The sequence below is a fragment of the Sphingomonas sp. PvP055 genome, from assembly GCF_040546365.1.
GTDB classification, from domain to species: Bacteria; Pseudomonadota; Alphaproteobacteria; order Sphingomonadales; family Sphingomonadaceae; genus Sphingomonas; species Sphingomonas echinoides_A.
Genome location: NZ_JBEPNS010000001.1, coordinates 236,218 through 346,067, shown reverse-complemented (window position 1 = coordinate 346,067; position 109,850 = coordinate 236,218). Strand labels below are relative to the sequence as shown.

Annotated in this window: 114 protein-coding genes, 2 tRNA genes and 3 pseudogenes (2 of these 119 only partly in view); 53 read left to right on the top strand and 66 right to left on the bottom strand. The window is 66.2% G+C overall.

Annotation, left to right across the window (positions count from 1 at the left end):
- The 6 genes from ribD to ABIC16_RS01715 form a co-directional block, all read left to right on the top strand.
- On the top strand, positions 1 to 811 hold the 3' portion of the coding sequence (ribD, locus tag ABIC16_RS01740) for a bifunctional diaminohydroxyphosphoribosylaminopyrimidine deaminase/5-amino-6-(5-phosphoribosylamino)uracil reductase RibD (protein ID WP_502958335.1). The gene continues 191 nt to the left of window position 1, outside the view; the window shows 811 of its 1,002 coding nt (coding positions 192-1,002); its start codon lies off the left edge, out of view; the stop codon is at positions 809 to 811.
- A 5-nt stretch (positions 812 to 816) separates the two neighbouring features.
- Positions 817 to 1,434, top strand: a complete 618-nt coding sequence (locus tag ABIC16_RS01735; RefSeq protein ID WP_277969781.1) for a riboflavin synthase — start codon at positions 817 to 819, stop codon at positions 1,432 to 1,434.
- Positions 1,424 to 2,587: a 3,4-dihydroxy-2-butanone-4-phosphate synthase gene (gene ribB / locus ABIC16_RS01730; RefSeq protein WP_354289815.1), complete on the top strand. Its 1,164-nt coding sequence runs from the start codon at positions 1,424 to 1,426 to the stop codon at positions 2,585 to 2,587. The genes ABIC16_RS01735 and ribB overlap by 11 nt, the downstream gene beginning before the upstream one ends.
- Entirely contained in the window at positions 2,587 to 3,006 is a 420-nt protein-coding gene (gene ribH, locus ABIC16_RS01725; RefSeq protein ID WP_277969783.1) for a 6,7-dimethyl-8-ribityllumazine synthase, read from the top strand. The genes ribB and ribH overlap by 1 nt, the downstream gene beginning before the upstream one ends.
- Positions 3,007 to 3,016: 10 nt before the next feature.
- A complete protein-coding gene (locus ABIC16_RS01720) occupies positions 3,017 to 3,553 on the top strand; it encodes a GNAT family N-acetyltransferase (protein ID WP_354289814.1) in 537 nt (178 codons plus the stop codon).
- A 67-nt stretch (positions 3,554 to 3,620) separates the two neighbouring features.
- On the top strand, positions 3,621 to 4,994 hold the full coding sequence (locus ABIC16_RS01715; protein WP_354289813.1) for a cytochrome P450: 1,374 nt from the start codon (positions 3,621 to 3,623) through the stop codon (positions 4,992 to 4,994).
- A 309-nt stretch (positions 4,995 to 5,303) separates the two neighbouring features.
- On the opposite strand, the gene ABIC16_RS01710 is transcribed toward ABIC16_RS01715, so the two are convergent.
- Entirely contained in the window at positions 5,304 to 6,392 is a 1,089-nt protein-coding gene (locus tag ABIC16_RS01710) for an alkene reductase (RefSeq protein WP_354289812.1), read from the bottom strand.
- Between the two features lie 55 nt (positions 6,393 to 6,447).
- Here ABIC16_RS01710 and ABIC16_RS01705 point away from each other — a divergent pair, with 55 nt between their 5' ends.
- The 6 genes from ABIC16_RS01705 (at position 6,448) to ABIC16_RS01680 (ending at position 12,639) form a co-directional block, all read left to right on the top strand.
- Positions 6,448 to 7,371 carry a DMT family transporter gene (locus tag ABIC16_RS01705; RefSeq protein WP_354289811.1) on the top strand — a complete coding sequence of 308 codons (924 nt, stop codon included), beginning with the start codon at positions 6,448 to 6,450 and terminating at the stop codon, positions 7,369 to 7,371.
- 8 nt (positions 7,372 to 7,379) lie between these two features.
- On the top strand, positions 7,380 to 8,081 hold the full coding sequence (locus ABIC16_RS01700) for a COQ9 family protein (protein ID WP_354289810.1): 702 nt from the start codon (positions 7,380 to 7,382) through the stop codon (positions 8,079 to 8,081).
- A 237-nt stretch (positions 8,082 to 8,318) separates the two neighbouring features.
- Complete coding sequence (locus ABIC16_RS01695; protein WP_277969789.1) at positions 8,319 to 8,591, top strand: FeoA family protein; 273 nt, start codon at positions 8,319 to 8,321, stop codon at positions 8,589 to 8,591.
- Positions 8,592 to 8,602: 11 nt separating this feature from the next.
- Positions 8,603 to 10,468 (top strand): ferrous iron transporter B, encoded by a 1,866-nt coding sequence (gene feoB / locus ABIC16_RS01690; RefSeq protein WP_502958275.1) that lies wholly within the window; start codon positions 8,603 to 8,605, stop codon positions 10,466 to 10,468.
- Between the two features lie 30 nt (positions 10,469 to 10,498).
- Positions 10,499 to 11,083, top strand: coding sequence for a single-stranded DNA-binding protein (gene ssb / locus ABIC16_RS01685; RefSeq protein ID WP_354289809.1), 585 nt, complete (start codon positions 10,499 to 10,501; stop codon positions 11,081 to 11,083).
- Between the two features lie 32 nt (positions 11,084 to 11,115).
- Entirely contained in the window at positions 11,116 to 12,639 is a 1,524-nt protein-coding gene (locus tag ABIC16_RS01680) for a sensor histidine kinase (protein WP_354289808.1), read from the top strand.
- Between the two features lie 3 nt (positions 12,640 to 12,642).
- On the opposite strand, the gene ABIC16_RS01675 is transcribed toward ABIC16_RS01680, so the two are convergent.
- Genes ABIC16_RS01675 through metX form a run of 4 tightly spaced genes read right to left on the bottom strand, consistent with a single transcriptional unit; the run spans position 12,643 to position 15,248 of the window.
- Positions 12,643 to 13,041 carry a response regulator gene (locus ABIC16_RS01675; protein ID WP_354289807.1) on the bottom strand — a complete coding sequence of 133 codons (399 nt, stop codon included), beginning with the start codon at positions 13,039 to 13,041 and terminating at the stop codon, positions 12,643 to 12,645.
- A 28-nt stretch (positions 13,042 to 13,069) separates the two neighbouring features.
- Entirely contained in the window at positions 13,070 to 13,702 is a 633-nt protein-coding gene (gene metW / locus ABIC16_RS01670) for a methionine biosynthesis protein MetW (protein ID WP_277969793.1), read from the bottom strand.
- On the bottom strand, positions 13,699 to 14,136 hold the full coding sequence (locus ABIC16_RS01665; protein ID WP_354289806.1) for a GNAT family N-acetyltransferase: 438 nt from the start codon (positions 14,134 to 14,136) through the stop codon (positions 13,699 to 13,701). The genes metW and ABIC16_RS01665 overlap by 4 nt, the downstream gene beginning before the upstream one ends.
- The gene (gene metX / locus ABIC16_RS01660) at positions 14,133 to 15,248 is read right to left on the bottom strand and encodes a homoserine O-acetyltransferase MetX (RefSeq protein WP_354289805.1); all 1,116 of its coding nucleotides are present in this window, start codon (positions 15,246 to 15,248) and stop codon (positions 14,133 to 14,135) included. The genes ABIC16_RS01665 and metX overlap by 4 nt, the downstream gene beginning before the upstream one ends.
- 105 nt (positions 15,249 to 15,353) lie before the next feature.
- Here metX and ABIC16_RS01655 point away from each other — a divergent pair, with 105 nt between their 5' ends.
- Positions 15,354 to 16,262, top strand: a complete 909-nt coding sequence (locus ABIC16_RS01655) for a prephenate/arogenate dehydrogenase family protein (RefSeq protein ID WP_354292234.1) — start codon at positions 15,354 to 15,356, stop codon at positions 16,260 to 16,262.
- Positions 16,263 to 16,461: 199 nt separating this feature from the next.
- Here the strand turns inward: ABIC16_RS01655 and ABIC16_RS01650 are convergent, their stop codons facing one another.
- The 4 genes from ABIC16_RS01650 to ftsE are packed head-to-tail and all read right to left on the bottom strand — an operon-like array spanning position 16,462 to position 19,305.
- Complete coding sequence (locus ABIC16_RS01650) at positions 16,462 to 17,172, bottom strand: lysophospholipid acyltransferase family protein (RefSeq protein ID WP_277969796.1); 711 nt, start codon at positions 17,170 to 17,172, stop codon at positions 16,462 to 16,464.
- Positions 17,169 to 17,708 carry a YdcF family protein gene (locus ABIC16_RS01645; RefSeq protein WP_431358394.1) on the bottom strand — a complete coding sequence of 180 codons (540 nt, stop codon included), beginning with the start codon at positions 17,706 to 17,708 and terminating at the stop codon, positions 17,169 to 17,171. Before ABIC16_RS01645 ends, ABIC16_RS01650 begins: the two co-directional genes overlap by 4 nt.
- Positions 17,708 to 18,601 (bottom strand): cell division protein FtsX, encoded by an 894-nt coding sequence (locus tag ABIC16_RS01640; protein WP_354289804.1) that lies wholly within the window; start codon positions 18,599 to 18,601, stop codon positions 17,708 to 17,710. The genes ABIC16_RS01645 and ABIC16_RS01640 overlap by 1 nt, the downstream gene beginning before the upstream one ends.
- Positions 18,598 to 19,305, bottom strand: coding sequence for a cell division ATP-binding protein FtsE (ftsE, locus tag ABIC16_RS01635; RefSeq protein ID WP_277969799.1), 708 nt, complete (start codon positions 19,303 to 19,305; stop codon positions 18,598 to 18,600). The genes ABIC16_RS01640 and ftsE overlap by 4 nt, the downstream gene beginning before the upstream one ends.
- A 252-nt stretch (positions 19,306 to 19,557) precedes the next feature.
- Here ftsE and ABIC16_RS01630 point away from each other — a divergent pair, with 252 nt between their 5' ends.
- Positions 19,558 to 20,289, top strand: a complete 732-nt coding sequence (locus tag ABIC16_RS01630; RefSeq protein WP_354289803.1) for an MJ0042-type zinc finger domain-containing protein — start codon at positions 19,558 to 19,560, stop codon at positions 20,287 to 20,289.
- Here ABIC16_RS01630 and ABIC16_RS01625 read toward each other — a convergent pair.
- Entirely contained in the window at positions 20,261 to 21,622 is a 1,362-nt protein-coding gene (locus ABIC16_RS01625; RefSeq protein WP_354289802.1) for an MATE family efflux transporter, read from the bottom strand. The two genes, ABIC16_RS01630 and ABIC16_RS01625, sit on opposite strands and share 29 nt — an antisense overlap.
- A gap of 123 nt (positions 21,623 to 21,745) precedes the next feature.
- Here ABIC16_RS01625 and ABIC16_RS01620 point away from each other — a divergent pair.
- From ABIC16_RS01620 to htpG, 3 genes are all read left to right on the top strand, one after another.
- Positions 21,746 to 21,832: transfer RNA gene (locus tag ABIC16_RS01620), tRNA-Leu, on the top strand.
- A 272-nt stretch (positions 21,833 to 22,104) separates the two neighbouring features.
- Entirely contained in the window at positions 22,105 to 23,148 is a 1,044-nt protein-coding gene (locus tag ABIC16_RS01615; protein ID WP_277969802.1) for a hypothetical protein, read from the top strand.
- 155 nt (positions 23,149 to 23,303) lie between these two features.
- On the top strand, positions 23,304 to 25,199 hold the full coding sequence (gene htpG / locus ABIC16_RS01610) for a molecular chaperone HtpG (protein WP_354289801.1): 1,896 nt from the start codon (positions 23,304 to 23,306) through the stop codon (positions 25,197 to 25,199).
- A 29-nt stretch (positions 25,200 to 25,228) separates the two neighbouring features.
- On the opposite strand, the gene ABIC16_RS01605 is transcribed toward htpG, so the two are convergent.
- Together ABIC16_RS01605 and ABIC16_RS01600 are read right to left on the bottom strand one after the other, a co-directional pair.
- Positions 25,229 to 26,062, bottom strand: a complete 834-nt coding sequence (locus ABIC16_RS01605) for an inositol monophosphatase family protein (RefSeq protein WP_354289800.1) — start codon at positions 26,060 to 26,062, stop codon at positions 25,229 to 25,231.
- Complete coding sequence (locus ABIC16_RS01600; RefSeq protein ID WP_354289799.1) at positions 26,059 to 26,769, bottom strand: phosphatase PAP2 family protein; 711 nt, start codon at positions 26,767 to 26,769, stop codon at positions 26,059 to 26,061. The genes ABIC16_RS01605 and ABIC16_RS01600 overlap by 4 nt, the downstream gene beginning before the upstream one ends.
- Positions 26,770 to 26,950: 181 nt before the next feature.
- Here ABIC16_RS01600 and ABIC16_RS01595 point away from each other — a divergent pair, with 181 nt between their 5' ends.
- From ABIC16_RS01595 to ABIC16_RS01575, 5 genes are all read left to right on the top strand, one after another.
- Entirely contained in the window at positions 26,951 to 28,024 is a 1,074-nt protein-coding gene (locus ABIC16_RS01595; protein WP_354289798.1) for a type III polyketide synthase, read from the top strand.
- Positions 28,021 to 28,707, top strand: a complete 687-nt coding sequence (locus ABIC16_RS01590; RefSeq protein ID WP_354289797.1) for a methyltransferase domain-containing protein — start codon at positions 28,021 to 28,023, stop codon at positions 28,705 to 28,707. Before ABIC16_RS01595 ends, ABIC16_RS01590 begins: the two co-directional genes overlap by 4 nt.
- A complete protein-coding gene (locus tag ABIC16_RS01585; RefSeq protein ID WP_354289796.1) occupies positions 28,686 to 29,816 on the top strand; it encodes an NAD(P)/FAD-dependent oxidoreductase in 1,131 nt (376 codons plus the stop codon). The genes ABIC16_RS01590 and ABIC16_RS01585 overlap by 22 nt, the downstream gene beginning before the upstream one ends.
- Positions 29,817 to 29,820: 4 nt before the next feature.
- The gene (gene msrB / locus ABIC16_RS01580) at positions 29,821 to 30,237 is read left to right on the top strand and encodes a peptide-methionine (R)-S-oxide reductase MsrB (RefSeq protein ID WP_277969809.1); all 417 of its coding nucleotides are present in this window, start codon (positions 29,821 to 29,823) and stop codon (positions 30,235 to 30,237) included.
- Positions 30,238 to 30,336: 99 nt separating this feature from the next.
- Positions 30,337 to 32,514: a transglycosylase domain-containing protein gene (locus ABIC16_RS01575; RefSeq protein WP_354289795.1), complete on the top strand. Its 2,178-nt coding sequence runs from the start codon at positions 30,337 to 30,339 to the stop codon at positions 32,512 to 32,514.
- On the opposite strand, the gene ABIC16_RS01570 is transcribed toward ABIC16_RS01575, so the two are convergent.
- From ABIC16_RS01570 to ABIC16_RS01560, 3 genes are read right to left on the bottom strand one after another with little or no spacing between them, the layout of a single operon-like run.
- A complete protein-coding gene (locus tag ABIC16_RS01570) occupies positions 32,478 to 33,164 on the bottom strand; it encodes a M48 family metallopeptidase (RefSeq protein WP_354289794.1) in 687 nt (228 codons plus the stop codon). The two genes, ABIC16_RS01575 and ABIC16_RS01570, sit on opposite strands and share 37 nt — an antisense overlap.
- A complete protein-coding gene (locus tag ABIC16_RS01565; RefSeq protein ID WP_277969812.1) occupies positions 33,161 to 33,601 on the bottom strand; it encodes a YcgN family cysteine cluster protein in 441 nt (146 codons plus the stop codon). The genes ABIC16_RS01570 and ABIC16_RS01565 overlap by 4 nt, the downstream gene beginning before the upstream one ends.
- On the bottom strand, positions 33,589 to 34,197 hold the full coding sequence (locus tag ABIC16_RS01560; protein ID WP_354289793.1) for an SCO family protein: 609 nt from the start codon (positions 34,195 to 34,197) through the stop codon (positions 33,589 to 33,591). Before ABIC16_RS01560 ends, ABIC16_RS01565 begins: the two co-directional genes overlap by 13 nt.
- A 79-nt stretch (positions 34,198 to 34,276) precedes the next feature.
- Here ABIC16_RS01560 and ABIC16_RS01555 point away from each other — a divergent pair, with 79 nt between their 5' ends.
- Complete coding sequence (locus ABIC16_RS01555; protein WP_354289792.1) at positions 34,277 to 34,891, top strand: ankyrin repeat domain-containing protein; 615 nt, start codon at positions 34,277 to 34,279, stop codon at positions 34,889 to 34,891.
- A gap of 27 nt (positions 34,892 to 34,918) precedes the next feature.
- On the opposite strand, the gene ABIC16_RS01550 is transcribed toward ABIC16_RS01555, so the two are convergent.
- From ABIC16_RS01550 to ABIC16_RS01500, 11 genes are all read right to left on the bottom strand, one after another.
- Positions 34,919 to 35,458 carry an MmcB family DNA repair protein gene (locus tag ABIC16_RS01550; protein ID WP_354289791.1) on the bottom strand — a complete coding sequence of 180 codons (540 nt, stop codon included), beginning with the start codon at positions 35,456 to 35,458 and terminating at the stop codon, positions 34,919 to 34,921.
- A gap of 50 nt (positions 35,459 to 35,508) precedes the next feature.
- Positions 35,509 to 36,102 carry a cell wall hydrolase gene (locus ABIC16_RS01545; protein WP_502958274.1) on the bottom strand — a complete coding sequence of 198 codons (594 nt, stop codon included), beginning with the start codon at positions 36,100 to 36,102 and terminating at the stop codon, positions 35,509 to 35,511.
- 191 nt (positions 36,103 to 36,293) lie between these two features.
- Positions 36,294 to 36,635, bottom strand: a complete 342-nt coding sequence (locus ABIC16_RS01540) for a DUF1491 family protein (protein WP_354289789.1) — start codon at positions 36,633 to 36,635, stop codon at positions 36,294 to 36,296.
- Positions 36,632 to 37,096, bottom strand: coding sequence for a PaaI family thioesterase (locus tag ABIC16_RS01535; RefSeq protein ID WP_354289788.1), 465 nt, complete (start codon positions 37,094 to 37,096; stop codon positions 36,632 to 36,634). The genes ABIC16_RS01540 and ABIC16_RS01535 overlap by 4 nt, the downstream gene beginning before the upstream one ends.
- A complete protein-coding gene (locus ABIC16_RS01530; RefSeq protein ID WP_354289787.1) occupies positions 37,086 to 37,553 on the bottom strand; it encodes a PTS sugar transporter subunit IIA in 468 nt (155 codons plus the stop codon). Before ABIC16_RS01530 ends, ABIC16_RS01535 begins: the two co-directional genes overlap by 11 nt.
- Before the next feature lie 84 nt (positions 37,554 to 37,637).
- Entirely contained in the window at positions 37,638 to 38,228 is a 591-nt protein-coding gene (gene hpf, locus ABIC16_RS01525; RefSeq protein WP_277969820.1) for a ribosome hibernation-promoting factor, HPF/YfiA family, read from the bottom strand.
- Between the two features lie 97 nt (positions 38,229 to 38,325).
- Positions 38,326 to 39,015: a DNA polymerase III subunit epsilon gene (gene dnaQ, locus ABIC16_RS01520; protein ID WP_354289786.1), complete on the bottom strand. Its 690-nt coding sequence runs from the start codon at positions 39,013 to 39,015 to the stop codon at positions 38,326 to 38,328.
- A gap of 4 nt (positions 39,016 to 39,019) precedes the next feature.
- Positions 39,020 to 39,619 (bottom strand): dephospho-CoA kinase, encoded by a 600-nt coding sequence (coaE, locus tag ABIC16_RS01515; protein ID WP_354289785.1) that lies wholly within the window; start codon positions 39,617 to 39,619, stop codon positions 39,020 to 39,022.
- Positions 39,616 to 40,428, bottom strand: coding sequence for a shikimate dehydrogenase family protein (locus ABIC16_RS01510; RefSeq protein WP_354289784.1), 813 nt, complete (start codon positions 40,426 to 40,428; stop codon positions 39,616 to 39,618). Before ABIC16_RS01510 ends, coaE begins: the two co-directional genes overlap by 4 nt.
- Positions 40,425 to 40,979, bottom strand: a complete 555-nt coding sequence (locus ABIC16_RS01505) for a Maf family protein (protein WP_502958334.1) — start codon at positions 40,977 to 40,979, stop codon at positions 40,425 to 40,427. Before ABIC16_RS01505 ends, ABIC16_RS01510 begins: the two co-directional genes overlap by 4 nt.
- Positions 40,980 to 41,017: 38 nt before the next feature.
- Positions 41,018 to 41,845 carry a pyruvate, water dikinase regulatory protein gene (locus ABIC16_RS01500; RefSeq protein ID WP_277969841.1) on the bottom strand — a complete coding sequence of 276 codons (828 nt, stop codon included), beginning with the start codon at positions 41,843 to 41,845 and terminating at the stop codon, positions 41,018 to 41,020.
- 337 nt (positions 41,846 to 42,182) lie between these two features.
- On the opposite strand from ABIC16_RS01500, the gene hemE reads away from it, so the two are divergent.
- From hemE to ABIC16_RS01450, 10 genes and pseudogenes are all read left to right on the top strand, one after another.
- Positions 42,183 to 43,214, top strand: coding sequence for a uroporphyrinogen decarboxylase (gene hemE, locus ABIC16_RS01495; RefSeq protein WP_354292233.1), 1,032 nt, complete (start codon positions 42,183 to 42,185; stop codon positions 43,212 to 43,214).
- A complete protein-coding gene (locus tag ABIC16_RS01490; protein WP_354292232.1) occupies positions 43,214 to 43,672 on the top strand; it encodes a CopD family protein in 459 nt (152 codons plus the stop codon). The genes hemE and ABIC16_RS01490 overlap by 1 nt, the downstream gene beginning before the upstream one ends.
- Before the next feature lie 190 nt (positions 43,673 to 43,862).
- On the top strand, positions 43,863 to 45,119 hold the full coding sequence (rho, locus tag ABIC16_RS01485) for a transcription termination factor Rho (protein WP_277969826.1): 1,257 nt from the start codon (positions 43,863 to 43,865) through the stop codon (positions 45,117 to 45,119).
- Positions 45,120 to 45,235: 116 nt separating this feature from the next.
- Positions 45,236 to 45,877, top strand: a complete 642-nt coding sequence (locus tag ABIC16_RS01480; protein ID WP_354289782.1) for a YjbE family putative metal transport protein — start codon at positions 45,236 to 45,238, stop codon at positions 45,875 to 45,877.
- A gap of 97 nt (positions 45,878 to 45,974) precedes the next feature.
- Positions 45,975 to 46,200 (top strand): annotated as a pseudogene (locus ABIC16_RS01475) (DUF6489 family protein).
- Positions 46,200 to 47,489, top strand: a complete 1,290-nt coding sequence (mnmE, locus tag ABIC16_RS01470) for a tRNA uridine-5-carboxymethylaminomethyl(34) synthesis GTPase MnmE (RefSeq protein WP_354289781.1) — start codon at positions 46,200 to 46,202, stop codon at positions 47,487 to 47,489. The pseudogene ABIC16_RS01475 and the gene mnmE overlap by 1 nt, the downstream one beginning before the upstream one ends.
- A 53-nt stretch (positions 47,490 to 47,542) precedes the next feature.
- A complete protein-coding gene (gene mnmG, locus ABIC16_RS01465; protein ID WP_354289780.1) occupies positions 47,543 to 49,387 on the top strand; it encodes a tRNA uridine-5-carboxymethylaminomethyl(34) synthesis enzyme MnmG in 1,845 nt (614 codons plus the stop codon).
- Positions 49,384 to 49,995, top strand: coding sequence for a 16S rRNA (guanine(527)-N(7))-methyltransferase RsmG (gene rsmG, locus ABIC16_RS01460; protein ID WP_354289779.1), 612 nt, complete (start codon positions 49,384 to 49,386; stop codon positions 49,993 to 49,995). Before mnmG ends, rsmG begins: the two co-directional genes overlap by 4 nt.
- Complete coding sequence (locus ABIC16_RS01455) at positions 49,992 to 50,777, top strand: ParA family protein (protein WP_354289778.1); 786 nt, start codon at positions 49,992 to 49,994, stop codon at positions 50,775 to 50,777. The genes rsmG and ABIC16_RS01455 overlap by 4 nt, the downstream gene beginning before the upstream one ends.
- A complete protein-coding gene (locus ABIC16_RS01450) occupies positions 50,774 to 51,676 on the top strand; it encodes a ParB/RepB/Spo0J family partition protein (protein ID WP_277969833.1) in 903 nt (300 codons plus the stop codon). Before ABIC16_RS01455 ends, ABIC16_RS01450 begins: the two co-directional genes overlap by 4 nt.
- A gap of 7 nt (positions 51,677 to 51,683) precedes the next feature.
- On the opposite strand, the gene holA is transcribed toward ABIC16_RS01450, so the two are convergent.
- From holA to ABIC16_RS01430, 5 genes and pseudogenes are all read right to left on the bottom strand, one after another.
- The gene (holA, locus tag ABIC16_RS01445; protein ID WP_354289777.1) at positions 51,684 to 52,700 is read right to left on the bottom strand and encodes a DNA polymerase III subunit delta; all 1,017 of its coding nucleotides are present in this window, start codon (positions 52,698 to 52,700) and stop codon (positions 51,684 to 51,686) included.
- Between the two features lie 21 nt (positions 52,701 to 52,721).
- Entirely contained in the window at positions 52,722 to 53,237 is a 516-nt protein-coding gene (gene lptE, locus ABIC16_RS01440) for an LPS assembly lipoprotein LptE (protein WP_277969835.1), read from the bottom strand.
- Positions 53,234 to 55,516 carry a leucine--tRNA ligase gene (gene leuS / locus ABIC16_RS01435; RefSeq protein WP_502958273.1) on the bottom strand — a complete coding sequence of 761 codons (2,283 nt, stop codon included), beginning with the start codon at positions 55,514 to 55,516 and terminating at the stop codon, positions 53,234 to 53,236. The genes lptE and leuS overlap by 4 nt, the downstream gene beginning before the upstream one ends.
- Before the next feature lie 94 nt (positions 55,517 to 55,610).
- Positions 55,611 to 55,787 (bottom strand): annotated as a pseudogene (locus ABIC16_RS21145) (hypothetical protein); the annotation flags it as partial.
- A gap of 13 nt (positions 55,788 to 55,800) precedes the next feature.
- Positions 55,801 to 56,250: a DUF3576 domain-containing protein gene (locus ABIC16_RS01430; protein WP_277969837.1), complete on the bottom strand. Its 450-nt coding sequence runs from the start codon at positions 56,248 to 56,250 to the stop codon at positions 55,801 to 55,803.
- A gap of 233 nt (positions 56,251 to 56,483) precedes the next feature.
- Here ABIC16_RS01430 and ABIC16_RS01425 point away from each other — a divergent pair, with 233 nt between their 5' ends.
- Positions 56,484 to 57,191 carry a hypothetical protein gene (locus ABIC16_RS01425; RefSeq protein ID WP_277969843.1) on the top strand — a complete coding sequence of 236 codons (708 nt, stop codon included), beginning with the start codon at positions 56,484 to 56,486 and terminating at the stop codon, positions 57,189 to 57,191.
- Between the two features lie 28 nt (positions 57,192 to 57,219).
- On the opposite strand, the gene ABIC16_RS01420 is transcribed toward ABIC16_RS01425, so the two are convergent.
- Positions 57,220 to 57,735: a thiamine phosphate synthase gene (locus ABIC16_RS01420; RefSeq protein ID WP_354289776.1), complete on the bottom strand. Its 516-nt coding sequence runs from the start codon at positions 57,733 to 57,735 to the stop codon at positions 57,220 to 57,222.
- Positions 57,736 to 57,757: 22 nt separating this feature from the next.
- On the opposite strand from ABIC16_RS01420, the gene ABIC16_RS01415 reads away from it, so the two are divergent.
- Positions 57,758 to 58,435, top strand: a complete 678-nt coding sequence (locus ABIC16_RS01415; protein WP_354289775.1) for a YggS family pyridoxal phosphate-dependent enzyme — start codon at positions 57,758 to 57,760, stop codon at positions 58,433 to 58,435.
- A 19-nt stretch (positions 58,436 to 58,454) separates the two neighbouring features.
- Positions 58,455 to 59,117: an HAD family hydrolase gene (locus ABIC16_RS01410; protein ID WP_354289774.1), complete on the top strand. Its 663-nt coding sequence runs from the start codon at positions 58,455 to 58,457 to the stop codon at positions 59,115 to 59,117.
- A gap of 31 nt (positions 59,118 to 59,148) precedes the next feature.
- Here ABIC16_RS01410 and ribA read toward each other — a convergent pair whose 3' ends face one another.
- From ribA to ABIC16_RS01390, 4 genes are all read right to left on the bottom strand, one after another.
- The gene (ribA, locus tag ABIC16_RS01405) at positions 59,149 to 60,180 is read right to left on the bottom strand and encodes a GTP cyclohydrolase II (protein WP_277971505.1); all 1,032 of its coding nucleotides are present in this window, start codon (positions 60,178 to 60,180) and stop codon (positions 59,149 to 59,151) included.
- 38 nt (positions 60,181 to 60,218) lie between these two features.
- Positions 60,219 to 61,010: an exodeoxyribonuclease III gene (locus ABIC16_RS01400; protein WP_354289773.1), complete on the bottom strand. Its 792-nt coding sequence runs from the start codon at positions 61,008 to 61,010 to the stop codon at positions 60,219 to 60,221.
- 235 nt (positions 61,011 to 61,245) lie between these two features.
- Positions 61,246 to 61,857, bottom strand: a complete 612-nt coding sequence (locus ABIC16_RS01395) for a LolA family protein (RefSeq protein WP_354289772.1) — start codon at positions 61,855 to 61,857, stop codon at positions 61,246 to 61,248.
- A 331-nt stretch (positions 61,858 to 62,188) separates the two neighbouring features.
- Entirely contained in the window at positions 62,189 to 64,522 is a 2,334-nt protein-coding gene (locus ABIC16_RS01390; RefSeq protein ID WP_354289771.1) for a DNA translocase FtsK, read from the bottom strand.
- A gap of 116 nt (positions 64,523 to 64,638) precedes the next feature.
- Here ABIC16_RS01390 and ABIC16_RS01385 point away from each other — a divergent pair, with 116 nt between their 5' ends.
- Positions 64,639 to 65,856, top strand: a complete 1,218-nt coding sequence (locus tag ABIC16_RS01385; protein ID WP_354289770.1) for a UbiH/UbiF/VisC/COQ6 family ubiquinone biosynthesis hydroxylase — start codon at positions 64,639 to 64,641, stop codon at positions 65,854 to 65,856.
- 144 nt (positions 65,857 to 66,000) lie between these two features.
- Here the strand turns inward: ABIC16_RS01385 and ABIC16_RS01380 are convergent, their stop codons facing one another.
- Both ABIC16_RS01380 and ABIC16_RS01375 read right to left on the bottom strand, forming a co-directional pair.
- A complete protein-coding gene (locus ABIC16_RS01380) occupies positions 66,001 to 66,627 on the bottom strand; it encodes an LON peptidase substrate-binding domain-containing protein (RefSeq protein ID WP_354289769.1) in 627 nt (208 codons plus the stop codon).
- Entirely contained in the window at positions 66,624 to 67,520 is an 897-nt protein-coding gene (locus ABIC16_RS01375) for a tetratricopeptide repeat protein (protein WP_354289768.1), read from the bottom strand. The genes ABIC16_RS01380 and ABIC16_RS01375 overlap by 4 nt, the downstream gene beginning before the upstream one ends.
- A 179-nt stretch (positions 67,521 to 67,699) precedes the next feature.
- Between ABIC16_RS01375 and ABIC16_RS01370 the strand changes: the two genes are divergently transcribed.
- Positions 67,700 to 67,774, top strand: a tRNA-Gly gene (locus ABIC16_RS01370).
- Between the two features lie 337 nt (positions 67,775 to 68,111).
- Here ABIC16_RS01370 and ABIC16_RS01365 read toward each other — a convergent pair.
- From ABIC16_RS01365 to ABIC16_RS01355, 3 genes are read right to left on the bottom strand one after another with little or no spacing between them, the layout of a single operon-like run.
- Entirely contained in the window at positions 68,112 to 68,321 is a 210-nt protein-coding gene (locus ABIC16_RS01365; protein WP_354289767.1) for a hypothetical protein, read from the bottom strand.
- A complete protein-coding gene (locus ABIC16_RS01360; RefSeq protein WP_354289766.1) occupies positions 68,318 to 68,608 on the bottom strand; it encodes a hypothetical protein in 291 nt (96 codons plus the stop codon). The genes ABIC16_RS01365 and ABIC16_RS01360 overlap by 4 nt, the downstream gene beginning before the upstream one ends.
- Positions 68,601 to 68,867 carry a hypothetical protein gene (locus tag ABIC16_RS01355; RefSeq protein ID WP_354289765.1) on the bottom strand — a complete coding sequence of 89 codons (267 nt, stop codon included), beginning with the start codon at positions 68,865 to 68,867 and terminating at the stop codon, positions 68,601 to 68,603. The genes ABIC16_RS01360 and ABIC16_RS01355 overlap by 8 nt, the downstream gene beginning before the upstream one ends.
- 341 nt (positions 68,868 to 69,208) lie before the next feature.
- Here ABIC16_RS01355 and ABIC16_RS01350 point away from each other — a divergent pair, with 341 nt between their 5' ends.
- Positions 69,209 to 69,448, top strand: coding sequence for a hypothetical protein (locus tag ABIC16_RS01350; protein WP_354289764.1), 240 nt, complete (start codon positions 69,209 to 69,211; stop codon positions 69,446 to 69,448).
- Here ABIC16_RS01350 and ABIC16_RS01345 read toward each other — a convergent pair.
- The 10 genes from ABIC16_RS01345 to ABIC16_RS01300 all read right to left on the bottom strand — a co-directional run bounded on the left by ABIC16_RS01345 (position 69,445) and on the right by ABIC16_RS01300 (position 78,386).
- Positions 69,445 to 69,993: a hypothetical protein gene (locus ABIC16_RS01345; RefSeq protein WP_354289763.1), complete on the bottom strand. Its 549-nt coding sequence runs from the start codon at positions 69,991 to 69,993 to the stop codon at positions 69,445 to 69,447. The two genes, ABIC16_RS01350 and ABIC16_RS01345, sit on opposite strands and share 4 nt — an antisense overlap.
- A 1,000-nt stretch (positions 69,994 to 70,993) precedes the next feature.
- Complete coding sequence (locus ABIC16_RS01340; RefSeq protein WP_354289762.1) at positions 70,994 to 71,299, bottom strand: hypothetical protein; 306 nt, start codon at positions 71,297 to 71,299, stop codon at positions 70,994 to 70,996.
- A 175-nt stretch (positions 71,300 to 71,474) separates the two neighbouring features.
- The gene (locus tag ABIC16_RS01335) at positions 71,475 to 72,578 is read right to left on the bottom strand and encodes a phage major capsid protein (RefSeq protein ID WP_354289761.1); all 1,104 of its coding nucleotides are present in this window, start codon (positions 72,576 to 72,578) and stop codon (positions 71,475 to 71,477) included.
- A 2-nt stretch (positions 72,579 to 72,580) separates the two neighbouring features.
- A complete protein-coding gene (locus ABIC16_RS01330; protein ID WP_354289760.1) occupies positions 72,581 to 73,222 on the bottom strand; it encodes an HK97 family phage prohead protease in 642 nt (213 codons plus the stop codon).
- A gap of 137 nt (positions 73,223 to 73,359) precedes the next feature.
- Entirely contained in the window at positions 73,360 to 73,605 is a 246-nt protein-coding gene (locus ABIC16_RS01325) for a hypothetical protein (protein WP_354289759.1), read from the bottom strand.
- Positions 73,606 to 73,752: 147 nt separating this feature from the next.
- Positions 73,753 to 75,231 carry an AAA family ATPase gene (locus tag ABIC16_RS01320; protein WP_354289758.1) on the bottom strand — a complete coding sequence of 493 codons (1,479 nt, stop codon included), beginning with the start codon at positions 75,229 to 75,231 and terminating at the stop codon, positions 73,753 to 73,755.
- The gene (locus tag ABIC16_RS01315) at positions 75,228 to 76,214 is read right to left on the bottom strand and encodes a CHC2 zinc finger domain-containing protein (RefSeq protein ID WP_354289757.1); all 987 of its coding nucleotides are present in this window, start codon (positions 76,212 to 76,214) and stop codon (positions 75,228 to 75,230) included. The genes ABIC16_RS01320 and ABIC16_RS01315 overlap by 4 nt, the downstream gene beginning before the upstream one ends.
- A gap of 211 nt (positions 76,215 to 76,425) precedes the next feature.
- Positions 76,426 to 76,611: a helix-turn-helix transcriptional regulator gene (locus ABIC16_RS01310; RefSeq protein WP_354289756.1), complete on the bottom strand. Its 186-nt coding sequence runs from the start codon at positions 76,609 to 76,611 to the stop codon at positions 76,426 to 76,428.
- Positions 76,612 to 76,674: 63 nt separating this feature from the next.
- Positions 76,675 to 77,259: a hypothetical protein gene (locus tag ABIC16_RS01305; RefSeq protein ID WP_354289755.1), complete on the bottom strand. Its 585-nt coding sequence runs from the start codon at positions 77,257 to 77,259 to the stop codon at positions 76,675 to 76,677.
- Positions 77,259 to 78,386, bottom strand: coding sequence for a tyrosine-type recombinase/integrase (locus tag ABIC16_RS01300; RefSeq protein WP_354289754.1), 1,128 nt, complete (start codon positions 78,384 to 78,386; stop codon positions 77,259 to 77,261). Before ABIC16_RS01300 ends, ABIC16_RS01305 begins: the two co-directional genes overlap by 1 nt.
- Positions 78,387 to 78,639: 253 nt before the next feature.
- Here ABIC16_RS01300 and ABIC16_RS01295 point away from each other — a divergent pair, with 253 nt between their 5' ends.
- On the top strand, positions 78,640 to 79,356 hold the full coding sequence (locus tag ABIC16_RS01295; RefSeq protein WP_354289753.1) for a DsbA family protein: 717 nt from the start codon (positions 78,640 to 78,642) through the stop codon (positions 79,354 to 79,356).
- A 25-nt stretch (positions 79,357 to 79,381) separates the two neighbouring features.
- Here ABIC16_RS01295 and ABIC16_RS01290 read toward each other — a convergent pair whose 3' ends face one another.
- Positions 79,382 to 80,182 (bottom strand): class I SAM-dependent methyltransferase, encoded by an 801-nt coding sequence (locus ABIC16_RS01290; RefSeq protein ID WP_354289752.1) that lies wholly within the window; start codon positions 80,180 to 80,182, stop codon positions 79,382 to 79,384.
- A 149-nt stretch (positions 80,183 to 80,331) separates the two neighbouring features.
- Between ABIC16_RS01290 and ABIC16_RS01285 the strand changes: the two genes are divergently transcribed.
- From ABIC16_RS01285 to ABIC16_RS01275, 3 genes are read left to right on the top strand one after another with little or no spacing between them, the layout of a single operon-like run.
- Positions 80,332 to 81,411, top strand: coding sequence for an SPL family radical SAM protein (locus tag ABIC16_RS01285; protein WP_354289751.1), 1,080 nt, complete (start codon positions 80,332 to 80,334; stop codon positions 81,409 to 81,411).
- Positions 81,408 to 81,893: a metallophosphoesterase family protein gene (locus ABIC16_RS01280; protein ID WP_354289750.1), complete on the top strand. Its 486-nt coding sequence runs from the start codon at positions 81,408 to 81,410 to the stop codon at positions 81,891 to 81,893. Before ABIC16_RS01285 ends, ABIC16_RS01280 begins: the two co-directional genes overlap by 4 nt.
- Positions 81,894 to 81,941: 48 nt before the next feature.
- Positions 81,942 to 82,739: a DUF72 domain-containing protein gene (locus ABIC16_RS01275; RefSeq protein WP_354289749.1), complete on the top strand. Its 798-nt coding sequence runs from the start codon at positions 81,942 to 81,944 to the stop codon at positions 82,737 to 82,739.
- Positions 82,740 to 82,798: 59 nt separating this feature from the next.
- On the opposite strand, the gene ABIC16_RS01270 is transcribed toward ABIC16_RS01275, so the two are convergent.
- From ABIC16_RS01270 to hemC, 3 genes are read right to left on the bottom strand one after another with little or no spacing between them, the layout of a single operon-like run.
- Complete coding sequence (locus ABIC16_RS01270; RefSeq protein ID WP_354289748.1) at positions 82,799 to 83,902, bottom strand: hypothetical protein; 1,104 nt, start codon at positions 83,900 to 83,902, stop codon at positions 82,799 to 82,801.
- Between the two features lie 33 nt (positions 83,903 to 83,935).
- Entirely contained in the window at positions 83,936 to 84,619 is a 684-nt protein-coding gene (locus ABIC16_RS01265) for a uroporphyrinogen-III synthase (protein ID WP_354289747.1), read from the bottom strand.
- 7 nt (positions 84,620 to 84,626) lie between these two features.
- A complete protein-coding gene (gene hemC / locus ABIC16_RS01260) occupies positions 84,627 to 85,544 on the bottom strand; it encodes a hydroxymethylbilane synthase (RefSeq protein WP_277971224.1) in 918 nt (305 codons plus the stop codon).
- A gap of 105 nt (positions 85,545 to 85,649) precedes the next feature.
- Here hemC and tsaD point away from each other — a divergent pair, with 105 nt between their 5' ends.
- Both tsaD and ABIC16_RS01250 read left to right on the top strand, forming a co-directional pair.
- Entirely contained in the window at positions 85,650 to 86,681 is a 1,032-nt protein-coding gene (tsaD, locus tag ABIC16_RS01255) for a tRNA (adenosine(37)-N6)-threonylcarbamoyltransferase complex transferase subunit TsaD (protein WP_354289746.1), read from the top strand.
- A complete protein-coding gene (locus ABIC16_RS01250; RefSeq protein WP_354289745.1) occupies positions 86,678 to 87,655 on the top strand; it encodes an NAD(P)H-dependent glycerol-3-phosphate dehydrogenase in 978 nt (325 codons plus the stop codon). The genes tsaD and ABIC16_RS01250 overlap by 4 nt, the downstream gene beginning before the upstream one ends.
- 256 nt (positions 87,656 to 87,911) lie before the next feature.
- On the opposite strand, the gene ABIC16_RS01245 is transcribed toward ABIC16_RS01250, so the two are convergent.
- Positions 87,912 to 88,079 (bottom strand): DUF1674 domain-containing protein, encoded by a 168-nt coding sequence (locus ABIC16_RS01245; RefSeq protein WP_242137985.1) that lies wholly within the window; start codon positions 88,077 to 88,079, stop codon positions 87,912 to 87,914.
- 102 nt (positions 88,080 to 88,181) lie between these two features.
- On the opposite strand from ABIC16_RS01245, the gene ABIC16_RS01240 reads away from it, so the two are divergent.
- From ABIC16_RS01240 to purH, 4 genes and pseudogenes are all read left to right on the top strand, one after another.
- Positions 88,182 to 89,456 carry an RsmB/NOP family class I SAM-dependent RNA methyltransferase gene (locus ABIC16_RS01240; protein WP_354289744.1) on the top strand — a complete coding sequence of 425 codons (1,275 nt, stop codon included), beginning with the start codon at positions 88,182 to 88,184 and terminating at the stop codon, positions 89,454 to 89,456.
- A gap of 153 nt (positions 89,457 to 89,609) precedes the next feature.
- A complete protein-coding gene (gene rpe, locus ABIC16_RS01235; RefSeq protein WP_277971227.1) occupies positions 89,610 to 90,272 on the top strand; it encodes a ribulose-phosphate 3-epimerase in 663 nt (220 codons plus the stop codon).
- Positions 90,273 to 92,015: a heparinase II/III family protein gene (locus ABIC16_RS01230; RefSeq protein WP_354289743.1), complete on the top strand. Its 1,743-nt coding sequence runs from the start codon at positions 90,273 to 90,275 to the stop codon at positions 92,013 to 92,015.
- Positions 92,016 to 92,086: 71 nt separating this feature from the next.
- A pseudogene (purH, locus tag ABIC16_RS01225) lies at positions 92,087 to 93,653 on the top strand (bifunctional phosphoribosylaminoimidazolecarboxamide formyltransferase/IMP cyclohydrolase).
- Positions 93,654 to 93,808: 155 nt separating this feature from the next.
- Here the strand turns inward: purH and ABIC16_RS01220 are convergent.
- The 4 genes from ABIC16_RS01220 to murA all read right to left on the bottom strand — a co-directional run bounded on the left by ABIC16_RS01220 (position 93,809) and on the right by murA (position 100,722).
- The gene (locus ABIC16_RS01220) at positions 93,809 to 95,224 is read right to left on the bottom strand and encodes a lipopolysaccharide biosynthesis protein (protein ID WP_277971241.1); all 1,416 of its coding nucleotides are present in this window, start codon (positions 95,222 to 95,224) and stop codon (positions 93,809 to 93,811) included.
- 98 nt (positions 95,225 to 95,322) lie between these two features.
- Positions 95,323 to 98,079 (bottom strand): DNA polymerase I, encoded by a 2,757-nt coding sequence (gene polA / locus ABIC16_RS01215; RefSeq protein ID WP_354289742.1) that lies wholly within the window; start codon positions 98,077 to 98,079, stop codon positions 95,323 to 95,325.
- A 48-nt stretch (positions 98,080 to 98,127) separates the two neighbouring features.
- Entirely contained in the window at positions 98,128 to 99,288 is a 1,161-nt protein-coding gene (locus tag ABIC16_RS01210; RefSeq protein ID WP_354289741.1) for a serine hydrolase, read from the bottom strand.
- A 150-nt stretch (positions 99,289 to 99,438) separates the two neighbouring features.
- Positions 99,439 to 100,722: a UDP-N-acetylglucosamine 1-carboxyvinyltransferase gene (gene murA / locus ABIC16_RS01205; protein WP_277971232.1), complete on the bottom strand. Its 1,284-nt coding sequence runs from the start codon at positions 100,720 to 100,722 to the stop codon at positions 99,439 to 99,441.
- 211 nt (positions 100,723 to 100,933) lie between these two features.
- Here murA and ABIC16_RS01200 point away from each other — a divergent pair, with 211 nt between their 5' ends.
- Positions 100,934 to 101,605, top strand: a complete 672-nt coding sequence (locus ABIC16_RS01200; RefSeq protein ID WP_277971242.1) for a Crp/Fnr family transcriptional regulator — start codon at positions 100,934 to 100,936, stop codon at positions 101,603 to 101,605.
- 16 nt (positions 101,606 to 101,621) lie between these two features.
- Here ABIC16_RS01200 and clpS read toward each other — a convergent pair whose 3' ends face one another.
- The 3 genes from clpS to ABIC16_RS01185 form a co-directional block, all read right to left on the bottom strand.
- Positions 101,622 to 101,960: an ATP-dependent Clp protease adapter ClpS gene (gene clpS / locus ABIC16_RS01195; protein WP_277971243.1), complete on the bottom strand. Its 339-nt coding sequence runs from the start codon at positions 101,958 to 101,960 to the stop codon at positions 101,622 to 101,624.
- 133 nt (positions 101,961 to 102,093) lie between these two features.
- Positions 102,094 to 102,975, bottom strand: coding sequence for a phasin family protein (locus ABIC16_RS01190; protein ID WP_277971233.1), 882 nt, complete (start codon positions 102,973 to 102,975; stop codon positions 102,094 to 102,096).
- 124 nt (positions 102,976 to 103,099) lie between these two features.
- The gene (locus ABIC16_RS01185) at positions 103,100 to 104,848 is read right to left on the bottom strand and encodes a PHA/PHB synthase family protein (protein ID WP_354289740.1); all 1,749 of its coding nucleotides are present in this window, start codon (positions 104,846 to 104,848) and stop codon (positions 103,100 to 103,102) included.
- A gap of 250 nt (positions 104,849 to 105,098) precedes the next feature.
- Between ABIC16_RS01185 and ABIC16_RS01180 the strand changes: the two genes are divergently transcribed.
- From ABIC16_RS01180 to ABIC16_RS01170, 3 genes are read left to right on the top strand one after another with little or no spacing between them, the layout of a single operon-like run.
- A complete protein-coding gene (locus ABIC16_RS01180) occupies positions 105,099 to 106,307 on the top strand; it encodes an LL-diaminopimelate aminotransferase (protein WP_277971235.1) in 1,209 nt (402 codons plus the stop codon).
- A gap of 10 nt (positions 106,308 to 106,317) precedes the next feature.
- A complete protein-coding gene (locus ABIC16_RS01175; protein ID WP_277971236.1) occupies positions 106,318 to 107,091 on the top strand; it encodes a sulfite exporter TauE/SafE family protein in 774 nt (257 codons plus the stop codon).
- On the top strand, positions 107,088 to 107,525 hold the full coding sequence (locus ABIC16_RS01170) for an acyl-CoA thioesterase (protein WP_277971237.1): 438 nt from the start codon (positions 107,088 to 107,090) through the stop codon (positions 107,523 to 107,525). The genes ABIC16_RS01175 and ABIC16_RS01170 overlap by 4 nt, the downstream gene beginning before the upstream one ends.
- 24 nt (positions 107,526 to 107,549) lie before the next feature.
- Here the strand turns inward: ABIC16_RS01170 and ABIC16_RS01165 are convergent, their stop codons facing one another.
- The 3 genes in view from ABIC16_RS01165 to ABIC16_RS01155 are tightly spaced (at most 39 nt apart) and all read right to left on the bottom strand, a layout consistent with a single transcriptional unit that may run on beyond the window.
- Complete coding sequence (locus ABIC16_RS01165; RefSeq protein WP_277971238.1) at positions 107,550 to 108,320, bottom strand: TIGR02186 family protein; 771 nt, start codon at positions 108,318 to 108,320, stop codon at positions 107,550 to 107,552.
- Entirely contained in the window at positions 108,317 to 109,231 is a 915-nt protein-coding gene (locus tag ABIC16_RS01160) for a sulfite exporter TauE/SafE family protein (RefSeq protein ID WP_354289739.1), read from the bottom strand. The genes ABIC16_RS01165 and ABIC16_RS01160 overlap by 4 nt, the downstream gene beginning before the upstream one ends.
- A 39-nt stretch (positions 109,232 to 109,270) precedes the next feature.
- Positions 109,271 to 109,850 carry the 3' portion of a hypothetical protein gene (locus tag ABIC16_RS01155; protein WP_354289738.1) on the bottom strand. Its footprint extends 392 nt past the window's final position, so only the last 580 of its 972 coding nucleotides appear in the window; its start codon lies off the right edge, out of view; its stop codon occupies positions 109,271 to 109,273.

The following is a 109,850-nucleotide window of genomic DNA, read 5'->3' as shown; positions in this document are numbered from 1 at the left end:
GACGCTCGAGCCCTGCGCGCACCTCTCGCCGCGCGGCCCCGCCTGTGCCGATCTGCTGATCCTGTCGAATGTCGCGCGCGTCGTCGTCGCGGTGGGCGACCCCGACGCGCGCACCGACGGGGCGGGGATCGCGCGGTTGCGTGCCGCGGGGATCGTGGTCGACGTCGGGACGGGCGAGTCGGCGGCACGCGCCGCAATGGCGGGTTTCCTGACGCGGCTTGCGCTTGAGCGCCCGTACGTGACGCTCAAGCTGGCGATGTCGCTCGACGGCGCGATGGCGATGGACTCGGGGGCGAGCAAGTGGATCACCGGCCCCGCAGCGCGGGCGCACGCGCATCTCGAGCGATCGCGCCACGAAGCGATCCTCGTCGGGCGCGCGACGATCGATGCGGATGCGCCGACGCTCGACGTGCGGCTCGCCGGGCTCGAAGACCGCGCGCCGCGCCGCCTGATCCTGTCGCGCGTCCCGGCGTTCGCGCATCCCGACGGTGATTCCGGCGCGTGGGAAAATGTGTCGGCCCCCGAGGCGATTGCCGCCATCACCGGAGTCGATCACGTGCTGGTCGAGGGTGGCCCGGCCACCGCCGCCGCCTTCCTCGCCGCGGATCTGGTCGACCGGTTGCTGCTGTACCGCGCGCCGATCCTGATCGGTGGCGGACGGACGATAGCGGACATCGGCGTGTCCGACCTTGCCGACGCGCACGGGCGTTGGCGCTTGACCGACGCGCGCGCCCTTGGCAGCGACCGGCTCGAGGTTTACGAGCGCGTAAGGACGCGCGCTGCCGCGGCACCGCCGGGCGCAAGGGGATAAGGCGAATGTTCACCGGGATCATTACCGACATCGGCACGATCGACCGGGTCGAACAGCGCGGCGACCTGCGCATCGTGGTTTCGACCGGCTACGACATGCAGGGCGTCGATCTGGGCGCGTCGATCGCCTGTTCGGGCGTGTGCCTGACGGTGGTCGATAAGGGCGGCGACGCGCTTGGCGGATGGTTTGCCGCCGACGTCTCGGGCGAAACGCTGTCGCGCACCGCTGCGGGGCAATGGACCGCGGGCGCAAAACTCAATCTGGAACGTGCGCTCAAGCTGGGCGAGGAACTCGGCGGGCATATCGTGACCGGCCATGTCGACGGGATCGGCGAGGTCGTGTCGACCACGACCGAGGGCGGATCGCTCCGCGTCGTCGTTGCGGCAGGACCCGACATCGCGCCGTTCGTCGCGCCCAAGGGGTCGATCACGCTCGACGGCGTGTCGCTCACCGTCAACAGCGTTGAGGACGAGCCCGAGCGCGTGCTGGTCGGGATCAACCTGATCCCGCACACCGCCGCGGTCACCACCCTCGGCAGCCTTCATGCCGGTTCGCCGATCAACATCGAGATCGACGTGCTGGCCCGGTATCTCAAGCGCATGGAGCATTATCGTGGCCGCTAACCCATCGTCCGGTCCCGAAGTCGCGCGGCTGCGCCACGGGTTCCTGTCGTCGCCGGAGGAACTGATCGACGAGGCCAAGAACGGCCGGATGTTCATCCTGGTCGACGACGAGGATCGCGAGAACGAAGGGGATCTGGTGATCCCCGCGCAGATGGCGACGCCGGAGAAGATCAACTTCATGGCCAAGCACGGTCGCGGGCTGATCTGCCTTGCGATGACCAAGAAGCGTGTCGACGAACTCGGCCTCGGGCTGATGAGCCGCCACAATGGCACGCGGCACGAAACCGCCTTCACCACCTCGATCGAGGCGCGCGACGGCGTGACGACGGGCATCTCCGCCGCGGATCGCGCGCGGACCATCTCGGTCGCGATCGATTCGTCCAAGGGCAAGGACGAGATCGTCACGCCGGGGCATGTCTTCCCGCTGGTCGCGCGCGATGGCGGCGTGCTGGTGCGCGCCGGGCATACCGAGGCGGCGGTCGACGTGTCGCGGCTGGCGGGGCTCAATCCCTCGGGCGTGATCTGCGAGATCATGAACGAGGACGGCACGATGAGCCGGCTCGACGACCTCGTCGCCTTCGCACAGCTTCATAATCTCAAGATCGGCACGATCCGCGACCTGATCGCCTATCGCCGTCGCCACGACCACCTCGTCGAGAAGCGCGCCGAAATGGCGTTCGACTCGCGCTGGGGCGGGCAGTGGAAGGCGATGACCTTCCACAACAAGGCGACCGGCGACGAGACGATCGCATTGGTCAAGGGCAAGATCGACCCCGCCAAGCCGACGCTGGTGCGGATGCACACCATGTCGACCTTCGTCGACGTGTTCGGCGAGGAAAACGAGCGGTCGGGCTTACTGTCGCGCTCGATGGAACTGATCGGCGAGGAAGGCGCGGGCGTGATCGTCGTGATCAACCGGCCGATGAAGGATTCGCTCACGCGCTTCATCAAGCTGCGCGGCGAGGGCAAGGGCGCGGGCGCGCCCGAGGTCGAGGAATTGCGCGATTACGGCGTCGGCGCGCAGATCCTTGCCGAGCTCGGGGTCGAGGAAATGATCCTGCTGACCAACACGCATCACGCGCTCGTCGGACTCGAAGGCTATGGCCTGTCGATCGTCGACGAGCGTTCCATCCCCGGTACGGGCGGAGAATAATGGCCAAGATCCTCATCGTCGAAGCACGGTTTTACGACCATCTCAACGACCTGCTGCTCGAAGGCGCGCGCGCCGCGATCGAAGAGGCGGGGCACAGCCACGAGACGATCACCGTTCCCGGCGCGCTCGAGATCCCCGGTGCGGTCGCGCTGGCGGCGGACAGCGACCAGTATGACGGGTTCGTCGCGCTGGGCGTCGTGATCCGCGGCGAGACCTATCATTTCGAGATCGTCGCGGGCGAAAGCGCGCGCGGGTTGATGGCGCTGTCGATGGACGGGCTGGCGATCGGCAACGGCATCCTGACGACCGAGAACGAAGCGCAGGCGCTGACGCGCGCGCGCAAGGACGAAAAGGACAAGGGCGGCGAGGCCGCCAAGGCCGCGCTCGCGATGATCGCGCTTAAAGACCGGTTCGGCTGAGCGGCGCGTGGTGAACGGGCCGATCCTGTTTACCGAACGGCTGATCCTCCGCCCGCTCGCGGCGGAGGATGCGGAAGGCTGGTATGCGTTCAACGCCGATCCGGTGACGATGCGGCATCTGGGCGGCGTGCAGGACCGTGGGACCGCGTGGCGCTCGCTGTGCATCATGGCGGGTGCGTGGCAGATCCGCGGGTTCTCGATGTTCTCGCTGATCGAGCGTGGCACCGGGCGCTGGGTCGGGCGCGTCGGACCGTGGATGCCCGAGGGGTGGCCGGGAACCGAAGTCGGCTGGGGCGTTGCGCGGGAATTCGCGGGCAAGGGTTTCGCGCGCGAGGCGGCGGTGGCGACGATCGACTATGCGTTCGACGTGCTCGGCTGGGACGACGTGATCCACACGATCGCGCCGGATAACGTCGAGTCCGCCGCGCTGGCGGCCCGGCTGGGGTCGGTCAACCGCGGACCGACACGCTTGCCCGCGCCGCTGGCGCATCTGCCGGTGGATGCGTGGGGGCAGACCGCGGCCGAATGGCGCGCGCGGAAGCGCTAAGCGACGCCCTCTTCCCACGACCCCTGCGCTTACTTATACCCGTGTCAATAAGCGGGAGAGCAATACGATGGCGTACGCGCATACGTTCAAGGCCAACCCCCACTGGCTGCCGCGCCAGAAGCAATCCGCGATCCGCGATATTCCCGGCGAGGACGGGCTGCCCTTCGTCGGCAACACCTTCAAGATGCTGCGCGATCCGGGTGCGTTCGGCCGGCGGATGATCGCCACGTACGGCCCGGTGTTCCGCAACAACGCCTTCGGCGGCCCGACCGTGACGCTGGTCGGCCCGGAAGCGAACGAACTCGTGCTGTTCGACCGCGATCGCGTGTTCTCGTCCGAACAGGGGTGGGGGCCGCTGCTCAACCTGCTGTTCCCGCGCGGGTTGATGCTGATGGATTTCGAAAAGCATCGCGCCGACCGCAAGGTGATGGCGGTCGCGTTCAAGCCCGAGCCGATGCGGCATTATGCCGAGACGCTCAACGCCGGGATCGCGCGCGAAGTCGCGACCTGGGGCGACCGGCCGCTGCGTTTCTACGATGCGATCAAGGAACTGACGCTCGATCTCGCCGCCGAGAGTTTCCTCGGCATGCCGCTGGGGGAGGAAGCGAACCGCATCAACCAGGCGTTCGTCGACGAGGTGCAGGCGTCGGTCACGCCGATCCGCATTCCGCTACCCGGCACGCAGATGCGCAAGGGCGTGAAGGCGCGCGCCTATCTGATCGATCTGTTCAAGCGCGAGATTCCGGCGCGGCGGGCGGGGCAGGGACAGGACTTCTTCTCGCAATTCTGCCGCGCGACCGGGGATGACGGGCAACCGCTGTCCGCCGATGCGATCGCGGATCACATGAACTTCCTGATGATGGCGGCGCACGACACGATCACCTCGTCCGCGACCAGCCTCGTCATGCTGCTGGGGCGCAACCCCGAATGGCAGGAGAAACTGCGCGCGGAGATCGCCGAGCTTGGGCTCAACGATGGCGGCGCGCTGCCCTATGGCCAGCTCGACCGGCTGGAATTGACCGACATGGCGTTCAAGGAAGCGCTGCGGATGATTCCGCCGGTGCCGTCCTTGCCGCGGCGGGCGGTCAAGGCGTTCGACTACGGCGGTTATCATATTCCGGCGGGGAGCACGGTCAGCGTCAGCGTGACCTACACGCACATGATGCCCGAGCTGTGGCCCGATCCGCAGCGGTTCGATCCGTTCCGATTTACGCCGGAAGCGGTGCGCGCTCGGCATAAATATGCGTGGGTGCCGTTCGGTGGGGGTGCGCACATGTGCCTGGGGCTGCACTTTGCGACGATGCAGATCCGGATCCTGCTGACGCAATTGCTGAGCCGGTATCGGATCGAGCTGGAACCGGGGGCCGGGGCGGAATGGCAGGCCTGGCCGATCCCGCGCCCGAAGGACGGGTTGCCGCTGCGGTTCGTGCCGCTGGGGTAGAGATTGGGGTTGGGTAGATGCCGTCATCCCACGTCCGTCATTCCCGCGCGGGCGAAAGTTCTGCAAATCGTCCGTCATCCTGAACGCGTTTCAGGATCCAGCCCTCCACTAGTCCGGACTGTGCCTGTTGCACGGTGGATGCTGAAACAAGTTCAGCATGACGGCAGCTTTTGGGGGGCGGGGTGACGCTCAAACGTCCGATTGCCTGTCTGCAGAGGTTTTGCGCGGGCAGGAATCCATCGTTTGGGATGACGGATCCGGGGGAGGGGGCCGCCGCGCCAAGACTGACGCGGCGGCTGTTGGAGGGGCTTACGCGTCAGCGGTTTGCAGGGCCGGATAGTCGATGTAGCCTTCCGGTCCCTGGCTGTACCACGTCTTGGCATCGTCCTTCGCCAGCGGCGCACCGGTGCGCAGGCGCTCCGGCAGATCGGGGTTGCTGATGAAGGTCCGCCCGAACGCGATCGCGTCGGCGACGCCCGAGTCGATCGCTTCCTGTGCCTCGGCGACCGTCGTGTAATCCGAGTTGAGCACCAGCGGGCCCTTGAACACCTTGCGGATTTCGGGCGACTGCTTGGGCACTTCGGTCTTGCCGAAGGTCCCGTTGGGGCCGGGTTCGCGCAGTTCGAGGAAGGCGATGCCGATGGTGTCGAGCACCGTGGCGGCGGCGGTGAACAGGCCGGTCGGGTTGCTGTCGTCAACACCCTGTGAATCGCCATTGGGCGACAGGCGCACCGCGGTACGGTCGGCACCCGCGACGCTTGCGACCCGCTCGGTCACTTCGCGCAGCAGACGGATGCGGTTCTCGATCGATCCGCCATAGGAATCGTCCCGGAAGTTGGCGTTATCGCGCAGGAACTGGTCGATCAGATAGCCATTGGCCGCGTGGATCTGCACCCCGTCGAACCCGGCGGCGAGCGCGTTGCGGGTTGCCAGCTCGTAATCGTCGATCAGGCGCGGAATCTCCGACAGCTCGAGCGGACGCGCGGTCTCGAAGTCCTGCTTGCCCTCGTAGGTGTGCGCCTGGCCCGCGGTCGCGGTTGCCGAGGACGAGACCGGCTGCATGCCGATCACCGAGGAATGGACCTGGCGGCCCATGTGCCACATCTGCACCATGATCCGGCCGCCGGCGGCATGGACGCGCTCGGTGACCGGCTTCCACGCCGCGACCTGCTCGTCGTTCCACAGGCCCGGCGCGAACGGCCAGCCGAGACCTTCGCGGCTGATTCCAGTCGCTTCGGTGATGATGAGACCCGCACTCGCGCGCTGCTCGTAATAGTCCTGCATGATCTCGGTCGGGACGAATGCCTTGGTCGAGCGGCCCCGCGTCAGCGGCGCCATCAGGATACGGTTGGGGGCGTGGATCGCACCGAGCTGGATGGGATCGAACAAGCTGGGCATAAAACACGAAGTCCTTTTGCTGTGACGCAGCACAGATAGGAAGCTACACGGCCGCATGCATCCGCGCTCCTCCGAAAGAAAAACTGTCTCGCCCAAAAACCCGGTCGAGCCGACCCCGCTCGCGATCGCCGCGGTCATCCTGGCGAACGCCGCGCTCGCCTTCGGGCCGTGGTTCGTCCGGCTGGCGGATGTCGGGCCGGTATCCTCGGCATTCTGGCGGATTGCGCTCGCGGCGCCGCTGCTGGCGGGGGCCGCGCTCGCGACCGGGTGGCGCCCCTCGCGGAATACCGGTGCCGGTGGGCTGTCTGGGGTGTTGTGGGCGATGATCGCGGTTGGCGGCGTGTGTTTCGCGGCGGATCTGGCGAGCTGGCACCTTGGCATCCTGCGCACCACGCTCGCCAACGCCACGCTGTTCGGCAATTGCGCGATCCTGATGTTCCCGATCTACGGCTTCCTCGCGGCGCGCAGCTGGCCGACGCGGATCCAGGGGATTGCGCTGCTGCTGGCGACGGTCGGCGCGGCGTTGCTGATGGGGCGGTCGTATCAGCTCGATCCGCGCAACCTGGCGGGCGACATGCTGTGCCTGCTCGCAGGCGTGCTCTACACCGGCTATTTCATCCTGATGGCGCGCGCGCGCGCGACGCTGCCGCCGGTTCCCGCGCTCGCCTTGTCGACGCTCGCCAGCATCCTGCCGTTGCTGCTCTTCGCGCTGCTGCTTGGTGAGACGATGTGGCCGACGCACTGGGGCCCGCTGGTCGGGCTGGCGCTGGTAAGCCAGGTGATCGGGCAGGGGCTGATGATCTTCGCGCTCGGCAAGCTGCCGCCGCTGGTGGTCGGGCTCGCCTTGCTGGTCCAGCCGGTGGTCGGCGCGACGATCGGCTGGACCGTCTATGGCGAGAAACTGGGCTTGCCCGATCTGTTCGGGGCATCGCTCGTCGCGGTCGCGCTGGTGCTGGTAAGCCGTCGCGCACGCGACTAGATAGGGGCATGGCCGATCCGATCCCGCTCCCCGTTCCCGTCACCACCCCCGTCAACCGTCTTGCCGACGCGACGCTCGACGAAATCCGCGCGGCGCTCGCGCCGTCGATTGCGGACAATGCCGGGTTCGACGGCTGGGGTGACGCCGCGCGCGACATGGCGGCGGACCAGGCGGGGGTCGATCGCGACGTCGCGCGGCTGGCGTTTCCTGGAGGCGCGGTCGACATGATCGCAGCGTGGTTCGCGCAGGTCGACGCCGAGATGCTCGCGCGCCTACCGCAGGACCGTCTGATGACGATGAAGGTGCGCGATCGCATTCCCGCGCTGGTCGAGGCACGGCTCGACATCGTCGCGCCCAATCGCGAGGCGCTCCGCCGCGCGCTGGCGATCCTGGCGCTGCCGCAGAATGCGGTGCGCGGGGTCAAGCTCGGCTGGCATGCTGCCGACGTCATCTGGCGCGCGGCGGGCGACACCGCGACCGACTATAACCATTATACCAAGCGGACGCTGTTGTCGGGCGTCTATGCCGCGACGGTCACCGTCTTCCTCGACGACGCCAGCGAGGGCCATGCCGATACGCGCGCGTTCCTCGCGCGGCGGATCTGGGGGATCATGCGGTTCGAGCGGATCAAGAACCGGATGGTCGGCCAGTCCGAATTGCGGCCTAGCCTGTCGCGGTTCGTGGGGCGGTTGCGCTATCCGGCGGTGTGATTTTTGGGGACGCCGTCTGCCGTCGATTATCCTGAACGCGTTTCAGGAGCCAGCCCGCCGCGACTCCGGACCGCCGGTGTTGCACGGTGGATGCTGAAACACGTTCAGCATGACGGCAGCTGTTGGGACGCGTCGTGCCAGCATGCCAAACCATCCCGCATTGCAAATGCGACGGACTGCGAACGGATCGCATTTAGTGCTGGCGCTTCCCGGTCGTTATTGATAATCAGTCGCATCATGGACATGTCGCACCCCGTCAAGCTCCCGCTCAGCCTCGAATCCCTGCCGCATCGGCAAGTCGCGACGGTCGCCGCGATCGACTGGGCGCATCTCTCGACGCCGGAAGCGCGTCGTCTCCGCGAACTCGGTTTCGATGAGGGCGTGGGGATCGAAGTGCTCCACCGCGCCAGCCTCGGCCGCGGCCCGATCGCGTGCCGGATCGGCCGGATGACCGTCGCGCTGCGCCGCGCGGTCGCAGGTGCGATCTTCGTTTCGCCCGTCACGCACTAAGTGACCCTCCAGTGACGACCGCCACGCCGCTCGTGGCGCTGGTCGGCAATCCCAATGCCGGCAAGAGTGCGCTGTTCAACGCGCTGACTGGCGCGCGCCAGAAAGTCGGCAATTATCCCGGCGTCACGGTGGAACGGCATTCGGGGCGACTCGCCCTGCCCGATGGCCGGGTGGTCGATCTGGTCGATCTTCCCGGCGCCTACAGCCTCGATCCCTCCAGCCCCGACGAGCGCGTCACGCGCGACGTCGTCACCGGTACGCAAACCGGCGAGCGGCTGCCCGATGCGCTGGTCGTGGTGGTCGATGCGTCCAACCTCGACAACCATCTCCGCTTTACGCTCCAACTGATCGCGCTTGGTCTGCCCGTGGTGGTCGCGCTCAACATGTTCGATCTGGCCGAGCGTGACGGGCTGACGCTCGATCCCAAGAAGCTGTCGGACGAATTGGGTGTGCCCGTCGTGCCCACCGTTGCGGTGCGGCGGCGCGGGCTCGAGGAATTGAAGACGCTGCTCGGCGGGATCGTCGATGCGGATGCCGCGATCCGGCTGCGCCCGAGCAACCATGCGATCGGCGAGGACATCGTCACGCTGCAACGCCGCGCGCGCAAGATCGCGACCGCGGCGACCGTGGCGGAGGCGCCCGCGCGCCGCTGGGGCCATGCGTTCGATTCGGTCGCGCTTCATCCGGTGTTCGGGCTGGTGCTGCTGTTCGTCATCCTGTTCGCGATGTTCCAGGCGGTGTTCTTCGCGGGCGCCGCGCCGGCGGAGGCGATCGCGGCGGGATTCGACTGGCTTTCCGGACTGGTCAAGGACGTGATGCCCGATTCGGTGCTGCGCTCGCTGATCACCGACGGGATGATCGCGGGCGTCGGCGCGGTGGTGAAGTTCCTGCCGCAGATCCTCATCATGTTCTTCTTCATCCTGGTGCTCGAGGCGAGCGGCTACATGGTCCGCGCCGCCTTCCTGATGGACCGGGTGATGGCGAGCGTCGGCCTGTCGGGGCGTGCGTTCATTCCCCTGCTGTCGAGCTTCGCCTGCGCGGTGCCGGGCATCATGTCGACGCGGACGATCGAGGACGAGAAGGACCGGCTGACCACGATCCTCGTCGCGCCGCTGATGACCTGTTCCGCGCGGCTGCCGGTCTATACGCTGGTGATCGGCGCGCTGATCCCCAACATCAAGGTCCTGCCGTTCGTTGGGTTGCAGGGGCTGGTGATGCTGGGCCTGTACATCATGGGCGTGCTCGGTGCGTTCGTGGTGGCGCTGGTGCTGCGGCGGACGGTGACCAAGGGCGAATCCTCGGGCTTCATGATGGAAATGCCCAAATACCAGATGCCGCGGCTGCGCGATCTGGCGATCGGGCTGTGGAGCCGGGCGGAGGCGTTCCTCAAGCGCGCGGGCACGACGATCGCGTTCACGACGATCGTGCTGTGGGCGTTGCTGAGTTTCCCCAAGCCGCCCGAGGGCAGCCCGGTTTCGCCGGTCAATTATTCGGTCGCGGGCCGCATCGCCAATGCTATCGAACCCGCCTTCCGGCCGATCGGCTTCAACCGCGACATCGTGCTCGCGCTGATCCCGGCGATGGCCGCACGCGAGGTCGCGGTGGCGGCGCTCGGCACGGTCTATGCGATCGATTCGGCAAGCGATCAGGACGAAGCCAAGATGGCGCAGACGCTCCACGCGCGGTGGAGCCTGCCGACCGCGCTCGCGTTTCTGATGTGGTTCGTGTTCGCGCCGCAGTGCATTTCCACGATCGCCGTCACCCGGCGCGAGACCAACGGCTGGAAGTGGCCCGCCTTCATGGTTGGCTATTTGTTCGCGCTCGCGTACATCGCTGCAGGCGCGGTCTACTGGGCCGCAATCGGACTTGGGCTCTAGCGGGCCCCACAGCAGCGGGACTTCAAGATTATGGCGGGCGGCAGCGTCAACAAGGTGATCATCGTCGGCAATCTCGGCCGTGATCCCGAAAGCAAGAGCTTCCAGAACGGCGGCAAGGTCGTCAACCTGCGCATCGCGACGTCGGAAACCTGGAAGGACAAGAACAGCGGCGAGCGCAAGGAACAGACCGAATGGCATTCGGTCGCGATCTTCAACGAAGCGCTCGGCGGGGTTGCCGAACGCTATCTGCGCAAGGGCTCGAAGGTCTATATCGAAGGCGCACTCAAGACCCGCAAGTGGCAGGACGCGCAGGGCCAGGACCGCTATTCGACCGAGATCGTGCTGCAGGGCTTCAACGGCGTGCTGACGATGCTCGACGGCGCGCCCGGTTCGGGCGGTGGTGCCGGCGGTGGCGGCGGCGGCGGCGGTGGTCGTGACGACTTCGGCGGTGGCGACGACTTCGGTGGCGGTTCGGGCGGCGGTGGCGGCTACGGTGGCGGCGGCGGCGGCGGCGGCGGGAACCGTGGCGGCGCGAGCCGTGGTGCACCGGCGAGCGGCGGCGGCGCGGCGCGGGGCGGCTTCGCGGATGATCTCGACGACGACGTTCCGTTCTGAACCGAACCGGTTGCGCTGCGTTGCAGTCCTACATGATTAACGACCTCTCCACGGACGCGCCGATCGGCCACGGTTGGCGCGTCGATGAGGGAATTCGCGCGATCGCGATCGCCGAGCACCGCATCGAAACGCTGCGCGACGATAGCGCGCTCAAGAAGATCACCGACTTCGCGGCGATCCTGTGCGATGCACCGATCGCGCTGGTCAGCATCGTCGAGGCGAGCCGCCAGACGTTCCTGTCGCGCACTGGCCTCGACGCAAGCGAGACCCCGCGCGAAACGTCGTTTTGCGCGCACGCGATGTTCGGGACCGACATCATGATCGTGCCGGACGCGACGCTGGACCCGCGCTTCAGCGACAATCCGCTGGTGACGGGGGATCTGGGGATCCGCTTCTACGCGGGCATGCCGCTCATCAGCGATGGCGGCATTCCGCTCGGATCGCTGTGCATCATCGATCGCACGCCGCGCGCCGACCTGACCGATTTCCAGCGCCAGGGCCTCAAGGTGCTTGCCGCCGACGTGCTCAACCGATTGAGCGACAGCCGGACGAGCGCGATCGCCCGCGCGACGATCGCCGACAGCGAGGGCCGGTTCCGGACGCTGGCGGACAGCATGCCGCAAATGGTGTGGTCGACGCGGCCCGACGGGTTCCACGATTACTACAACGCACGCTGGTACGAATTCACCGGCATGTTCCCGGGATCGACCGATGGCGACGCCTGGAACGACATCTTCCATCCCGAGGATCAGGCGCGGGCGTGGGAGCAATGGCGGCACTCGCTTGCCACCGGGGAGCCGTATCAGATCGAGTATCGACTGCGGCATCGCGACGGTACCTATCGCTGGACGCTGGGCCGTGCGTTGCCGATGGTCGATGCCGAGGGCGCGATCATGCGGTGGATCGGCACGTGCACCGATATCCACGAACAGAAGCTGGCGAGCGAAGAGCGCGAGGTCATCGCGCAGGAGCTCAGCCACCGGATCAAGAACATCTTTGCGGTGATTTCCGGGCTGATCTCGTTCGCCGCGCGTGCGAACCCGGATTTCCGGCCGATTGCGGACGATCTGCGCCAGCGCGTCACCGCGCTTGGCCGCGCGCATGATTTCGTGCGGCCGCACAGCGCGCGCTCACGACCCGAGGCGCGGCAGAACAGCCTGCACGGATTGCTCGACGCGCTGTTCCAACCGTATCAGACCGTCGATACGGCCCGCGTCCGGATTTCCGGGGCCGACGTCGCGATCGATGACCGCTCGGCAACGCCGCTGGCGCTGCTGTTCCACGAACTCGCCACCAACGCGGTCAAATATGGCGCGCTGTCGAAGGACACCGGGCATGTCACGGTCATCAGCGCCGTCGACGGCGACCAGATCGTCCTGACCTGGCGCGAACATGGGGGGCCCGACGTGTCGCGGCCCGAGACCGCCGGTTTCGGCGCGCAGCTGATCGATCTCAGCGCGACGCGGCAATTGGGGGGCACTGTCGTCCACCATTGGGCGGAAGACGGGTTGCAGGTGGTGCTGACCGTCGGACGGGCTGCACTCAGCCGCGGGTGAGGCTCAGGCGAGTAGGACGAAATCGCCGCTCAGCGCTTCCTGGTTGAGGGTTTCGCCGGTGGTTGCCGCCGCTGCCGCGCACAGGATGGCGGATTCGCTGAAGGGCTTGCGGACATAGCCGAGCGCCCCGGTGGAGTGCGAGATCTGGCTTGGGTTGGCGGTGACGAACACCACCTTCAACCCATATTGCTCCGACAGCGTCTGCGCGAGTTCGGGTCCGGTGGCGCCATCGCGCAGGTTGATGTCGACGAGCGCGAAGTTGCAATTCTCCGCAGCATCCAGCGCGCCAAGCTTGTCCGCCGCGATCGCTTTGACTGCATAACCGGCGTCGGTCAGGATCCGTTCGAGGTCCAGCGCGACGAAGATCTCGTCTTCTACGATCAAGGCAGTCGGGATAGACATAACAAGAACACGATCTGGATGATGTAAGTTAATGTTGCGAACCCCGCGGAGAAAGCTTTGGTTCCGCAGATTCGTTAGAACTCAGTAGAAATACAGCATGTTCCGCGCGGAAATTGGCCGCGGCAGAGGTCGTTTGCTTGTCCCCGGAGAGGAACCAGGCACCCTCGACCGCGATATCCCGCGCCTTCACGAACCCGCGGAAATCGTCGATCGTGACATGATGGATGTTGGGCGTGTCGAACCATTGTTCGGGCAACAACCGCGTCACCGGCATCCGCCCGCCCCACAACAGCGACAGGCGCACGCGCCAGTGCGCGAAGTTGGGGAAGGACACGAACGCCCGCCGGCCGATCCGCAACAGATGGTCGAGCACGACATCCGGGCGATGCGCGGTCTGCAAGGTCTGGCTGAGGATCGCATAGTCGAAACTGGCGTCGGGATATTCCTTCAGGTCGATGTCGGCATCGCCCTGGATCACCGACAGACCGCGCGACACCGCCGCCGCGACATTGCCCGCGTCGAGTTCGAGCCCGCGCGCGTCGACCTGCTTGGTGTCGCGCAACGCGGCCATCAGCGCGCCGTCGCCACAGCCGACGTCGAGCACGCGCGCGCCGGGTTCGATCCGGTCGGCGATGATCGCAAGATCGGGGCGGAGCATCACTGCGGCGCCCGCGCGAATGCTGCGGCCTCGGGCGAAAGCCGTTCCATGTAGCGGTCGGCGCGGATCAGCGAATGGAAGCCGAGCGTCTCATACACCCCGTGCGCATCCCTGGTGGCCAGCCCGATCCGGCGCAGCGCGGCGTAATCGGGACGGTCGAGGAACCACGCCACCATCCGGCGCCCGAGGCCCTGGCCGCGTCCGGCCTCATCGACCCACACGTCGGCAAGCCAGGCGAAGGTCGCACCGTCGGTGATCATCCGCGCGAACCCGACCTGTACGTCGCCGCGATACGCGCCAAGCGGATGCGACCCTGCAATTGCGCGCTCGACGAGATCGCGGGCGATGCCGGGCGACCAATAGCTCGATGCGAGCCAGCCGTGGATGCGGTCGATCTGCAACAGGCTGCGATCGTCGGACAGGATGATATCGGTCATGCGCCAGCCCTCAGGAAACCATCGACGACGCGGTTCAACTCGGGCGCCTCCAGCAGGAATGCGTCATGTCCGAACGGGCTCGACAGTTCGACGAAACTCACCGGCGCGCCCGCCGCGTTGAGCGCGTGGACGATCGCGCGCGATTCCGCGGTCGGATACAGCCAGTCGGTATCGAAACTGACGAGGCAGAAGCGCGCCTTGGTCGCGCGGAAGGCGTTGGCGAGGTGGCCGCCATGTTCTTCCGCCAGATCGAAATAATCCATCGCGCGGGTGATGTAGAGATAGGAATTGGCGTCGAACCGGTCGACAAAGCTGATCCCTTGGTGGCGCAGATAGCTTTCGATCTGGAAATCGGCGTCGAACCCGAAGCTTTTCGCGTCGCGCGCCTGCAACCGCCGCCCGAACTTGGCGGTGAGCCCGGCCTCGGACAGATAGGTGATATGCGCCGCCATCCGCGCGACCGCGAGCCCAGCCGAGGGCGGATCGGCCTCTTCGTAATACGCCCCGCCGCGCCATTTCGGGTCGGCCATCACCGCTTGTCGCCCCACTTCGTGGAACGCGATGTTCTGTGCGGTGTGGCGTGCGGTGGAGGCGATGATGACGACCGCACGCACCCGGTCCGGGAAAGTCGCGGGCCAGCTCAGCGTCTGCATCCCGCCCATCGACCCGCCGACGACCGCCGCGAGCGTCTCGATCCCGAGGTGATCGAGCAGCATCGCCTGCGCTCGCACTATGTCGCGGATCGTGATGACGGGGAAGCTCATCCCCCACGGCGCCCCCGTTGCGGGGTTGACCGTCGCGGGGCCCGACGACCCCATGCAGCTTCCCAGCACGTTCGAGCAGATGATGAAATGCCGTGCCGGATCGATCGGCTTGCCCGGGCCGACCATGCGTTCCCACCAGCCCGGCTTGCCCGTCACCGGATGCCGCGAGGCGACGTGCTGGTCGCCGGTCAGCGCATGGCAGATCAGGATCGCGTTCGAGCGATCGGCATTGAGCGTGCCATAGGTCTCATAGGCGATCTCGACCGGCGACAGCAGCGCGCCCCCGTCGAGCCGCAGCGGCCCCGGCAACGTGACGTGGCGGGCAAGCCCAAAGCGCGTGTCGTCCATGGCGGTAGCGGATAAGCGCGGGACGCGCCGGGTACAAGCGATGCTGCGGTTGGACGATGGGGGGGATGCTTGCCTTCGCCGAATCGATCCGCCATGTCGCGTGCCATGTTGCCCTTCGCCCGCGTCACCATCATCGGCATCGGTTTGATCGGATCGTCGATAGCCCGCGCGGTTCGCGCGACCATGCCCACGGTACGGCTGACCGGCTATGACGCCGACCCCGAGGTCCGCGCGATCGCCGACCGGATCGCCTTGTTCGACGACGTCGCGGACAGCAGCGGCGCGGCGGTGATCGACGCGGATCTGGTCATCCTGTGCGTGCCCGTCGGTGCGATGGGGGCTGCCGCCGCCGAGTTCGCGGCCGATCTGCCCGCGGAAGCGATCGTCAGCGATGTCGGGAGCTGCAAGGCGGAGGTCGTCCGCGCGCTGGGGGAGGCGCTCCCCGGCGCCACGGTCGTTCCCGCGCACCCGGTGGCGGGCACCGAGCGCAGCGGGCCCGAGGCGGGGTTTGCGACGCTGTTCCACAAACGCTGGTGCATCATCACCCCGCCCGAGGGGACCGATCCGCTCGCGGTCGAGCGCGTTGCCGAATTCTGGCGGCGGCTTGGCGCGGAGATCGAGATGATGGCGCCGGAGCATCACGACCGCGTGCTCGCGATCACCAGCCATTTGCCGCATCTGATCGCCTATACGATCGTCGGCACCGCATCCGACATGGAGGAAGTCACCCAGTCCGAGGTGATCAAATATTCGGCGGGCGGTTTCCGCGATTTCACGCGGATCGCGGCGTCCGACCCGACGATGTGGCGCGACGTGTTCCTCGCGAACCGCGAGGCGGTGCTCGACATGCTCCAGCGCTTCTCGGAGGATCTGACCGCGCTTCAGCGTGCGATCCGCTGGGGGAAGGGGGACGAGCTGTTCGACCTCTTCACCAAGACCCGCGCGGTGCGTCGTGGAATCATCGAGCAGGGGCAGGACGATCCGGCCCCCGATTTCGGGCGGACGCACGAGTAACGCGCTTCGTTGGTGCTGAAAAACCGTCCGTCATCCTGAACTTGTTTCAGCATCCAGCCCTCCGCGAGTCCGGACGATGCCTGTTGCACGGTGGATGCTGAAACACGTTCAGCATGACGGCAGCTTTTGGGGCGCAGATGACGATCAAACCACCGATTGCCTTTAATGCAAATGTCCCGCCTTAGCGGGGATGACGCAACTAGAGTGAGGTCACCCCAGCTGGCTCCCGCTCCAGCGCATTGATCGCCGCGTGCACGCGCGCTTCCGCTTCCTCGCGGGGCAGCCCCGGCGGGATCGGCGTGCCGAACCGGTACGTCACCGTCCCCGGCACATGCGGCCCCTGGCGCGGCCACACCAGACCGCTGTCGATCGCGATCGGCACGACCGGGATCTTGAGCATCTGATACAGCCCGGCGAACCCTGCCTTGAGCGCAGGCTGTTCGCCCGGGGCGACGCGCGTGCCTTCCGGAAAGATCAGGATCGAGCGCCCCGCCGCCAGCGCCACCCGCGCTTCGCGCAGCATGCGCCGCAACGCGCCCGCCGATGCCTCGCGGTCGACCACGATCACGCCATATTGTTTCGCCGCCCAGCCCCATACCGGAATATCGGCGAGCTCCTGCTTCATCACGATCGCGGGATGCCGCAGCATTCGCCCGAGCTCGAGCGTCTCGTACATCGCCTGATGCTTGGCGGCGTACAGCACCGGGCCGTCATAGAATCGCTCGCCCTCGATCCGCTTGAAGATCCGCAGGAAGGTCCGCGTGGTCAGGCCGTGATATTGCGTCCAGAAATGGGTGTGCGCGATCATCGCGCGCGTGCCGAACAGCGCGGAAAGCACCGAGGTCAGCACGATCGGCACCGATCCGGCGTAGAAGACGATCTTGAACAACAGGTTGCGCATCGCGATCATGTAGCCGCCCCAATCAGCAGCGCCACGCGGCGCAACAGCAATTTGTTATATTCGGCGATCAGCATCGGATAGCGCGGCTTGCTCGGCACGCCGTCGCCAAGCACGGTCGCATCGCCGTTCAGCGCGTTGACCAGTTCCAGCCGCGCGCGCGGCAAGTGCCAGTCCGACGTCACCAGCCGCACCGAGCGATAGCCGTGTTCGCGCACCCAGTCCGCGGTTTCGTCCGCGTTCGAGCGCGTGTCGACCGCCTCGTGCCCAAGATCGATGCAGCAGGTGAACAACTGCGCGCTGACGTCATATTCATGCGCGAGCTCGCCCGGGCGGACTTGCGGGGCGACCCCGCTGATCAGCATGCGCTTGGCGGCATGGTCCTGCAGCAGCGCCAGCCCGCGCGTGATCCGCCCCGACGATCCGGTCAGCACCACGATCGCGTCGGTCGGCGCCCCCACCGTGGGCGCGGGTCCGGGCATCGTCGCGAGGAACAGCGCGAACCCGCCGCCCCACAACAGCGCGAGAAAGGCGATCAGCCGCAGCATCACAACACCCGCCGCAGCGCCGCCAGCACCGCCAGCCGCGCCGCCAGCGTCGCCAGGATCGCAAAGGCGATCGGCAGGCAGCCGAGGATTACCCAGTCGCGCACCCCGAGCTGCAATCCCGTGACCAGATCCGACCCGAGCGCATCGAGCTGCACCCCGACCAGCAGCACCACGCCGATCGCCGCCGCCATCCCGACGAGTCCGCCGAGCAGCGTATCGAGCCCGATCCGCCGCTGGAACAGCCGCGCGACCTGGACGTCGGTCGACCCCAGCATGTGGAGCACCGCGATCGTGTCGCTATGCGTGTCGAGCCCCGCGCGCGCCGCGAGGATCACGACCGCTGCGGTTGCCCCCGCCATCAGCAGCACCAGCCCACCGGCCATCCCGCTCAGCATCCGCATCACCGAGCGCACCGGCCCCAGCCAGCTTTCCTGCCGGTCGACGCGTGCACTCGGCGCCGCCGCGCGCACGACCGCCTGGACGCGCGCCAGCGTCGCGGCGCTCGCTTGCGTCAGGTCGACGTCGATCATCGCGGGGATCGGCAGATCGGGGTCCGCGCCGTCGGTGCCGAGCCATGGCCGAAGCATCTCGGCGAGATGCGCCGGATCGACCGCCACCGCGCGCCGGACCTCGGGAAGCCGTTTCAACGCGGCCAGCGCGGCAGCGGCCTCGCGCGTGCGGACGCTTTCGGCGGGGGCGACGACCTGCACCGTCAGCCGGCCGGCAAGCTGGCGGTCGAGCACCGCGGCCACCCCGAGCGTGGCAAGCCCCAGCGCCGCGGCGAGCACCGTGAGAAACAGCATGATCGCCATCACCCACGCCATCGCGCGCGTGCCGTGGCGGTCGTCGAGCAACCGCCGATCCGCCGCCGATGCGATGATCCCCATGGTCATTGCACGGTATCGGGTGGCGGAAAGCGCAGCGATCCGGTCGGATCGACCAGCCGCCCCTTGTCGAGCCGCATCATGTGCGCGTGCGGGATTCGCTTGAGCGTGTGGAAATCGTGCGTCGCGACGACCACCGTCGTGCCCAGCCGGTTGAGCGAATCGAACAGATGGAGCAGCCGTTCCGCCATGTCGGGGTCGACGTTGCCGGTCGGTTCGTCCGCGACGAGGATCTCGGGCCGCCCGATCACCGCGCGCGCAATCGCGACGCGCTGCTGCTCGCCGCCCGACAGCGTCGGGGGTCGCGCATCGGTCTTGTCCGACAGCCCGACCCAGGCGAGCATCTCGCGCACCGGGTCCGCGACCTCGCGTTCGGGCACCCCCGACACGCGCAGCGGGAGCGCGATATTGTCGAACGCGGAGAGATGCGGGACGAGCCGGAAATCCTGGAACACCACGCCGATCCGCCGCCGGAAGCCGGGCAGGCGCGCGCGCGGCAGCGTCACCGCATCCTCGCCGAACAGCCGGATGCTGCCGCGGGTCGGGCGTTGCGACAGGTACAGCAACCGCAGCAGCGACGTCTTTCCCGCACCCGACGCACCGGTCAGGAAGTAGAACGCGCCGCGCGACAGCGAAAAGCTGAGGTCGCACAGCGTTTCCTGCCCCGTGTCGTAGCGAAGCCCCACATTCTCGAATTGAACGATATTCGCCATGCGGCGTGCGCTACTCGCTACTTGTTCATGCCCCGCATCCTGCATCGCACGATCTTCGCCGCCGCGACAAGCACGCAGGTGCCGCGCCGGCGGGGTTCCGCGCCGGCGCGCGCGGGGCTCTTGCCACCGGGGCGGTCGGCGGCGTAGATTCCGTTATCCTTGTGGACGCCGCGGCGCGCGTATCGTGCGATATGCCGCCCCCCGTCCGCGCTCGTTGCCTGCCCCGCACCCCTTGCTGTCTGAATTGCCCCGATGATCCTCGAATGTACCGAGTGCGACACCCGCTATGTGATCCCCGATAGCGCGGTCGGGCCGGAAGGGCGCTACGTGCGCTGCGCCAATTGCAAGCACAGCTGGTTCCAGGAACCCGTTCCCGCGCTCGAGCTCGATCAACCGGTGGAAGACGAGGCGCCGGAAGACTCGACAGCGGCTGCCCCCCGGGAAAGCGACGCCGCGCCGGAAATCGCCGCCCCTGTCTCCCCGGCCGTCCCGACACCGGTCGAGCCGACCCGCAGCTACACCGACTATGACGCGTTCGCGCATCAGCCGCCGTTCCGCGCGCGCCGCAACCCCGCGCGGCGCTGGACGATCGCAGCAGTCGTCGCGGGCGTGGCGATGCTCGGCGCGACCGCCGCGATCATCACCAGCGGCGCGCCCCGCACCGCTGCGGCGCTGTTCCACACATCGACCGAAACCCCACTGCGGTTGATCAATAAGCCGATCGACCGGCATGATTACAACGGCAACGAGGTGTTCGCGGTCAGCGGGACGGTGCTCAACCCGACCGACACGCGCCAGCGCGTCCCCGACATCCGCGCCGACTTGCTCGATTCGCAGCGTCGGGTCGTCTTCAGCTGGGTAATCCGCCCCGAGGCCACGTCGCTGCCGCCCAAGGGTCGCGTCGAGTTCAACAGCGCCAAGCTCGACGTGCCGGTCAATGCGAAGTTCCTGTCGCTCAGCTTCTCGGGCGAATCCGCGCGCTGACCCAGACGAACCGCGCGCCGTGCAAGACCGTCGCCGCAACCATCCCCAGCCCCGAGGCATAGACCAGCCCGAGCGGTCCCGCGCCGTGCGTCACCAACAGCCAGCCGAGGCCACCGGTAACGACGAAGAACGCGATGATGCTGTTCACCCCCGCGACGATCTGATCGCCCAATGAGCGGAGCGCATAGACGAACACCAGTTGTACCCCGTCGAACAGGATGAACGGCACCCACACCGGCAGCATCGCGAGCGCCGCCGCATGGACCCCCGGTGCCGCTGGAAACGCCTCCACCACCGGCACGCGCAGCAGCAGCGTCACCACCGCCAGCGCGCCCGTGATCGCCGCCGCCAGCCCCGCCGCGATCAGCGTGCGCGGGCGCACTTGGGCGGGGGCGTCTTCCCCCACCGCATTGCCGACGCGAACCCCCGCTGCGGACGCCAGCCCGACCGCCGCGCCGAACGTGACGTTGTGGAGCGAAAACACGATCTGGAAGGCGTGCGCGGTCACCGGCCCGAGATCGGTCGACAAGGCGATCAGGATCGAGAAGCCGAGCAGTTCGAGCCCCGACGCAAGCGCCGGGATCGCGCCGAACCGCCCCAGCCGTAGCGCCCCCGGCACCGCCGCGCGCCACGCGGCGAGCGTCACGTCCCGCACCCCGCGGGCGCGCGCATCGCGCGTCGTCCACGCCACGCCGAGCATTCCCGCCGCCCCCAGCAGCGACGCGATCGTCGTCGCCAGCGCCGCGCCGACCGCCCCCATCGCCGGCGCGCCAAAATGCCCGTCCGCCAGTATCCACGCCAGCAGCGCGTTGATCGGCAGCGTGGCGAGATTGACCACGGTGACGCGACGCGGGCGCGAGACGCCTTCCAGGAAGAAGCTCGCCGCGATGCTGATCATCTGCGCGGGATAGGCCAGCGCCATCATCCGGACGACCGCCGCCGCCGGATCGACCAGCGCGGGCGCGACTCCGATGCCGCCCAGCAATGGTGCGGCGAACAGCCCGAACCCGAGCGCCCCCACCAACCCGAGGATCGCGGCCAGCACCAGCCCTTCGCGCAGCGTCGCACCCGTGGCGGGCAGATCCCGCGCGCCATCCGCGCGCGACGTGAAGACGAGCGTTCCCGACAGCCACGCCAGCCCTGCGACGATCGTGACGAAGGTCAGCGCGCGACTCGCCCCGAAGGCGGCGACCTGGTCGGTCCCGGTCAGCCCGACCACCACCACGTCGGTCACGTTGAGGATCGTCCAGTTGAGGCTGGTGAGCATCACCGGCCACGCCAGCGCAAGGATTCGGTGCGTTTCCGCCAGGGTAGCCGGTCGCCCGTATGTCATGGCGTGCTGCTACGGGAAGCGCATAAAAAACGATAGCCTTGGCGGTCAGCCATTGCGTCGCCCGAATAGTCTTGCTAGGGGCGCTCGCCTACCAGCTGCCGGGCTTGCCCGGTGATGTTACGTGCGGCCGTGGCGGAACTGGTAGACGCGCAACGTTGAGGTCGTTGTGGGCGAAAGCCCGTGGAAGTTCGAGTCTTCTCGGCCGCACCATTTTTTCCCGCTGATATCGGATCTACTCCCTGCGGGAGTCCAACATGCTGCTGCGGCAGAGGCGACGATTGCGTCCAGATGGGCGCTAATAAATCCGCATATCCTGCTGTAAATCTTTCATCTGTTCGACAGTTCTTCAAGTCATTCCCTTTGGAATGGCGCAAACCATGCTGTGATCCCAACACGTGTTCGGTCAACCTTTCCCTACTCGGCAAATATAAACGTCCGGGGTCGACATCAATCCGTATGTCGAGGTCGCAGGGGAGGAACAGATGGCTCAATATACAGGCGTTCTGGTACGGCAGAATCTGCAGGACCAAGGTGCGATGCCACGGACCGGAGGCTGGACCGCATCGCCGGACGTGTTCAGCGTCGGCACCCAACCCACAACGAATCCGCAAGCGACCTACGGTTCGACGACGAGCTACGCCACCGACCCGACCCAGCCGGTGGTGCAGAACGCGCCCAATTACATTTACCTTCGCGGCAAGAACCTCGGCACGGCTGCTACCACCGGCGAGGCGCAGCTCTTCTACGCCCCGCAATCGCTGTTCCTGTATCCAGTGCAGTGGATGAACAACCAGATCACGACGTCCACCGGCGCGAATGTCAGCACCATCGCATCGATGGCGCCCAATGCGATCGGCGTCACGACCGATGCGTTCCGTTGGACGCCGCCCACCACCTCGGAACATTATTGCCTCGTCGGGTTCATCTCGACCGCCGACTTCCCGTTCTCGAGCCAGCAGCCGCCAGCAGCGGTTTCGTCGATGGATCAGCTTGCCGCCTGGATCGGCAGCACCGGGGGCGCGGGCTGGCACAATGTCCAATGGGCGACCAACTCCGCGACGTTCACCAACACCACGCCCTATCCCGCATCGAGCACCGCGGCGACCGTCCAGTTGGCGTTGACGTGCACCGGCCTGCCGGTGGGGTCGCAAGTGTCCTTCTCGTCGGCGACACCGCTACCGGACGGCACCTATCTGAATCTGCCGCTGACGACGGTGCCGACCACCGGACAGATCGGCTTCTTCATCGTCGCGAACGTTCCGGCCAACTGGAGCACGACGATCAGTTACAGCTATTATGCCAATGGTGGCACGGGGCTTTCCACCTTCAACCTCGCGATGAGCGCGTCGATCATCCAAGCGTCCGAGAACGATGTCTTCGCGAAATACACCCGACCATCGACGGAGGTTTTCCCCAACCACCAGCAATTTGACCACGCGACGGGCAAAGAGATCCACCCCTCGAACATAGTGGTCAATTATCTGATTCCTGTCGGCAGTGACGTGACCATGCTCGCCAGCAGCTGATCGAAACCAGTCCCGAGAGCAACGAGAGCGGCAACCGGCGCGGTTGTCGCTCTCCGCGTTCGAACACGCCGTCAGCATCACCAGCCCTTGACCCCGTCGCCGCCGCCACCCAACTCCGGCGCAACCATTCACCGCATAGGGGCTGCGACCAAACCATGACGACCACCACCGCTCCGGACACCGCCACGCCGCAGACGCACGCCTTCGAGGCCGATGTCGCCAAGCTGCTCCACATGATGGTGCACTCGGTCTATTCGGATAAGAACGTGTTCCTGCGCGAACTCATCTCCAACGCGGCGGATGCGTGCGAGAAGCTGCGCTACGAAGGGATCGCCGATCCCACGCTGCTCGGCGACGACCCCCGCCCGCAGATCACCGTGACGCTCGATCCCGACGCGCAGCGGCTGACGATCGAGGACAATGGCATCGGCATGACCGCCGCCGAGATGACCGATGCGCTCGGCACGATCGCGCGGTCGGGCACCAAGAGCTTCATGGACAAGCTCGCGGGCGCGCAAGGCGCTGAGGATACGCAGCTGATCGGCCAGTTCGGCGTCGGCTTCTATTCGGCGTTCATGGTCGCGAAGAGCGTCGACGTGGTGTCGCGCCGCGCCGGCAGCGACGAAGCGTCGCTGTGGTCGTCGGACGGTCTCGGCAGCTACACGATCGCACCGGTCGATCTCGCCGAAGCACCGGCGCGGGGGACGCGCGTCGTGCTCCACCTGCTCGACGATGCGAAGGACTATGCCGACCGCTTCACCGTCGAACGGACGATCAAGGCACAGTCGGGGCATGTCCCGGTGCCGATTGCGCTGCGCGAAAAGCCCGATGCCGAGCCGGTCGAGATCGCTGATGGCGCGGCGCTGTGGACCAAGCCCAAGTCCGCGATCAGCGAAGCGGATTATACCGATTTCTACCGCAGCGTGTCGGGCCAGTTCGATGATCCCGCACTGACGCTGCATTACCGTGCGGAAGGGCGCCACGAATATTCGGTGCTCGCGTTCGTGCCGTCGTCCAAGCCGTTCGACCTGTTCGATCCCGATCGCGCCGGGCGGATCAAGCTCTACGTCAATCGCGTCTTCATCACCGACGAGGCGGAACTGCTCCCGCGCTACCTGCGGTTCGTGCGCGGGCTGGTCGATTCCTCGGACGTGCCGCTCAACATGTCGCGCGAGATGATCCAGCAGAGCCCGGTGCTCGGCGCGATCAAGAAGGGCGTGACCGCGCGGGTCCTGTCCGAGCTCGAAAAGCGCGCGACGGCGGACAAGGACGCGTATCTCAAGATCTGGGAGACGTTCGGCCCGGTGCTCAAGGAAGGGCTGTACGAAGATTTCGAGCGCCGTGCGGCGCTGCTCGACCTGTCGCGCTTTCATACGACGACGTCCGACGGCGGATGGCGCTCGCTCGAGGAGTATAGCGCGGGGCTGAAGGAGAATCAGACCGCGATCTATTACGTCACCGGGACCGATCTCGACCGGATCGCGACCGCGCCGCAGCTCGAGGGGTTCCGCGCGCGCGGGGTCGAGGTGTTGCTGCTGTCCGACCCGATCGACAATTTCTGGGTGACCGCTGGCGTCGATTACCAGGGCAAACCGTTCCGCTCGGTGACGCAGGGGTCCGCCGACCTCGCGCTGATCCCGTTGCTGGAGGGCAATACCCCACCCGCCACTGAGGCGAGCGGCGAAGTGTCGGATTTCCTCGCGTTCGTGAAGACGACACTGGCGGACGACGTCTCGGATGTGCGGGCATCGGACCGGTTGACCGAAAGCGCTGTCTGCCTGGTCGCGACAGAGAGCGGGATGGACCGTCAGCTCGAACGGATGCTCGCAAGTGCGGGGCAGGCGCCACCCAAGGCCAAGCCAGTGCTTGAGGTCAACCCGCAGCACGACCTGATCGTCAAACTCGCCGAGCTGGGCGAGGGGGATGCGTTGCGCGCGGATGCCGCGCACCTGCTGTTCGACGAAGCGCAGATCGCGGACGGCGAGCAACCGGTCGACCCGCGTGCGTTCGCGGCACGGCTGGCGCGGGTCCTCACGCGCGCACTCGGGTGATCGGCTGAACCCGCCGCCCCCCGCTCGTCTCAGGCGAGCGGCGGGGGTGCGTTCGGGTTGAGCCCGCTCGGTTCGGCAAACAGGGTGGCGTGGGCAAGGTCCCACGTCGCTGCGTCGCACGCGAGCAGCAGTCCGGTCTTGCCGTCGTTTAGCCGGTAGGCCGATCCGTCCCAGCGCCGCACGCACCCGCCCGCTTCCTCTAGCAGCAACGATCCGGCGGCATGATCCCACGGCAGCGTGCGCAGGAAGAAGCCGACCTGGTTCCCGCCGAGACACAGCGTCGCATATTGTTCGGCGGCACAGCGCGGGACCGGGACCAGATCGAAGGCGGTCGCGGCATGGGCTTCGACCGTCTCGCGCAGGGGTGCGGGGAAGAACTTGGTTGCTAGTGCGGCGATCGGCTTCGTATTCTCCGGGTTCCTGATCGTGACCGGAACGCCGTCGATCAAGGTCCCGCCGCCCCGCCGCGCATGACACATCCGGCCGCGCACCGGATCATAGATCCACGCCGCCTCGACTCGCCCATGTTCCGCCAGTGCGACCATCACGCCGAACGGACTGCGACCCGCCGCGAAATGCTCGGTCCCGTCGATCGGGTCGATGATCCACACCCGCGCACCGCCGACCGCGTCGAGCACCGACGCGTCCGCCGCCGCGGCTTCCTCGCCGATCACCGCGGCGGTAGCATCGATGCGACGAAGACCTTCCGACAGCGCCTGCTCGGCTTCGCGGTCGGCGATCGTCACCAGATCCCCCGGCGCCTTCTCGACGATCTGGTCCGCGCCGAGATTGCGGAACCGCGGCAGGATGATCCGCTCCGCCACATCCCGGATCAGCGTGGCGACGGGGTCGGCTTCGGTCATCGTTCGGCTCCTGGCGCTTCGAGCGCGTGACGGGCCTGTAGCCACCATGCCGCCGTCGCCGCAAGGAACGCCCAGCCCGCACCGACGATCCAGCCCGCCAGCACGTCGGTCGGCCAATGCACCCCGAGATACAGGCGCGACAGCCCGATCAACAGCGTCAGCAGCATCGCCGCCGCCAGAATGTACACGCGCAACGCGCGGGTCTCGACACTGCGCGCGACCAGCGCGGCAAGCGTGAGATAGACGATCGCCGAATCCGCGGCATGCCCGCTCGGGAAACTGGCGTGCGAGAAGGTCGCCCAATGCGCGACCACGTTCGGGCGCGGTCGATCGACCAGCGCCTTCAGCAACTCGACCGACAAAGTGCCGAGCACCGATGCGCCGACCAGAAACCCCGCCATCGCAACCTTGCGGACGATCAGCAATCCGCCGACGACCAGGATCACGACAAGTGTCAGCGTCGTCATGTCCCCAAGCGCGGTAAAATCCTGCATTGCGAGACGAACCGCATGCGTCACCGGCCCAGGCCGCTCTGCCGCCGCGCGGATGCCGCGCAGGATCGCCGAATCATACGCATCGGTATCGCCCGCGCCGACTTCCGACGCGATGTGCAGGACGAACAGCAGCAACGCGGCGACCACGCCAAATGCGGCCAGCAAGGCGCGATCTGGGCGGGTGCGGAGCGTTTGCAGGATACGGATCGTCATTGGCTGGTCACGCGCTCCTGCGGTGCCGCACGGAAACGCGCGGCGTCAGGCTGCGAAAACGAGGAAGACCGGGTAAGGCTCCGTCATTCCGCGAAGCTCCGGGCTTCCCGGATCCAAAGCCGCAGGATAACGTATCTGCACGGCGAGCGGATTTCTCCGGTCGTCCGTCTGAAAGCGTGCATTGCCCATCAACGCCCATATCACCGCGATCGGCGCCGCCGTTCCGGATCACGACATCCATGCGGCTTTCATCGCCTGGGCCCGCGCGCGCTTGCCCGATCCGCGCAGCGCGCGCGTGTTCGATCGCATGGCATCGCGCGCCGCGATCCAGCATCGCTGGTCGATCCTGCCAGTCGGCGCGGATGGCGGGTCGCCGGTCGACGTCGGGGGCTTTTACGCCCGCGACATCCTTCCGGGGACCGCAGAGCGGATGAAACTCTACGCCGAAGCCGCGCCGGCGCTGGCGTTGACGGCGATCGCCGCGCTTGGCGAGAAGGTCGCGCTGGACGGGGTCACGCATCTGGTCGTCGCGAGCTGCACCGGGTTCGTGGCCCCGGGGATCGACCAGATCATCGCCGCGCGGCTGGGGCTCGCGCCGAGCGTCGAACGGCTGCTGGTCGGGTTCATGGGCTGTTACGCCGCCGTCGCGGCGTTGCGCAGCGCACGCCATATCGTCCGGTCGGAACCCGACGCACGCGTGCTGGTCGTGTGCGTCGAACTGTCGACGCTGCACTTGCAGGATAGCCCGGCGCTCGAACCCTTGCTCGCGATGCTCCAGTTCGGGGACGGGGCGGCGGCGGCGCTGGTCTCTGCGGAACCCGCCGGTTTCGCGCTGGGAGCGCCCTTCGCCACCACACTCCCCGATTCCGCCGAACTGATCCGCTGGGACATCACCGACCAAGGGTTTGCGATGCATCTGTCGGGCGAAGTTCCCGGCCGGATCGCCGCCGGACTTGCCGATCCGGTGTTCGCTGCGGCGGCGACCGGGGGGCAGGACCCGCAGGGGATCGACGGCTGGGCGGTCCATGCCGGCGGACGATCGATCCTTGATGCGGTGGAGACCGCGCTTTCGTTGCGGCACGATGCGCTGGCCACGTCGCGCGGCGTGTTGGCGGACGTCGGCAACATGTCCTCGGCAACGCTGATGTTCGTCCTCGCCCGGTTGCTCGACGGGCCGAAGATCGACAATGGCGTCGCGCTCGCGTTCGGCCCGGGGCTTGCCGCGGAGGGCTTCGCCTTCCGGAGCGCGGAATGACCCTGAAACAGCGCGCCATCGCCGAAGAGTTGATGGACGCGGACGATCTGTCCGCCGAGATCTATGCGGCGGTGGTCGGGGATCTGGCGAAGGTCAACGTCGTCACCATGGCGCCGCGACCGACGCTCGATTTCCTGCGCCGCGCGACCACGGGAATGACTCGGTTCCGGCTGCTCGACGTCGGGTTCGGCGATGGCGACATGCTCCGCCGCATCGCGCACTGGGCCAAGCAACGCGGGCTGGAAGCGGATCTCGTCGGGGTCGACCTCAACCCGCGCAGCGCACTTGCGGCCACCGCGCATACCCCCGCCGACCTGCCGATCCGCTATGTCACTGGGGATTACGCCGATCACGCCGGGGAAGGATGGGACTTCGTCGTCAGCAGCCTCGTCGCGCATCACATGACGCACGACCAGCTCGTCGCCTTCCTCCGCTTCATGGACCGCGAAAGCGCGCGCGGTTGGCTGGTCAACGACCTGCATCGTCACCCAGTCGCACACCTGGGGTTTCCGATCCTCGCGGCGCTTGCGCGGTGGCATCCGATCGTGCGGCATGACGGCACGCTCTCGGTCGCGCGCTCCTATCGGCCCGACGAATGGCCCCCCATCCTGGCGGAAGCAGGCGTGTCCGCACGCGTCTACCGCGCTTTCCCGTACCGGTTATGCGTCGAACACCTGCGCTGATCGTCGGCGGCGGCCCCGCAGGCGCAAGCGCCGCGATTCTGCTTGCCCGTGCCCGTACGCCACATCTGCTGATCGAACGCAGCCGCGAAACCGGCGACGCGATCTGCGGCGGCTTCCTCAGCTGGCGAACGCTCGAGTCGCTGGGGCGGCTTGGGATCGCCCCGGACGCACTCGGCCCGGCGCGAATCCTGCGCACACGCGTGTTCGCCGGGAACCGCACTGCCGAGGCGCCGTTGCCCCGCCCCGCCCACGGCGTATCGCGCCGGATGCTCGATGCCGTGCTGCTCCGCCAGGCCGTTGCGATGGGGGCAGCGGTCGAGCGCGGGGTCACGGTGCGCACCGTGGAGGGCACCACCGCGACGCTCGACGACGGTGCCGAGCTCGTCGGGGACGCGCTGTTCCTCGCCAACGGCAAGCACGACGTGCGGGGGTCCGCGCGCCCCAGCGAAGCGCGCGGGGCGGATCCGGTACTCGGGCTGCGCGTCCGGCTCGCGTCCGCACCCGGTCTCACGCGCCTGATCGGCGATGCGATCGAATTGCACCTGTTCGATCGCGGCTATGTCGGCATCGTGTTGCAGGAAGACGGCAGCGCCAATGTCTGCATGGCGGTGCATCGCTCCAAGATGCTCGCCGCCGGATCCCCCGCCGCGCTGCTCGACGTGCTGGCGCGCGATCACCCCCCGCTTGGCGAACGGCTTGCGTTCCGCTCAGGGCACGAACCGATCGATGCGATCGCCAACGTTCCCTATGGCTGGCGCGCGCAGCGGACGGAGGGCGGCGTATTCCGGCTTGGCGATCAAGCGGGCGTGATCCCGTCGCTTGCGGGCGAGGGAATGGGAATCGCGATCGCCAGTGGCATCCGTGCGGGCCGTTCCTATATCGAGGGCGGTGCAGCGGCGGCACCGCGCTTCCAGCGCGATTTCGCGGCGGCGACTGCCCGGCCGATCCGGCTGGCGGGACTGGTGCGCGACGTGGCGGAACGGCCGCGACTAGGCGCGGCCCTGCTTCCGCTGGTCGGCCACGTACCGGGACTGATCGATATCATCGCACGTGCCACCAGGATCGGCCATTCGACCCTTGACCACGCAGCGTCTCAGCAGGAAAACTAAGTCCATGGAGCACATCACCCTGTCCGAAACCGAGTGGCGCAAGAAGCTCGGCCCCGAAGCGTATCACGTGCTGCGCGAAGCCGGGACCGAGCGGGCGTTTTCCGGACGGTACAATAACAACAAGGCGGACGGAATCTATCGCTGCGGCGGCTGCGCGCTGCCGCTGTTCGATTCGGCGGACAAATATGATTCCGGCTCGGGCTGGCCGAGCTTCACCCAACCGATCGATCCCGAGAACGTCACCAACCACACCGACGTCAGCCACGGCATGACCCGCACCGAAGCGCGGTGCGCACGCTGCGACGGGCATCTCGGCCACGTCTTCCCCGATGGCCCGCCGCCGACCGGGCTGCGCTATTGCATGAATTCGCTTAGCCTCGACTTCCGCGCCCGCGGAAACGGCGACGAGGCGCGTGTCTGAGGGATGGGCCTGATCGACGGACCGAGGGCTCCCGTGGCATCGATTGCCACGGCATGGCTTGTCGGATGGTTCGGCAAGCCTTAACGCTCTCCTCCGCGCATGGCCCGCTCTTCCACTTCTTCCCCCCGTTCTGCGCGCGCGCCCTTGTGGCGCCGGCGGATGGTGCTCGCGTTGCAGATCCTGGCGGGACTGGTGGTGCTCGCGTTCGCGGCACTTGCGGTCACCGTCTATGTCTCCGAAAGCCAGCTCCCGAGCTATGAAGAGCTGAAATCGTCGCCCAACGGCCAGATGATCCGCGTCCACGCCGCGGACGGCACCGTGATCGTCTCGCTCGGGCCGAGTTATGGCGACTGGCTGTCGTACGACAAGATCCCGGTGGTGATGCGCGAAGCGATGGTTTCGGTCGAGGATCGCCGGTTCCGCTCGCACTTCGGCGTCGATCCGATCGGTCTTGCCCGCTCGATCCGTTTCGCGTTCAACAACCGCGGGAACGGGCGTCGCCTGCAGGGCGCCTCGACGATCACGCAGCAGGTCGCGCGCACGATTTTCCTGTCGAACAAGTATACCTACGGGCGCAAGGCGCGTGAGGCGCTGCTCGCGCTCGCGCTCGAGCGCAAGTTCAGCAAGGACCAGATCCTCGAACTCTACCTCAACAAGGTCTATTTCGGCGGCGGCGCGTACGGCATCGATGCCGCGTCGCGGCGCTTCTTCGGTCACGGCGCGGAAACGCTGAGCCTGTCCGAAGCCGCGATCATCGCGGGCCTGGTCAAGGCGCCGTCCGCTTATTCCCCCACCGCCGATGCCGAGGCTGCGGTCGGCCGCGCCGGGGTCGTCATCGGTCTGATGCGCGAAACCGGCGCGATCACCGCCGAACAAGCGGCCGAGGCCAACCCCAAGGACGTCAAGCTCGCGCCCGAACCGCGGCAGAACAGCGTCCGCTACTTTACCGACTGGGCCTTGCCGCAGCTCGAAGTGCTGATCGACGAGACGCAGCGTCCGCTCGAAGTGTGGACCACGCTCGATCTCGGGATGCAACGCGCCGCCGACGCCGCGATCCGCGCCAACGCACCGCCGGGGGCGCAAGGCGCGCTTGTGGCGATCGACCGTGACGGCGCGGTCCGCGCGATGGTCGGCGGGACCGATTACGTATCCTCGATCTACAATCGCGCGACCCAGGCGCAGCGCCAGCCGGGGTCCGCGTTCAAGCTGTTCGTCTATCTCGCCGCGCTCGAAGCAGGGCATAAGCCGGAGGATTCGATCGTCGACGAGCCGATCACGATCGACGGGTGGAGCCCGCGCAACGACTCACGCCGCAACTCGGGTGCGGTCTCGCTGCGCACCGCGTTTGCCTATTCGCTCAACACGATCGCCGCCAAGCTAGGGCAGGAGGTCGGCTTCTCGACCGTCGCCGACATGGCGCGGCGGTTCGGGATCACGACCAAGGTCAACACGCATCCCTCGATGGTGCTCGGCACGTCGGACGTGCGACTGATCGACATGACGCGCGCCTTCGCCAGCGTCGGCAACAAGGGCGTCGCGGTGACGCCGTACGGGATCACCAAGGTGACCACGTCCGGCGAGACGATCTACGCCCAGTCGATCGACACCAGCCACGTCCTGGTTGCCCCTTATGTCGCCGCGCAGATGACCGACTTGCTGCAGACCACGGTCAACACCGGCACCGGCCGCGCTGCGCAGATCGGGCGCCCGGTCGCGGGCAAGACCGGGACGACGACGTCGAGCAAGGACGGCTGGTTCCTCGGCTTCTCGAGCGGGCTGACGACGGGGGTGTGGATGGGCCGCGACGACGCCAAGCCGATTGCCGGCTTGCACGGCGGCACCGCTCCGGCGCGCGCGTTTGCCGCGTTCATGAAGGTCGCGGTCGCCAACCGTCCGGTCGAGCAGTTCGACACCAAGGTGACGCTGCCCGAATATCAGCTAGAGCCCGACCAGGAATCGTATTTCGGGGAAGCCGACAACGGCCTGTTCGTCGATGAAAACGGCACCCCGCTCGAACCCGGCGTCGCCCCGGCGCCGGTCGAGGGGCAGCAGGTCGACCAGGACGGTAACCCCATCGTGCGACAGCCGCGCCCCGCCGAACGCCCGGATCAGACACCGCCGCAGGGAACGGACGGCACGGAACGCCCTGCGGATGGCGAGAAACTCGATCAGGCGTGGCTCGATCATGTCCTGGGTCGCGATACCCCGCGCGCACCGTCGGCGCGGCCCCCGCGCGAGCGTCAGGCGCCCGTCGCGGACCCTCGCCCGACCCAGTGAAGCGCCGCGCCGTGAGCGCGCAGCCAAGCGTGCGACCGCGCCGGATCGCTTTCGTCCAGTAACGCGACCACGCGGTGGAACTGCGGTCCGTGGTTCATGTGCAACCGATGCGCGACTTCATGTGCGACGGTCGAGCGGCGGACGAATGTCGGCATCAGGATCAGCCGCCAGCTGTAGCGGATCGTCCCGCTCGACGCACAACTCCCCCAGCGCGACTTGGGATCGCCGACCGCGACCTTGAGGACCGTCACGCCCGCGCGCGCCGCGAATTCGGCGGTCTCCTCGCTCAGGACGCGCAACGCCTCGCGCTGCAACCAGAGCGCGATCCGCCGCGACAGACCATCGCGCGGACCACCACAGCGCAACAGATCCCCGTCTCGCACAATCCGACGCGATGTGGCTTCGTCCCACACGATCGTCAGCATGCCGTCTTCGAACGGAAAGGCCATTCCCGGCTCGAACGGTACCGCACGGGGCAGGCGCGCGCGTTGCTCCGCGATCCAGTCCGCCTTGTCCGCCGCCCAGGCGAGCGCAGGCTTGAGCGCGGCACGCGGGGGCAAGACCAGCCGGACTCGCCCGGTCGCGCTATCGACCGAAAGCCGCGCGCGCCGCGCACGCGCGTTGCGGACGACCTCGAGCGGTTCGCTCACAACTCGCGGTCGACCAGATGATATTCGAGATCGCCCGCATCATCCTCGGACACGGTCCAGCCGCGCACCGATTGCCCCGCGCGATGCACCGCCTCGCGGTCGCCGCAGACGAGGTAGTGCCACTCGTGCAGTGGTTCGTCCGCGGCGCGCAGACGATAGGCGCAGGTCGACGGCAGCCAGTCGATCGTGCGGACGTTGTCGCGGCTCAGCCGCACGCATTCGCTGACATAGGCGTGACGGTGCTTGTAGTTCGAACACAGCGCGGTCGCACGGTCGAGCAGCCGGCACGACACGTTGGTCGGCAGCAGCTCGCCCGTCTCCTCATCCTCGAGCTTGTGGACGCAGCATTTGCCGCACCCGTCGCACAACGCTTCCCACTGCCCGCGGTCGAGCGTGTCGATCGGCTCTTCCCAAAATTTGCTGCTCACTTGACCCACCGTTCGAGTTCGTCCGAGACCGCTTGCGGCGTCTGATCCTGCGGGAGCAGCGCCACCGGTTTGCCCGCCGGATCCATCAGAAACGCAAAACGCCCGTGCGCGACGAGATATCCGCCATCGGCATTGGGCTTCTCCGCTTCGACCGCGACACCATACGCCTTGGTCAGCGCTGCGATCGCGGCGGGGCTCCCGGTCAGCCCGACCATCCGTGGGTGAAACGCGGTGACGAACGCCTTGAGCACCGGTGGCGTGTCCCGCGCCGGGTCGACCGTCACGAAGACGGGGACGACCTTCGCGGCGCGCGTCGCGTCTGTCTTCTCGAACAGCCGCAACCCCGCGCCGATCGTCTGCATGTCGGTCGGGCAGACGTCGGGACAGAAGGTATAACCGAAATACATGATGCGATACCGCCCGGCAAAATCACGGTCGGTGCGCGGCTTGCCGTCCTGGTCGGTCAGCGCGAACGGCGCGCCGATCCGCGCGCCTTCCAGCGGCGCGTGGGTTGTCGCGGCAGGGCCGGTCGAAACGGGGCTGCTACAGGCTATGGGAAGCGCGACAAGCACGAGGGCGGACAGCGCGCGGACGATCTGGTTCATGGCGTGTTCCGTCATGATCTGTTAGGTCGCGGCACGCAAGCATTGCACCGGTTTCGCCTTCTGTCAGGACATTTCTCCGATGACTTTCCGCTTCCTCGTCAGCACGCTGACGCTTTCCATCGCTCCCATCGCGATCCTGTCGGCGCCGGCCGTCGCGCAATTGGGCCAATCGGAAGGCTATAAGTTCCTGCAGGCGATCAAGGACGGGAAGGGCGACGAGGTCACCAAGTTCCTCGACAAGCCCGGCGCGACGGTGATCAACGCGCGCGACGTGACCAATGGCGACGGCGCACTCCACATCGTCGTGCGTCGGCAGGACTCGACCTATCTCAACTATCTGCTCGCGCGCGGGGCCGACCCCAACCTGAAGAACGATCGCGGCGAAACGCCGTTGCTGATCGCCGCCGGGCTGGGGTCGACCGACATGATCGAAACGCTCGCCAAGCGCGGCGCGAACGTCAATCAGGGGAATGCGAGCGGCGAGACCGCGCTGATCCGCGCGGTGCAGCGCCGCGATGCGACGATGGTGCGCAGCTTGCTCGACCTGGGTGCGGACCCCGACCAGAAGGACCTGCTGCAGGGTTCGTCCGCGCGCGACTATGCGCATCAGGACAAGCGCACGCCCGCGATCGCCGCGTTGATCGACGCCGCCCCGAAGAAGGTCCGCAAGGTCGTTTCCGGCCCCAAGCTCTAACCTAGGGAGCGGGCGCCTCCGCGACCGTCACGTGCGGAACGCGAGGCCGTCCGCTTCGGGGTCGGTCAGCGCGATCATCCGCCGCGCGGCACGCCGGGCGAAGGCGAGCGTCACCCGCTTTCGGGTCGCGGCGGACAAGGGATCGGTATGCGCCTCGCGCTGGATCGCCGCATCGTAGCGATCCGCGATGATGATTCCGGTCCGTTCGGGCAGGAACCCTTCGCGATCGAGCGGGCTGGCATCGAACCCGGCGGGGACGGCCCAATAATATCGGTCGCAGCACCCGAGATACTCGGTCCACTTGCTGTCGCCGAGCAGATCGGCGCGCGACACCTTGATCTCGACGATGACGATCTGCCCGCGCGCGTCGATCGCCATCAGGTCCGCGCGGCGATTGCCGTCGAGCGGCACCTCGGACAGCGCCACCAGATCGTGGCGGAGCAGCATCCGGATCGTGCCCCGCGCGACATCGGCGGCGCAGAGCGGCGATCCCGGCGTGTCCACGCAGGATTGCGGCGGGGTTTGCTGCGAAGTTTGCTCCGGGGCGTGCGGCACGTCGATCAACATGCCGCAACCGTAGAACATTTCACGAACGCGTCAAACCCGACGCGATCCGTTCAGCGATAAAAGATGTGATTGCCGATGGCGGCGACTTGCTGGCGATGCCAGCCCGGGGTGGCCTGGCGCGCATGGAAATACATCGCGCTCGATGCGGGGCTGTCCCAGCTGTCGGCAAGCGCGACGCGCGCGACCGCAACGGCGGTGCGATACTGGCGGTTCGACGGGATCGACGGAACATGACCGCCGCGAACGAACGAGAACTGGCCACGCTGGGTGACGACCGAGCAGACCGACTTGGGGAAGTTACCCGACTTGGTGCGGTTGAGAATGACCTCAGCGACCGCCAGCTGACCGCTGAGCGGCTCGCCCTTGGCTTCGAAATAGATCGCGCCGGCCATGCACTGCAGTTCGTCGCCCATGTCGTCGGGGACCGATTGTGCGGCAACCGCCGCGTCGAGCGTACCGTAAGCGACCGTGTCGCCATCCTGAAGGGTATCGGCCTGTGCCGTATCGGGTTCGGTAATTTCCGCGTCCTGTACGACGCCAGCTTCGGGAACCGTTGCAACGACCGGGGCGTTAATGGCCCGATCGAGTTGCTGAGCGAAGCCCGGCGTGCCCGCGCCGATGATGGCGGCAGCGGTAAGGATCATCGTCGCGCAGGTGGCGACGCGGTTTGCAAACGACATTCAAACTACAAAAATGCGGTTGGTGCACGAAGACAGAGCGACCTTTCGATCGTCTTCTCCGGACAGCCCCCCGACTGCGTAACTCTACCGGATCGCACCCGGTGAAGCACAACGCTCAATCGATGAACCGCCTATTCAGGTCCGCACCGGCCCGGTCAACCTGCCAGGATCGTTTCTGCGGCGAATCGTTCCGGCGACGCGATGTCCAGTTCGATCACCCACAAATCCGGATCGCGATCGCGCCGGCGCCGCCAATAGGACTCCCGCGCGACTCGATCGGACGTGTCCGACGGACCGGCAGGAATCAGCGCCGGAGTCCCGGTCGGCCCGAGCGCGCGTTCCAGGACCTGCGTATTTCCGAAATAGTCATTTAGAATCAATAGGATGGACCCGGACGACGGTTCGCCGCGTGCGCGCACCATGCCCATGCCGCCAGCATCGTTGACGCGTTTGAGCAGCGCCGACACGATCAACCCGGTCGGCAACCCGTTGCTCATGCGACCCGGTAGCCGGGGAGGGTAGCGAGCGGCATTTGCGAGCGCATGAACGTGCCCGTGCCCCGGGCGGCCTCGTCGCCCTCCGCATCGACCAGTCGCGCCTCTGCGACGAACACCCGGCGGTGCCCCGAAACCCAGCGTCCTTCCGCCACCACCGGTCCGGCGCGCAGCGGTTTGGTCAGCAACAGGTTGAACGCGGTCGTCAGCAGGAAGCGATCCGTCACCAGGCTGTTGGCCGCATAGAAGGCGGCGTCGTCGAGCATCTTGAAATAGCTCGTCCCGTGCGCCGCACCCCCGGCGTGGAACACATCGGGGTGGATCGTGAAGCGAATGCGCGCCACGCCCGCGGACGGAATCTCCAGCACGGAGTCGAACAGGCGATTGATCGGCGCTGCGGCGTACAATTGCTCAAGCGCGCGGAAATGCGCCGCTTCGCCCGACAGTGCCGGATCAGGCTGCATCGCGCGCTTCACCCGCCATCAGCAAGGCGACGAGGGCGTCGCGCGACCCTGCGCCACGCAACTTGTCGACAAAATTCGCATCGCGCAACATGCGCGATACCCGCGCGAGCGCCTTGAGATGCTCGGCACCCGCATCGGTCGGCGACAACAGCATGACCACGATATCGACGGGAAGATCGTCCACCGCCGCGAAGTCGATCGGGTTGGTCAGCCGCGCAAACACCGCGACGACGCGGGGCAAGCCCGAGATCCGGCCATGCGGCGTCGCAACGCCCCGACCGAACCCGGTCGACCCGAGTTTCTCGCGGGCGCCGAGCGCTTCCGCCGCCGCCGCTGCATCGACTCCGTAAAGTTTCGCGGCAACCGCGGCGAGGTGCTGGAACAGCATTTTGCGCGTGCCCGCGGATTCGCGTTCGAGCACCGCGTCGGCGCTCAGAAGGTCGTGCAAGTCGGTCATCGCAATCCTTGAGCCCGCGTCAAGCACGGGTGCTTGCGCGGGCCCATAGCGCCGATCACGGATCGGCGAAAGCGGAGCGAAACATTACGACACGCGCTGCGGCTCCACCCAACCGATCGTCCCGTCGCCACGGCGGTACACCATGTTGTACGTGCCCGACCCCGAATTGCGGAACAACAGCGCCGTGGTGTTGCGCAAATCGAGCATCATCACCGCATCGGAGACCGACGCGTCGGGAATGTCGACGCGCGTTTCGGCGATGATCAGCGGGTAATCCTCGGCTTCCTCCTCCGTCACATGTTCCTGGAACAGCGTGTAGCCCGCGTCGCTGGCGGCGATATCGGCGGCTTCGGTCGCGGCGCTGGTGGCAGCGGCGCTGCGATCCTTCAGGCGGCGCATGTAGCGGCGGAGCTGCTTCTCGATCTTCGTGGCGGCCTGATCGAATGCGGCATGCGCATCGGCCGCGTCGCCGCTGGCCTTGAGGATCAACCCCTGCATGACGTGACAGACGATGTCGCAGGTAAAGCGGTTGTCGTGCGGCCCCTTGCCCAGGGTGACCTGCGCCGAAATCGTGCGCGCGAAATATTTCGTCGCTATGCCCTGGAGTCGCTCGTCGACATGGGTCCTGAGCGCGTCGCCCGTTTCGACCTGGTGGCCGGAAACCCGAATATCCATGAGCACTTCTCCATACTGTTTCGCCAGACCCCGCTTTTCGGGTGTTCCGGCTGGTAGATGACGTCTGTCGGACGCCTCGACCCCCCAATAGGTTGAATCAGTTCGCGGTCTCGCCTCCCCATAGAGGATTGACCACAGACTTCATAAACGCTGCGTGCCGAACACGATCCGCCTCCGGCACCGAAAAACTGCGGGCAGGGCGAACCTTGGACGGAATCGCGTGAGTCACCGCCTGCGCACTCGCGACCGGCTCGCTGATCAAACCGAGCCCGATCTGCCGCCCGCCGGTCAGCTCGACATAGACTTGCGCGAGCAATTGCGCGTCGAGCAAGGCGCCGTGCAGCGTGCGATGGCTGCGGTCGATGCCATAGCGACTGCACAAGGCGTCGAGGTTGTGCTTCGCCCCGGGATGCCGCGTCCGCGCCATCGCGACCGTGTCGATCATCCGATCCATCGCAATCGTCGCGCGACTGCACCGCGTCAGCTCGCCATTGAGGAAGCTGAAATCGAAGCTGGCATTGTGCGCGACCAACGGACTGTCGCCGAGGAAGTCCAGCAACGCCTCGGCGCCGTGGTGGAACAGCGGCTTGTCCGCCAGGAAGGCGTCGCTCAGCCCGTGGACGCGTTGCGCCTCTGGCGGCATCGCGCGTTCGGGGTGGAAATAGGCGTGGAAGGTACGGCCGGTCTCGACCTTGTTGATCATCTCGACGCATCCGATTTCGACCATGCGGTCGCCATCCGCAAAACTGAACCCCGTGGTCTCGGTGTCGAAAATGATCTCTCTCATAGACTCAGGATAGTGGGGTTTTGCGGGCCGTGAGGCAAGCGATGATCCGGCGCACCGCGTCACGCGTCGTATCCAGCGAACCCCCTGTCGGAACGACATAATCCGCCCGCGCGGTCTTTTCGGGATCGGGGAGTTGACGGGCGAGGATGGCTTCCAGCTTGTCCGGAGTCATCCCGGCGCGCGCGAGAACGCGCGCGCGCTGCACCGAGTCGGGTGCGGAGGCGACGACGACCACGTCGACTCGCGACTCGCCCCCGGTTTCGAACAGCAGCGGAATGTCGAACACGACCAGCGGGGCGGTGGCGTGCGCCGCAAGGAACGCCGCGCGCTCCGCCTGCACCGCAGGGTGGACGATCGCCTCCAGCTGTACCATCGCCGCGGCATCGCCAAGCACCATCGGGCCGAGTTTTGCGCGATCCACCCCACCCGCGCCGGTCGCGCCGGGAAAGGCGGCTTCGATCGCGGAAATCACCGTGGCGTCGGACGCCTGCAATCGGTGGACCGCGGCGTCGGCATCGAACACGGGCACGCCTTCGTCCGCGAACATCGCCGCGACGGTCGATTTGCCCATCCCGATCGAGCCCGTCAGGCCGATCGTGATCATGCCGTCAGCAACGCCCGCAGGCGGGTGTCGTGGTCTTCGTCGCGCGGCGGCGCCACGCCGAAGAACAGCTCGAATGCCAGCGCGGCCTGGCCGATCAGCATTTCGAGTCCATCGATCGTGTCGAGATCGCGCGCCCGCGCCGCGGCCAGCAGCGGCGTCTCGAGCGGCGCATAGACGATGTCGTACACCAGCGCATCCTGCGGCAGCGGATCCAGGTCGATCGTCAGCGGTGCCTGCCCCGTCATCCCCAGTGCGCTCGCGTTGACGACCAGCGCGGCGGGCGGCAGTTGCGCGGTGAGCGGCAGCGCCTGCCCCTTCAACCCGAACGACGACAGCAACGCCGCCGCCTTCAGCACGTTGCGGTTGAGCATCGTGACCGGCCCAACCCCGAGCTTCGCCAGCGCGAACAGCACCGCGCGCGCGGCTCCCCCGGCGCCGATGACCACCACGGGTGCCCCGGTCAGGTCGAGCCCGTCGAGCGGCGCGTAAAAACCCGCCGCATCGGTGTTGGTGCACAGGAACGCGCCGTCCTCGCTCCGGAACACCGTGTTCGCGGCGCCGATTGAGGAACGCACGTCGCCCGGATCGGCAATATGGTCGAACACCGCTTGCTTGTGCGGCAGCGTGACGTTGCAGCCGCGCCAGTCGGGGTCGGCGGTCCGCTCGGCAAAATAGGCGGCCAACCCCTCGGGCGCGACATGATGCGCGCGATAAGCGCCCTCCAGCTTGAGCGCATCGCGCCAGAAGCCGTGGATGATCGGCGATTTCGAATGGGCGATCGGGTCGCCGATGACTTCTGCGTAGATCATGACGGCATCACTCCGCGAATGCGTAGATAATCGAGCACCTGCAACAACGGCAGGCCGAGGACGGTGAACTGGCTCCCCTCGATCCGGGTGAACAGTTGCGCGCCGGGTCCCTCGATCCGGTAACATCCGACACACCCAGCAATTTCGGGCCATTCCTGGTCGAGATACGTCTCGATGAACGCCTCCGACAGCGGCCGCACGTACATCTTCGCCCGATCGACCACGCGCCAGACCGGTCGACCGGCCTCCGCGATCACCGCGGCGCTGACGAGATCGTGCCGTTTGCCCGAAAGCCGCGTCAGATGCGCGCGCGCATTCTCGCGCGACACGGGCTTGTCGAGCATCGACCCGTCGTCGAGCACGACGACGGAATCGCACCCCAGCACCAGCGCCTGCGGTTCCCGCGACGACACCTTTATCGCCTTCAACTCGGCCAGCGCATCCGCCATGTCGCGCGGCGCAAGGCCTTCCGCGAGAAGCGTGGTCTTGACCGACTCTTCGTCGACGCTCGCCGAAACCGCGGTGAACGGGATCGCCGCTGCGGCGAGCATGGCGCGCCGCGACGCGCTTTGCGAGGCAAGGATCAGCTTCACAGGTCACTCCGGGGGATAAGGCCGCGTTCGCCGACCAGAGCGATGATCGCGGCGGCAGTTTCCTCGATCGAGCGGCGGGTCACGTCGATCACCGGCCAGCCGTTGTCCGCGAACATGCGCCGCGCATAGGCGACTTCGCGCGTCACCGCTTCCTGATCGACATAGGCGGTTTCGGTCTTCTGGTTGAGCGACAGCAAGCGGTTGCGGCGGACCTGGATCAGCCGATCCGCACTCGTCGTCAGCCCGACGACGATCGGATGCTTGAGCGTATACAGGCTTGGCGGCGGGGGGCTTTCGACCACGATCGGGATGTTGGCGGTCTTGAACCCGCGGTTCGCGAGATAGATCGACGTCGGGGTCTTGGACGAACGCGAAACGCCCGCCAGCACGATGTCCGCTTCCTCCCAATCCTCGGCGAGGATGCCGTCGTCATGCGCGATCGTGAACTGGATCGCGTCGACGCGCGCGAAATAAGCGGCATCGAGGACGTGCTGCCGCCCCGGACGCGCCTTAGCCGCCTGTCCCAACAACCCCGACAGCGCCCCCGTCACGCCATCCAGCGGCGCAACCGCGGGCAATCCGAGCGCGCGACAGCGGGTTTCGAGCGTCTTGCGGGTCGCACTGTTCACCAGGGTGAACAGCACGAGACCCGGATTCTGCGAAATCTCCTGCAGGATCCGCTCGAGATGCGCCTCGGTCCGCACCATCGGCCAGAAGTGCCGGATCGTCTCGACGTCGTCATATTGCGCGAGCGCCGCCTTGGCGATGTTCTCGAGCGTCTCGCCGGTCGAATCCGACAGCAAGTGGAGATGGAGCCGCATCAGCCGCGTCCCTTGGAAAGGCCTGTGGATAACATGGGGATAACCGCTAGCGTAACTTCCAGGCCGCGCAAACCCGCTGCGAACGGTGGAAAACGCCGGAGTTTTCCACAATCGCGTGCACAACCGCCGGATTTATCCACAGCCTGTGAATCATGGGGATGGAATCGCCGATCGTCTCGCTGAATCGGTCTCGCGATTCAGCCCGGCCTGTTGGCATTTCCGGGACAAATGCCTAAGCCCCGACTCTCACCGACCAACAACTCTTATTACCTCCTAAGAATCTAGACTCTTATTGAAGAGGGGATCCGCGATCCTTCCCGAACCGACTCTCGCCGGACCCCTGTCCGAGGCGCCGTTCAAGCCGTTGCTCGCGACCCTCAAGGGTCAGCGCCAGGCCATCCCGCCGATCTGGCTGATGCGGCAGGCCGGGCGATATTTGCCCGAATACAGAGCTTTACGCGCAGAAAAGGGCGGGTTCCTCGCGCTGGTCAACGACAGCGCGGCGGCGGCGGAAGTCACGATCCAGCCGATCCGCCGCTTCGGATTCGATGGCGCGATCCTGTTTTCGGACATCCTGATGGTCCCCGCCGCGCTCGGTCAGGGACTCAGTTTCGGGGTCGGCGAAGGCCCCGCGCTGACTCCGCCGCTGGTCGACCACGCTCTCTCATCGCTCGAACAGGCCCCAGAACGGCTGGAGCCGGTCTATGAGACGGTCCGGCAGGTCGCGGCGATGCTGGGTAGCGAAACGACCTTCCTGGGCTTCGCAGGGAGCCCCTGGACCGTGTCGACCTATATGGTCGCGGGGAAGGGCAGCCGTGACCAGAGCGAGACCCGCCGGTTCGCCTACGCCGACCCCAAGGCATTCGGCGAAATCATCGACGCGATCGTCGCTTCGACCGTCGACTATCTGTCGAAACAGATCGTCGCAGGCGTCGAGGCAGTCCAGTTGTTCGACAGCTGGTCGGGGAGCCTCAGCCCCGCGCAATTCGAACGCTGGGTGATCGCGCCAAACGCCGCGATCGTCTCCGCCCTCCATGCGCGGCACCCAGGCGTACCGGTGATTGGCTTTCCGAAGGGGGCCGGTGAGAAATTGCCGATCTATGCGCGCGAAACCGGGGTCGATGCGGTCGGCGTCGACGAGACGATCAATCCGGAATGGGCCGCGGCCAATCTGCCCGAGGGCATGCCGGTGCAAGGCAATCTCGATCCGCTCGCGCTGATCGCCGGCGGACGCGATCTCGAACGCGCGGCAACCCGCATTCTCGAAGCGTTCGCGGGTCGCCCGCACGTCTTCAACCTTGGGCACGGCATCCTGCAGGACACGCCGATCGCGCATGTCGAGCAGCTGCTCGCTTTCGTACGGACCGCATGATGGCTGGAATGCTCGGCAACGCCTACCTCTGGGTCAAGGCGGCGCATCTGATCTTCGTCATCTTCTGGATGGCGGGGCTGTTCATGCTCCCGCGCTATCTCGTCTATCATCAGGAAGCGCTGGCGGGCGCGGGGGGCGATGCCGACTTGTGGGTCGAACGCGAGAACAAGATTCGCACCATCATCCTCACGCCTGCGATGATCGTCGTCTGGGTGCTCGGATTGCTGCTCGCGGCGAATGCGGGGCTGTTTTCGGGAGGGGCAGGGCTCGGCTGGCTGCATCTCAAGCTGGTGCTGGTGGTGATCCTCACCGGATATCATGGCTGGGCCGTCGGTTACGCGCGCAAGCTCAGGGCGGGCAAGCCGACGCTGACCGGGCGCCGGCTGCGGATGATCAACGAAGTGCCGGCGGTGCTGGTGACCTTCATCGTGATCCTGGCGATCGTCCAGCCGTTCTGACGCGACCGCCGCTCAACGTAGCGCCCCAACGTCGCGCCTTGACGCCTTCCCGGGACGGTCGTATCTGGCGGCGGTATTGTAGTGCGACGGCTTCGCGCCGTTCGGCTACTGTATCCTTCCTCAAGCATCGTCGCGTACCTTTCGCCGACTGAAGCTCCTCCCTCGCATCTTCATGCTCCGGACGCCCGAAATGCATCTCAAAGACCTCAAGAACAAAAAGCCGGCCGAGCTGGTCGCGATGGCCGAGGAACTCGGCATCGAGAGCGCGTCGACGCTGCGCAAGCAGGACCTGATGTTCGCGATCCTCAAGGTCCAGGCCGAGCAGGGCGAGCAGATCATGGGCCTCGGCACGATCGAGGTGTTGCCCGACGGCTTCGGCTTCCTGCGCAGCCCCGAGGCGAACTATCTTGCGGGTCCCGACGACATCTACATTTCGCCCAACCAGGTCCGCAAGTTCGGCCTGCGCACCGGCGACACGGTCGAAGGCGAGATTCGCGGGCCGAAGGATGGCGAACGCTATTTCGCGCTGGTGCGCCTCACCGCGGTCAATTTCGACGATCCCGATGCGGTCCGTCACCGCGTCAATTTCGACAATCTCACGCCGCTCTATCCCGAGCAGAAGCTCACGCTCGATCCGTCCGACCCGACCGTCAAGGACAAGTCGGCGCGCGTGATCGACATCATCTCGCCGCAGGGCAAGGGCCAGCGCACGCTGATCGTCGCGCCCCCGCGCGTCGGCAAGACGGTGATGTTGCAGAACATCGCCAAGGCGATCACCGACAACCACCCCGAGGTGTTCCTGATCGTCCTGCTGATCGACGAGCGCCCCGAGGAAGTCACCGACATGCAGCGCTCGGTCAAGGGCGAGGTGGTCAGCTCGACCTTCGACGAACCCGCGACGCGCCACGTCCAGGTCGCCGAAATGGTGATCGAAAAGGCCAAGCGCCTGGTCGAGCACAAGAAGGACGTCGTGATCCTGCTCGACTCGATCACGCGTCTCGGGCGTGCCTACAACACCGTCGTGCCGTCGTCGGGCAAGGTGCTGACCGGCGGTGTCGACGCCAACGCGCTTCAGCGCCCGAAGCGCTTCTTCGGTGCCGCGCGCAACATCGAGGAAGGAGGTTCGCTCTCGATCATCGCGACCGCGCTGATCGATACCGGCAGCCGCATGGACGAAGTGATCTTCGAGGAATTCAAGGGTACGGGTAACTCCGAAATCGTGCTCGACCGCAAGGTCGCGGACAAGCGCATCTTCCCGGCGCTCGACGTCGGCAAGTCGGGCACGCGCAAGGAGGAGTTGCTGGTCGACCAGAGCAAGCTCTCCAAGATGTGGGTGCTGCGCCGCATCCTCATGCAGATGGGCACGATCGACTCGATGGAGTTCCTGCTCGACAAGATGAAGAATTCGAAGACCAACGAAGACTTCTTCGAAAGCATGAACCAGTAATCATCCAGCTTGGCCGCAGGACATCGTCCTGCGGCCAAGCGCGTTTTCCCGCGGCTCGACTGTACCGGGACACGGCGCTCGCCTTGCCCGCGTGGATCGCCGCGCAAGGGTAACCCATGTTCGATATCGCCGACGTTTTCACCGCCGCGGGGCTCGCGACGCTTGGTCAGGTGATTCTGATCGACCTGATCTTCTCGGGCGATAACGCGATGGTGTTGGGGACGCTTGCCGCGGGCCTGCCGCCCAAGCAGCGCAAGCAGGTGCTCGGGCTCGGCATCGTCATGGCGCTGGTGTGCCTGATCGGTTTCGCGCTGATCGCCACGCAGTTGCTCCATGTCGTCGGGCTGTTGCTGGTCGGCGGCCTGATGCTGCTGTGGGTCGCGTACAAGCTGTTCGGCGAGATCCGCGCGCATGGGGCGGACGAAGACGCCGACGCGGTCGGGCACGTCCCCAAGCCCCCCAAGAGCTTCGCGCAGGCGGCGATCCAGGTCGCGGTCACCAATCTGTCGCTCAGCCTCGACAACGTCCTGGCGGTCGCCGGGGCGGCGCGGGCGCACCCCTCGGTCCTGTTCTTCGGGCTCGCCTTGTCGGTCACGCTGATGGCGGTCGCGGCGAACTTCATCGCGCGGATCATCGAGAAGCATGCGTGGATCGCCTATATCGGGCTGATCGTGATCCTGTTCGTCGCGGGCCGAATGATCTTCGATGGCGTGGTCGATCCCGAAGTCGGCGTCCTGACATTGCTCGGACACCGCTGAGCGCCGGACAGACGTTGCGATCTTCCCCGGTTCGCGCGCATACAGAGCGGATGATGCAGCGCGGGGGCCCTTCGCCCGCTGGAGCGGAGAAGCCACGATGAAGATCAACGTCGAAGTCGATTGCACGCCAGAGGAGGCGCGGCGGTTCATGGGGCTGCCCGACATGGCGCCGGTGCACGAGATAATATCTCGCGATGCTGACCAGCGGCATGGACGGATCGGTCGCGCCCGAAATGCTCGAAACCGTGATGCGCAGCTGGATGCCGATGGGCGACGCCGGGATGGCGATGTGGCGCCAGATGTTCGAGACCGCGAAGAAATAGTGGCGCAAGAGGCGACGATCTATGCGGTGTCGAGCGGTGCGCCGCCCGCGGCGATCGCGATCATCCGGGTCAGCGGGGCAGGCGCGCGGGATGTCGCGATCGCGCTTGCCGGATCCGTGCCGGCGCCGCGCCGCGCCACGGTGCGCGCGCTGCATCACCCGCAAACCGGGGCGCTGCTCGACCGTGCGCTAGCATTGTACTTCCCGGGACCGACCACCGCGACCGGCGAGGATCTGGTCGAGTTCCATCTCCACGGCGGTCGCGCGGTGGTCGCGGCGGTCGAAGCCGCCATCGCCGCAGTGCCGGGGACGCGCCATGCCGACGCCGGGGAATTCACCCGACGCGCGCTGGCGAACGGTCGGATCGATCTGACCGAAGCCGAAGGCCTCGGCGACTTGCTGGCCGCCCAGACCGAAACCCAGCGTCGCGCGGCGCTCCGGGTAGCCGAAGGCGGGCTTCGCGCGGAGATCGATCGCTGGACCGACAGCCTCGTCGCGATCGCCGCCGAAATCGAAGCGGCGCTCGACTTTTCGGACGAGGACGACGTGAGCGACGTTCCGGTCGGGCGACTGACCGCGAAGATCGCTACAGTCGCGCAGGCGATCGACCAGCTGGTGTCGGCACCCCCGGTGGAACGGCTGCACGATGGCGTACGGGTCGTCATCGCGGGGCCGCCGAATAGCGGAAAGTCCACGCTGCTCAATGCGTTGACCGGACGGGACGTTGCGATCGTATCCCCCATATCGGGTACCACGCGGGACCGGATCGAGGCGTTGGTCGTCCGAAAAGGGGTTGCCTACAACCTTACCGATACTGCCGGTCTGACCGACACTCCCGGAGACGAAATCGAAGAGATCGGGATCGCGCGCGCACGAGCCGCGATGGCGGGGGCGGACATCGTCGTGTGGCTCGATGATGCGGCGCCACAGCAAGACGGCTATCTCCTGATCCATGCACGCGCTGACGTCGCCGGGCGCGAGAGTGCACCCGCGGGACGTCTGGCAATCGCTGCGCGCTCCGGCTCGGGCCTCGACGCTGTATGGGACGAAATCGACCGCCGCGCCGCAGCGCTCCTTCCCCAGGAAGATGCGATTGCGATCAACACCCGGCAGCGCGCGCTCCTCGTCGCCTGCGCATGCCACTTGGGTGCGGTGCAGCAATCCGAGGATCTTCTCGTCATCGCGGAGGAGGTGCGCGGGGCGCTACGCACTTTGGATCAGGTATCGGGACGCAGCGGGATCGAGCATGTCCTCGACTCGATCTTCGCGCGCTTCTGCATCGGGAAGTGATGTTCCACGTGGAACGTTTTGACAGCAAGCGCGCGGCGACCTAGCGAGACGGCATGATACAGTTCGATGTTATCGTCGTTGGAGGCGGTCACGCAGGAACCGAGGCGGCCGCCGCTTCGGCACGGCGCGGCGCGCGCTCGGCGTTGATCAGTTTCGACGCCACCAAGATTGGCGCAATGTCATGCAACCCGGCGATCGGCGGCTTGGGGAAGGGCCATCTCGTTCGCGAAGTCGATGCGTTCGACGGCCTGATCGCGCGCGCGACCGACCAAGCCGGAATCCATTACCGCATGCTCAATCGCAGCAAGGGCGCTGCGGTCCAGGGACCACGCGTCCAGGCCGATCGAAAGCGCTACGCCGCGGCGATCCAGCACATGCTGGCGGACGAACCGTGCCTCGAAATCGTCGTCGGGGAAGTCGTTTCGCTCATCGTTGAACCGGATCATACCGTCGGCGGGGTCATGCTCGCCAATGGGGAAGCGCTGCGCTCGCATGCTGTCGTCCTGGCAACCGGGACGTTCCTCGGCGCGCGAATGTTCTGCGGCGAGGACCGCAGCGCGGGCGGACGGATCGGCGAAGCCGCGGCGTCGGCGCTCGCGACCCAGTTGTACGCCGCGCACCTCCCGATGGCGCGCCTCAAGACCGGAACGCCGCCACGGCTTGATGGTCGGACGATCGATTGGGCCGCCTTGGCGCAGCAACCAAGCGACGAAGATCCGTGGACGATGTCGCCCGAGACGACGCACCGCCACCTCCCACAAGTGCATTGCGCCATCACGCGCACGACGCCCGCGACGCATGACGTCATTCGCTCCGGGCTGGATCGTTCGCCACTGTTCGGAGGCGACATCGCGGGGCAGGGTCCGCGCTATTGTCCGTCGATCGAAGACAAGATCCACCGCTTCGGCGACCGCGACGGGCATCAGATCTTTCTCGAACCCGAAGGCCTCGACGATCACACGATCTACCCCAATGGCATTTCCACGTCGCTGCCGGTCGATATCCAGACGGCGATGATCGCGACGATCCCAGGCCTTGAGCAGGCCCGGATCCTCACCCCCGGCTATGCGGTGGAATATGATCATATCGATCCCCGCGCACTCGAGCCGACGCTCGAAGTCCGCGCGATGCCGGGACTGTTCTGTTGCGGGCAGATCAATGGCACGACCGGTTACGAGGAAGCGGCGGGTCAGGGCCTGCTCGCGGGGATCAACGCTGCGGCAAAAGCGCAGCGCAGCGAGGCCTTGGTGCTCGATCGTGCGTCGAGTTATCTCGGCGTGATGATCGACGATCTCGTGCTGCAAGGGATTACCGAACCGTATCGGATGCTCACCGCACGCGCCGAGTTCAGGCTGCGGCTCCGCGCCGACAATGCGGAAACGCGCTTGTCGTCGATTGCAGAGCGGTTGGGGTGCCTGAGCGAGGGGCGGCGGGCCCGGCTCACGGAACGCCGCGCGCAACGCGCGCATGCTGCCGCGATGCTCGACCGCACCGTATCGAGCGCGGTCCTCCGCGAGCGCGGGGCACCTATCGAACCCGATCCACACGTACGGAGCGGCGCGGAATGGTTGCGCGTAGCGGGTGTCTCGCTCGCGATGGTAGCGCCCGACCTCGCGGCAACGGTGCCCGAGGCGGTGACGTCCGAAGCGGTCGAGGATGCTCGGTACGCGCCCTATGTTGCGCGGCAGGAGCAAGAGGTCATCGCCCTTCGCGCGAACGATACGATCTTCCTGCCGCCCGATTTGGCGTTCGCGGCGATTGCCGGTCTTTCGACCGAGATGATCGAGCGACTGACCATGGCGCGTCCCGCAACGCTCGGCGGGGCAGGGCGCATTCGCGGGATCACGCCTGCCGCGTTGACCGCGATCCTGCTGCATGTGCGAAGGAGGGCCGCATGACCGAAGATGACGCCAAGGCCTGGATCGCGGAACGCCACGGCGCGCCGGCGGTGGATAGGCTGGCGATCCTGGTCGATCACATCGTTGTCGAAACGGTGCGGCAGAATCTGATCGCGCCCTCGACGGTCGAGCACATCTGGGACCGGCACATCGTCGATTCCGCGCAGCTGCTCGCCCATGCGCCAGAGATCGGACATTGGCTCGACGTCGGCAGCGGCGCGGGCTTTCCCGGGATCGTGCTGGCGGTGCTCGGCGCGCACGAAATCACGCTGGTGGAACCCCGGCGTCGGCGCGCGACCTTCCTGTCTGATCTCGTGCAGGCGCTCGACTTGGGGTCGCGCGCGCATGTGCAGTGCGCCCGCGTCGAGACCGTCTCCGTGCCAGCAGACATCATCACCGCGCGCGCCGTGGCGTCGCTCGACAACCTTTTCACTTGGTGCGCGCCGTCTGCCACGCAAAACACTCGCTGGATCTTACCCAAGGGCAAGTCAGCCTTGGAAGAGGTGGCCAGCGCGCAGAAGACATGGCATGGTATGTTTCACGTGGAACATAGCATCACCGACCCAGCGTCGATGATCGTACTCGCATCAGGGGTGACACGTCGATGAACGTCATTGCGGTCGCGAATCAAAAAGGCGGGGTCGGTAAGACCACGACGGCGATCAATCTCGGGACGGCGCTGGCCGCGACCGGACTCCGCGTCTTGCTGCTCGATCTCGATCCGCAGGGGAATGCCTCGACCGGGCTCGGGATCAGCCGGGCCGACCGGCTCCATTCGACCTACGATATCCTGCTCGGCGAGATCACTATCCAGGCAGCGGCGGTGCCGACCTGCGTTCCGCTGCTCGACATCGTCCCTGCGACGGTCGACCTCTCGGGCGCCGAGATCGAACTCGTTGAATATGAGGAACGCACGCACCGGCTGTCGCGGGCGCTGGCTCGGTCGGACCATCGCTGGGACGTCGTCCTGATCGATTGCCCGCCGTCGCTAGGCCTGCTGACGCTCAACGCGCTGGTCGCGAGCAATTCGCTGCTCGTGCCGCTGCAATGCGAGTTCTTCGCGCTCGAGGGGCTCAGCCAGTTGCTCAACACGGTCGAGCGCATCCGTGAGCGCTTCAACCCGGGCCTCTCGATCATGGGGGTCGCCCTGACCATGTACGACCGCCGCAACCGCCTGACCGAACAGGTCGCGAGTGACGTGCGCGCGGTGCTGGGAAAGGTCGTGTTCGAGACCGTGATCCCGCGCAACGTCCGCCTGTCCGAAGCGCCCAGCCATGGGCTTCCGGCCTTGATCTACGACCATCGCTGTCTCGGTTCGGAAGCGTATATCGCGCTTGCCCGCGAGATGATCGATCGCCTTCCGACCCACCAGCCAGCCAGAGCAGCATGACCGACGCACCGACCCCGCTCGCCCGCCCCAAACCGCGCTCCGGCCTTGGGCGCGGCCTCAATGCGCTGATGGGAGACCTTGCGCGCGAGGAGCCGGTTGGCGGGCCACAGCAGGGCACGTCGCCCGGCATCCGGTCGCTCCCCGTCGGATCGTTGACCCCGCATCCCGGCCAGCCGCGTCGCCATTTCGAAGAAAGCGCGCTGGAAGAACTGGCGCAGTCGATCGCACAACGCGGGCTGATCCAGCCGATCGTCGTTCGTCCGCATGGAACGGGCTATCAGATCGTCGCGGGCGAACGCCGCTGGCGCGCCGCGCAGCGCGCGCGGCTGCATGAAGTCCCGGTGATCGTCCGCGATTTCGACGATACCGAGACGCTCGAAGTCGCGCTGGTCGAGAACATCCAGCGGCAGGACCTCAACGCGATCGAAGAAGCCGAGGCGTATCAGCGTCTGATCGAGGACTTCGGGCACACCCAGGAAGCGCTCGGCAAGCTCGTCCACAAGTCGCGCAGCCATATCGCCAACCTGCTGCGATTGCTCGAATTGCCACGGCAGGTGCAGGAGCGCGTGCTGCACGGCGCGCTGACCATGGGGCATGCCCGCGCGTTGATCGGCGCGCCCGACGTCGAGGCGCTGGCGGACAAGGTCGTCGATCGTGGCCTATCAGTGCGCGATACCGAGAAGCTGGTGCGCGCGACCAAGCCCGTCCAGCGGAGCCCAAGCGATGGCGGGGCAGGGCGCGACCCCGATCTCGCGGCGTTGGAGCACCAGCTGGGCGATCTGCTCGGGCTCGGCGTCCGCGTCAGCTACGGGGCGAAGGGCGGGACGTTGACGCTGAGCTATTCCACGCTCGATCAGCTCGACATGGTCTGCCAGCGGCTGACCGGCGACCGCATCTAAGCGCGCGCTAGCCGTTCTGGCGCGCGGCGATCCGCGCGACCGCGACGATCGCGTGATCCGCCAGCACGCTGCCCGCGTTGTTGGGCGCCATCGTCGCGCGTTCTGCGCGGCGCACGCGGTCGATCGCGGCGCTGAGCGCGGGTGCGGACCAGATCCGCAGCGCGCGCGTGGTCGAGGCGCGGTCGCGGAAGAACACGCGCTCCATCACCGAATTGGCGTTCGCGCCCGCATCGATCTCGGCGCGCAGCTCGGCGATCGCCATCAGGCGGCGCACCAATTGCCGCAGCAGTGGTATCGGCGAGCTCCCCGCCACCGCCAGCCGCGCGAGTTCGTCCGCCAGCCGGTCGGGCCCACCGTCGATCGCGGCTTCGATCGCGCGCGAGATTTCGGAATCGCCGAGATCCGCGCCGATCGCATCGAGCGTCGCATCGTCGAGTTCGCGCGGACGTTCGGGCGCGGCATCGAGATACAGCGCGATCTTCTCGAGCTCGCGGCTCATCACCGCGCGGTCGCCGCCCGCCGCCGCGGCGATCCGCGTCGCGGTCGATCCGGTCGTGCGCAGGCCCTGTTCGCGCGCGATGCTGGTGGCGAGCTTGTCCGCTTCGCCCGCATCGGGGACGTAGAATGCACAGACCATCGCGCGCGGGTCGGCAGTGGCGAGCTTGACCAATCCCGACGACGCCTTGGCGCCGGGCGAAATGACGACGACGGGATTGCCGCTGCGTTCAGCCGCCAGCAGTGCGGTGCACGCCGCGACGCTCTCCTCGCCCGCGCCGGCGACGCGGATATGCCGCGCGGTCCCGAACAGCGACAGCGACGCCGCTTCGTCGGGGAGCAGGCCGGGGTTGGCCTTGAGCTGGCTCGGTTCGAGGTCGACGCGTTCGGCATCGGACCCGAGCGCACGCGCGAGGCGGTTCGCCACGTCGCGCGCCCCCGCTTCGTCCGGGCCATAGAGGACGTAGAGCCGGATATCGGGGCTGACCGCGTCGACCGCGCGGACGATCTGGTTGAGATTGGCTTTCATGTTCCGTGCGGCTGCACCGCGTCAGCGCGCCGCACGGTCTTCCGATCGGCTGACATAGGTGGCGACGCGCGTGATGATCTGGTCCGCGACGATTTGCGAGAGCCGTTCGAGCGCGGTGTTTTCCGCGGCGATCGTGCCATATTCCGAGCGGACCGAGTCGATCCCCGCATCCGAGCGCGCAGCGGCGTCGAGCAGCACTGCGCCGTTGCTGAGATCGACCAGCTGGTAGCGCGCGCGCAAGGTCCGCCGTTCACGCGAAATACTGTCGTCGCGTCGGATCCCGAGGCCGATGATCCGGTCGTCGAGCTTCACTTCGAGCCGGTAGCGCGCCGCGCCGCCTGGCGTGGTGTGGAGCCGGTCGCGCAGCGCGTTCGCGGTCAGCCACCCGGCCTTGCCCTCGATCGGCGCGACATCGACTTGCGCGAGCGTCGTCGCGACCGTGCCCGAGCTCCCGCCCGAATAGAGCGGATGCAGACCACAGCCCGCCAGCGTGACCGCAGCGCCCGCACAGGCGATGAGGGTGCGCAGGCGGGTCATGCGACGATGTTCACGAGGCGATCCGGCACGACGATGACCTTTCGCGGGGCTTTGCCCTCGAGCGCGCGGACGATCTTGTCCGAGGCGAGCGCGGCGGCTTCCACGTCTTCGCGCGGCATGCCCTTTGCTACAACCAGCGTATCGCGGAGCTTGCCGTTGATCTGGATCGCGATCGTGACTTCGTCCTCGACCAGCAGCGCGGCGTTGACCTCGGGCCACGGCGCGTCGGCGATCAGGCCTTCGTTCCCGGCAGCAGCCCAGGCTTCCTCGGCGATATGCGGCGCCATCGGCGCGACGAGCCGCATCAGCGTCGCGATCGCGGTGTCGCGCGACGCGGAGGGCGCGGCGCGTTCGATCGCATTGACCAGCTCGAACAGCTTGGCGACCGCCTTGTTGAAAGCGAGTGCTTCGATGTCGACCGCGATGCCCGCGATCGTCTGGTGGAGCTTGCGGTCGAGCGGGGCGTCGACCGTGCTGGCCTCGCCGCTCTTGTCGCCGTCGAACAACCGCCACACGCGCTGGATGAAGCGCCACGAGCCCTCGATCCCGCTTTCGCTCCACGGCAAGTCGCGCTCGGGCGGGGAGTCGGACAGCATGAACCAGCGTGTCGCGTCCGCACCATATTGGTCGACGATGCCGGTCGGGTCGACGGTGTTCTTCTTCGACTTCGACATCTTCTCGATGCGGCCGACCGTGACCGCCTCGCCGGTCGCGCGCTCGACATAGCCGTCGCCGCGCTTGTCGATGTCGTCGAGCGACAGCCACAAGGGCTTGGTGATCGTGTCGGTGCCGTCGGTGCCAACCTCAGTCACTTGGCGGCTGTAGGTCTCGTGCGTGACCATCCCCTGCGTGAACAGACCGGCGAACGGCTCCGCCACGTCGAGCATCCCGATATGCCGCAACGCGCGCGTCCAGAAGCGCGCGTAGAGCAAGTGGAGGATCGCATGTTCCACGCCGCCGATATATTGCGCGACCGGCAGCCATTGCTCGGCGACTGCGCGGTCGAACGGCTTGTCCTTGGGCTGGCTGGCGAAGCGAATGAAATACCAGGAGGAATCGACGAACGTGTCGAGCGTGTCGGTCTCGCGCCGCGCCGCAGCGCCGCAGGACGGGCAGGGGACGTTCTTCCACGTCGGATGCCGGTCGAGCGGGTTGCCGGGGATGTCGAAGCTGACGTCCTCGGGCAGCACGACCGGGAGCTGGTCCGCGGGGACCGGCACCGCGCCGCACGCGTCGCAATGGATGATCGGGATCGGCGTGCCCCAATAGCGCTGGCGGCTGACACCCCAGTCGCGCAGGCGGAACACGGTCGATCCGGTGCCCCAGCCGCCATCCTCGGCACGCGTGATGACCGCGCGCTTGGCGTCCTCGATGTCCATGCCGTCGAGAAAGTGCGAATTCACCAGCGTGCCGGGGCCGGTGTAAGCGGTGTTCCCGGTAAACAGCGGATCGGTGACGTCGCCGTCGGACACGACGCGACGGACGGGCAGATCGTACTTGCGCGCGAAATCGAGATCGCGCTGGTCGTGCGCTGGAACGCCGAACACCGCGCCGGTGCCATATTCCATCAGCACGAAGTTCGCGATGTAGACTGGGAGCTGCAGGTCGGGATCGAACGGATGCTGCGCGGTCAGCCCGGTGTCGAACCCGAGCTTTTCCTGCGTGTCCATTTCCGCCGCAGTGGTGCCACCGCGCTTGCACAGCGCGATGAACTCGGCCGCTTCAGGGCTACGCTCGGCGAGCGCCTGCGCGATCGGGTGATCCGCCGCGACCGCGACGAAGCTCGACCCGAACATCGTGTCGGGGCGGGTGGTGAACACCTCAACCGACCCGCCATCAGAAAGTTGGAAGCGGAACTGCAACCCGCGGCTGCGCCCGATCCAATTCTCCTGCATCAGCTTGACCTTGTCTGGCCAATGCTCGAGCGCGCCCAGCCCTTCGAGCAGCTCGTCCGCAAAATCGGTGATCTTCAAGAACCACTGCGACAGCTTGCGCCGCTCGACCAAAGCGCCCGAGCGCCAGCCGCGCCCGTCGATCACCTGTTCGTTGGCGAGTACGGTCATGTCGACCGGATCCCAATTGACCGAGCTTTCCTTGCGATAGACGAGGCCGTGGCGGAACAGCTCGAGGAACAACGCCTGCTCGTGCCCGTAATACTCCGGCTCGCACGTTGCCAGTTCGCGCGTCCAGTCGAGCGCAAAGCCAAGCCGCTTCAACTGCGCCTTCATCGTGGCGATATTGTCGCGCGTCCAGCCGCCCGGATGGACGCCCTTTTCCATCGCCGCATTCTCGGCGGGCATGCCGAACGCGTCCCAGCCCATCGCGGTGGAGGACTTCCATCCCCTGCATCCGGCGGAACCGCGCGAGCACGTCGCCCATCGTATAGTTGCGGACGTGCCCCATGTGAATCTTCCCCGACGGATAGGGGAACATTTCAAGAACATAGGATCGCGGCTTGGGACTGTCGTCACGCGCGGCGAAGGTGCGGCGGTCGTCCCACACCTTCTGCCAGGCCGCGTCCGCTTTCAGCGCATTGAAGCGTGACGCCATCGGTTGGGTATTCCTATTGGGTTACGGCAGCGCGGCGCAGATCGCGGGCGCGCGTGAGGATGATGTCTTCGAGCTTCTGGACGGTCGACGCCTGCACCGGCGCCGCGACCCACTGGCCGCCCTGGTTGACCTGGCGGAGCGAGGCGACGCGCAGGCCGTCGGCGCGCAGATCCTGGTCGAGGATCGTCACCGTCACCTTGACGCGCTCGGTCGGCGCGGCGGGGTTGATGTACCAGTCGGTGACGATCACGCCGCCGTTGGAATCGGTCTGCAGCAACGGCATGAAGCTCAGCGTATCGAGGCTCGCGCGCCACAGATAGGCGTTGACGCCGATCGTCGTGACCTTCGATGCCGCGAGGTCCGCGTTCTGCGGACGCCCCCCCTTGTGACCGCACGCCCCGAGCGCGAGCGGAGCGATGAGCGCGAGCGAAAGCAGAATCGCAGTGCGGGGGCGGCGGATCATCGGCTGTTCCTGAACAAATCGGAGTGTCGGGGGTTCGGGCGATATCTATAGAATGTCCGGCGTTTGTCGCAAGCAGGACCTCGGCCGTTCCATAGTGTGTCCTTGACGACACTGTCGCTAGAAAATGAGTCGGAATGGTGGCGTTACCGGATTGAATCGTGGTAGCCGCCTCGCAACATGATAGTGCCGTACAGGTACACATGAAGGGGTCTGAAGTGTCGCTTGGTCGTTGGATGTCAGGGATTGCTGTGGGGGCGTTCGTCGCTCTCGGCATCTCCGTGGCTCCGGCACTTGGCGCCAGCGACTCGCCCGCACCGCGGATCAACCCGCGCCACAGCGTGCAACTGGTGCGCGGTCTCGGATCGTTCACGCCCGCCTCGGCGGACCCTCGGCTTGCGGCAATGTTCGCGCGCGGCGGACTCGACACCAGCGGCTTCCGCTTCACGCCCTCCGACACGCGTCGCGAAGGCAATCGCGCGGTGACCGTCGCGGTCCAGGCGCGCTCCGCGCGCGGCGTGATCGCGCGCACCGACCGCGCCTCGCCGATTCCGGCGTCGACGGTCGCGCTGACGCCGATCGCCTATAACCTCGGTGTCGCGGTCGGCTGGAAGCGGCTCGCGGTCTCGGGGGATGTCGCCAAGGTCGATCTCGCCGGCATGCCGGGCAGCCGCGAAGCCGCTGATATCGGCGTGAGCTATACCGGCAAGCGGTTCTCGGGTCGCGTCAACGCGATGGCGGATCGCCCGCTGGCGAATGGTCCGAAGCTGATCGAGGTTCCGGAAGCCTATTCGCTCGACGTGGCTGGGTCCTATTCGCTGACGCGTCGCCTCGATGTGACCGCGGGCGTCCGCTACAAGACCGAGCGCGATCGCCTGATGCAGCAGTCCGACGACCGCCGCGACAGCCAGGCCGTCTATATCGGGACCGCGTTCCGCTTCTGACGTTCGGGCGAGCGCTGACTCGCCTCGCCTAGCGCCGCTTCGGTGTCAGCGCATCGATCGCCGCCCACCCCAAGAACCCCATCGCCCGCAACCGCCGAAACCGCGCGCGCGTCATTCCCCCCAAGGCAATCGCGGGCAGACCCACCGCACGCGCGATCATCGCCGCGCGCAACGGGCCCAGGGAAGGCGCACCCGGGTGCGTCCGGGTCGGATAGACCGGCGAGACGAACACCAGCGCCGCCCCCGCCCGGCGCGCGGCAATCCCTTCGCGCACCGAATGCGCCCGCCCGATCCGCACCGGCGCATCGCGCGGCGTGGCCTCATCGACCAGCACGAGCCCGCGCCGCCGCGCCACACGCGCGATGCGGGCTTTCAGATCGGCGCGCGCGAGCGCCGGCAGGTCATGATGCCGCAGCACGATCCCGCTACCCCGCGGCAGCCGCGCCAGCGCCGGCCACAGCCCCGTGCCCATCCGCGCATCGGTCATCAGCCAAAGTGCGGGAAGCGGGCGATCGCTGGATCGGACGGGGTGACGAACGGCCATCACACCGCCTATAGCGCGCCCCATGTCGACCGCCCATCCCGCCACCCCCGCCGCCCGTCTTGCCGGCATCACCGCCAGCATCGCGCATTCTGCCGAACTGGCGGGTCGCAAGCCCGAATCCGTAACGCTGATCGCCGTGTCCAAGACGAAGAGCGCGGCGGAGATCACGCCGCTGCTCGACGCCGGACAGCGTGCGTTCGGGGAAAACCGCGTGCAGGAAGCGCAGGAGAAATGGCCTGCCTTGCGCGAAGCCTATCCCGACGTTCAGCTCCACCTCGTCGGCCAGTTGCAATCGAACAAGGCGGAAGATGCGGTCGCGCTGTTCGACGCGGTTCATTCGGTCGACCGCGTGTCGCTGGTGACCGCGCTGGGCAAGGCGATCGACAAGCTCGGGCGGCGCCCGGCGTGCTTCCTCCAGGTCAATATCGGCGACGAAGCGCAGAAGGGCGGCTGCGCCATCGCCGCGCTGCCCGATCTGATCGCTGCCGCGCGCGCGGCGGATCTGCCCGTCGCCGGGTTGATGGCGGTTCCCCCCGCCGACACCGAGGCGGCACCCTATTTCGCGTTGCTGGCCAAGCTGGCGCGCGACCACGGGCTCGACGCGCTCAGCATGGGCATGTCGAGCGATTATGAAACCGCGGTGATGCTCGGCGCGACGCATGTCCGCGTCGGCACTGCCCTGTTCGGAGAACGAACATGAAATTGCTCGGAGAACGCGCATGAAGGTCGATGGCCTGATTTTCGATTTTGACGGCGTGCTGATCGAAAGCGAGTCGGTCGGCAACAGCCATATCGCGGCGTATCTCACCGCGATCGGCCACCCGACGACCGCGGAGGACAGCTATGCCAATTTCATGGGGCTGTCGGGCCCGCAGTTCATCAGCGCACTCGAACAATGGATCGAACGACCGTTGCCCGAGGACTTCCACGCGCATCGCGCGATCGAGGACGACAGGGCGATGCGCGAGGGCGTCGGCGCGGTCGAAGGCGCGGTGCGCTTTATCGAGAGCCTGCCTGCCGATCTGCCCAAGGCGATCGCCTCGTCGAGCTCGACGGAATGGATCCAGCGCCATCTCGAGCATATCGGGCTGGAGGGTGCGTTCGGCGACCACATCTATTCGGGCAAGGAGCATGTCGCCAACGGCAAGCCCGCGCCCGACCTGTATCTGTACGCGGCGCAGGCGATCGGCGTGGATATAGCGCGCTGCGCGATCCTCGAGGATTCCCCCGTTGGCGCGACCGGGGCAGTTGCTTCGGGCGCGCACGTCATCGGGTTCGTCGGCGGGTCGCATTGCGGGCCCGACCATGCCGAGCGGCTGCGGTCGATCGGGGTGCGGGACATCGCGGAGGATTTCGACGCGGTACGGCGCTTGCTCGGGTAAGCGACCGCCCTCAACCCCCGCCGGCAACCCGCTAGAACTGGTGCCCCGTCCGATCGCGCTTGGTCGCGAGATAGCGTTCGTTGTGCGGGTTCGCGGGCAGGATGTGCGGCACGCGCTCCGACACCGCGATCCCCGCGGCCTCGAGCTGCGCGACCTTCTGCGGGTTGTTGGTCAGCAACCGCACGCGCGGCTGCCCGAGCAGCGCGAGCATCCGCGCCGCCACCGCGAAATTGCGCGAATCCACCGCAAAGCCGAGCCGCGTGTTCGCATCCACCGTGTCGAACCCCTGGTCCTGCAGCGCATAGGCGCGCAGCTTGTTGATCAACCCGATCCCGCGCCCTTCCTGCCGCAGGTACAGCACGATGCCCCAACCGCTCTGGCGGATCGCGCGGATCGCCCCGTCGAGCTGCGGCCCGCAATCGCATTTCAGGCTGCCGAGCACGTCGCCGGTGAAGCATTCGCTGTGAAGCCGCACCAGCGGCGTGCTGCCGTCGGGCGTGCCGATCAGCAACGCGATATGCTCGCCGGGCATTTCCGGGGTCCGGAACGCAACGATCTCGGCATCCTCGGCGTCCACCACGGGGAGGTGCGCGCGAGTCGCGATCGCCAGCCGCGCGGCATCCTCATGCGCGACGATGTCGCCGGGCGTGAGGACGAGCGCCGCCTGTTGGTCGGGCAGCGCGAAATAGGCCGGAAGCACCCCGCCCAGCCGCGCCAGCGTCAACGCGGTGGTCGCGGCCTCCTGCGCGAGGACCGGGAGCGCGCGGAACGGCCCCTTGAACGGCGTCGCGAGATCGAACTGCGGATCGGACAGCGCAGTCGCCGCCGCGAAATCGACCCACGGCGCGCGCTCGATCAGCACGGGCGCATCGGGTTCGGCGGCCTCGCGCTGGTTGGCGAGCTTGAGCGTCGCGGCGCGCCCCGCCGACAGCAGCACCGGCGCGACCCCCGCGGGGTCGAACGCCGCCAGCCGCACCGGATCGGCGGTCTCGATCGGCAACAGCGCAAGCGTCCCATCCGCGCCTGCGATCGCGATCGGCCAGCCGCGCCGCAGCGCGTCCATCGCAAGCGCGGTCTTGTGCGCGTCCCCCGCAGTGGTGATCACAAGGCAAATTCTGTCATGATGGGCACATGGTCGGAGGGTTTCAGCCAGCTACGGCATTCTTCGTACACATGGTGCCGAATCGCGGTCGCCGCAACATCCGCAGTCGCCCACATATGGTCGAGCCGCCGCCCGCGATCGTTGACGGTCCAGTCGGCCGAGCGATAGCTCCACCAGGTATGGAGCCGCGCGGGGGCGGGGTAAAAATGCCGCCCGAGATCGACCCAGCTGTTCGACGCCTTCAACCGGTCGAGCGTATCGACTTCGATCGGGGTATGGCTGACCACGCCCAAAAGCTGCTTGTGCCCCCACACGTCCGACGGGAGCGGTGCGATGTTGAGATCGCCGACCAGCAGCGTGGGGCCGGTGAGTCCCGTCGACCAGTCGATCATCCGGTCGAGAAAATCGAGCTTTTGCCCGAACTTGGGGTTCTCTTCACGGTCGGGTACGTCGCCGCCTGCGGGCACGTAGACATTCTCGATCCGCATCCCGTTCTCGAGCCGGACCCCGACATGGCGCGCTTCGCGATTGGCCTGCCAGTCGAACCGGTCGTCCTCCGCCAGCGGCACGCGCGACAGGATCGCGACGCCGTGGTGCATCCGCTGGCCGTGGAGCACGATATGCTTGTACCCGAGCGCGCGGAACGCCGCGACGGGGAAGTCGCCGTCGATCACCTTGGTCTCTTGCAGGCACAGGATATCGGGCTGAGCCTCGCGCAGGAATCGTTCGACGATTTCGATGCGGAAACGCACGGAATTGATATTCCACGAAACGATCTTGAGGGCGCTCATCCGGAGTGTGTAGCTGCGCTACGGCGGCTACGCCAGTCGGCGTACGGTGCGGGCGTCTTCCGGGGGATTTCAAAAGGAAAGGCCCCCGCTCCGGGGGCATGGAGCGAGGGCCGACCTAGCGTTCGTCACGCAGGCGGGAAGTGGTGCGTTCGGGCAACAGGGGGAAAAATCCCGATCCACCCCACATCCGCAAGGACGCTTTTAGGCTTCCAAACCTGTCGCCAATATGAATGGCTCACTTTTTTCCGGTGGCGCGGACCGGATCGTTCCACTTGAACGCATTGTCCGCGATCGGACCGTTGAACTTCTGGTTCGACAGTTTGACCGTCGTCCGGTTGTTCTGCGAATCGAGCGTGACCCAGCCTTGCAGCATCAGCCCGTTGGGCGCGGCGGGACTGCGCTTGAAGACCAGGTTGATCCGGCCATATTCGGGGTGCTTGGGGTCCGCCGCATCGACCGAGACGAGCTCGGGATTGCCTGCGGGCACGACGGTCGCAATCTTGCTCATGTCGCGCGACGGATCGAGCAGGATGCCGAGCGGGGATCCGCCGATCGGCCAGCGCTGCTTCTGCCCGACCGAGTAATCGAGGAACCACAGCGACTTGCCATCCGCGACGATCAGGATCGGCACGCCCTTTTCATATTGGAAGCGGATCTTGCCGGGCTGCTTGAGCGTCAGCGTACCCGTCAGCACCTTCCCCGACCGATCGGTCTGCGCGAAATCGGCGGTCATCGATTTGACCGCCTGGAGGTGCTTCTGCACCAGCGTCAGGTCCGCAGACGGTGCCGCGACCGCAATGGCGGGGGCGGCGAGGAAGGGCACGAGAAGGGCATAACGAAGGGACACGAAAGATTCTCCTGACACGGGGGCTGGGGGGCTCCCGTCTGATAAAGAGGCGCTTCCCCGATGAAGACCGGGGCCGTGCAGAACTGGCTACCGTAACGCGCGCAGCACCCGCTTCTATCCGCGCGCGCCTGAACCCGAGCCTTGGCCGGGGAAGCGCGCCCATCAAATGTAGTAAACGCTTTAAGCCAGCGAGCGCTTTAATGCGCCGTGAACCAGACCGTTTCGCGTGTTCCTGCGAAAGCAGGAACCCAGAGTCGCGCAGAACTACAGCGGTTGGCGCGCGGGGCTCTGGACTCCTGCTTTCGCAGGAGAACACGGGACGCTGCACCCCTCAGACCGGATGCCCCTCGCGGTCGCGCAACACTTCGCGCCGCCCAACATGGTCGGGCCGACTCACCACGCCGTCCTTCTCCATCCGCTCGATCAACCGTGCCGCGTTGTTATACCCCACGCGCAACTGCCGCTGGACCCACGAGGTCGACGCCTTCTGGCTCTCGCACACAAGCTGCACCGCGGCGCGATATTGCTGGTCTTCCTTGCTGTCCTCGCCGGTCGGCGCACCGTCGAGCGCGAAGCTCTCCTCGGGCTCCTCGGTGACCGACTGGATGTAATCGGGCTGTCCCTGCGCACGCCAGTGATCCGCGACCGCGCGGACTTCGTCATCCGACACGAACGGGCCGTGGACTCGGACGATCCCCTTGCCGCCGGGCATGTAGAGCATGTCGCCCTTGCCGAGCAGCTGTTCCGCGCCCTGTTCGCCGAGGATGGTGCGCGAATCGATCTTGGAGGTGACGTGGAAGCTGATTCGCGTCGGCAGGTTCGCCTTGATCACGCCGGTGATGACGTCGACCGACGGACGCTGCGTCGCCATGATCAGATGAATCCCCGCCGCGCGCGCCTTCTGTGCCAATCGCTGGATCAGGAATTCGACTTCCTTGCCCGCGGTCATCATCAGATCGGCCAACTCGTCGACGATCACGACGATCTGCGGCAGTACCTGATAATCGAGTGTCTCTTCCTCGTAGATCGGCTGGCCGGTCTCGGAATAGCCGCACTGCACCTTGCGCCCTAGCGGCTGGCCCTTGGCCTTGGCGGTCTTCACCTTCTCGTTGAAGCTGGCGAGGCTGCGCACCCCCATCGACGACATCTGCCGATAGCGATCCTCCATCTGCTCGACCGCCCATTTGAGCGCGCGGACCGCCTTTGCGGGATCGGTCACGACCGGAGAGAGCAGATGCGGAATGTCGTCGTACATGCTCAATTCGAGCATCTTGGGATCGATCATGATCATTTTGCACTGGTCGGGTTTCAACCGGTACAGCAGCGACAGGATCATGCAGTTGAGCCCGACCGACTTGCCCGAGCCGGTCGTCCCCGCGACGAGCAGATGCGGCATTGGGGCCAGATCCGCGATGACCGGGTCGCCCGCGATGTTCTTGCCGAGCACCAGCGGCAGCGACGCGGACTGATCCTCGAACGTCTGCGACCCGATCAGTTCGTGCAAGCCGACCATCTCGCGCCGGACGTTCGGCAGTTCGATCCCGATCACGGTCCGCCCCGGAATCGTCGCGACACGCGCCGACACCGCGGACATGTTGCGCGCGATATCGTCGGCGAGCTGGATCACCCGGCTCGCCTTGATCCCGCTCGCGGGCTCGAGCTCGTACATCGTGACGACCGGGCCGGGCCGCACGTTGATGATCGAGCCCTTGACGTGGAAATCGTCGAGCACCGTCTCGAGCAGCCGCGCATTGCGTTCGAGCGCGGCCTTGTCGATCTGCCCCCCGGGGGCAGGCGGGGTCGGGATCAGCAGGTCGAGCGGCGGAAGCTGCGTGTTGTCGCCGAGATCGAGCGAGGTTTGTTGGGTTCGCGGGCGGGGGGGCGATTGCGCAACCTGCCGGTCCGAGATGATCGGGCCGGGGCGCGGGTCGGGCGCAGCGACGGCGCGCGGAATCGACACTTTTCGGGCTGGTTTGGCGTCTTCGTCGACGTCATTCGCTGCAAAATCGTCGTCAAACGGCGTGGTATCTGCACGATTCCGACGCGATTCGCGCAGCCGATTGGCGATCTGCGGCATGCGCAGCGTCCGTTCGGCCATGTCGATCGTGAAACTATACCCCCAAAGCACCAGCGCGGCAATCCCGAACGCCGCCGCGATTCCGCGCGTCGTCCACAGGATCGCGACCGGATCGCCGAGCAGCCCGATCGCCAGCCGCAGCAGGTTGGAGAGCGCCAGCCCGAACACCCCGCCATAACCCGCGGGCAACCACGCCACCGCCGCGCCCGACACCAGCGCGAAGGTCGTGCCCGCGAGCAACGTCCCGCCCGTCGACGCGAGCAGCATCCGCCGCCAGCGCCCGACCCGCACGTCGCGCCACAACCGCAGCGCGATCAGCAGAAAAGTCGGCAATATCAGCACGACAGCAGGTCCGAACAGCCAGAACGCGGCATCCGCAACCAGCGCACCGGGGCGCCCGAGCCAGTTGTGCGCCGGCCCCGCCGAGGCGGTGTTGAGCGATGGATCGCTCGCATGATAGCTCGCGACGACGATCACCATCAGCACGACGATCGTCAGCAGCGTGAACGCCCCAAGCAGCGCGCCGCTGCGCACGGCGCCTGCCTTGACCGTCTCACGCCAGAGCGGTGGCTGCGCTTGGCTCGCCATGATGCAATGTCTTCCCGATGTTCGCTGTCTGTGCCCTCGGAATCATCGCGTGCCCGCGCGGTCGCGTCAAGTTTTCCGCGATTGGCAGCGTCGTAGGAGAGGCTTACAGACGGGCCATGGATACAGCAGACGTCATCATTCTCGGCGGTGGACTCGTCGGCAGCGCGCTCGCAGTGGCGCTCGACGCGCACAATATGTCGGCGATCGTCATCGACATCGCGGACCCGGAAGTCATTCTAGCGGCTGGGTTTGACGGTCGTGCGTCGGCGATCGCGGGGGCGCCGTGGCGGATGCTCGGCGCGATCGGCGTGGCGGAAAAGCTCGCGGCAATCGCCTGCCCGATCAAGGGGATCCGGGTGAGCGACGGGCTCGAACCCGGCGCGCTCGATTTCGAACCCGATTCGGACGAGGACGCGCTTGGCCACATGGTTGAGAACCGACGCCTGCGTGCCGCGCTGTTCGAGGCGGCTTCGGCGGCGAAGAACGTCGACGTGCGGATGAAGACCCGCGCGGTCTCGGTCGATCGTGCGCCGTCGGGCGTCACCGTGACGCTCGATTCGGGCGCGGTGATCCGCGCGCCGCTGCTGATTGCGGCGGAAGGGCGCAATTCGCCGACGCGCGAGGCGGCGGGGCTCAACGTCGCGCGCTGGACCTATGACAATGCCGCGATCGTCACGTCGCTCCATCACGAACATTCCCATGAAAACATCGCGTTCGAGATTTTCTATCCCGACGGCCCGTTTGCGATCCTGCCGCTCAACGACGACGAGCAGGGCCATCGCTCGTGCATCGTCTGGTCGGTCACGCGCGACCAGGCGCCGGGGATGATGAAGCTGTCCGACCGCGGTTGGCTCGCCGAGGCGGACAAGCGAATTGGCGGATTCCTGGGGAAACTCGGGCCTTTGGGCGCGCGGTCGAGCTATCCGCTCGGCTTCCACCATGCCGCGAAGATCGTGTCGGACCGGCTCGCTTTGGTCGGCGATGCGGCGCACGGGATTCATCCGATCGCGGGGCAGGGCGTCAACGTCGGCTTCCGCGACGTCGCGACGCTGGTCGAGGTGCTGGTGGAGGGCAAGCGGACCGGGCTCGACCTGGGCGATCCCGCGCTGCTCGCGCGCTACGACCGGTGGCGGAGCCTCGACACGTTCATGGTCGCGGCGGCGACCGACGGGCTGACGCGGCTGTTCGGCATCAAGGGCAAGACCGCCAATGCGGTGCGGCGATTCGGGCTGTCGGCGGTGCAGAAGATGCCGCCGCTCAAGCGCCGTTTCATCGCGGAAGCGCGCGGCGAGAGTGGGGATGTGCCTAAGTTGTTGCAGGGGATGATGGTTTAACGGGGGCGATATCTGACCCCATTGACCTGCCTTACCCTCTGCTCGCGCTGAGCAACGTCGAGAGGCCGGCGTTGCGCGTGGGGCTTGGACCGCGCTCAGCCCGAACGGTGGTGAGAGGCAGCAGCTACAAGCGGTGACGACGCCTTATTGCAGCGTCACCGAATCCTCGCCGTCATGCCGCCCGAAGAACTGCATCAACTGGATGATCAGTTCGGCGCGCTCCTCGATCCGCTCCGCCTCGAGCAGCGCTTGCTTCGCCGCGACGTCAAATGGCGCGATTTGCGCGATTCCGTTGACCAAAGCCTCGTCATCGAGGCGCGTCACCGCGTCCCAATCGACCGCATAGCCCTGCGAATCGGCAAACGCGCGCGATTCGCTCTCCAAAGCCGCACGCCGCGACAGCGACAGCACCTCAGGCGACTCGGGTGAGGCGATCAGCTCGGCTTCGACCTGACGGAAGGCGGTGGTGACATCGAGTTCGCGGACGATGCGGAACAGCGACAGCCCTTCGAGGATCAGATTGTACCGCCCGTCCTCGCTCGCCTCCACCTCGGCGATCTTCCCCACGCAGCCGATGTCGAACAACAACGGTTTGTCGGGCCGCGCAGGCACGTTGGGGCGCGGTTGCACCATCCCGATCCGCCGGTCGCGCGCCATCGCGTCCGAGATCATCGCACGATAGCGCGGCTCGAAGATATGCAGCGGCAAGTGCATCCCCGGGAACAGCAACGCCCCCGGCAGCGGGAAGATCGAGAGGCGGGTGATCGTCATCCGAACAGGATCGCAGAGAGCTTGCGGCGCTGTGCCGACACCCACGGGTCCTCGAGCCCGACGACCTCGAACAGCTTGAGCAACTGCGTGCGGGCGGCTCCTTCGTTCCAGGCGCGATCCTCGGCGATCATCGCGAGCAGCGTGCCCGCAGCCGCATCGCGGTCGCCTGCGGCCATCTGGCCGTTGGCGAGCGCGAATCGCTTGTCGAAATCCCCCGGATTGGCGGCAACCTCGGCGGCGAGCCCGGCGAGATCATCGACGGGCGTCGCATCCTGCGCCAGCGCCAACGCGGCGCGGGCGCGTTCGATCTCGGGATGCTTGGCAGTATCTTCAGGCATCGCCGTAAGGTGCTCCTGCGCCGCTTCGAGCTCACCTGCGGCCACCAGCGCGCGAACGAATCCCCCATTCACTCCGGGGTGATCCGGCGCGATCTCGGCAATCTGGCGGAAGATCCCGGCGGCACGATCGGAATCGCCCTCGGCCAGCGCTTCCTCGCCCATCGCGATCAGCGGCTCGATTTCCGCCGTGGCATCTGCCGCCTCGGCCTCGATCGGCAATTGCTTGAGCAACTGGTCGAGCATCGTCTTCAACGCCGATTCGGTCCGCGCGGGCGTCAGGTCGGCGACGAGCTGCCCCTGGAACATCGCATAGACGGTCGGGATCGACTTGATCTGGAATTGCGCGGCAATGAACTGGTTCTTGTCGGTATCGACCTTGGCCAGCACCACGCCCTTGTCGGCATAAGCCGCGCTTACCTTTTCCAGTACTGGAGTCAGCGCCTTGCACGGCCCGCACCATTCCGCCCAGAAGTCGATGATCACCAATTTGGTCATCGACGGTTCGACCACGTCGCGACGGAAAGCCTCCACCGCGTCGCGTTCGGCTGCGCTCATTCCCAGGGTCGCCAAGAGATGCTCCAATTCGTTTCGGTCGTTGCGTCTTATGTGGGGGCGGGGGCCGACAAGCCAACCCTTTTCATCAAAGTGCGAAAAGAGGCTTGCCGACCCCCCGACCCGGTGTTAGAGGCCGCCCCCTACCCGCCGGGCTCCACAGTCCGGCACATGGCGCCAGAGCGGGCGTAGCTCAGGGGTAGAGCACAACCTTGCCAAGGTTGGGGTCGAGGGTTCGAATCCCTTCGCCCGCTCCACGTTTCCAATGACTTAGCATGACATTTCCCTTCGGGGCCGCTTCGTCAGGTAGCGCATAGGTAACACTCCTCTATTGTCCTGATAGTTTGGGTTGGATCGCTGCCGCGATGACTCAGCGCGGCCGGTTACGCTCGCGAATCACCGCTCGCACTTGGTCTCGCCGCTGATCGTCATGCTCTAAGTCCCGCCATATGCTCCGAGCAGCCTCAGCGTGCTCCAGACAGTCCATCCGCCACCCGACATGGACGCGATCCCCTTGGACGGCATACCAGCCCCCTGCCGCCTCGAAACGATCCAGCCAGTCGGCGGGGTCGAACGCGTTTGTCCCCCCGCCAGTCACGAGGCGTCCTCACTTGGAGCCAACAGAGGATTAATGATCGCGTCCATTTTACCGCACAGATCGACCAAGGTTTCGCCAAGCCCCAACAGTGCGTCGGACATGTTGGCGGAATTGTCCGTGTCACATGCAAGGATCTTTGCTGTCGAGCCCATCTGGTCGAAACGCCGGCATAGCGCTTCAAGCGCTTCCCTCATGGCGGGCGTCACAGTGCGTCCTCCCATTCGTAGTCGTCACGCTCGTAATCCTCATCTGCGATCGGACAGCCCGGACCGTAGCCGCCGTGACATTCGAACGAGTCCTCGCTGCGCGCGTCGCCGTCCAGCTCGTCTCCGTTCGCCTCCAGGTCGGGGTCGCCGCCAAGGTCATCCATCAAAGCGATCAGGCCTTCGATCGTTTCGCCTATCTCGCGTGCGGCTCGCCTGCGCCCAAGGGCGGCGGGAAGTTCAAAAAGTGGCATCGCCGTGCCAGCGTTGATTATGCGTAGCTCAAGCATGCCGCGCTTCCTTATGGATCGGCATCAAGTCGGAGTGGATCGCTTGTAGTCGGTCATCGATTAGGTCGTACTGGTGAAGCGCCGCGTGGAGCAGGTTTTCCCCATGCGGGCCACCGGCAGATACCAGATCGACCGCGACCCAGATCAGCGATTTGAGGGTGTCCAGCTCGCCAGCGAGTTGATCGATCCGAGACAGATCGAATTCGGCAAAATTGGGTGCGCGCATCGGCGCGCCCGTGATAGGGGCGTCTGCATCCATGATCGTTCCTCAGAAACGGTTGCGGTTAGAGCCGGCGCAAGGTGTAGGAGCCTTGCGTCGGCTCGATGTTTCTGGCACACACAAACTATGACGTCAACAGTTAATGGCACACAAAAACGTAAACCCGGCCGCCCGGCTACCGGTGAGAGCCCGCGAGTCCCTGTTCGCATACCGCCCGACCTGCTTGGCGCGGTTGATTACTTCGCAGGCCATGCAGATTGCAGCCGCTCAGATATTCTTCGCGAGGCATTGCGGGATTGGGCTAACAAATATGACGATATTTTCCCGCCCGATTGGGAACGGCCGATCGGCGGATTTGGCGCGTAAATAGGGGACTGGAAGTGATGTTCGTTGTCGATCAACAATATGAAATCACCACGGGATATGGCGAGGATCTGGATACTCAAGTATTTACCGTTGTGGCGGTAGATCTGCCGCTAATTCAAGCAAATGGCCCCTTGGGGCACGAATATACTTTCAATACGCACAGTCCAAACTTTGTTAGCGCGAAACGCCCTTCCCCTGGATACCAGCCGAAGCCTTCAATTTATAAGCCAGTTCGAGCGCCTTCAGATGGTTAATCGGCGGTGGTGCGCCCTCGACCCTTTATAAGTGTTCCGATGGCGCCAATTACGCTGGCTCCCAGCAACGCTATCGCTATAACGTCTTTACCAAGTATGCCACAAATTATAGCGCCAATGATCATAATGACTAAGGCTGCGAAACCGAGTCGTCGGCCTTCCTTCATATCAGCAATGTCGGCTTGCAGCGCAGTAGTCTGCAGCATCTGGGTGTGGGCTAAATTGCCTTCTACCAGAGAAAGAAGCCTGTTTCCGGAACCTGGAACAGTTTCGTCATATTCTTTAAAATGGCGTGGGTGAGGGAGTGGCCCAGAAAACCGCTCCTCTTTAACCAACGATACCATTTGAGCAACGACTTGTGAACGTTGCGGTCCAGAGACGATCGCCCCAACTCGTTTTGCGACTTCGTCCGCAAATGGATCAGATTTCGAATCCGATATTTTACTCGGCAGATTCTGTTTTTCTGGTGCTTTTGCCAATTTGCTTCGCCCCCGTTTCAGAAACGGCACGTAAAGCATCGCCGACAGCTTTCCAAGCGCCAGCAATGCTAGCGTCTATTTCCTCGGCCCTAGGGTACGAAACGGGACGATTTAACAACGCTAACGCGCCGAGCCCGTCGCGAACGCCGGCTCTGAACGCACGTGAGCGCACGTTCAACCGAACGCCGGCGATACGTGGCTTACTGATGCTGCTATGTGCGTTCATGAGAACCTCCTAGGGTATTCTAGCGTTGTACAGTCGCGATATGAACGAACCGTGTCGCTAGAATTTCCCCATCGCATGGGGGAGTACGTGATATAGACGATCGGAGAGTACCTCGCAAGGCGGCGACGTTACCGAGCAAGCCGCCGTCCTGCCTCTGCAGCCCTCCCGTACTTGCGTTCGCATCACGATTATCCACATGACGCGCCCGTGGAGATACGGGCAATATTTGCGCGCGGCATGCGCGCGCATTGCGTTTAATCGCTTGCCAAAATGGGACCGTAGGCCTTTAAAGGTGACGACCCGCCGCTTGGTGTGGTCAAACCTAGTTCCTAGCTAGGATAAGACCTGCAGTGAGCGCAAACGCGCTCCCAGCGACCAAACCGAAAGCGGAGGTAGTCTCTCACGGACACCGCTTTCGGCCAAGAGCATGCAACTCGCATTGCCATTCTCCTGGGGTCCGAGGTGTGAGCCTCGGGCTCCGGGACGCCTCTTGCGCCCCGCGCCGTTCAGAACGCACAGAGGCAATTGGAGAATGACGGCGGGCCGTCCTGCTCTTTTTGATCGAGAAATATCAAAGAGTCGAGTCGTTGTTGTTCCGCGCGCGACGAACCATGAACATTTCGTAAACTGTGGCGGATAAACATCGCTGAGACATGCACATGTCTTTATATGTTTGCACTTTGCCGGAGCTGTAAGCCGCCGCTCTAACTCAACCACAAGTGCGTATTATCTGCCCGTAACGTGTCTTTGCGCACGCAACCGTCCGATCGCGTGCGCCACTGCCCCCGTACTCTCGCAATCTACGCGTAGCCTCGGTGCAGGCGGTAGTTAGCCCCTAGTTTAGCGCCGGTCCTTCGACATGCGATCATACAGTTTGAACGTAGCTTGCGTCAGATTCATCGAAGGGGCGTTCGCGCAGGCGAGCTTAACTTCTGCTAAGATCCCGGCGCGGTCAGTTGACAATCCGATCTGCCCGCCACGTTCCCAATTGCGACCAGACCAGAAGCCTAAAACCCATTCGGCTGACGCTCGTTCGTTGACGGGCTCCCAGGCGGTGGCGCAGCTCACCGACCCCATGCCAAAGCCCAACACACCGGGTCCAGACTGGGCCGCGAGTGCAATCCCCAGAATTCCAAGTAACAGCATATGGTCATCCTACCTTCTCTGACTGGCCCCGCAAGCGATACGACAGCGCTACAAACGCCAACTATGCTACGAGTGCTAAGAAAACAGGCGAAGAGATTTGAGGATGCTGCCCGCGCTCGCCGCGGGCAGCATCCCCTAGCCGCGTCAGGGGGGAGCAATGACGCGGCTATCTCGGTCAGGCGATGTTGCCGAAATCGCCGTAGGTCAGGGCTGCCGGGTTCTTCACGGCCTGCGCGAGGCGTTCCTCCGCAAGAACCGCAACGAGGTTGCGGGTGAAGAAATCCGCGTGTTCGGTCGAGACTTCGACGCGCGGGGTCCAGCGGTCATAGATCGTCGCGGCGCGCTGGAAATTGCCGACAAGGAACTTGTCGACTTGCATGGCCTGGGTCGGCACGACGGGAAGCCCGAACAGCACCGCCGGGACGTTTGCTCCGGGGTCGCCTAGCAAATACTTGCCCTGCGTATCCTTCAGCAGCCGCATCCGCATCCAGTCGCTTGGGTGCAGAACGATGCCGTCGGCGGGTTCCTCCGCAAGCGAGTTTTGCAGGATGCCGAGCGCGATCTGGTCGAGCATGTTGCCCGCCGTCAGGCCGGAAGGGGCCGCGTAAGGCGTTGCCGCCGTCACCATGCCCGTCAGGTTCTCGCCCGTGCCCGAGCCGTACAGAAGCTGCTCCTCCTCCTTAAGCGCGAGCCCGTAGAGCAATTCCGTGTCGATCAGCCCCTTCAGCTGCGGCGCGTCATCGAGGATCTGGCGCGATGCCGGAACCCAATGCGCGATGACGCGCGGCACGACGGTCTGCATGGTCCAGCCGTAGGCGCTTTCCGGCTTCAGGTTGCCTTCCGCCACCGTCGCCGCCGCGTTGGTGCGAAGGGTCTGCTGCGGATATTCCACACTGCCGGTCGAGATGCCGATGACGGGGAGCAAGTCGCGCACGCGCATGCGACGCTGCGGGGTCGAATTGATCTGGTCGCGGAATGCCTGCCCGCCAGTCGGCCCGCCCGAGGTTCCGGCAGTCGTGATCGTCGACTTGATATCCATGCGGAAGCGCGAGGGGCGCGATCGTTCGTCGTTGAAGGACTTAAGCCCCTCGGCGTTCACGAACTGCTCGCCCCACGATTCCGGCGCGTTGTCGCCATCGCTGCCGCGTCGGGCCATCTTCTGCTCGAGCTCCATGGTGATGCCCTGCGCGGTCTTGGCCTCGGTCAGTGCCTCGTGGACGTCCTTGTTCAGCTTGGAAAACTGCTTCTCAATCGCGTCGGTGAAATCTTTGGTCATCATGTTCATCGTGCTGCTCCAATGGCCGCAATGCGTGCGGCGGATGCGTTGAAAAGGGCCGCGGCCTGCGCCTCGGCTTCGTCGTCGTCGTTGGTGTTGATGGCCTTCCAAGCGGCAGATGCCGCCGCCTTGGCCTTGCGTCCGGACATGCCGCTTTCCTGCAACAATGCCTCGATATCCCGCGCGCCGCCGATCGACTTGATCGACGTGACGCGGGTTTTCTCGTTCATCGGGAACGTCACCAGACTACCCTCGTGCAGCTCGGCTTCTTCGATGGTGCGCACCCCGGTTGAAGGGTCCAGGTTGCCACGGCCCTTCGCCCAGCCGATCGACAGGCCGGTAAGCGCCCCATCCTTGGCCAGCGCATAGGCTTCCTGCGCGTCGCGGCTGGCAAGGGTGAGCGAGCCTTTGACGTGCAGCCCTTCGGCACGCTCCTGCCAATCACGCCACACGCCAACGGGGCGCTTCATGTCGTGATGCAGAAGCATAGGGAGCGGGGTCGTGCGAGCCGCAAGCGACTTGGTGAACGCACCATAGATCAGGCGGTCGCCGCCGCTGTCGACGTTGCCGAAACCCGCCAGCAAGCCCTCGATCTGGCCGCTGTCGTTCAGGGATTTAATCTCAAAGGGGGATTCTGCGTACTGCATTTTGGGGGCGCACCTTAGCTGTCGTGGGAACTCGTCCCGTTCAGCCAATCGCGCCCATCGCAGGCGGGAAGATTGGATGTTTCGCGCCCATCGCAGGCGGTCAACGGAACGTTGCTTAGACTATGATCAGGGGAAAGTCAATCGGGGTTGGCCTTCGCAAGATGCATGGTCTGCGCCGACAAGCGCGCGAAATGGACCGAGACTTGATCGGGGCCCGCCTTCGCCATCAGCAGGTTGGCCAACGCGGTCGACGTGCCCGTGAGCACGATCCGCCAGTCGATCCCCTCCGTCATCAGGCGGTCCATGGTTTCGAGGATCTCGGCCTGGACTAAGCCGGACTGTTCCCATTGGTTCGGGGTCGGATTGGGGTAGCTATCAGCCATTTTTAGGTTCCTTCCAGGGTGAAAAGCGGCCTCCGGGCGTGTGCGCGATCAGTCGCGAGCCTTCGGAGAGTAAAAACTGTGTTAGCGATAACGTTGGCCATCGGAGCGGTGTACGCTGGCGACCCCCACGACTTTCCGAATCCCCCCCTAGATCGGGGCGTCATCGGACGATTCTCCGGGCGCGAGAATGAGACTGCGCGTTGAATGGGGGCGTCCGGCAGGGAGCGGGGAGACCGCTTCGGATTTCACCAGCGCGGGGTTGGTGTGCGACACCTGAGCCTTCACCCCAGCAGCACCTGCTACACCGTCACCCCTAAAGGGGGACGGGTGTAGCGTAGCACTTGCTTGCTCGGCTGCTACACCTCGCAGCGCTACACCCATTGCAGGTGTAGCAGACGCGTCATCGGCGGCTTTCCCAACCACCATGAACTTCTTCATCTGGCGGTTATGATCTTTGCGTTCCTCGACCCGCAGAGCGCCATTTGCCTCCCATGTGGCGATCATCTTCATGATGCGGGCTCGGTCGCCCTTGTCCTGAGGATTGAGGCCGAGCACGTCGGCTACCGCATTCCCGACCCAATCCGTTGCGGAGTGGTGGGCCTTGAACTCACCAGCAGCTACGGCTTGCTGCACCCGGCGCAGGTGGTCAGTGGTTATGCCCTCGAACACATCGGGTGGCGTCCAGCGCGTGACGACGCCAACGCTGTCGCCTTCGTCGCCGAACGGGTCATCTAGGCCAGTGGAGTTGTCGACGTTCTGCGAGGCGAGCCGGAACCACTGCGCCTCTTCGGCGGGTGCCCGGTTCGCCTTATCATCCTGTACCGTGAACAACCGTCGGCGTTCTGCGTCCTCAACGATAGCGAAGCGTTGCGCCTCCTCCTTATCCATGCGGTTCAGGACGAGTGTCACGCGAGCGGCCGATACAAGAGCACTCGCGCCGCGGGACGCCTCTGCAGTCACCTTATCGACACCGAGCTTCTTCGTATGGTGCACGAGCACGATCGAGCAACCCGCCCGCTTGGCGATGCGGCTCCAGGTCTTCACGACTTTGTCGACTGCGCCGTTGTCGTTTTCGGAAACACCGTGCGAGCTGACGAACGGGTCGACGACAAGCACGTCGATCTCGCGGCGTTGAAGCTCTGCGACCAGAGCCTCGACAACTGGCTCGATAACGAAGCCATCCTGATCGTCCCGGGCGATGCACAACCCGTTGCCCTCGGGCCCGCTGTCAAGAAACAGACGGTCACTGCAGGCATCTTGCGCAACGCCATGGTACATCGCAGCGGCTACAAGCTGCATCTCGAGCTCATCTAGATCGTCCTCGAGGTTCCAGTACCAAACGCGCTTGGTGCCGGCCCATACGGTCTTGCCCAGCAGATCCTGCCTAGCGCTTGCCAATGAGAGCAGCATCGAAGCGACGAACGAAGATTTACCCACACCGCCTGGCGCAACGATGGCGGTCACCGTGTTGCGCAGCAACCAACGCCCCCAGATCCAAGGGCGACGGGGCAGGGTGCGGTGATCCGGCCAACGGAACGGGGACGCCTCAATCTGCACATGACCAGACACTGGCGGGACGAACGGACGAGCGTCGTCGTACCGGGCTTTCATCGCGGCGGCGTTCATAGTTGCGCCCCCATCAACTCAGCGTTGAAGTCTTTAAAGCCTTGAGCAGGGTACATGATGCGCGTCTTGAGCCCTGCCACGTCGAACGCGGATGCTGCCTTCGCCGCCGCCGCCCGGCCACCAGCGTCCCCGTCGGCGCCAATGACGATCGCGCGAACTTTCTCCGGAAACACCATCTGGGGCAGCATCGAAGTGCCGGCAGCAACCCACACCGAACGCCCCAGACCCTGCGCCAGTGTCAGCCCATCCTCGAGCCCCTCGCAAACGAGGATACTCGCTGACGGCGGTCCGAGCTGGATCGAGCCGCCTATGACGTTGCCAAGGCTGTATTTCACCTTCGGCTTGCGGTCGGAATCGGTCGCCTTCGTCGCTGCCTTGCGCCCGTCCTCGGTCAGGTAGGTACGCTGAAGCGCAACGAGACTACCGGCCGAGTCCGTGACGACCGCCACAAGTGTCGGCAAGAGTCCCGGTCCGTTCGCCGCCAGCACGCCATTGCCCTCGATCTTGGGTGGAGCCAGACGTGCGAACCGCAGGGTGTGCGGCAGATCGATCATAATCCCGCGCGACCTCAGATAGATTGCGGCCGGCGTCCCCTCAATCGGTACAGATTCCTTGACGATGCGCTGCGCAATGAGCCGCATGTCGGTCCTAGGCTGAGCAGGTGCGCGCTGTTGCTCCAACTCACGCAGAGCCCCACCGTCCAGCATCTCGATCGCCGCCGGGAGCTTCACGCCGTACGCGCGAACGACAAAGTCGAGCACGTCGCCCTGCGCTCCGCAGCCGAAACACTGAAAGCGCCGATCGTCGGCGTAGATGGTGAAGCTCGGCGACTTGTCGGGATGAAACGGGCAACAGCCCTTCCATTCGCGTCCGGCACGATGGAGCTTTACCCCAGCCGTCGACGCCACGCCCGACACCGGGAAGCGGTCACGAATACTGCTAACCAGACGCGCCCATTCGGCGCTGTCGATGCGGCCGCTCATGACAAAGACCTGTTCGATCCGGCAGCCGAGCGGCCGGTTGCACGGGTCAGGTTCGCCATACGGCGTTCGGTCTCTGTTTCAATGATGGCCGCCAACGGAGCGATTGCATCTCCGAAAGGACTGAAGTAAAAAGGGGTCACCCGATTGCTCCTACGCTTCAGGTTAGCGCCGCCTCCTTGCACGGGGCGGCGCTTTTCATTTCCGCCGGGCACTAAGCCGCAACCTTCTCTGCCATCCACGCCAGAACACAGTCCGCAGGCCATGCTTTGCGGCGCTCGCTGATGCTGATTGGCTTGGGAAAGTCGCCGGTCTTGACCTTGCGGTCGATTGTCGCGCGAGACAGGCTCGTCATTCCGGCTACGTCGGACGCCGTGAGGAACTTCTCTTTGGTCATCATGTCGCCTCGTTGATTGAGTGGGCGACATGGACAATACGCACGTTTCCGATCGACGCTACAAGGCTAACCGGAGGCTATCGTCTCCGTATCAACCGATTGCCTCCGCGCAGCTTGGCTGAGTGCTTCGCGAACGGTTCGAGACAGATCGGCCGAAGGCTCGCCCAGATCGTGCAACACGATATCCGCCAGTAAGCAGAGGTTGCCCTGGGGGCGGGCGTCAACGACAAGACCGGCGTTCTCGAGCTGCCAAGCTAAGCTACTGATTAGCTGTTGCCGGGGACCAGCGCGATCGCGCGCATCGTTCCCAATTTCCGCGTTGTGACTCCGCATCGCTGCAGCCTTTAGCCGATCTAAGATCCCAGGCATGGCCTGAAAAAGCGCTACGTCGTTGCTTTGATAGCAGTCCCAAAATAGGTGATCGCTTGCCTCCTCGGACAGTGTTTGCAACTCCAGCCGGAGCCCCACGGCAAGTTTAACGATCTTGTCCATTTTCTTACGAATATCGCGAGGCGTTTCGGCTTTGTGCTGCTCGTTGATCTGGAAGACAGAGGCGGCCGAATTGACCGCGTCTCTATCCAGCGTTGGCCAGCGGCGGGCTATTTCCTCCATCGATCTGGCGTCGAGACCTCGGATGACACCACCCGGCATTAGCTCAGCCCTCCATTTATCTCGGTCGCCCATAGCTGTAGCGCCTCACGCTTCTCCGGGGCGTAGCTGTGGAGCGCATATACCCTCGCCGTGACGCCTTGGGGCGCATGGTTGAGAATGCGTCCTACTACCGTCTCGGTCACGCCTAGCCGGACCATATGCGTAGCGACGCTGCGCCGGATGTCGTGGAAACGCCAAGGCGCAATAGGATCGCCCCTCGCTGCAACGAACTCGTCGAGCCGTATCTTCGTCTTGCTGAAACCGCTGATCGGGGTGCGGCCGTTACTGGTCCACACGTATTCGCCCAAACATGGTGCGAGCTTGAGCACGTCAACAGCCGCGGGGGATAACGGAACCATATGCGCACGCTCGGACTTCGTGGCGTCGGCGGGCAGGATCCACGTCCCAGCCTCAAGGTCCACTTGGTCCCAGCGCATTGCGGCCACTTCCGTGCGTCGTTGGCCTGTTAAGAACAGCAACGTTACGAAACCACCGAACGGGTACCCCAGCAGGCCGGCAGCGGCATAAGTCCGCCGCACTTCGTCCATGTTTAAGACGCGATCGCGCGGCGTATCGTTGCCCGGGTTTCCGATTGCCTCGGCTGGTGATGCATCAATCCAGTCGCGCGACATCGCATAACGGAACAACGTTCGAACGATTGCTAGAGCTCGCCCAGGCGCAACCGTGCCTTCGATACTGTCGACCAGTTCGCGCACATCTGACCGTTTAATCCGGTCCAACGGTAGCGCTTTCCACCGCGGCAAGACATGAATCTCAAGCCGGCGTTTCTGCAGCCGCCACGATCGATTATTAGGTTCGGCTACGTTCTTAAGCCATTGGTCGGCCAACTCCCCGAAGGTTCGCTGCGTGCGGGGTGCCCCGATGGTAGCAATTTCGATCAGTAGCTTCTTAGCTTCGTCGCGGGCTTTCGAGAGGGAAAGGACGGGATAGGTGCCGATCGTCTTGTTGATCGGTTTCCCCCCGGCGCGGGTCCGGACAATCCACGCCTTGCGGCCGCCTGCGCCGATGCGCAGCCGTAAGCCCGTTACAAGATCGTCAGCGTGTTCCTCCTGACCAACGGCTGGAGGCTTGAGTGCGGCCACGCGTGAATCCGTTAGCCTTGGCATGTTACCTAGCTCCGTGTTAGGTAACATTCTAGGTAACGAAACGTGCGCAATCGTGCAAACGTATGTTCGCTGTGGGCGGTTATTACGGAGTGCTGGAGGCCTCGTGGGCGCTATGAGGCAGCATCTTACAACCTTGCCAAGGTTGGGGTCGAGGGTTCGAATCCCTTCGCCCGCTCCAGTCACTTTCCGAACAGTTATATATACCGGCGAAAGCCGACCCAGCCGAGAGGCGGGGTGCTGTTGCGACGGTTTGTTGCAGGATGGGGTACGCGATGCACTCTTCGCCACCACGCACATTTCATACCGCCCGGCGACCGTCGGCATGACGCCGCGCTTCACCCGTCGTCAGGCGTGGCAGCTCGGCGCGGTCCTGCTCGGCGGATTCATGGTCGGGCGCGGGGCGCATTGGTTCGCGCCGGTCGGGCGCGATATCGGTCGCTCCGATACCGTCGCCGCAATCCTCGACGGGACCGAATCGCCCGAATCGGGGCCGAACGACGCCACGCTCTCCCTTGCCGTCTTCAGTGACTATCGGTGCCCCGCCTGTCGCACCGCTTTTCCCGCGCTCGAAGCGGCGCTCCGCGGGGATGGCAAGGTGCGCGTGATCTACAAGGACTGGCCGATCTTCGGCGCGGCCTCCAAGCGCGCAGCGCAGGTCGCGCTCGCAAGCGCCGCGCAAGGGATCTACCCGGCGGTCCACCGCGCGTTGATGATGGACGACCGCAGGATCGACGACGTCATGCTGCAGGACGTTGTCACCGGTGCAGGCGGCGACTGGATGCGGGTAACCCGCGATCTTGCGCGAGACGGTACCGCGATGATGGATCGGTTGCGCGAGAATGGTCGCGAGGCACTGTCGATCGGGTTGACGGGGACGCCGGGATATCTCGCCGGCCCCATCCTGCAGCTGGGTGCGCTCGATTCGGCCGGTTTCGCCCGGCTGTTTGCCCGTGCCCGCGCGGAACCATGACGATTCCGCGCAGGAACGATGCACTTTACCGCTTGGGCTTGATGAACCGGATCGTCATGCGGTCGCTTTCCCCGATCGCGGCATATTTTGCGCGGTCGACATCCTTCAGCGCATAGGAAGGCGGAAGCGTCCAGACGCCACCGGGATAATCCGCGGTGTCCTTGGGATTGGCGTTGATCTCGGACATACCGGCGACCTCGAACCCCGCCTTGCGCGCGAAGGCGACGACGCTCGACACCTTCATATAGCCGCTCTTTTCCTCAGCTGCGGCGTCGCGCGCCTCGGGCAGGCGATGCTCGACGATGCCGAGCGTCCCGCCGGGCTTGAGCATCCGGAACATCTCGGCAAACGCCGCCTGCGTGCGGTCGACGCCCGAGAACCGCAGATTGTGGACGTTGCGGAAGGTCAGCACGACGTCTGCGCTACCTGCAGGGACGGCAGGCTCACCAGCCGCCGCGGGGAAGGCCGCGAGCTTAACCTTGCCGTAGACCGCCGGTTTGGCGGCCTGCAGTGCCTTGACCGCGTTCAAGCCCTTGGCCCAGCCGCTTGCCGCATAATAGGTTCCGCGCGTGGCGAGATAGGGCGCAAGGATTTCGGTATACCAACCGTTGCCGGGGACCAGTTCGACCACGGTATCGGTCGGCTTCACCCCGAAGAAAGCAAGCGTTTCGGCGGGGTGGCGGTAACGGTCGCGCGCAACGTTGGCGGGGGTGCGCGCGGCACCGGCGACCGCTTTCGCTAGCGATGGGTCCGGTCGGGGTGTCTGGCCGATCGCCACGCCGCTCACGGCAAGAGCGGCGGTCGCGGCACCAAGAATTGCAAACATCGGACGCACGGCAGATCTCCCTCAAACCGTCGCTACCGACCGGTTAGGCATGTTGTGCAGGGCGATCCTGCCGGACGCAAGCGTCGGCGTGATCAACGATTTGACGTCGGGTCGCGTGAACGGAGCGGCGTGCGCTGCGTTCCTGCCGCATGACCGCCGCGCTCCCTGTCGATCCCAACACCGTCCGCTGGCGCCCGCGGCGTATCCTCATCACGCGATCGGCGCGCAAGTGGGACCATGGCATCGCGATCGCGCAGCGGGCCGCCGAGCAAGGCGTGCCGGTGATCGAATTGCCCAACGATCGGGTGGTTTGGGCGCAGCCCGACGATCCGCGCGCCGCCTATGCCGAGGCGAAGGCAACGCTTGCGGTCGTCGTCGCGCCGCCGTCGAAGCTCAAGCTCGAACCGATCGCACCGAGTGCGGACTGGCGCGTCGACCTGGCGGCGGGGTGTCCGGCGCATTGCAGCTATTGTTATCTCGCGGGCTCGCTCAAGGGGCCGCCGATCACGCGTGCCTATGCCAATCTCGACGAGATCCTTGGCGTGCTGCCCAGCTACATGGACAAAGGCACGATCACCTCGCGCTCGGCGACGCGCGTGCATGAGGGCACCACGTTCGAGGCGTCCTGCTATACCGATCCGCTGGGGATCGAGCCGATCACCGGGTCGCTGTCGCGGATGATCGAATGGTTCGGCCGGTCGGATGCCGACACGCAGTTGCGTTTCACCTCCAAGTTCGCCGACGTCGCGCCGCTGCTCGCGCTCGAGCACAACGGACGGACGCGCATGCGCGCGTCGATCAATCCCAAGCGCTACGCCCGGTTCGAGGGGGGCACCGCGCCGGTCGCGCGGCGGCTGGCGGCGCTGCGGCAGATGGCGGACGCTGGCTATCCCGTCGGCCTGACCATCGCGCCGATCATCGCGGCGGACGGTTGGGAGGAGGCTTACGGCACGCTGGTCGACGATGCGGCCGCGCTGCTCGGCGACGTGCCCGACCTGACGATCGAACTGATCACGCACCGCTTCACGACCGGGTCAAAGGCGGTGCTCGACAGCTGGTATCCCGGCTCCGCGCTCGACATGACCGACGCCGGGCGGATGACCAAGCGCACCAAGTTCGGCACCGAGAAACAGGTATACGACACCGCGACGATGCAACGCCTGCGCGGCTGGTTCACCGAGACGATCGCGCGGACATTGCCGCTTGCGCGCGTGTTGTACTGGACATGAGCGTCTTCTTCACCGCCGACACGCATTTCGGCGACCACCGCACGATCAACATCCAGCGCCGCCCGTTCGCGAATGTCGCGACGATGGATGCGGCGTTGATCGCCGGGTGGAACGCGGTGGTGGGCGCAGACGACGAGGTATGGCACCTCGGCGACGTCGCGCGGCGTCCGGATGCGGTGGCCGATCTGCTCGCGCGGCTCAACGGGCGCAAGCATCTGCTCCGCGGCAACAACGATCCCGATGCGACGCTTGCCGCCGCCGGTTGGGAAAGCGTCGGCGATTATACGGAGATCACGGTCGAGGAGCGCAATCTCGTGCTGTGTCACTACCCTTTCCGGTCGTGGAACGGGCAGCATCGTGGCGCCATCAACCTGCACGGCCATAGCCACGGTCGGCTCAAGCCGATGCTGCGGCAATTTGACGTCGGGGTCGATCCCAACGGGTTCGCGCCGCTGCGGCTTGCGCAATTGCTCGGCGGGTGAGGGCGGAGACGGTTCCTAACCCTTGCCGGGTCGGTTAGCGTGGCCAGCATGAAACACGGCGACATCCGAATCGGCATTGGCGGCTGGACCTACGAACCGTGGCGCGGGACGTTCTTCCCCGAGAAATGGCCGCAGAAGCGCGAACTCGAGTATACCGCGTCGAAACTCACCGCGATCGAGGTCAACGGCACCTATTATTCGTCGCAGAAACCCGCGACCTTCGCGTCCTGGGCGAAGGCGGTGCCCGACGGGTTCGTTTTTGCACTCAAGGCGTCGCGCTATTGCACCAACCGTAAGGTGCTGGCGGAGGCGGGCGAATCGATCGCCAAATTCACCGGGCAGGGGATCGTCGAACTCGGCGACCGGCTCGGGCCGATCCTGTGGCAATTCATGGCGACCAAGAAGTTCGACGCGGACGATTTCGGCGCGTTCCTCAAGCTCCTGCCGTCGAGTCAGGACGGCGTCGCGCTGCGCCATGCGGTGCAGGTGCGGCACGAGAGCTTCCTCGTCCCCGAATTCGTCGCCTTGGCGCGCGCGGCGGGAGTGGCGATCGTTTACGCGGACTCGACCGAGTACCCCGCGATCGCCGACGTCAGCGGGGATCTCGTCTATGTCCGGCTCGAGGCTGCGGTCGAGGACGAATCGGCGGGCTATGCCCCGGCCGCGCTCGATCGTTGGGCCGCGGCGGCGTGCGACTGGTCGGCGGGCGCTGCACCCGACGGATTGCCGTACGTCGCCGATCCTGCGCCAGTCATCCCACGCGAGACGTTCGTTTTCTTCATCAACGGCGCCAAAGTCCGTGCACCGCACGGCGCGATGGCGCTGATCGACCGGGTGCGGGGGTGACGGGACCGATCACAGCGTAGCGGGCAAGCCGAAGCAATCGGACGAAAACGAAACCGGCCCTAGATCGCGCCGTTCGCTTCCGCCGTCGCCGGACTCCCTGACATCAGGTCGGTCTCTTCGGGCGCAACGTCCGGCAATGCGGCGGAGGGGGCGGCGGAAGAGATCGGCGCGGTCGGCTCAAGGGCGACGCCCGGGCTCAGGATCGCCGCGCTTTCGATCGTGTTGAGCGCATGGCGCGCGGTGATGTAGCGCCGCGCCGCCTCGGTCCAGCGGGTCGCCTGGCTGGCGCCCGGCGTTCGCGACACTTCGGCCAACGCCGCCTCGACCTGCCCGGCTTCGAGCAACCGCTGCGCCCGTGCGACCCGGTCGACCGGAAGCGGCGACGGCGCGCTCGCCTTGCGCAGCACGACGAGGTTGCGCAGTTCGCGCCCCAGGCTCTGCAACCACCCGCTGCTCGCAACGCCCGTGACGAGTTCAGGGGCGACGCCGTCGAGCCCGGCCCGCAGGTCTTCGAGCGTCACCGGGTTGCGCGAGGCCTGGACGATCGTCGCGACCGCGGCGGTTTGCGTCTTGCCGAACCGGACACGCAATTGTCGTTCGAGGAACCCGAGGTTCAGCCCACGGTCGAGCGCGCGGCGCGCGGCAAACGCGACCAGCAGGCCTTCGCTGCGCGTCGCATAGGCGGCGGCTTGCTGCGCGTCGCGGTCGATCGTCGCCTCGCGCGCTTCCAGTGCGTCGAGCTTGCTGGATAGCTCCGCCTCGCGTCCGCTCAGCGCGGCCACGTCGATCGCCGAACCGGGCGCGCCGACCTTGCCGGGAAGGATCACGACAGGAGGTTGCCCGTTCGAAACCGGCAGCGTCATCGTGGCAACCTGTTTGCCGTCAGCGGTGGTACCGGTTCCCCGGCCAAGACGGGTGATCAACAGGGCCGCCACGCCGACGCCGATCAGGAACGCGATCAGCCCGAGTGCGACCCCCATCCGCCAGCCCAGCCCCCGGCGGACCGGGCTGGTGGCGGGGGGCGGCGTGAAGGGCGGAACGGTGCGGTGTGGCGGCGCTTCCGAACGCTCGGGCGGTGTGGGATCGGCGGCGTGATACCTGTCCTGCCCGTGGGCCTGGGCCGCGATGTCGGTCTCGGGGACGGCGGGCGTTTTTTCGTCCATAGCGTGGTCTTATCATCGCCCGGACGCGAACGGTCAACGGCTCGTCGTTGCAAGCGCTCGCACCGCAGTGAACAGCGCTGTGTCATCCGGGGTTGCCGCCACGGCGATCGCAGCCCAACCGGACCCCGCGGCGGTGGCGATCGCGGGGCTGAACGCAGCCAGCGCGATCCGGTCGCGCGAAAGGGCGGCGGACTCGACCAGCGCACCGATCCGTTTCGCCGCGCGCGCCGAATGCAGCAGTACGACCCGGTCCTGGAGCATTCCGAGCGCTGCCGGATCGACCGCGCACGGCACGCTTTGATAAACCGGAATCACCCTGGCGATGATACCGCCGACCTGCAGCGTACGATCGTGCCCGGTCAGGTGGAGCGCGCGCCGGACGCCGTTCCGTTCGGCGAGCGCGACGATGTCCGCGGCATTGCCGGTGCCCGATGCCAGGACGGTAAATCCGGCATCTTGCGCGGCGGTGGCGGTATGCGCGCCGACCGCCAGCACCGGCAAAACCTGCAACGCGACGAGCGCAGGGCCGCCGAACCGGAGCGCGTTGGCGCTGGTCAGGATCAGCGCATCGTGTGCTGCCGGATCGGGCGGTGTCCAATCGAGCGGTTCGACCGCAAAGATCGGCAGCGACACCGCGTCGAACCCCGCCGCCTGCGCACGCGCCAGCGTTGCCGCATTGCCCGGCTCCGGACGCAGCACGACCAATTCCCGCGTCATTCCAGCGTCATCCCGCGAACAGCGCGCGGACCGGCGGGGGGGCGCGATCGAGCAGATCTTCGGCCAGTCGCGCGGCGAGGGTCGGATCGTCGATCGCACCCCTGACGGTTCCCGCGACGTGCGCGCTGCCATCCTCCGCGAACAACTCGCCGCGGAGCGTCACCGCCGTCCCGTCGAGCGTCGCGAGTGCTGCGACCGGGGAGTGGCAATCCGCCTGCAACACCGCCAGCAAGCCGCGTTCGAGCAGGACGCAGGCGTGGGTCGGCGCGTGGTCGATCGCGCCGAGCAGCGTGCGGACGCGCTCATCGGCGGTCCGCGCTTCGATCCCGACCGCACCCTGCGCCGGGGCGGGGAGCATCACGTCGATCGGGATGCAGCTGCCGACTTCGATTCGCCCGAGCCGTTCGAGCCCTGCCGCCGCCAGCAACGTCGCGTCGACTTCCCCGGCGGTTACCTTGGCGAGCCGCGTATCGACGTTCCCGCGCAGCAGGATCGTGACGAGATCGGGGCGCAGGCGCTTCACCTGCGCGACGCGGCGCGGCGAGCTCGTGCCGACCACCGCGCCGTCGCGCAATGCCGCAACGCTGTCCGCGCCGATGATCCGGTCGCGCACGTCGGCGCGCGGCAGCATCGCGGCGATCGTGATCGTATCGGGGCGGCCGGTTTCGACGTCCTTCATCGAATGGACCGCGAAGTCGATTTCACCGGCGAGCAGCGCCCGGTCGAGTTCCTTGGTCCACAGCGCCTTGCCGCCGATCTCGGCAAGCGCGACATCCTGGCGGCGATCGCCGGTCGTGCGGATCGTGACGATCTCGACCGCCGCCCGGTCCCAGCCATGCGCCGCGCACAAGGCTTCGCGCACCATATTGGCCTGGACGAGCGCGAGCGGTGAGCCGCGGGTTCCCAGCTTTAGCGGTTGTGTCACGGATCACCCCTTCCGCGCTTGTCATGACGAATCGACCGATCTTCGACAAGTGGGGGGCGTCGACAAGGAGGGGACAAGTCGTGGGCGAGACGGTAGGGATGGCGCATGGCACTCATTCTCGGTCTCGAATCCAGTTGCGATGAAACCGCCGCGGCGCTCGTCAAGTCGGATCGTCAGGTTCTCGCGCACCGCCTGGCAGGGCAGGAGGCGGCGCACCGCCCGTTCGGCGGCGTCGTTCCAGAAATCGCGGCGCGCGCGCACGTCGAAGTGCTGGCACCGCTGATCGAGGCGGCGCTGGCGGATGCAGGAGTCACGCTTGCCGAGGTCGATGCGATCGCCGCGACCGCCGGGCCGGGGCTGATCGGCGGCGTGATGGTCGGACTGGTGACGGGCAAGGCGCTGGCGCACGCCGCGGGCAAGCCGCTGATCGCGGTCAACCATCTCGAGGGGCATGCGCTCAGCCCGCGGCTGTCCGATCCCGATCTCGATTTCCCCTATCTGCTGCTGCTCGTCTCGGGCGGGCATTGCCAGTTGCTGCTGGTCGAGGGGGTCAACCGTTACCGCCGCCTTGCGACGACGATCGACGATGCCGCGGGCGAAGCGTTCGACAAGAGCGCCAAGGTGCTCGGGCTCGGTTTCCCGGGAGGTCCCGCGGTCGAGGCGGCGGCGCGGCTGGGGCGCCCGATGGTCCCGCTGCCGCGTCCGCTCAAAGGGTCGCCCGAGCCGCATTTCTCGTTCGCCGGACTGAAAAGCGCGGTCGTTCGTGCCCATGCGGCGGGAACGTGGTCGGTCGAGGACATCGCCGCGTCGTTCCAGCAGGCGGTGGTGGATTGCCTGCTCGATCGCACCGTCCGCGCGCTGGGCCGGGCGCATGGCGCGACGGCGCTGGTCGTCGCGGGCGGGGTCGCCGCCAATGGGGCGGTGCGGACGGCGCTTGCAGATCTGGCGGCGGCGAACGGGCTGCGCTTCGTCGCGCCGCCGCTATGGCTGTGCACGGACAATGCCGCGATGATCGGCTGGGCGGGCGCGGAACGCTTCGCCGCCGGGTTGACCGATCCGCTCGATGTCGCCGCGCGGCCGCGCTGGCCGCTCGATCCGGGCGCGGAAGCGGTGCGTGGTGCGGGAGTGAAGGCATGAAGATCGGAGTCATCGGCGGCGGCGCGTGGGGCACTGCGCTCGCACAGGTCGCGGCGCGCGGGGGCGAGCGCGTCTTGCTGTGGGCGCGCGAGGCGGATGTCGTCGCGGGGATCAACGCGACTAACCAGAACGACCGCTTCCTGCCCGGGATCCCGCTGCCCGAGACGATCGAGGCGACCGGGTCGCTCGGCGCGCTGTCCGCATGCGATGCGTTGCTGGTCGTCGTGCCGGCGCAGCATGTCCGCGCGGTGCTCGCCGAAACCGCGGTTGGCGCAACCCCGCTGGTGCTGTGCGCCAAGGGGATCGAGGCGGGAACGCAAATGCTGGTCGGCGAGGTCGCGCGACAGATCCATCCCGAGGCGCCGATCGCGGTGCTGTCCGGCCCGACCTTCGCGCATGAAGTGGCCGCGGGCCAGCCGACCGCGGTGACGCTGGCGTGTGCGGACGAGGCGCTGGGTGCCGCGCTCGCGGATCGGCTCGCGGGTCCGGCGCTGCGGCCTTATGCGACGACCGATGTGACCGGCGCGGAAATCGGCGGCGCGGTCAAGAACGTGCTGGCGATCGCGTGTGGCGTGGTCGAGGGCGCCGGGCTTGGCCAGAACGCGCGCGCCGCGCTGATCGCGCGGGGTTTCGCCGAGATGGTCCGGTTCGGGCTGGCGCGCGGCGCGCAGGCGGAAACCCTGAGTGGCCTATCGGGCCTCGGGGATCTGGTGCTGACTTGCTCATCGACCAGCTCGCGCAACTTCTCGCTCGGGGTCGGGCTGGGGCAGGGGAAGCGTGCAGAAGACCTGCTGTCGGACCGCGTGACGGTCGCGGAAGGCGCGGCGACCGCGCCGGTGCTGCGCGTCGCGGCGGCGGCGATCGGGGTCGAGATGCCCGTGGTCGAGGCCGTCTGCACGTTGCTCGGCGGCGCGGACGTTGGGTCGGTAATCGAAGCGTTGCTGGCACGGCCGTTGCGCCGCGAGGTGCGGTAAAGAACGACGTCGCCGGGGTGGCTCAACCACTCCGTTCGTCCTGAGTAGCTGCTGAGCGAAGTCGAAGCGGCGTATCGAAGGACAGGTTATCGAGCGTAACAGTGCTTCGATACGAGCCCTCGATACGCCCCAAGACGGGCTACTCGGTCTCTACTCAGCACGAACGGCTAAAAGAAACGGCGTCTTACTCAAGAATGCGTCGCAGGATCTGCGCTCGACGGACATGGGTTCGAGCCCGGGTGCCCAGTGGGGTCGCTCAGAAATCGATCGCGATGCCCTTCAACTCCCAGTCGCCGTAGCGCGTGGGATCGAGCCCGAGATGGTCGCGCGCGTCGCGCGGCTCGGGTTTGGGATCGGGCGCGGGCACCGGCGTATTCTTGCTGAGATAGGCTGGTGGCTTCACATGCGGCGGACGAGCGGCCATGAGGGACTTCCTTGCAGACGCATGAGATAAGGCGTCCCCCGTCAGTTGGCGGTCCTTTGCGAAGAGTTCAAGCCCGTGACCCTCCCCCCGCCTCGTCGTTACATGCCCCGCCCCGAACCCGTCGAAGCGCCAGGCGTCCCAGCCCGCCGCGCTGCGCTCCGGATGCTCGACGCGGTGCTCCGCCAAGGATTGCCGCTCGAAGCCGCGATCGGCCGTGCGACCGCGGGGATCGACCGCGCCGATGACCGCGCGCTGGCGCATGCGATCGCGGCGGAAGTGTTGCGGCGCTTGCCCGATCTCGACGCGCTGATCGACTCGGCGACCAAGACGCGCTTGCCCGACGATTCCAAGGCGCGGTTCGCGCTGCGCATCGCGCTCGTTCAGGCGCTGTCGCTCGGTACGCCGTCGCATGCCGCGATCGCGACCGTGCTGCCGCTGGTCGATGGGGGGCCGCGCAAGCTCGTCCACGGCGTGTTCGGGACATTGTCGCGGAACGGTGACCAGCTCCCCGAACTCCCGACGCTGCCCGATCCGGTCGCGCTGCGCTGGCACGCGGCGTGGGGCGACGACGGCATCCACGCGGCGGAAGAGGCGATGGCGGCCCCCCCGCCGCTTGACCTGACGCTGGCCGATTGGGACGAGACCGCGCGGTTCGTCGAGGAGCTGGGCGGCGTCTCGCTGCTGCCTGGCCATATCCGGATCGATTCGGCGCATGTGCCCGAACTGCCCGGGTTCGAAGAAGGCCGCTGGTGGGTGCAGGACATCGCCGCCTCGCTCCCCGCACGGTTGCTCGGCAAGGGCGCGGGCAGCGCGCTCGACCTGTGCGCGGCGCCCGGGGGCAAGACGATGCAGCTCGCGAGTGCCGGCTGGCGCGTGACCTCGGTCGATGCGTCCGAAAGTCGTCTAGCGCGACTTCACGACAATCTCGCGCGGACCGGGCTGTCGGCGGAGATCGTCCAGGCCGACGTGCTCGAATGGGCGCCACCCGCCCCGGTCGATGCGGTGCTGCTCGATGCGCCGTGCAGCGCGACCGGGATTTTCCGCCGCCACCCCGACGTGCTCCACCGCGTGCGCCCGTCGCAGATTACTGATCTTGCCGCGCTCCAGACCAGCCTGCTGACGCGCGCCGCGGAATGGGTACGGCCGGGCGGAACGCTCGTCTTCGCGACCTGCTCGCTCGAACCCGCCGAGGGTGAGAAGCAGCGCGAACGCTTCGCCGCGGCGCGGCCCGACTTCGCGCTGGTGCCGATCGGCGCGGACGAACTCCCCGCAGGGATCCTGCCCGATGCCCAAGGGTGTGTCCGTACCTTGCCGGGAATGGTCACGCCGGGCGGCAACGACGGCTTCTTCATCGCGCGCTGGCGACGGCAGGGCTGATTTTTCGGGGGGGGGCGAGCTGTTTGTGTGCTCCCCCAATGCTGCGATTCCCTCGCCCGACCGCAAACCAACAACTACATACAGTATGTAAGACCCGCAGGTTCCATCGCGCGCTTGTCCCCTGCCTAGGGCGTGCTACAGGCTCGACGTACCATGTCCCAGCGCCCCGTCCGCATCGCCCCCTCCATCCTCTCGGCTGATTTCGCCAAGCTCGGCGAGGAGATCCGCGCGATCGACGCCGCCGGCGCGGACTGGATCCATGTCGATGTGATGGACGGCCATTTCGTCCCCAATATCTCGATCGGGCCGGGGGTGGTGAAGGCGATCCGCCCGCACACCACCAAGCCGCTCGACGTCCACCTGATGATCGCGCCGGTTGACCCGTATCTCGAGGCGTTCGCCGAGGCGGGTGCGGACACGATCAGCATCCATGTCGAGGCGGGGCCGCACACGCATCGCAGCCTCCAGCACATCCGCAGCCTCGGCAAGCGCGCGGGCGTCGTACTGACCCCGCAGACTCCCGCCAAGGCGCTCGATTATCTGCTCGATACGGTCGACCTCGTGCTGATCATGAGCGTCAATCCTGGCTTCGGCGGTCAGGCGTTCATCGAAAGTTCGCTCCGCAAGATCGAGAGCGTCCGCAAGATGATCGACAAGGGCGGCTATGCCATCGACCTCGAAGTCGACGGCGGGATCGACCTCGTTACCGCGCCGCGGGCGATCGCGGCGGGTGCGGACGCGCTTGTCGCGGGCACCGCGACTTTCCGCGGCGGGCCGGACGCCTATGCCGCCAATATCGCGGGTCTCCGCGGCTGAATGCGCGGACATCCGGTTCCAGAAGACCAAACGCAGCGCGACGGGATCGACGAGGGCAAGCGCCTGCTCCGCGTCGGTGGCGACAAGGGCCTGTCGCTTGCCGAACGGCTGTCCGAGCACTTCCACCGATTGACGTGGCGCACGCCGATCCACGGGATGCGGCTCAAGGGACGGCACCCGCTCAAGCTGATCGCGGTGCCGGACGATCCGTTCCTCGGCGACGTCGCGCGCGGCCATGCATTGCTCGACGGGGTGCTGGCATTTCGGGGTGAAACCCGCGATCTCGAGACGATCGATCTGAGCAAGCCCGACTGGTCGAAGGCGTTCGCGGAGTATCTGCACGGTTTCGCCTGGCTGCGCGACTTGTCGACGGTCGCGACGCGCGCGCAGGCGACTCCGGTCGCCGAATTTCTCATGCGGCTGTGGCTCGACGCCCATGCCGATACGGTCAGTGAACCGGCGTGGCGCGCGGACCTGTGGGGACGCCGCATCCTGTTCTGGACCGCGCACGCCCCGCTGATCCTGTCCTCCGCCGATCTCGTCTATCGCAGTCGCGTGCTCAACACGCTGGCGCGCGGCGCCCGGCATATCGACCGTGCGGCGGAAAAAGCGCCGCAGGGCGCGCCGCGCGTTGCGGCGCTATGCGGCATGGTCGCGGCGACGTTGCTGATTCCGGGCGGAGATCCGCGTCGGTCGGTGGTAGAAGCGGCATTGCTGCGCGGGCTGCTCGCGTCGATCTACGAGGATGGCGGCAACGTCGCCCGCTCCCCCGCCGCGCAAGTCGATCTGGTGATGCTGCTGACCAGCCTGCGCGAGGTCTACGATGCGCGACGGCTCGATCCGCCCGCCTTCCTCCCGGAGACGCTGGGCAAGCTCGTCGCCGCGCTTCTCGGCATCTGCCACACGGATCGCGATCTCGGGAGCTGGCAGGGCGGCGGACCCTACGGCGCGGAGGCGCTGGCGCAGGTGATCGCGGCGAGCGGCGTCCGTACTCGTCCGCTGCGGCAAGCGCGCGATTGGGGGTATCAACGGCTCGCAGCCGGGTCCGCGGTCATGCTGCTGGACGGCGCCCCCCCGCCGGTGGCGCGCCTGGTAGAGGGCGGTTGCGCCTCGACGCTCGCGATCGAAGTGTCCGACGGGCCCGACCGCATCATCGTCAATTGCGGTGGTGCGCGCAGCGGGATCGCGCAGCTTCCGGTCGATCTGAGCGAGGGGCTGCGGACCACCGCGGCGCATTCGACGCTCGTGCTGGGCGACAGCAATTCGACCGCGATCCACGCCGATGGCACGCTCGGCCGTGGCGTCGCCGAAGTCGAACTGGTCCGCCAGGAGAGCGAAATGTCGAGCCGGATCGAAGCAAGCCACGACGGCTATGTCCGCCGGTTCGGCCTGCTCCATCGGCGCCAATTGGTGATGACCAACGACGGCCGCGAAATTCGCGGTGAGGACGTGCTGTTGCCCGCGCCAAAACAGCGCAAGATCCAGCCGTCCGTCTTCGCGATCCGCTTCCATCTCGGGTTCGGGGTGCAGGTGTCGCCAACCGCGGACGGGATGGCGGCGTTGCTGCGGTTGCCGGGCGGGGGCATGTGGCAGTTCCGCTGCCGCGGCGGGATGCTCACGGTCGAGGACAGTCTGTGGATCGATGCCGAGGGGCGCCCGCACGCGACCTTCCAGCTCGTCGTTTCTGGCGAAGCGCCTGCCGGCGGTGCGAATGTCGGCTGGGTTCTCAAGCGCGCGCATTGAATTTCGCGGGCTGAGCGGGCAGGGGGTGCGCGACATTCCTCCCGCCTTCCTTCCCCCGGAGCCAAGCCGCCATGACCACCATCCCGATCCGCCGCGCGCTGCTGTCGGTGTCCGACAAGACCGGCATCGTCGATCTCGCCAAGGGGCTGGCCGGACATGGCGTTGAGCTCGTCTCGACCGGCGGCACCGCCAAGGCGCTGCGCGACGCTGGGCTCGAGGTGCGTGATATTTCGGACCTGACCGGCTTCCCCGAAATGATGGACGGTCGCGTCAAGACGCTCCACCCGGTGGTCCACGGCGGGCTGCTCGCGGTGCGCGACGATGCGGCGCATGTCGCGTCGATGGAGGAGCACGGGATCGGCGCGATCGATCTGGTCGTCGTCAACCTCTATCCGTTCGAGGCGACCGTCGCAAAGGGCGCGGAACGGGACGAAATCATCGAGAATATCGACATAGGCGGTCCCTCGATGGTGCGTTCCGCGGCAAAGAACCACGCTTTCGTCGCGATTGTGACCGATCCGGCGGACTATGCGCTGGTCGCGGGCGGCAGCACGACGCTGGCAGATCGCCGCAAGTTCGCCGCCAAGGCCTATGCCGCGACCGCCGCCTATGACGGCATGATCGCGACGTGGTTCGGCCAGGTCGACCAGGGCGAAGCCTTCCCCGAGACGCTCGCGATCACGCTCCAGCGCGGGCAATCGCTGCGCTATGGCGAGAATCCGCACCAGTCGGCGGCTTTCTACACCGCAGGCGGTAGCGCGCCGCGCGGAATCGGTCAGGCCCGGCAGGTGCAGGGTAAAGAGCTCAGCTACAACAACCTCAACGACGCGGATGCCGCGCTCGACCTGATCAGCGAGTACCGTGACGCCGCGCCGACCTGCGTGATCGTCAAGCACGCCAACCCATGCGGCGTCGCGACTGGCGAGACGCTCGAAGCGGCCTATGGCGCTGCTTTTGCTTGCGATACGGTGTCGGCGTTCGGCGGGATCATCGCGCTCAACCGCCGGCTCGACGGTGCGACCGCGCGCGCGATCGCGGGGATCATTCACCGAAGTCGTGGTTGCTCCTGACGCGGATGAGGAAGCGCTCGCAATCTTCGCCGCGAAGAAGAACCTGCGCCTGCTGCTGACCGGCGAGCTCCCCGATCCGGCGCGGGCGGGTCTGCTCGCCAAGGCGATCACCGGCGGCTGGCTCGTCCAAAGCCGCGACGGCGAATCCAGTCCCGAGATGAAGGTCGTCACCAAGCGCGCACCGACCGAGCAGGAACTCGCCGACTGCCGCTTCGCCTGGACCGTCGCCAAGCACGTCAAGTCGAACGCGATCGTCTACGCCAAGGGCGGCAGCACCGCGGGCATCGGCGCGGGGCAGATGAATCGCCTTGAATCCGCGCGTATCGCGGCGTGGAAGGCAAAGGACGCCGCCGACAAGGCGGGCTGGAGCGAGCCGCGCACGATCGGCTCGGCGGTCGCGTCGGACGCGTTCTTCCCGTTCGCTGACGGGCTGATGGCGGCGGTCGAGGCGGGCGCGACTGCTGTGATCCAGCCGGGCGGCTCGATCCGCGACGACGAGGTGATCGCGGCGGCGGATGCGGCGGGCCTCGCGATGGTGTTCACCGGGGTGCGTCACTTCCGGCATTGATCGGGCGGAGTTCCGCTTCCGAACCCACCGTCTTCCCCGCGTAGGCGGGGATCCATACTGGCTGGCTGTGCCCGTTACCGAACTACGGCGCTAATGGATTCCCGCCTTCGCGGGAATGACGGAAGGGGGCAACTCAGGCCAACCCTGTCCGCAGCTTACCCTGCTACTGCCGGCTTCCGACGAATTAGCGCGCGGTCCTCCTCTCGGAACGCCCAGCGGTACAGCACGTAGAGATAGATCGCCGCCATCACCGGCTCGCCGATCGCGAGCTCGGCCCATTCGTAGCGTTTGGGGAGCGCGGTGAACAAACCCCCGGCCACGCAGGTCGCGAGCACCGCCCACACCATCGCCCAGCGCCAGCCCGCGACAGGCGCCTTGAGCAACCGCGACAGATAGGTCGACTTGATGACCGAGGTGATCGACACCGAAACGAACAGTGCGACCGCTGGCCCCGCCGCCTGATACGCGACTGGCCAGCCGACAGTCTTCATCGCGAAGATCAGCCCGTAGCTCAACCCTACCTGGAACAGCAGCATGCCGATTGAAATCGCCATGTTCTGCAACCGCGCGATATACACCAATGCGGATTCGCATACCGCGCCGGTCGAGGCGGCGGCTTCCGCGAACAGCAGGAAAGACAGCGCTGCCGTTCCCGCGACGAATTGCGGGCCGACCGTCCCCATTACTGCTTCGCCCGGGATCGAGCCCATCAGCGCAAGCCCCGTCTGCGCGGCGAGGATCCAGAAGCCGACCTGCCGGACCTGTGCCGCGACGGCATTCGTGTCGCCGCGCGCAAGGCTGGTGGTAATGACGGGACCGAGGATCGGATCGAAGCTCGTCTTGAGCTTGCCCGGGATCGACGCGACCTGTTGCGCCATCCAGTAGATTCCAACGATGCGGGGTTCGAACATCAGGAACAGGATCGAGCGGTCGACGTTGCGCGTCCCCCATTCGAGTGCATCCGCGCCGGCAAGCGGCGCGTTGCGGCGAATCAAAGCGATCGTTCGGCCGGGATGCAGCCGCCATCCAACGGGCGCGCCATAGCTCCGCCAGAACGGCACCAGCGATGCGACCAGCGCGGCGATCATCGACAGCATGTAGGCGATCACCAGCCCGTCATGCGGCGCGATGGGATAGAGCACCCCCGCCGCGATCGAGATCGTCCATGGCTCGATCACCGCGCGCGCGGTGACCGTCGCCTTGACGTTGCGGCGATAGGCAAGCGCCGCGAGCGTGATGTCGGACCAGGCGGTGAAGACGATGATGCACGGCAGCAGCCGTTCGAGCCCGGTCGGCGCGCTATTGTGATACATTAAATCGGGAAGCAGCAGCAGGATCCCGCTCGCGGTGAACGAGGCGAGCGCGGCGACGACGAGACAATCCCACACGATATCGACATGCGGGCGATCTGTATCGCTGATCGCGAGTGCCAGCCCGCGCTTGAGCCCGAAGGTCGCAAGCAGCGCCGCCACCTCGACGAACAGCACTGCGCGCGCGAAGGTGCCGAGCGTATCCGGCCCGTACAGCCGACCTGCGATGAACAGGAACGGGATTCGCGCGACGAGCCGCATCAGGAAGCCGAGGATGTTAGTCCGGCCACCCTTGGCAAGCGCATTGATCTCGTCGTCCGTGCCCCCACGGTCGGTCGGGACGCCCCCCGTTACTGGCGTCAATGCGCGGCCCCCCAGCTCAGGCCAGTGCCGATCTCGATGCCGAGCGGCACGTTGAGCTGGACGACGGGTTCGGCGGCAGTCGCCATTACGCGCTCGATTACCGGCTTGGCCGCGGCGACGTCACCTTCGGGGAGTTCGAACACGAGTTCGTCATGCACCTGCAACAGCATCCGCACGTTGGTCAGGCCCGCCTCGAGCAACGCCGGGCCCATCCGCACCATCGCGCGCTTGATGATGTCGGCGGACGTACCCTGGATTGGTGCGTTGATCGCGGCGCGCTCGGCGCCCTGGCGTTCGTGCTGGATCTTGGAGGCAATGCGCGGGAAGTGCGTCTTCCGCCCGAACAGCGTGGTGGTGTAGCCGTTCGCACGGACCGTCTCGGTGGTTTGCGCGATGTAATTGCGAATGCCGGGGAAGCGATCGAAATAGCGATCGATCATCGCCTGCGCTTCGTCCGCGGTCACATCCAGCCGTCCGGCGAGACCCCAACGGCTGATCCCGTAAAGGATCGCGAAGTTGATCGTCTTGGCGCGTCCGCGCGTGTCGCGGTTGACCTCGCCGAACAGCTCCTGCGCGGTCAGGCTGTGGATGTCGGCACCGCTGGCGAACGCGTCGCGCAGCTGTGGGACGTCCGCCATATGCGCAGCCAGACGCAGTTCGATCTGCGAGTAATCCGCTGCTAGCAGGACGTTGCCGGGCTCCGCCACGAACGCGTCGCGGATCTGGCGGCCGATTTCGGTGCGGATCGGGATGTTCTGCAAATTCGGGTCGGTCGACGACAGCCGCCCGGTCTGTGCGCCAGTCAGCGAGTAAGACGTGTGGACACGCCCTGTCGCGGGGTTGATCTGCGCCTGGAGCGCGTCGGTATAGGTCGACTTGAGCTTGGACAGCTGCCGCCATTCGAGCACCTTGGTCGCAATGTCCTTGCCCGGCGAGTCCTTGTCCGCGGCGATCCGCTCGAGCTCGTTGACGTCGGTCGAGTAAACCCCGGACTTGCCCTTGCGCCCGCCCTTGATCCCCATCCGCTCGAACAGCACGTCGCCCAATTGCTTGGGGCTGCCGATCGTGAAGGCACCACCCGCGAGCGCGTGGATGTCGACTTCGAGCGCGCCGATCTGCGTCGAGAATTCGCCCGACAGTTGCGCGAGCCGTTCGCGATCGACCTTGATTCCGTAGCGCTCCATCTGCGCGATCACCGGCGCGAGCGGGCGATCGACCATCTCGTACACCCGCGTCGCCCCTTCGGCGGCCAGGCGCGGCTTGAATCGCCGCCACAGCCGTAGCGTCACGTCGGCATCCTCAGCGGCGTAGCGCGTGGCGGCAACCAGATCGATTTCGTTGAAGGTCCGCTGCGACTTGCCGACGCCGACCACGTCCTTGAACGCGATGCAGCTGTGCGACAGATGCGTCGCGGCGAGCTCGTCCATGCTGTGTCCGTGGAGCCCCGCGTCGAGATCGAAGCTCATCAGGATCGTGTCGTCGAACGGCGCGACGCCGACGCCCAAACGCCCGAGCACGATCATGTCGTATTTGAGGTTATGCCCGATCTTGAGGACCGACGGGTCCTCGAACAACGGCTTCAACTTCGCCAGCGCGACTTCGACCGTCAGCTGTTCCGGCTTTTCCGCGAACAGCCCGCTCCCGCCATGCGCGAGCGGAACGTAGCAGGCGAGGTTGGGATGCAACGCCATGCTGATTCCGACGAGGTCGGCGCGAGTTGCATCGATCCCGGTGGTCTCGGTATCGATCGCGATCCAGCCCTGATGTCGCGCAAGCGTGATCCAGCGATCGAGCGCAGCCTCGTCCACGACGGTCTCGTATGAGTCGACCTCGCACGGCGGATCCTGCTCGGTCGGGACGGACTTCGGCGTCGGCACCGGTGCATCCGCGACCGCCGACAGCTTGGTCAGCAGCGAGCGGAAGCCGTGATGCTCCAGGAACGCACGGAGCGGCGCATCGGGAATGCCCTTGAGTTCGAGATCCTCGAGCGGCTCGGGCAAGGCGACGTCGCACTTGAGCGTCACCAGCTCCTTCGACAGCCGCGCCATGTCAGCATGTTCGATCAGATTATCGCGCAGCTTGCCCTTCTTCATCCCCTCGGCCGAGGCGAGGACGGACTCAAGATCGCCATGTTCGAGGATCAGCTTGGCCGCGGTCTTGGGACCGACGCCGGGGACGCCCGGCACGTTGTCGACGCTATCGCCCATCAGCGCGAGCACGTCGCCGAGTTGCGCGGGGGTGATGCCGTGGAATTTCTCCGCGACATGCTCCTTGCCGAGCCGTCGGTTGTTCATCGTGTCGTACATGTCGAGCCCGGGCTCGATCAGCTGCATCAGATCCTTGTCCGAAGACACGATCGTGACTTCCCACCCCTGCGCGAGCGCGGCGCGCGAATAGCAGGCGATGATGTCGTCCGCCTCCAGCCCCTCGGTCTCGATGCACGGCAGCGAGAAGGCACGCGTCGCATCGCGGATCATCGGGAACTGCGGCACCAGATCCTCGGGCGGCGGCGGGCGGTGCGCCTTATACTGGTCGTACAGGTCGTTGCGGAAAGTCTTGGACGACTTGTCGAGGATGACCGCCATATGCGTCGGGCCGTCCGCGGCATGCACCTCGTCCGCGAGCTTCCACAGCATCGTGGTATAGCCATAGACCGCGCCGACCGGCTCGCCATGCTTGTTGGTGAGCGGGGGGAGGCGGTGATAGGCGCGGAAAATGTATCCCGAGCCATCGACAAGATAGAGATGCGGCATTTTGCCGCGATAGCAGCGCCTGTGCCCTAGCAGAAGCCCGCTTTGCGCTCAGCCGTGTGAGCGGGCACCGTTCGTACGGCGAGTGGTCGCGGACGCGGTGCTGGCATGGGTGGCAACGACGCTGGACACCACCGCCTGCATCAACGCCTGCCGTGCCGGGATCGGCCGGAGCGTATCGCCGATCATCACCGCGATTGCGTAAGTCCGCCCATCCGGCGCGATCAACAGGCCGACGTCGTTATAGCCCGCGGTCCGACCGGCAAAATCCTGTCCCGTCCCGGTCTTGTGCCCGAAGCTCCACCCGGTCGGCACCGCACCGCGCAGCCGCATCTTGCCGGTATGCGAGGATTGCATCGTCCCGATCAGATAGGATGTCGATTCCGCCGACAACAGTCCACCGCGCTTGAGCCGGGCGAGGGCACCCGCGATCGCGGCGGGGGCGGCGCCATCGGGCGGACTGGCGACATAGCGGTTGAAGGCGGCAAGCCGCTCTGCGCGAGGCAACGCGTTACGTGCGCGATTGAACCCGTCGTTGAAGGCATAGGACGGTTGCCAGGTCAGCCCAGCGGTGCCCGCCTGGAGCATCCGCTCGCCCGGCCCGAAGCCGATCGCGCCCAGCCCCTTGCGCGTGATGAAGTTCCGCACTGCGCTGGGTCCGCCGACAAGGCGCAGCAACCGATCGTTTGCCGTATTGTCGCTCATCGTCAGCGCGCGCTGGAGCAGTTCGCCGACGGTCGTGCGATAGCCGGTACCGCTTCGGATCAACCCCGCGATCGGCTGGTGGAACAGCGTGATGTCGTCGCGCGTCAGCGTGATCGGGTCGTCCAGCCGCAGCTTGCCCGCATCGCGCGCGGACAGAACGGTCATCGCGACCCACAATTTGCTGACGCTTTGCTGCGGCAAACGCTGGCTGCCGCCTGCATCGATCATCCAGCCGTCGTCGACGCTGCGCACCGCTACGCCGACCTTGCCGTTGAAGTTGCGCACGAGCTGCGAGACGGTGGCGGCAAGTATCGGCGGGACGGGCAGCACGCGCTGTCCCGTCGAGGGCCCCGAGCGCGGTGGGATCGCAACGATCAGCGGGGATTGCGCGCCCGTGCTGCTCGCGGCCTGGACATGCGCGTCATAACCGCACGCGCACAAGGCGGCGGTCAGCGCGAGCAGGGCTACGGGTTTGGAGAAAGAGCGAGGAAGAATGTACGAACCCACCGAATATTATCCCCACCCCTGCTTACGCTCTGGATCGTTGCGATAAGGCCTTATCATGTCCCAGGAATGGCTGCGGCGGTTCGGTGCGACAAGGTGCCTTGCCGGCGCGACGAGGCGGGGCAGCTCCCTCGCCGTGCCACGCCAGCGTGGTCAGCCGTCGCCGACGCGCTCGATGTCCGCGCCGACCGCGCTCAGTTTCTCCTCGAGCCGTTCATAGCCGCGATCGAGATGATAGACGCGGCTGACCTGGGTCTCACCCTGCGCGACCAGCCCGGCGATGATCAGGCTCATCGACGCGCGCAGATCGGTTGCCATCACCGGGGCGCCGACCAGCCGGTCAACGCCGCGCACGACCGCGGTGCGGCCCGATACATGAATGTCCGCCCCCATCCGCGCGAGCTCGGGCACGTGCATGTACCGGTTCTCGAAGATCGTTTCGGTTAGCGTGCTTTCGCCGGGGGCCATGCACAGCATCGCCATCAACTGCGCCTGCATGTCGGTGGCGAAGCCGGGGAAGGGCGCGGTCGACAGCGTAACCGGACGCAGCGGGCCGTTCGCTTCGACGAACAAATTCTCGCCGCGCTCCTCGATCGTCACGCCCGCTTGGCGCAGCGCCTCGATCGTGGCGAGCATGTCGCTCGCCTTGACGCCGACGAGTTCGAGCGACCCGCCCGTGATCGCCGCGGCACAGGCATAGCTGCCCGCCTCGATCCGGTCGGGCATCACGCGGTAGGTCGCGCCATGGAGCCGGTCGACGCCCTCGATCTCAAGCGTTTCGGTGCCGATCCCGGAAATCTTCGCGCCCATCGCGACCAGCAGGTTGCACAGATCGACGATTTCGGGCTCGCGCGCCGCATTCTCGATCCGGCTGCCGCCGCGTGCCAGCGATGCCGCCATCACGACGTTCTCGGTCGCGCCGACCGAAACGACCGGGAAACGGTAGGTGCCGCCCGACAGCCGCCCGCCCGGTGCGATCGCCTTGACGTACCCCGCCGCCATTTCGAGCTGCGCGCCGATCGCTTCCAGCGCCTTCAGATGCAAGTCGATCGGGCGATTGCCGATCGCGCAGCCTCCGGGCAGCGACACCGTCGCCTCGCCCGCGCGCCCCAGCAACGGGCCGAGCACCAGGATCGACGCGCGCATCTTGCGGACGATGTCATAGGGGGCCTCGGTCGCAGTCAGCTTGCCCGCGCGGATCGTCATCACGCGGCCGAAATCTTCCGGGCGTGCGCCTTCGATCCGGGTCGAGCAACCGAGCTGGTTGAGCAGATGCCCGAAACTGTCGACGTCGGCGAGCCGCGGCAGGTTGCGGAGCGTCACCGGTTCCTCGGTCAGCAACGCGCACGGCATCAGCGTGAGCGCGGCGTTTTTCGCACCGGAAATGGGAAGACGGCCTGAGAGGCGGTTGCCGCCCCGAATGAGAATACGGTCCATCGATCTCGTTTATCGTCTTGCCCCGCTTGCGCAAGCCGATGCGACGGGAATCGCCTTTCGCACGTCTCGTTCGAACGATTGATCGACTTTAAGGCAAAGTTTTCGGCAGACTGCTCTGTGCACAAGCAGAACAAGGGGTGATCACTGCGTGCCACAAAGTTGTTTCGCCGATCGTCTCGGCGACATCGCGGACCTGACGCCGTCGGAACGAATGGCGCTGGACCGGCTCGAAGAGCGCGAGCGTCTGCTCCGCCGCAACATGACGTTGCAGCGGGAAAACGACCGCGCGACCGAAATGTACGTTTTGCGCAAGGGAACGATGATGAGTTCCGTGCTGCTTGATGACGGCAGCCGGCAAATCCTCCGCTTCCATTTCGCCGGCGACCTGCTTGCGGTCACCAACATGATCTATGGCGACGCGACAGAGACGATCACTGCGTTGAGCGACTGCGTCGTAGCGCCGTTCGACCGATCCGTGCTGAGCGCGTTGATGCTGGCGCAGCCCCGGATCGCGGCGTTGATTCTCATCTACAACCAGATCGAGCGCGCGGCGTTGACCGACCGGTTGGCTGCGATCGGGCGGACGTCGGCGAAGGCGCGGGTCGCGGCGACACTGGTGGAAATCCGCAACCGGATGAAGATGCTCGACCGATCGATCACGAGCAGCTTCGTGCTGGGGCTGACGCAGGAAGAGATCGGCGATGCCACCGGGCTAACCGCAGTGCACGTCAATCGAATGCTGCGGCAGCTCGAGGAGGAAAAACTGATCGTGCGGGAAGCGGGTCGCGTTCGGTTCCTCGACGAACCGAAATTGATGCGTGCGGCGAATTACATCGATCGCTACGCCGACCTCGATCTTGCGTGGCTACCGGCCGCCGCCTGACACGCCGGTGGCGGTGTCAGACCTTCTCGAGCATGCATTGCAACGGATGCTGGTTCTGCCGGGCGAATTCGATCACCTGCGCGACCTTGGTCTCGGCGACTTCGTAACTGAAGATTCCGCACACTCCGACGCCCTTCTGGTGGACGTGCAACATCACGCGAGTCGCGGCTTCCATATCCATCCGGAAGAAGCGCTGGAGCACCAGCACCACGAATTCCATCGGGGTATAATCATCGTTGAGCAACAGGACGCGGTAGGGCGTCGGCTGCTTGGTCTTGGAACGCGTACGCGTAGCGACTCCGGTGCTGCCGTCCCGATCGGAATCGTCGGTTCCGTCGTCGCGGCGCTCAGCCATGGAGGTGGGGGTTGGGTCGGTCATGCAACGCTAAAATATGGCATTGCGCCCCCTCAGGGCAAGGGGTCCACACAAAGGAAAAGGGCGACTCCCCATCGGGAGCCGCCCTTCGCCAGCGTAGCGGGAGGTCGCTTTATGCGACGACCTTTACCTTTTCGACCGCAACCGCGACGCGGTTCGAGATCGGCTGGGCGATTTCGCCGAGCAGCTTGACGTAACCCTCGGTGAACTTGGCGGTTTCCGCCATCATCGAATCCATCGCCTGCTTGGTCATCTCGCTGTGGAGCTTGAAGAACTCGGTCGGCGACTTGATCGACGCGAACTGGCTGGCGGTGGTGTTGGCCTTCTCGACCGACGTGCGGACATAATCGCTGGTGTAACGTGCGATGTCCTCGGCGCCCTTCGCCGCGATCTTGCTCGACTCGACGACGGCCTCGAGGTTGCCCTTCGAGAATTCGCTCAGCTCTGCGATCATCTTGGAGCCCTTCTCCATCGCGGTCTTCGCACGATCGTTCACATCGGCGAACATCGTCGTGGCCTGGGTCTGCGCGGTTTCGGCAGCGGTGTTGATCGTTGCGTCCATGGTGCTCGTGTCCTTCTGCATGATGGCCGTCGCAGGCGCGATGGCGGGGGTGGAGGTGGCTGGAGGGGAAATGGCTGGAGTAGTGGATGGCGTTGGGATTTCGTCCGAAGCCGAAACCACTGGTGCCGCAACGGGCGCCACGGCGGGTTCGGCGGCCTTTTCGGCAGGCGGCGGGCTGACAGGCTGTGCAACGGCGGGGGTTGCGGGTGCTGCTGCCGCGACGGGCTTCGCGGGTTCGACCGGCACTTGGACCGCAAGAGGGGCGGACTTTGCGACCGGACCGCGTTTGGGGGTGAGCTTCGGAGCAGAGACGATGGGGGCGGGGTGCGCGACGAACGGCACCGGCGGCGAATCGGACGTCGCGTTCGCACCGCTCACGACTGGCTTGACGATCCGCTTCGACGCGACGGATTTCGGGCCTTTGGTGGCCATGACCGGGTTCTCCTGCAGCACTTATGCTGCGGCGCAATATACCCCAAGTCGTAAACCGGCGCAAGGTTAATGGTGCACTGCAGCATTCATAATGTGCAGTGCCCAGGATATTGGAATTGCGGGCTTATCGAGTCCGTACGTAGTTCCCCGGAGCCTCCCCCAGGGCGGGCAGCGAACCTGCTCCGGGAACGCGTGGGCCATCCGCCGAAACCGGATCATCGCCAAGGCTGCGGAGCCATTCGCGCCAGTCCGGCCACCAGCTTCCCTTGGTCTCGGTTGCGCCCGCGACAAAGTCCTCGAATCGCTCGACGGGCTTGGGATTGAGCCAATATTGGTATTTCTGTGCCGACGGCGGATTGACCACGCCCGCGATATGCCCCGATCCCGCCAGGACGAAGCGTCTCGGTCCGACGAAATGGTGCATCATCGCCCACACGCTTTCAGCGGGAGCGATATGATCCTCGCGCCCCGCCTGGATGTAGGCTGGCGTCGCGACTTGCGACAGGTCGATCGGCGTCCCCAGCGCGGACATTGCGCCGGGTTTGGCGAGACGGTTGTCGCGGTACAGATCGGTCAGATAGGCGATGTGCCACTCGGCGGGTAGGTTGGTCGTGTCGCCGTTCCAGTGGAGCAGGTCGAACGGCGCATAGTCCTTCCCCAGCAGATAGTTGTTGGTGACGTAGTTCCAGATCAGGTCGCGCCCGCGCAGCTGGTTGAACACCGCCGCCATGTAACGCCCGTCGAGGAAGCCGTCGGGCGTCAGCGACCGGATCAGCGCGAGCTGGTCGTCCGCGACGAAATGGAGCAATTCGCCCGCCTTCTCGAAATCGACCTGAGCGGTAAAGAACGTCGCGCTGGCAACCTTGTCCGCTTCCCCACGCGCGGCGAGGATCGCAAGCGTCGCCGCCAGCGTGGTGCCCGCGACGCAATAACCGATCGTATGGACCGCGGGCACGTCGAGCGCGCCGCGGATCGTGTCGATCGCGTCGATTTGCGCGGCGATGTAATCATCCCACACGACATGCTTCATCGTCGCATCCGCCGAGCGCCACGACACCATGAACACGGTGATGCCCTGTTCCACCGCCCAGCGGATGAAGCTCTTTTCGGGGCTGAGGTCGAGGATGTAGAAGCGGTTGATCCACGGTGGGAAGATTACCAGCGGGGTGGCCAGAACATTCTCAGTGGTCGGGCTGTACTGGATCAGTTCGTACAAATCGGTGCGATGAACCACCTTGCCCGGCGTCATCGCGATGTTGCGACCGAGTTCGAACGCGCTCTGGTCGGTATGCGTCAACTGCCCCTTGCCGAGATCGGCGAGCATGTTCTGCAGGCCCTTCAGCAGGTTCTCGCCGCGCGTCTCGATCGTCTTCTCGATCACTTCGGGGTTGGTCGCTGGGAAATTGGTCGGGCTCATCGCATCGAGGAAACCACGCGCCGTAAAGCGCATATGGTCCCGCTGCTTGTCGTCGACTCCGTCCAGCGCCTCGATCTGCGCGAGCATCGTGTCGGATACGAGGAAATAGCTCTGGCGGATGAAGTCGAACACCGGGTCGTCGTGCCAGCGCGAGTCCTTGAAGCGCCTGTCGCGCGCCCGTTCGGGGGATTCGGCGCGGGGTGCTGGCTGCGCGGGGTCGAGCATCCGCTGCCACAGCGACAGGCTTTGCGTCCAGAAATCCTGCGTCCGCGCGATCGTCGCAGGATCGGTCAGGCCGGGGATTGCCGGAAACAGCGGGTTGCTCGCGCTCATCGTGGCAAGGCCCTGTTCGAGCAGCATTTGCTGTGCGCGCCCGAGCACCCACGTCCAGTGCTGCATGTCGGCGAGGCTGGGTGGCGGGGTGCCCGGCGGCGTGGTGGTATCCGAATCGGCCATGGCATCCTCGATCCTGTTTGGGCTCTTCTATCGCACGGACGCAGCGGCGTCATGCCGGATCGCGCGCTCAATCAACCGCTTGAACGCATTGCGAAGTTCCGGGCGGGGGGAGAGACCGGGCTGCATCGGCCCCCCACTTTTGCGGATGATGGTCGCTTTGGGGGCCGTTTCGTGCCGAACAGCGTCGATGGGGTGACGAACCGTGCGCGTTTGGCGTAAGGTTCTGTCTCCTCAAGCCAGGTTTCGCGCAATGTCCGAAGATTTCTACCGTATCAAACGCCTGCCACCCTATGTCATCGCCGAAGTCAACGCGATGCGGGCGGCGGCGCGCGCGGGCGGGGAGGACATCATCGACCTCGGCATGGGCAACCCCGATCTGCCGCCCCCGCCGCATGTGATCGAGAAGCTGATCGAGGTCGTGCGCAAGCCCGATGCGCATGGCTATTCGCAGTCCAAGGGGATTCCCGGGCTGCGTCGCGCGCAGGCGAATTATTATGGGCGCCGGTTCGGGGTCGATCTCGATCCTGAGACCGAGGTGGTCGTGACGATGGGCTCGAAAGAGGGACTCGCCAGCCTCGCCACCGCGATCACCGCGCCGGGCGACGTCGTGCTCGCACCCAACCCGTCCTATCCGATCCACACCTTCGGTTTCATCATCGCCGGCGCGACGATCCGCGCGGTGCCGACCACGCCCGACGAAGCCTATTTCGAATCGCTCGAGCGCGCGATGGCGTTCACCGTACCGCGCCCGTCGGTGCTGGTGGTCAACTATCCGTCGAACCCGACCGCGGAAGCCGTGGATCTCGCGTTTTACGAACGCCTCGTCGCGTGGGCGAAGCAGAATCAAGTCTGGATCGTATCCGATCTCGCCTATTCCGAGCTGTATTACGACGGCAATCCGACGCCTTCGATCCTGCAGGTGCCGGGTGCCAAGGACATTGCGGTGGAGTTCACGTCGCTGTCCAAGACCTATTCGATGGCGGGGTGGCGGATCGGGTTCGCGGTCGGCAACGCCAAGCTGATCGCGGCGATGACGCGGGTGAAATCGTATCTCGATTACGGCGCGTTCACGCCGATCCAGGCGGCGGCGTGCGCTGCGCTCAACGGCCCACAGGACATCGTCGAGGCGAACCGGCAGTTGTACCACAAGCGCCGCGACGTGATGGTCGAGAGCTTCGGCCGCGCCGGATGGGACATTCCCGCCCCGCGCGCGTCGATGTTCGCCTGGGCGCCGCTCCCGCCCGCGCTCGCGCACCTAGGTAGCCTTGAGTTCTCCAAACAATTGCTGACAAGCGCCAACGTCGCGGTTGCGCCAGGGGTGGGGTATGGCGAGAACGGAGAAGGCTTTGTGCGCATCGCGATGGTCGAGAACGAACAGCGGTTGCGGCAGGCCGCGCGCAACGTGAAGAAGTATCTCCAGTCGATGGGCGTCAACACGCCGAGCGCCAAGGCCGGTTGATCCCAGCCGGATGATTACGCCACTGTATTCGCTGGCCGGCGTGCTCGTCGGCCTGATCGTCGGGCTGACCGGGGTCGGCGGCGGCTCGTTGATGACGCCGCTGTTGGTGCTCGCCTTCGGTTTCCATCCGGCGACCGCGGTCGGCACCGATCTGCTGTATGCCTCCGCCACCAAGTCGGTGGGGACGACGGTGCACGGCTGGCGTGGCACGGTCGACTGGGGAGTCGTCGGAAGGCTCGCCGCGGGGAGCGTTCCCGCTGCGATCCTGACGCTCGTCATTCTGCACTACGAAGGCGAGCGATCGGCCAATACCGGGCATGTCATCTCGGTCGTGCTCGGGATCACCTTGCTGTTGTCGGGGCTTGCGACGCTGCTCCGGCGGCGGATCGTCACGGCGCTGTCCGCGCGGCTCGGCGCGGTCGGGTCGCGGCGGCAGGCGCGGTTGACGATCCTGCTCGGCGCGGTGCTCGGCGTGCTGGTGTCGCTGACCTCGGTCGGGGCAGGGGCGCTTGGGATGACCGCGTTGCTGATCCTGTACCCGACGTTGCCGATCAACCGTCTCGTCGGGTCGGACATCGCGCATGCGGTGCCGCTGACCCTGCTCGGCGGGATCGGGCACTGGATCCTCGGTTCGGTCGACGGATCGTTGCTGGTGTCGCTGCTACTCGGGTCGATCCCGGGAATCATCGTTGGCAGCTTGATCGCGACGCGTGTTTCGGACCGCGTGCTCAGCCCGATCCTTGCGGTCGTGCTGGCGCTCGTCGGCATCAAGCTGCTGCTGTGACGGATCCGCACGGTCCGGGCCGCCCCGGCTTCGCCTTTTCGACGCGGTTTCGCGTGCGTTATGCCGAGATCGACGGGCAGAAGGTCGTCTTCAATTCGCGCTACCTCGAATATGCCGACGTCGCCGTCACCGATTTCTGGGACTGGACCGGGATCGGCGCGGCGCTTGGCGCGGCGTGGCACGACACCGAATTCCACGTGCGCCATACCGCGATCGACTATCTCAAGCCGTTCGTCTGGGGCGATACGATCGAAGCGTTCGTGCGGATCGATCGGATTGGCCGCTCGAGCCTGACGCAACGGTTCGAGCTGTGCCACGCAGAAACCGGCGACCTGCATACGGTGATCGAGATGACGGTGGTCAACGTCCATCTGCCGACGGGCAAGGCCGTCGCGATCGCGGAGGACGTTCGGGGGTTCCTGGAACGGCTGTAGGTCGGGGCAGGGGTCGCCGTTTCGCTAGAACCGCCGCGCGATCCACCCCGCCGCCCAGCCGAACAGCACCGACAGCGCTACGGCGACCAATCCGTACGCGATCGACCAATGCTCGGCGGAGTAAGCGACGAAGCGCTCGAACCCGGATTTGCGAATCTCGATCTCGCGCGTCGCGGCGGCGAGCACGCGACCGTCGCGGATCAGGAAGGTTTCCGCGGTGAACCGCCCGACCGGCACGCGCGCGGGAATCGCGACGCGTGCGCGGTACAGCACCCCGTCGGTAATCTCGACCGCGCCTGGTGATTCGACATACAGCGCCGACCGTCCCTTCAGATCGACAAGCCCGCGCGCGAACCGGTCCTGCTCCGATGGCGGCGCGCTGGAGGCGGGAGACAATTGCAGGCTGCCGAGCCCGAGTTCGTAGATCGCGCGAGTCCGCGCGTTCATCAGCTGTTCGATCGGGCGGGACGAGGCGATCGCATAATAGCTCGGCGCGGAACGATAGCGGAGCCGCGCCGCGTTGACCCAGATCAGCCCGCCGAGCTTGTCCTTCTCGCGCACCAGGATCGATTGCGTCGGCCCTTTGACCACGACGACGATGTCGGTCGGCTTGGTATCATCGGGCAAGCGTCCGCCCGGATAGAGGATCGCGCCGAACAGCAGCAGGTCGGCGCCGGTGAAGCTGTAGCGGATCTCGATGTCGCGCTGCGACACGTCGGGGACGAGCACAGGCTTGGACGCGGTCTGCGCCATCAGCAGCGGTGCCGCCAGCGCGGCGAGCAGCCACCGCTTCACGACAGCTCGACCGAATAGATCTCGTCCGGACGCCACCCCAGCCCGAGCGCGATCCGCCCCGCGACGAGCAGCACGATCACCGCGAGCGCAAGCCGGAGATATTCGGGCTTCACCTTGCTCGCGAACCGCGCGCCGACCTGGGCGCCGGCGACCGAGCCGACCAGCAGCAGCACCGCGAGCACGATATCGACCGCCTTGGTCGTCGTCGCGTGCACCATCGTCGCGGTCGCGGTGACGAACAACGTCTGGAACAGCGACGTGCCGACGACGACCTGCGTCGTCATGCCGAGCAGATAAAGCATCGCGGGCACCAAAATGAACCCGCCGCCCACCCCGAGCAGGATCGTCAGGATCCCCACCCCGAAGCCGAGAAGTAGCGGCGCGAGCGGCGATATGTACAGCCCCGAGCGATAAAAGCGCGTCCGCAGCGGGAGCGCCGCGACGAGCGGGTGATGCCGCCGCTTGCGCGGTCGCGCCGCCGCGCCCGACCGCATCGCGCGAATCGCGCCGAACGCCTCGACCGCCATCATGCTGCCGATCGATCCGAGCAGCAGGACGTAGACGATCGCGATCACGGTATCGATCTGCCCGCTTGCCTGGAGCAGCCGGAAGATCCAGCCGCCCGCGACCGACCCGACCATCCCACCCGCGACGAGCACCCCACCCATCTTGAAGTCGACGCCTTGGCGCCGGACATGCGCGAACACGCCCGACACGCTCGCGCCGGTCACTTGGCTCGCGGCGGAGGCGGCGGCGACGGTCGGGGGGATGCCGTAGACGATCAGCAATGGCGTGATCAGGAATCCGCCGCCGACGCCGAACATCCCCGACACGAAGCCGACCCCGCCGCCCAGCAGGATGATGACCAGTGCATTGACCGAGAGATTCGCGATGGGCAGGTAAATGTCCATGGTCCCCATGCGATAGCGCGGCGCGATCAAAGCCGCGACTCAGAAATCGGTGCCCAGCGTCAGCACCGGTCCCGACCCCGGCAGCGCGCGCCCCGCAATCCGCTCGCGCCAGTCGAGTGTCATCCGCAGCGTCTTGTCGGCGACCGGTACGGAGACCGCGAGCGTCGGGCCGACATCGAGCCGCGCCGCCCCGCGTTGCGCGCCGCCCCATGCCCCCGCGCCAAGCGCGACCCGCGCCCCGCCGACGCGGGCGACGTCATGAGTCAGCCGCAGCGCGCCGTCGGCATAAGGTTCGGTGCGCGTGCGGTGGAGCACGCCCGCTTGCCCATAGCCTTCCGCGCGGATCTTCGGCAGCACGGCAACCGGACCGAACCCGCCGACCAGCCCGATCCCGGGCCCGCCCGTTCCAGAGCCCAGCACGAAGCGATGTTCGGCCACCAGCCGCATGGGCAACCGCGTCGGTTGCCATTCGAGGCCGACCGACGCCTCGCGCAGACCCGCGCCGAACGGGGTGGTCAACCGCCCCGAGATCGCCACGCGCGCGCGTCGGTCGAGCGACCGGACGATCCGGAGGCCCGCTTGCGATCCGCCCAATTGTCCCCCGGTCACCCCGCCCCGC

Bases quoted from the DNA above. Each gene is read 5' to 3' on its own strand.
- ABIC16_RS01735 (WP_277969781.1), top strand. From the start codon at position 817: ATGTTCACCGGGATCATTACCGACATCGGCACGATCGACCGGGTCGAA.
- ribH (WP_277969783.1), top strand. From the start codon at position 2,587: ATGGCCAAGATCCTCATCGTCGAAGCACGGTTTTACGACCATCTCAAC.
- ABIC16_RS01715 (WP_354289813.1), top strand. From the start codon at position 3,621: ATGGCGTACGCGCATACGTTCAAGGCCAACCCCCACTGGCTGCCGCGC.
- ABIC16_RS01710 (WP_354289812.1), bottom strand. From the start codon at position 6,392: ATGCCCAGCTTGTTCGATCCCATCCAGCTCGGTGCGATCCACGCCCCC.
- ABIC16_RS01705 (WP_354289811.1), top strand. From the start codon at position 6,448: ATGCATCCGCGCTCCTCCGAAAGAAAAACTGTCTCGCCCAAAAACCCG.
- ABIC16_RS01700 (WP_354289810.1), top strand. From the start codon at position 7,380: ATGGCCGATCCGATCCCGCTCCCCGTTCCCGTCACCACCCCCGTCAAC.
- ABIC16_RS01695 (WP_277969789.1), top strand. From the start codon at position 8,319: ATGGACATGTCGCACCCCGTCAAGCTCCCGCTCAGCCTCGAATCCCTG.
- ssb (WP_354289809.1), top strand. From the start codon at position 10,499: ATGGCGGGCGGCAGCGTCAACAAGGTGATCATCGTCGGCAATCTCGGC.
- ABIC16_RS01680 (WP_354289808.1), top strand. From the start codon at position 11,116: ATGATTAACGACCTCTCCACGGACGCGCCGATCGGCCACGGTTGGCGC.
- ABIC16_RS01675 (WP_354289807.1), bottom strand. From the start codon at position 13,041: ATGTCTATCCCGACTGCCTTGATCGTAGAAGACGAGATCTTCGTCGCG.
- ABIC16_RS01665 (WP_354289806.1), bottom strand. From the start codon at position 14,136: ATGACCGATATCATCCTGTCCGACGATCGCAGCCTGTTGCAGATCGAC.
- metX (WP_354289805.1), bottom strand. From the start codon at position 15,248: ATGGACGACACGCGCTTTGGGCTTGCCCGCCACGTCACGTTGCCGGGG.
- ABIC16_RS01655 (WP_354292234.1), top strand. From the start codon at position 15,354: ATGTTGCCCTTCGCCCGCGTCACCATCATCGGCATCGGTTTGATCGGA.
- ABIC16_RS01650 (WP_277969796.1), bottom strand. From the start codon at position 17,172: ATGATCGCGATGCGCAACCTGTTGTTCAAGATCGTCTTCTACGCCGGA.
- ABIC16_RS01645 (WP_431358394.1), bottom strand. From the start codon at position 17,708: ATGCTGCGGCTGATCGCCTTTCTCGCGCTGTTGTGGGGCGGCGGGTTC.
- ABIC16_RS01640 (WP_354289804.1), bottom strand. From the start codon at position 18,601: ATGACCATGGGGATCATCGCATCGGCGGCGGATCGGCGGTTGCTCGAC.
- ftsE (WP_277969799.1), bottom strand. From the start codon at position 19,305: ATGGCGAATATCGTTCAATTCGAGAATGTGGGGCTTCGCTACGACACG.
- ABIC16_RS01630 (WP_354289803.1), top strand. From the start codon at position 19,558: ATGATCCTCGAATGTACCGAGTGCGACACCCGCTATGTGATCCCCGAT.
- ABIC16_RS01625 (WP_354289802.1), bottom strand. From the start codon at position 21,622: ATGACATACGGGCGACCGGCTACCCTGGCGGAAACGCACCGAATCCTT.
- ABIC16_RS01615 (WP_277969802.1), top strand. From the start codon at position 22,105: ATGGCTCAATATACAGGCGTTCTGGTACGGCAGAATCTGCAGGACCAA.
- htpG (WP_354289801.1), top strand. From the start codon at position 23,304: ATGACGACCACCACCGCTCCGGACACCGCCACGCCGCAGACGCACGCC.
- ABIC16_RS01605 (WP_354289800.1), bottom strand. From the start codon at position 26,062: ATGACCGAAGCCGACCCCGTCGCCACGCTGATCCGGGATGTGGCGGAG.
- ABIC16_RS01600 (WP_354289799.1), bottom strand. From the start codon at position 26,769: ATGACGATCCGTATCCTGCAAACGCTCCGCACCCGCCCAGATCGCGCC.
- ABIC16_RS01590 (WP_354289797.1), top strand. From the start codon at position 28,021: ATGACCCTGAAACAGCGCGCCATCGCCGAAGAGTTGATGGACGCGGAC.
- ABIC16_RS01585 (WP_354289796.1), top strand. From the start codon at position 28,686: ATGCGTCGAACACCTGCGCTGATCGTCGGCGGCGGCCCCGCAGGCGCA.
- msrB (WP_277969809.1), top strand. From the start codon at position 29,821: ATGGAGCACATCACCCTGTCCGAAACCGAGTGGCGCAAGAAGCTCGGC.
- ABIC16_RS01575 (WP_354289795.1), top strand. From the start codon at position 30,337: ATGGCCCGCTCTTCCACTTCTTCCCCCCGTTCTGCGCGCGCGCCCTTG.
- ABIC16_RS01560 (WP_354289793.1), bottom strand. From the start codon at position 34,197: ATGAACCAGATCGTCCGCGCGCTGTCCGCCCTCGTGCTTGTCGCGCTT.
- ABIC16_RS01555 (WP_354289792.1), top strand. From the start codon at position 34,277: ATGACTTTCCGCTTCCTCGTCAGCACGCTGACGCTTTCCATCGCTCCC.
- ABIC16_RS01550 (WP_354289791.1), bottom strand. From the start codon at position 35,458: ATGTTGATCGACGTGCCGCACGCCCCGGAGCAAACTTCGCAGCAAACC.
- ABIC16_RS01545 (WP_502958274.1), bottom strand. From the start codon at position 36,102: ATGATCCTTACCGCTGCCGCCATCATCGGCGCGGGCACGCCGGGCTTC.
- ABIC16_RS01540 (WP_354289789.1), bottom strand. From the start codon at position 36,635: ATGAGCAACGGGTTGCCGACCGGGTTGATCGTGTCGGCGCTGCTCAAA.
- ABIC16_RS01535 (WP_354289788.1), bottom strand. From the start codon at position 37,096: ATGCAGCCTGATCCGGCACTGTCGGGCGAAGCGGCGCATTTCCGCGCG.
- ABIC16_RS01530 (WP_354289787.1), bottom strand. From the start codon at position 37,553: ATGACCGACTTGCACGACCTTCTGAGCGCCGACGCGGTGCTCGAACGC.
- hpf (WP_277969820.1), bottom strand. From the start codon at position 38,228: ATGGATATTCGGGTTTCCGGCCACCAGGTCGAAACGGGCGACGCGCTC.
- dnaQ (WP_354289786.1), bottom strand. From the start codon at position 39,015: ATGAGAGAGATCATTTTCGACACCGAGACCACGGGGTTCAGTTTTGCG.
- coaE (WP_354289785.1), bottom strand. From the start codon at position 39,619: ATGATCACGATCGGCCTGACGGGCTCGATCGGGATGGGCAAATCGACC.
- ABIC16_RS01510 (WP_354289784.1), bottom strand. From the start codon at position 40,428: ATGATCTACGCAGAAGTCATCGGCGACCCGATCGCCCATTCGAAATCG.
- ABIC16_RS01505 (WP_502958334.1), bottom strand. From the start codon at position 40,979: ATGCTCGCCGCAGCGGCGATCCCGTTCACCGCGGTTTCGGCGAGCGTC.
- ABIC16_RS01490 (WP_354292232.1), top strand. From the start codon at position 43,214: ATGGCTGGAATGCTCGGCAACGCCTACCTCTGGGTCAAGGCGGCGCAT.
- rho (WP_277969826.1), top strand. From the start codon at position 43,863: ATGCATCTCAAAGACCTCAAGAACAAAAAGCCGGCCGAGCTGGTCGCG.
- ABIC16_RS01480 (WP_354289782.1), top strand. From the start codon at position 45,236: ATGTTCGATATCGCCGACGTTTTCACCGCCGCGGGGCTCGCGACGCTT.
- mnmG (WP_354289780.1), top strand. From the start codon at position 47,543: ATGATACAGTTCGATGTTATCGTCGTTGGAGGCGGTCACGCAGGAACC.
- rsmG (WP_354289779.1), top strand. From the start codon at position 49,384: ATGACCGAAGATGACGCCAAGGCCTGGATCGCGGAACGCCACGGCGCG.
- ABIC16_RS01455 (WP_354289778.1), top strand. From the start codon at position 49,992: ATGAACGTCATTGCGGTCGCGAATCAAAAAGGCGGGGTCGGTAAGACC.
- ABIC16_RS01450 (WP_277969833.1), top strand. From the start codon at position 50,774: ATGACCGACGCACCGACCCCGCTCGCCCGCCCCAAACCGCGCTCCGGC.
- holA (WP_354289777.1), bottom strand. From the start codon at position 52,700: ATGAAAGCCAATCTCAACCAGATCGTCCGCGCGGTCGACGCGGTCAGC.
- lptE (WP_277969835.1), bottom strand. From the start codon at position 53,237: ATGACCCGCCTGCGCACCCTCATCGCCTGTGCGGGCGCTGCGGTCACG.
- leuS (WP_502958273.1), bottom strand. From the start codon at position 55,516: ATGGAAAAGGGCGTCCATCCGGGCGGCTGGACGCGCGACAATATCGCC.
- ABIC16_RS01430 (WP_277969837.1), bottom strand. From the start codon at position 56,250: ATGATCCGCCGCCCCCGCACTGCGATTCTGCTTTCGCTCGCGCTCATC.
- ABIC16_RS01425 (WP_277969843.1), top strand. From the start codon at position 56,484: ATGTCAGGGATTGCTGTGGGGGCGTTCGTCGCTCTCGGCATCTCCGTG.
- ABIC16_RS01420 (WP_354289776.1), bottom strand. From the start codon at position 57,735: ATGGCCGTTCGTCACCCCGTCCGATCCAGCGATCGCCCGCTTCCCGCA.
- ABIC16_RS01415 (WP_354289775.1), top strand. From the start codon at position 57,758: ATGTCGACCGCCCATCCCGCCACCCCCGCCGCCCGTCTTGCCGGCATC.
- ABIC16_RS01410 (WP_354289774.1), top strand. From the start codon at position 58,455: ATGAAGGTCGATGGCCTGATTTTCGATTTTGACGGCGTGCTGATCGAA.
- ribA (WP_277971505.1), bottom strand. From the start codon at position 60,180: ATGGACGCGCTGCGGCGCGGCTGGCCGATCGCGATCGCAGGCGCGGAT.
- ABIC16_RS01400 (WP_354289773.1), bottom strand. From the start codon at position 61,010: ATGAGCGCCCTCAAGATCGTTTCGTGGAATATCAATTCCGTGCGTTTC.
- ABIC16_RS01390 (WP_354289771.1), bottom strand. From the start codon at position 64,522: ATGGCGAGCCAAGCGCAGCCACCGCTCTGGCGTGAGACGGTCAAGGCA.
- ABIC16_RS01385 (WP_354289770.1), top strand. From the start codon at position 64,639: ATGGATACAGCAGACGTCATCATTCTCGGCGGTGGACTCGTCGGCAGC.
- ABIC16_RS01380 (WP_354289769.1), bottom strand. From the start codon at position 66,627: ATGACGATCACCCGCCTCTCGATCTTCCCGCTGCCGGGGGCGTTGCTG.
- ABIC16_RS01375 (WP_354289768.1), bottom strand. From the start codon at position 67,520: ATGAGCGCAGCCGAACGCGACGCGGTGGAGGCTTTCCGTCGCGACGTG.
- ABIC16_RS01360 (WP_354289766.1), bottom strand. From the start codon at position 68,608: ATGCTTGAGCTACGCATAATCAACGCTGGCACGGCGATGCCACTTTTT.
- ABIC16_RS01355 (WP_354289765.1), bottom strand. From the start codon at position 68,867: ATGGATGCAGACGCCCCTATCACGGGCGCGCCGATGCGCGCACCCAAT.
- ABIC16_RS01340 (WP_354289762.1), bottom strand. From the start codon at position 71,299: ATGCTGTTACTTGGAATTCTGGGGATTGCACTCGCGGCCCAGTCTGGA.
- ABIC16_RS01335 (WP_354289761.1), bottom strand. From the start codon at position 72,578: ATGATGACCAAAGATTTCACCGACGCGATTGAGAAGCAGTTTTCCAAG.
- ABIC16_RS01330 (WP_354289760.1), bottom strand. From the start codon at position 73,222: ATGCAGTACGCAGAATCCCCCTTTGAGATTAAATCCCTGAACGACAGC.
- ABIC16_RS01325 (WP_354289759.1), bottom strand. From the start codon at position 73,605: ATGGCTGATAGCTACCCCAATCCGACCCCGAACCAATGGGAACAGTCC.
- ABIC16_RS01320 (WP_354289758.1), bottom strand. From the start codon at position 75,231: ATGAACGCCGCCGCGATGAAAGCCCGGTACGACGACGCTCGTCCGTTC.
- ABIC16_RS01315 (WP_354289757.1), bottom strand. From the start codon at position 76,214: ATGAGCGGCCGCATCGACAGCGCCGAATGGGCGCGTCTGGTTAGCAGT.
- ABIC16_RS01310 (WP_354289756.1), bottom strand. From the start codon at position 76,611: ATGATGACCAAAGAGAAGTTCCTCACGGCGTCCGACGTAGCCGGAATG.
- ABIC16_RS01305 (WP_354289755.1), bottom strand. From the start codon at position 77,259: ATGCCGGGTGGTGTCATCCGAGGTCTCGACGCCAGATCGATGGAGGAA.
- ABIC16_RS01300 (WP_354289754.1), bottom strand. From the start codon at position 78,386: ATGCCAAGGCTAACGGATTCACGCGTGGCCGCACTCAAGCCTCCAGCC.
- ABIC16_RS01290 (WP_354289752.1), bottom strand. From the start codon at position 80,182: ATGTTTGCAATTCTTGGTGCCGCGACCGCCGCTCTTGCCGTGAGCGGC.
- ABIC16_RS01285 (WP_354289751.1), top strand. From the start codon at position 80,332: ATGACCGCCGCGCTCCCTGTCGATCCCAACACCGTCCGCTGGCGCCCG.
- ABIC16_RS01280 (WP_354289750.1), top strand. From the start codon at position 81,408: ATGAGCGTCTTCTTCACCGCCGACACGCATTTCGGCGACCACCGCACG.
- ABIC16_RS01275 (WP_354289749.1), top strand. From the start codon at position 81,942: ATGAAACACGGCGACATCCGAATCGGCATTGGCGGCTGGACCTACGAA.
- ABIC16_RS01270 (WP_354289748.1), bottom strand. From the start codon at position 83,902: ATGGACGAAAAAACGCCCGCCGTCCCCGAGACCGACATCGCGGCCCAG.
- ABIC16_RS01265 (WP_354289747.1), bottom strand. From the start codon at position 84,619: ATGACGCGGGAATTGGTCGTGCTGCGTCCGGAGCCGGGCAATGCGGCA.
- tsaD (WP_354289746.1), top strand. From the start codon at position 85,650: ATGGCACTCATTCTCGGTCTCGAATCCAGTTGCGATGAAACCGCCGCG.
- ABIC16_RS01250 (WP_354289745.1), top strand. From the start codon at position 86,678: ATGAAGATCGGAGTCATCGGCGGCGGCGCGTGGGGCACTGCGCTCGCA.
- ABIC16_RS01245 (WP_242137985.1), bottom strand. From the start codon at position 88,079: ATGGCCGCTCGTCCGCCGCATGTGAAGCCACCAGCCTATCTCAGCAAG.
- ABIC16_RS01240 (WP_354289744.1), top strand. From the start codon at position 88,182: ATGCCCCGCCCCGAACCCGTCGAAGCGCCAGGCGTCCCAGCCCGCCGC.
- rpe (WP_277971227.1), top strand. From the start codon at position 89,610: ATGTCCCAGCGCCCCGTCCGCATCGCCCCCTCCATCCTCTCGGCTGAT.
- ABIC16_RS01230 (WP_354289743.1), top strand. From the start codon at position 90,273: ATGCGCGGACATCCGGTTCCAGAAGACCAAACGCAGCGCGACGGGATC.
- ABIC16_RS01220 (WP_277971241.1), bottom strand. From the start codon at position 95,224: ATGCGGCTCGTCGCGCGAATCCCGTTCCTGTTCATCGCAGGTCGGCTG.
- polA (WP_354289742.1), bottom strand. From the start codon at position 98,079: ATGCCGCATCTCTATCTTGTCGATGGCTCGGGATACATTTTCCGCGCC.
- murA (WP_277971232.1), bottom strand. From the start codon at position 100,722: ATGGACCGTATTCTCATTCGGGGCGGCAACCGCCTCTCAGGCCGTCTT.
- ABIC16_RS01200 (WP_277971242.1), top strand. From the start codon at position 100,934: ATGGCGCTGGACCGGCTCGAAGAGCGCGAGCGTCTGCTCCGCCGCAAC.
- clpS (WP_277971243.1), bottom strand. From the start codon at position 101,960: ATGGCTGAGCGCCGCGACGACGGAACCGACGATTCCGATCGGGACGGC.
- ABIC16_RS01190 (WP_277971233.1), bottom strand. From the start codon at position 102,975: ATGGCCACCAAAGGCCCGAAATCCGTCGCGTCGAAGCGGATCGTCAAG.
- ABIC16_RS01185 (WP_354289740.1), bottom strand. From the start codon at position 104,848: ATGGCCGATTCGGATACCACCACGCCGCCGGGCACCCCGCCACCCAGC.
- ABIC16_RS01180 (WP_277971235.1), top strand. From the start codon at position 105,099: ATGTCCGAAGATTTCTACCGTATCAAACGCCTGCCACCCTATGTCATC.
- ABIC16_RS01175 (WP_277971236.1), top strand. From the start codon at position 106,318: ATGATTACGCCACTGTATTCGCTGGCCGGCGTGCTCGTCGGCCTGATC.
- ABIC16_RS01160 (WP_354289739.1), bottom strand. From the start codon at position 109,231: ATGGACATTTACCTGCCCATCGCGAATCTCTCGGTCAATGCACTGGTC.